Origin of the sequence: Paraburkholderia sp. USG1 (assembly GCF_031570135.1) — a bacterium.
GTDB lineage: Bacteria > Pseudomonadota > Gammaproteobacteria > Burkholderiales > Burkholderiaceae > Paraburkholderia > Paraburkholderia dioscoreae.
On the sequence record NZ_JAMWXW010000003.1, the window covers coordinates 1 to 115343 of the forward strand.

Annotated in this window: 101 protein-coding genes and 1 pseudogene (1 of these 102 running past the window's edge); 55 read left to right on the top strand and 47 right to left on the bottom strand. The window is 63.8% G+C overall.

Annotated elements, in window-relative coordinates:
- Window positions 1-520 precede the first annotated feature (520 nt).
- The 8 genes from NE850_RS04660 to phnS all read right to left on the bottom strand — a co-directional run bounded on the left by NE850_RS04660 (window position 521) and on the right by phnS (window position 8777).
- Complete coding sequence (locus tag NE850_RS04660) at window positions 521-1081, bottom strand: phosphonate degradation HD-domain oxygenase (protein ID WP_007176840.1); 561 nt, start codon at window positions 1079-1081, stop codon at window positions 521-523.
- Window positions 1082-1085: 4 nt separating this feature from the next.
- Window positions 1086-2537: a phosphonoacetaldehyde dehydrogenase gene (gene phnY / locus NE850_RS04665; protein WP_165188139.1), complete on the bottom strand. Its 1452-nt coding sequence runs from the start codon at window positions 2535-2537 to the stop codon at window positions 1086-1088.
- Window positions 2534-3817, bottom strand: coding sequence for a phosphonoacetate hydrolase (gene phnA / locus NE850_RS04670; RefSeq protein WP_165188137.1), 1284 nt, complete (start codon window positions 3815-3817; stop codon window positions 2534-2536). The genes phnY and phnA overlap by 4 nt, the downstream gene beginning before the upstream one ends.
- 56 nt (window positions 3818-3873) lie before the next feature.
- Window positions 3874-4608: a phosphonate utilization associated transcriptional regulator gene (locus tag NE850_RS04675; RefSeq protein ID WP_035517128.1), complete on the bottom strand. Its 735-nt coding sequence runs from the start codon at window positions 4606-4608 to the stop codon at window positions 3874-3876.
- Window positions 4609-4684: 76 nt separating this feature from the next.
- Window positions 4685-5548, bottom strand: a complete 864-nt coding sequence (phnV, locus tag NE850_RS04680; protein WP_007176836.1) for a 2-aminoethylphosphonate ABC transport system, membrane component PhnV — start codon at window positions 5546-5548, stop codon at window positions 4685-4687.
- A complete protein-coding gene (locus NE850_RS04685) occupies window positions 5538-6482 on the bottom strand; it encodes a 2-aminoethylphosphonate ABC transporter permease subunit (RefSeq protein WP_007176835.1) in 945 nt (314 codons plus the stop codon). The genes phnV and NE850_RS04685 overlap by 11 nt, the downstream gene beginning before the upstream one ends.
- Window positions 6460-7560: a 2-aminoethylphosphonate ABC transport system ATP-binding subunit PhnT gene (gene phnT / locus NE850_RS04690; protein ID WP_007176834.1), complete on the bottom strand. Its 1101-nt coding sequence runs from the start codon at window positions 7558-7560 to the stop codon at window positions 6460-6462. The genes NE850_RS04685 and phnT overlap by 23 nt, the downstream gene beginning before the upstream one ends.
- 125 nt (window positions 7561-7685) lie before the next feature.
- Window positions 7686-8777, bottom strand: coding sequence for a 2-aminoethylphosphonate ABC transporter substrate-binding protein (gene phnS, locus NE850_RS04695; RefSeq protein WP_007176833.1), 1092 nt, complete (start codon window positions 8775-8777; stop codon window positions 7686-7688).
- A gap of 345 nt (window positions 8778-9122) precedes the next feature.
- Here phnS and NE850_RS04700 point away from each other — a divergent pair, with 345 nt between their 5' ends.
- The gene (locus NE850_RS04700) at window positions 9123-10253 is read left to right on the top strand and encodes a 2-aminoethylphosphonate--pyruvate transaminase (RefSeq protein ID WP_405044799.1); all 1131 of its coding nucleotides are present in this window, start codon (window positions 9123-9125) and stop codon (window positions 10251-10253) included.
- A gap of 18 nt (window positions 10254-10271) precedes the next feature.
- Here the strand turns inward: NE850_RS04700 and NE850_RS04705 are convergent, their stop codons facing one another.
- Entirely contained in the window at window positions 10272-11027 is a 756-nt protein-coding gene (locus NE850_RS04705) for a DeoR/GlpR family DNA-binding transcription regulator (RefSeq protein ID WP_007176831.1), read from the bottom strand.
- Window positions 11028-11212: 185 nt separating this feature from the next.
- Between NE850_RS04705 and NE850_RS04710 the strand changes: the two genes are divergently transcribed.
- On the top strand, window positions 11213-12772 hold the full coding sequence (locus tag NE850_RS04710) for an AarF/UbiB family protein (RefSeq protein WP_310698492.1): 1560 nt from the start codon (window positions 11213-11215) through the stop codon (window positions 12770-12772).
- A gap of 155 nt (window positions 12773-12927) precedes the next feature.
- Complete coding sequence (locus tag NE850_RS04715; protein WP_007176829.1) at window positions 12928-13803, top strand: DMT family transporter; 876 nt, start codon at window positions 12928-12930, stop codon at window positions 13801-13803.
- A 30-nt stretch (window positions 13804-13833) separates the two neighbouring features.
- Here NE850_RS04715 and NE850_RS04720 read toward each other — a convergent pair whose 3' ends face one another.
- Window positions 13834-14832, bottom strand: a complete 999-nt coding sequence (locus tag NE850_RS04720) for a L,D-transpeptidase (protein WP_084747721.1) — start codon at window positions 14830-14832, stop codon at window positions 13834-13836.
- A 435-nt stretch (window positions 14833-15267) separates the two neighbouring features.
- Between NE850_RS04720 and nadE the strand changes: the two genes are divergently transcribed.
- Window positions 15268-16128, top strand: a complete 861-nt coding sequence (nadE, locus tag NE850_RS04725) for an ammonia-dependent NAD(+) synthetase (RefSeq protein ID WP_007176827.1) — start codon at window positions 15268-15270, stop codon at window positions 16126-16128.
- 136 nt (window positions 16129-16264) lie between these two features.
- Here nadE and NE850_RS04730 read toward each other — a convergent pair whose 3' ends face one another.
- The 5 genes from NE850_RS04730 to NE850_RS04750 form a co-directional block, all read right to left on the bottom strand.
- Window positions 16265-16531 (bottom strand): RNA-binding protein, encoded by a 267-nt coding sequence (locus NE850_RS04730; RefSeq protein ID WP_007176826.1) that lies wholly within the window; start codon window positions 16529-16531, stop codon window positions 16265-16267.
- 445 nt (window positions 16532-16976) lie between these two features.
- On the bottom strand, window positions 16977-17327 hold the full coding sequence (locus tag NE850_RS04735; RefSeq protein WP_007176824.1) for a hypothetical protein: 351 nt from the start codon (window positions 17325-17327) through the stop codon (window positions 16977-16979).
- A 111-nt stretch (window positions 17328-17438) separates the two neighbouring features.
- Window positions 17439-18098: a hypothetical protein gene (locus NE850_RS04740; RefSeq protein ID WP_007176823.1), complete on the bottom strand. Its 660-nt coding sequence runs from the start codon at window positions 18096-18098 to the stop codon at window positions 17439-17441.
- A 277-nt stretch (window positions 18099-18375) separates the two neighbouring features.
- Window positions 18376-20031, bottom strand: a complete 1656-nt coding sequence (locus tag NE850_RS04745; protein WP_007176822.1) for a S10 family peptidase — start codon at window positions 20029-20031, stop codon at window positions 18376-18378.
- A 98-nt stretch (window positions 20032-20129) separates the two neighbouring features.
- On the bottom strand, window positions 20130-21689 hold the full coding sequence (locus tag NE850_RS04750; protein WP_310698493.1) for a S53 family peptidase: 1560 nt from the start codon (window positions 21687-21689) through the stop codon (window positions 20130-20132).
- Between the two features lie 304 nt (window positions 21690-21993).
- Between NE850_RS04750 and NE850_RS04755 the strand changes: the two genes are divergently transcribed.
- Window positions 21994-22503, top strand: a complete 510-nt coding sequence (locus NE850_RS04755) for a DUF1993 family protein (protein WP_007176820.1) — start codon at window positions 21994-21996, stop codon at window positions 22501-22503.
- 117 nt (window positions 22504-22620) lie between these two features.
- Here NE850_RS04755 and NE850_RS04760 read toward each other — a convergent pair whose 3' ends face one another.
- Window positions 22621-22941, bottom strand: a complete 321-nt coding sequence (locus tag NE850_RS04760; protein WP_007176819.1) for a YnfA family protein — start codon at window positions 22939-22941, stop codon at window positions 22621-22623.
- A 134-nt stretch (window positions 22942-23075) separates the two neighbouring features.
- On the opposite strand from NE850_RS04760, the gene NE850_RS04765 reads away from it, so the two are divergent.
- Complete coding sequence (locus tag NE850_RS04765) at window positions 23076-23249, top strand: DUF1289 domain-containing protein (RefSeq protein WP_035516551.1); 174 nt, start codon at window positions 23076-23078, stop codon at window positions 23247-23249.
- A gap of 70 nt (window positions 23250-23319) precedes the next feature.
- Here NE850_RS04765 and NE850_RS04770 read toward each other — a convergent pair whose 3' ends face one another.
- Window positions 23320-23949: a LysE family translocator gene (locus NE850_RS04770; protein WP_007176817.1), complete on the bottom strand. Its 630-nt coding sequence runs from the start codon at window positions 23947-23949 to the stop codon at window positions 23320-23322.
- Window positions 23950-24105: 156 nt separating this feature from the next.
- Here NE850_RS04770 and NE850_RS04775 point away from each other — a divergent pair, with 156 nt between their 5' ends.
- Together NE850_RS04775 and NE850_RS04780 are read left to right on the top strand one after the other, a co-directional pair.
- The gene (locus NE850_RS04775) at window positions 24106-24573 is read left to right on the top strand and encodes an Lrp/AsnC family transcriptional regulator (RefSeq protein WP_035517123.1); all 468 of its coding nucleotides are present in this window, start codon (window positions 24106-24108) and stop codon (window positions 24571-24573) included.
- Window positions 24574-24639: 66 nt separating this feature from the next.
- Window positions 24640-24873 carry a hypothetical protein gene (locus NE850_RS04780; protein ID WP_007176815.1) on the top strand — a complete coding sequence of 78 codons (234 nt, stop codon included), beginning with the start codon at window positions 24640-24642 and terminating at the stop codon, window positions 24871-24873.
- Between the two features lie 199 nt (window positions 24874-25072).
- Here NE850_RS04780 and NE850_RS04785 read toward each other — a convergent pair whose 3' ends face one another.
- Both NE850_RS04785 and NE850_RS04790 read right to left on the bottom strand, forming a co-directional pair.
- On the bottom strand, window positions 25073-25549 hold the full coding sequence (locus tag NE850_RS04785) for an OsmC family protein (protein ID WP_007176814.1): 477 nt from the start codon (window positions 25547-25549) through the stop codon (window positions 25073-25075).
- Window positions 25550-25640: 91 nt separating this feature from the next.
- Window positions 25641-25958 (bottom strand): hypothetical protein, encoded by a 318-nt coding sequence (locus NE850_RS04790; RefSeq protein WP_007176813.1) that lies wholly within the window; start codon window positions 25956-25958, stop codon window positions 25641-25643.
- Window positions 25959-26220: 262 nt separating this feature from the next.
- Here NE850_RS04790 and NE850_RS04795 point away from each other — a divergent pair, with 262 nt between their 5' ends.
- The 4 genes from NE850_RS04795 to NE850_RS04810 all read left to right on the top strand — a co-directional run bounded on the left by NE850_RS04795 (window position 26221) and on the right by NE850_RS04810 (window position 33154).
- Complete coding sequence (locus NE850_RS04795; protein WP_310698494.1) at window positions 26221-28227, top strand: VTT domain-containing protein; 2007 nt, start codon at window positions 26221-26223, stop codon at window positions 28225-28227.
- A 344-nt stretch (window positions 28228-28571) separates the two neighbouring features.
- Entirely contained in the window at window positions 28572-29120 is a 549-nt protein-coding gene (locus NE850_RS04800; RefSeq protein WP_007176811.1) for a hypothetical protein, read from the top strand.
- Between the two features lie 231 nt (window positions 29121-29351).
- Window positions 29352-30578 carry a hypothetical protein gene (locus tag NE850_RS04805; RefSeq protein WP_310698544.1) on the top strand — a complete coding sequence of 409 codons (1227 nt, stop codon included), beginning with the start codon at window positions 29352-29354 and terminating at the stop codon, window positions 30576-30578.
- A 17-nt stretch (window positions 30579-30595) separates the two neighbouring features.
- Window positions 30596-33154 carry a hybrid sensor histidine kinase/response regulator gene (locus tag NE850_RS04810; protein ID WP_007176809.1) on the top strand — a complete coding sequence of 853 codons (2559 nt, stop codon included), beginning with the start codon at window positions 30596-30598 and terminating at the stop codon, window positions 33152-33154.
- A 13-nt stretch (window positions 33155-33167) separates the two neighbouring features.
- On the opposite strand, the gene NE850_RS04815 is transcribed toward NE850_RS04810, so the two are convergent.
- Window positions 33168-34334: a hybrid sensor histidine kinase/response regulator gene (locus NE850_RS04815; protein ID WP_165188129.1), complete on the bottom strand. Its 1167-nt coding sequence runs from the start codon at window positions 34332-34334 to the stop codon at window positions 33168-33170.
- 460 nt (window positions 34335-34794) lie between these two features.
- Between NE850_RS04815 and NE850_RS04820 the strand changes: the two genes are divergently transcribed.
- From NE850_RS04820 to NE850_RS04835, 4 genes are read left to right on the top strand one after another with little or no spacing between them, the layout of a single operon-like run.
- A complete protein-coding gene (locus NE850_RS04820; protein ID WP_007176807.1) occupies window positions 34795-36057 on the top strand; it encodes an efflux RND transporter periplasmic adaptor subunit in 1263 nt (420 codons plus the stop codon).
- A 15-nt stretch (window positions 36058-36072) separates the two neighbouring features.
- Window positions 36073-39198 carry an efflux RND transporter permease subunit gene (locus NE850_RS04825; protein ID WP_007176806.1) on the top strand — a complete coding sequence of 1042 codons (3126 nt, stop codon included), beginning with the start codon at window positions 36073-36075 and terminating at the stop codon, window positions 39196-39198.
- Complete coding sequence (locus NE850_RS04830) at window positions 39195-42515, top strand: efflux RND transporter permease subunit (RefSeq protein WP_007176805.1); 3321 nt, start codon at window positions 39195-39197, stop codon at window positions 42513-42515. Before NE850_RS04825 ends, NE850_RS04830 begins: the two co-directional genes overlap by 4 nt.
- Complete coding sequence (locus NE850_RS04835) at window positions 42512-44008, top strand: efflux transporter outer membrane subunit (protein ID WP_007176804.1); 1497 nt, start codon at window positions 42512-42514, stop codon at window positions 44006-44008. Before NE850_RS04830 ends, NE850_RS04835 begins: the two co-directional genes overlap by 4 nt.
- On the opposite strand, the gene NE850_RS04840 is transcribed toward NE850_RS04835, so the two are convergent.
- Window positions 44005-44481, bottom strand: coding sequence for a low affinity iron permease family protein (locus NE850_RS04840; RefSeq protein WP_007176803.1), 477 nt, complete (start codon window positions 44479-44481; stop codon window positions 44005-44007). The two genes, NE850_RS04835 and NE850_RS04840, sit on opposite strands and share 4 nt — an antisense overlap.
- Before the next feature lie 405 nt (window positions 44482-44886).
- Between NE850_RS04840 and NE850_RS04845 the strand changes: the two genes are divergently transcribed.
- On the top strand, window positions 44887-46596 hold the full coding sequence (locus tag NE850_RS04845) for an ATP-binding protein (RefSeq protein ID WP_007176802.1): 1710 nt from the start codon (window positions 44887-44889) through the stop codon (window positions 46594-46596).
- A 27-nt stretch (window positions 46597-46623) separates the two neighbouring features.
- Here the strand turns inward: NE850_RS04845 and NE850_RS04850 are convergent, their stop codons facing one another.
- The 7 genes from NE850_RS04850 to kdpF form a co-directional block, all read right to left on the bottom strand.
- Window positions 46624-47031 carry a universal stress protein gene (locus tag NE850_RS04850; protein WP_405044797.1) on the bottom strand — a complete coding sequence of 136 codons (408 nt, stop codon included), beginning with the start codon at window positions 47029-47031 and terminating at the stop codon, window positions 46624-46626.
- 113 nt (window positions 47032-47144) lie between these two features.
- Window positions 47145-47489 (bottom strand): hypothetical protein, encoded by a 345-nt coding sequence (locus NE850_RS04855; protein WP_007176800.1) that lies wholly within the window; start codon window positions 47487-47489, stop codon window positions 47145-47147.
- Window positions 47490-47583: 94 nt separating this feature from the next.
- On the bottom strand, window positions 47584-48282 hold the full coding sequence (locus tag NE850_RS04860; RefSeq protein ID WP_310698495.1) for a response regulator: 699 nt from the start codon (window positions 48280-48282) through the stop codon (window positions 47584-47586).
- A gap of 21 nt (window positions 48283-48303) precedes the next feature.
- Window positions 48304-48885, bottom strand: a complete 582-nt coding sequence (kdpC, locus tag NE850_RS04865) for a potassium-transporting ATPase subunit KdpC (protein ID WP_007176798.1) — start codon at window positions 48883-48885, stop codon at window positions 48304-48306.
- A gap of 18 nt (window positions 48886-48903) precedes the next feature.
- A complete protein-coding gene (gene kdpB, locus NE850_RS04870; protein ID WP_165189622.1) occupies window positions 48904-50967 on the bottom strand; it encodes a potassium-transporting ATPase subunit KdpB in 2064 nt (687 codons plus the stop codon).
- Window positions 50968-51052: 85 nt separating this feature from the next.
- A complete protein-coding gene (gene kdpA, locus NE850_RS04875; protein WP_007176796.1) occupies window positions 51053-52861 on the bottom strand; it encodes a potassium-transporting ATPase subunit KdpA in 1809 nt (602 codons plus the stop codon).
- Window positions 52858-52953, bottom strand: a complete 96-nt coding sequence (kdpF, locus tag NE850_RS04880) for a K(+)-transporting ATPase subunit F (protein WP_007176795.1) — start codon at window positions 52951-52953, stop codon at window positions 52858-52860. Before kdpF ends, kdpA begins: the two co-directional genes overlap by 4 nt.
- Window positions 52954-53318: 365 nt before the next feature.
- Between kdpF and NE850_RS04885 the strand changes: the two genes are divergently transcribed.
- The 7 genes from NE850_RS04885 to NE850_RS04915 all read left to right on the top strand — a co-directional run bounded on the left by NE850_RS04885 (window position 53319) and on the right by NE850_RS04915 (window position 61000).
- Window positions 53319-54419 carry a porin gene (locus tag NE850_RS04885; protein WP_007176793.1) on the top strand — a complete coding sequence of 367 codons (1101 nt, stop codon included), beginning with the start codon at window positions 53319-53321 and terminating at the stop codon, window positions 54417-54419.
- A 114-nt stretch (window positions 54420-54533) separates the two neighbouring features.
- The gene (locus NE850_RS04890) at window positions 54534-55265 is read left to right on the top strand and encodes a TenA family transcriptional regulator (protein WP_007176792.1); all 732 of its coding nucleotides are present in this window, start codon (window positions 54534-54536) and stop codon (window positions 55263-55265) included.
- A 149-nt stretch (window positions 55266-55414) separates the two neighbouring features.
- The gene (locus NE850_RS04895) at window positions 55415-56869 is read left to right on the top strand and encodes an aldehyde dehydrogenase family protein (protein WP_007176791.1); all 1455 of its coding nucleotides are present in this window, start codon (window positions 55415-55417) and stop codon (window positions 56867-56869) included.
- A gap of 34 nt (window positions 56870-56903) precedes the next feature.
- Window positions 56904-57383, top strand: coding sequence for a heme-binding protein (locus NE850_RS04900; protein WP_165188125.1), 480 nt, complete (start codon window positions 56904-56906; stop codon window positions 57381-57383).
- Window positions 57384-57402: 19 nt separating this feature from the next.
- The gene (locus NE850_RS04905; protein WP_007176789.1) at window positions 57403-58419 is read left to right on the top strand and encodes a 2Fe-2S iron-sulfur cluster-binding protein; all 1017 of its coding nucleotides are present in this window, start codon (window positions 57403-57405) and stop codon (window positions 58417-58419) included.
- Window positions 58420-58675: 256 nt separating this feature from the next.
- Window positions 58676-60250, top strand: a complete 1575-nt coding sequence (locus NE850_RS04910) for a hypothetical protein (protein WP_007176788.1) — start codon at window positions 58676-58678, stop codon at window positions 60248-60250.
- Between the two features lie 15 nt (window positions 60251-60265).
- The gene (locus tag NE850_RS04915; protein ID WP_310698496.1) at window positions 60266-61000 is read left to right on the top strand and encodes a YjbE family putative metal transport protein; all 735 of its coding nucleotides are present in this window, start codon (window positions 60266-60268) and stop codon (window positions 60998-61000) included.
- Between the two features lie 48 nt (window positions 61001-61048).
- Here NE850_RS04915 and NE850_RS04920 read toward each other — a convergent pair whose 3' ends face one another.
- Both NE850_RS04920 and NE850_RS04925 read right to left on the bottom strand, forming a co-directional pair.
- Entirely contained in the window at window positions 61049-62671 is a 1623-nt protein-coding gene (locus NE850_RS04920) for an MFS transporter (protein WP_165188123.1), read from the bottom strand.
- 5 nt (window positions 62672-62676) lie between these two features.
- Complete coding sequence (locus tag NE850_RS04925; protein WP_310698497.1) at window positions 62677-63633, bottom strand: ornithine cyclodeaminase family protein; 957 nt, start codon at window positions 63631-63633, stop codon at window positions 62677-62679.
- 292 nt (window positions 63634-63925) lie between these two features.
- On the opposite strand from NE850_RS04925, the gene NE850_RS04930 reads away from it, so the two are divergent.
- From NE850_RS04930 to NE850_RS04960, 7 genes are all read left to right on the top strand, one after another.
- Window positions 63926-64246, top strand: coding sequence for a 2Fe-2S iron-sulfur cluster-binding protein (locus NE850_RS04930; protein ID WP_007176784.1), 321 nt, complete (start codon window positions 63926-63928; stop codon window positions 64244-64246).
- 15 nt (window positions 64247-64261) lie between these two features.
- On the top strand, window positions 64262-64576 hold the full coding sequence (locus NE850_RS04935) for a hypothetical protein (RefSeq protein ID WP_007176783.1): 315 nt from the start codon (window positions 64262-64264) through the stop codon (window positions 64574-64576).
- A 14-nt stretch (window positions 64577-64590) separates the two neighbouring features.
- Entirely contained in the window at window positions 64591-64869 is a 279-nt protein-coding gene (locus NE850_RS04940; RefSeq protein WP_007176782.1) for a 2Fe-2S iron-sulfur cluster-binding protein, read from the top strand.
- Between the two features lie 52 nt (window positions 64870-64921).
- Window positions 64922-65116, top strand: a complete 195-nt coding sequence (locus tag NE850_RS04945; RefSeq protein WP_197740276.1) for a hypothetical protein — start codon at window positions 64922-64924, stop codon at window positions 65114-65116.
- Window positions 65117-65201: 85 nt separating this feature from the next.
- Window positions 65202-65894 carry a GntR family transcriptional regulator gene (locus NE850_RS04950; protein WP_007176780.1) on the top strand — a complete coding sequence of 231 codons (693 nt, stop codon included), beginning with the start codon at window positions 65202-65204 and terminating at the stop codon, window positions 65892-65894.
- 220 nt (window positions 65895-66114) lie between these two features.
- Entirely contained in the window at window positions 66115-66417 is a 303-nt protein-coding gene (locus NE850_RS04955) for a helix-turn-helix transcriptional regulator (RefSeq protein WP_007176779.1), read from the top strand.
- Window positions 66418-66504: 87 nt separating this feature from the next.
- Window positions 66505-67566, top strand: coding sequence for an alkene reductase (locus tag NE850_RS04960; protein ID WP_007176778.1), 1062 nt, complete (start codon window positions 66505-66507; stop codon window positions 67564-67566).
- Window positions 67567-67773: 207 nt separating this feature from the next.
- On the opposite strand, the gene NE850_RS04965 is transcribed toward NE850_RS04960, so the two are convergent.
- On the bottom strand, window positions 67774-68301 hold the full coding sequence (locus NE850_RS04965) for a GNAT family N-acetyltransferase (RefSeq protein ID WP_035516547.1): 528 nt from the start codon (window positions 68299-68301) through the stop codon (window positions 67774-67776).
- 267 nt (window positions 68302-68568) lie between these two features.
- Here NE850_RS04965 and NE850_RS04970 point away from each other — a divergent pair, with 267 nt between their 5' ends.
- Together NE850_RS04970 and NE850_RS04975 are read left to right on the top strand one after the other, a co-directional pair.
- Window positions 68569-68919, top strand: coding sequence for a DUF4148 domain-containing protein (locus NE850_RS04970; RefSeq protein ID WP_007176776.1), 351 nt, complete (start codon window positions 68569-68571; stop codon window positions 68917-68919).
- A gap of 123 nt (window positions 68920-69042) precedes the next feature.
- Entirely contained in the window at window positions 69043-69837 is a 795-nt protein-coding gene (locus tag NE850_RS04975; RefSeq protein ID WP_007176775.1) for an alpha/beta hydrolase, read from the top strand.
- Window positions 69838-70011: 174 nt separating this feature from the next.
- Here NE850_RS04975 and NE850_RS04980 read toward each other — a convergent pair whose 3' ends face one another.
- From NE850_RS04980 to NE850_RS05000, 5 genes are all read right to left on the bottom strand, one after another.
- Complete coding sequence (locus tag NE850_RS04980) at window positions 70012-70386, bottom strand: response regulator transcription factor (protein ID WP_007176774.1); 375 nt, start codon at window positions 70384-70386, stop codon at window positions 70012-70014.
- A 373-nt stretch (window positions 70387-70759) separates the two neighbouring features.
- On the bottom strand, window positions 70760-71179 hold the full coding sequence (locus tag NE850_RS04985) for a DUF3331 domain-containing protein (protein WP_310698498.1): 420 nt from the start codon (window positions 71177-71179) through the stop codon (window positions 70760-70762).
- Window positions 71180-71313: 134 nt separating this feature from the next.
- Window positions 71314-72285 (bottom strand): helix-turn-helix domain-containing protein, encoded by a 972-nt coding sequence (locus NE850_RS04990; protein WP_007176772.1) that lies wholly within the window; start codon window positions 72283-72285, stop codon window positions 71314-71316.
- Between the two features lie 400 nt (window positions 72286-72685).
- Entirely contained in the window at window positions 72686-73387 is a 702-nt protein-coding gene (locus tag NE850_RS04995; RefSeq protein WP_405044798.1) for a response regulator transcription factor, read from the bottom strand.
- Entirely contained in the window at window positions 73353-75557 is a 2205-nt protein-coding gene (locus tag NE850_RS05000) for a PAS domain-containing sensor histidine kinase (RefSeq protein WP_007176770.1), read from the bottom strand. The genes NE850_RS04995 and NE850_RS05000 overlap by 35 nt, the downstream gene beginning before the upstream one ends.
- Before the next feature lie 444 nt (window positions 75558-76001).
- On the opposite strand from NE850_RS05000, the gene NE850_RS05005 reads away from it, so the two are divergent.
- The 3 genes from NE850_RS05005 (at window position 76002) to NE850_RS05015 (ending at window position 78438) form a co-directional block, all read left to right on the top strand.
- Window positions 76002-76454, top strand: a complete 453-nt coding sequence (locus NE850_RS05005; RefSeq protein ID WP_007176769.1) for a MarR family winged helix-turn-helix transcriptional regulator — start codon at window positions 76002-76004, stop codon at window positions 76452-76454.
- Between the two features lie 15 nt (window positions 76455-76469).
- Window positions 76470-77033, top strand: coding sequence for an isochorismatase family protein (locus NE850_RS05010; RefSeq protein ID WP_007176768.1), 564 nt, complete (start codon window positions 76470-76472; stop codon window positions 77031-77033).
- 64 nt (window positions 77034-77097) lie between these two features.
- Window positions 77098-78438, top strand: a complete 1341-nt coding sequence (locus tag NE850_RS05015) for an MFS transporter (protein WP_165188116.1) — start codon at window positions 77098-77100, stop codon at window positions 78436-78438.
- Between the two features lie 83 nt (window positions 78439-78521).
- On the opposite strand, the gene NE850_RS05020 is transcribed toward NE850_RS05015, so the two are convergent.
- Window positions 78522-80045: a CoA-acylating methylmalonate-semialdehyde dehydrogenase gene (locus NE850_RS05020; protein WP_007176766.1), complete on the bottom strand. Its 1524-nt coding sequence runs from the start codon at window positions 80043-80045 to the stop codon at window positions 78522-78524.
- Between the two features lie 379 nt (window positions 80046-80424).
- The gene (locus tag NE850_RS05025; RefSeq protein ID WP_007176765.1) at window positions 80425-81513 is read right to left on the bottom strand and encodes a hypothetical protein; all 1089 of its coding nucleotides are present in this window, start codon (window positions 81511-81513) and stop codon (window positions 80425-80427) included.
- A gap of 202 nt (window positions 81514-81715) precedes the next feature.
- Between NE850_RS05025 and NE850_RS05030 the strand changes: the two genes are divergently transcribed.
- The 3 genes from NE850_RS05030 to NE850_RS05040 all read left to right on the top strand — a co-directional run bounded on the left by NE850_RS05030 (window position 81716) and on the right by NE850_RS05040 (window position 84584).
- Window positions 81716-82621 carry a LysR family transcriptional regulator gene (locus NE850_RS05030; RefSeq protein WP_007176764.1) on the top strand — a complete coding sequence of 302 codons (906 nt, stop codon included), beginning with the start codon at window positions 81716-81718 and terminating at the stop codon, window positions 82619-82621.
- Window positions 82622-82751: 130 nt separating this feature from the next.
- On the top strand, window positions 82752-83423 hold the full coding sequence (locus NE850_RS05035; protein WP_007176763.1) for an HAD family hydrolase: 672 nt from the start codon (window positions 82752-82754) through the stop codon (window positions 83421-83423).
- A 21-nt stretch (window positions 83424-83444) separates the two neighbouring features.
- Entirely contained in the window at window positions 83445-84584 is a 1140-nt protein-coding gene (locus NE850_RS05040; RefSeq protein WP_007176762.1) for an alanine racemase, read from the top strand.
- Window positions 84585-84611: 27 nt separating this feature from the next.
- Here NE850_RS05040 and hpaR read toward each other — a convergent pair whose 3' ends face one another.
- Window positions 84612-85019: a homoprotocatechuate degradation operon regulator HpaR gene (gene hpaR, locus NE850_RS05045; RefSeq protein ID WP_007176761.1), complete on the bottom strand. Its 408-nt coding sequence runs from the start codon at window positions 85017-85019 to the stop codon at window positions 84612-84614.
- Window positions 85020-85199: 180 nt separating this feature from the next.
- On the opposite strand from hpaR, the gene NE850_RS05050 reads away from it, so the two are divergent.
- The 7 genes from NE850_RS05050 to hpaI all read left to right on the top strand — a co-directional run bounded on the left by NE850_RS05050 (window position 85200) and on the right by hpaI (window position 91238).
- Complete coding sequence (locus NE850_RS05050; protein WP_007176760.1) at window positions 85200-85973, top strand: fumarylacetoacetate hydrolase family protein; 774 nt, start codon at window positions 85200-85202, stop codon at window positions 85971-85973.
- A complete protein-coding gene (locus NE850_RS05055) occupies window positions 85970-86728 on the top strand; it encodes a fumarylacetoacetate hydrolase family protein (protein ID WP_165188114.1) in 759 nt (252 codons plus the stop codon). The genes NE850_RS05050 and NE850_RS05055 overlap by 4 nt, the downstream gene beginning before the upstream one ends.
- A gap of 29 nt (window positions 86729-86757) precedes the next feature.
- The gene (gene hpaE, locus NE850_RS05060; RefSeq protein ID WP_007176758.1) at window positions 86758-88215 is read left to right on the top strand and encodes a 5-carboxymethyl-2-hydroxymuconate semialdehyde dehydrogenase; all 1458 of its coding nucleotides are present in this window, start codon (window positions 86758-86760) and stop codon (window positions 88213-88215) included.
- Window positions 88216-88301: 86 nt separating this feature from the next.
- Window positions 88302-89165 (top strand): 3,4-dihydroxyphenylacetate 2,3-dioxygenase, encoded by an 864-nt coding sequence (gene hpaD / locus NE850_RS05065; RefSeq protein WP_007176757.1) that lies wholly within the window; start codon window positions 88302-88304, stop codon window positions 89163-89165.
- 21 nt (window positions 89166-89186) lie between these two features.
- On the top strand, window positions 89187-89600 hold the full coding sequence (locus NE850_RS05070; protein WP_007176756.1) for a 5-carboxymethyl-2-hydroxymuconate Delta-isomerase: 414 nt from the start codon (window positions 89187-89189) through the stop codon (window positions 89598-89600).
- Window positions 89601-89620: 20 nt separating this feature from the next.
- Window positions 89621-90424, top strand: a complete 804-nt coding sequence (gene hpaH / locus NE850_RS05075) for a 2-oxo-hept-4-ene-1,7-dioate hydratase (RefSeq protein WP_007176755.1) — start codon at window positions 89621-89623, stop codon at window positions 90422-90424.
- Window positions 90425-90434: 10 nt separating this feature from the next.
- The gene (gene hpaI, locus NE850_RS05080; protein ID WP_310698500.1) at window positions 90435-91238 is read left to right on the top strand and encodes a 4-hydroxy-2-oxoheptanedioate aldolase; all 804 of its coding nucleotides are present in this window, start codon (window positions 90435-90437) and stop codon (window positions 91236-91238) included.
- A gap of 49 nt (window positions 91239-91287) precedes the next feature.
- On the opposite strand, the gene NE850_RS05085 is transcribed toward hpaI, so the two are convergent.
- Complete coding sequence (locus NE850_RS05085; RefSeq protein WP_007176753.1) at window positions 91288-93621, bottom strand: bifunctional diguanylate cyclase/phosphodiesterase; 2334 nt, start codon at window positions 93619-93621, stop codon at window positions 91288-91290.
- 120 nt (window positions 93622-93741) lie between these two features.
- Window positions 93742-94887 (bottom strand): GGDEF domain-containing protein, encoded by a 1146-nt coding sequence (locus NE850_RS05090; protein ID WP_007176752.1) that lies wholly within the window; start codon window positions 94885-94887, stop codon window positions 93742-93744.
- Between the two features lie 547 nt (window positions 94888-95434).
- Here NE850_RS05090 and bcsD point away from each other — a divergent pair.
- From bcsD to NE850_RS05125, 7 genes are all read left to right on the top strand, one after another.
- A complete protein-coding gene (gene bcsD / locus NE850_RS05095; protein WP_007176751.1) occupies window positions 95435-95890 on the top strand; it encodes a cellulose biosynthesis protein BcsD in 456 nt (151 codons plus the stop codon).
- A gap of 166 nt (window positions 95891-96056) precedes the next feature.
- Window positions 96057-96905 carry a cellulose biosynthesis protein BcsP gene (gene bcsP, locus NE850_RS05100; protein WP_007176750.1) on the top strand — a complete coding sequence of 283 codons (849 nt, stop codon included), beginning with the start codon at window positions 96057-96059 and terminating at the stop codon, window positions 96903-96905.
- On the top strand, window positions 96902-97690 hold the full coding sequence (gene bcsQ / locus NE850_RS05105; protein ID WP_007176749.1) for a cellulose biosynthesis protein BcsQ: 789 nt from the start codon (window positions 96902-96904) through the stop codon (window positions 97688-97690). Before bcsP ends, bcsQ begins: the two co-directional genes overlap by 4 nt.
- Window positions 97687-99891, top strand: coding sequence for a UDP-forming cellulose synthase catalytic subunit (bcsA, locus tag NE850_RS05110; RefSeq protein ID WP_007176748.1), 2205 nt, complete (start codon window positions 97687-97689; stop codon window positions 99889-99891). Before bcsQ ends, bcsA begins: the two co-directional genes overlap by 4 nt.
- Window positions 99892-99894: 3 nt before the next feature.
- Entirely contained in the window at window positions 99895-102438 is a 2544-nt protein-coding gene (gene bcsB / locus NE850_RS05115) for a cellulose biosynthesis cyclic di-GMP-binding regulatory protein BcsB (protein WP_007176747.1), read from the top strand.
- 10 nt (window positions 102439-102448) lie between these two features.
- The gene (bcsZ, locus tag NE850_RS05120; RefSeq protein ID WP_007176746.1) at window positions 102449-103630 is read left to right on the top strand and encodes a cellulose synthase complex periplasmic endoglucanase BcsZ; all 1182 of its coding nucleotides are present in this window, start codon (window positions 102449-102451) and stop codon (window positions 103628-103630) included.
- Window positions 103621-108384, top strand: a complete 4764-nt coding sequence (locus tag NE850_RS05125) for a cellulose synthase subunit BcsC-related outer membrane protein (protein WP_310698501.1) — start codon at window positions 103621-103623, stop codon at window positions 108382-108384. The genes bcsZ and NE850_RS05125 overlap by 10 nt, the downstream gene beginning before the upstream one ends.
- Before the next feature lie 66 nt (window positions 108385-108450).
- Here NE850_RS05125 and NE850_RS05130 read toward each other — a convergent pair whose 3' ends face one another.
- Window positions 108451-109683 carry a DUF2252 domain-containing protein gene (locus tag NE850_RS05130; protein ID WP_007176744.1) on the bottom strand — a complete coding sequence of 411 codons (1233 nt, stop codon included), beginning with the start codon at window positions 109681-109683 and terminating at the stop codon, window positions 108451-108453.
- Window positions 109684-109934: 251 nt separating this feature from the next.
- On the opposite strand from NE850_RS05130, the pseudogene NE850_RS05135 reads away from it, so the two are divergent.
- Window positions 109935-110150, top strand: a pseudogene (locus NE850_RS05135) (DUF72 domain-containing protein); the annotation flags it as partial.
- A 31-nt stretch (window positions 110151-110181) separates the two neighbouring features.
- On the opposite strand, the gene hutG reads toward NE850_RS05135, so the two are convergent.
- From hutG to NE850_RS05160, 5 genes are all read right to left on the bottom strand, one after another.
- Window positions 110182-111150, bottom strand: coding sequence for a formimidoylglutamase (gene hutG, locus NE850_RS05140; RefSeq protein WP_007176742.1), 969 nt, complete (start codon window positions 111148-111150; stop codon window positions 110182-110184).
- Window positions 111147-111923: an amino acid ABC transporter ATP-binding protein gene (locus NE850_RS05145; protein WP_310698502.1), complete on the bottom strand. Its 777-nt coding sequence runs from the start codon at window positions 111921-111923 to the stop codon at window positions 111147-111149. The genes hutG and NE850_RS05145 overlap by 4 nt, the downstream gene beginning before the upstream one ends.
- Window positions 111920-112588 carry an amino acid ABC transporter permease gene (locus NE850_RS05150; protein ID WP_007176740.1) on the bottom strand — a complete coding sequence of 223 codons (669 nt, stop codon included), beginning with the start codon at window positions 112586-112588 and terminating at the stop codon, window positions 111920-111922. Before NE850_RS05150 ends, NE850_RS05145 begins: the two co-directional genes overlap by 4 nt.
- A gap of 17 nt (window positions 112589-112605) precedes the next feature.
- Complete coding sequence (locus tag NE850_RS05155; RefSeq protein WP_310698503.1) at window positions 112606-113361, bottom strand: transporter substrate-binding domain-containing protein; 756 nt, start codon at window positions 113359-113361, stop codon at window positions 112606-112608.
- Between the two features lie 84 nt (window positions 113362-113445).
- Complete coding sequence (locus NE850_RS05160; RefSeq protein WP_165188107.1) at window positions 113446-114195, bottom strand: IclR family transcriptional regulator; 750 nt, start codon at window positions 114193-114195, stop codon at window positions 113446-113448.
- A 502-nt stretch (window positions 114196-114697) separates the two neighbouring features.
- Here NE850_RS05160 and NE850_RS05165 point away from each other — a divergent pair.
- On the top strand, window positions 114698-115343 hold the 5' portion of the coding sequence (locus tag NE850_RS05165; RefSeq protein ID WP_310698545.1) for an SDR family oxidoreductase. Its footprint extends 98 nt past the window's final position; only the first 646 of its 744 coding nucleotides appear in the window; the start codon lies at window positions 114698-114700; its stop codon lies off the right edge, out of view.

Consider the following 115343-nt stretch of genomic DNA (forward strand, 5'->3'; position numbering starts at 1 on the left):
AGTCAAACCTTCCTTTCATTACTGTGTGAGACTTGATACTTTCGCTTCTCGGCAGACCCCGAAGGATCCGCCTCGCATCGCGCATCAAGCGCCCACACTTATCGGCTGTTAATTTTTAAAGATCGGTTACGCATTCACCACCGAACCGCCACCACCGCAATTGCCAACCTCACAACCACCCGGCACCGCTTCGTTCTGCGTCGCTGCATCAGCAGCAGAGAAACGAGATTATGAAGAACTTTCGCTACGTCGTCAACAGGTTTTTCCAACTTGCCTAACCCGCCCACTTCGCTGAAAGCCTTGCCACTACTGGCTCTCCCGCCTCCCGCACTCCGTTGTCCGAAGCACGAAAGAGCGAGATTCTAGCGAGACAGACTCCGCCTTGCAAGCGTTATTTTGATCTGCATGGATTGCGCCAGAAACGGCAAGAGGATCGCGACAAAGTCAGAGAATCAGCAAGCGCGAAACAGACAGAAACAGCCTGATCCAAACATCTCTCCGAAGGCCAACCGACAGCCAATCAGGCAGCCGCGTGCTTAAGCATCACCCTCTCGACAACGCCCAGATAGTGCTCGATATCCGGCGTCGCGCGGTTCTCTTCTTTGGCGAGATCGTCCCACCTGCGCAGGCGCAATGCATCTTCCGCGTAGGGCTTCTGCAGAAACGCGTCCGCTTCCTCCTTGCGGAAAATGCCGCCCTGCAGTTCCAGACTCCTCACCGAATCGGCGGAAAGCCGGCCGAAATACGTGTCGTCGATCGCGCACAGGCAGCGCTTCGCGTCGACGTGCAGGCGTATCGGCTCCAGCACCGCGTCCGACAACACCGGCCGTAGAAACGGCAGCGCGAAATACTGATGCAGATCGTCGATACCCCGCTCCGTCGGCGTCTCACCCTGCAGATTGAGCAGGTGCCCGAGGTCGTGCAGAAACGCCGCGGCGACCAGGTCGTCGTCAGCGCCAGCCTCTTGCGCCAGTAAGCCGCTCTGCAGTGCATGTTCCAGTTGCGTGACCGGCTCGCCGCTATAAGCCATCTTGCCGTATTGCTCGAACAGGGAACGGATGTCCTTCACACTCAATGCCACGTTATCACTCCCACGGTAATGAAAAAGTCTTCAGATTGGTGAAGCTCTTCATGGCTTCCTGAACACCTTCCTTATAGCCAAGTCCGGAGTCCTTGATGCCGCCGAACGGCGTCAACTCGATCCGGTAGCCGGGCACTTCCCACACATTGACCGTCCCCACGCGCAATTCGTTGATGAAACGCGTGATCGCATCCTGCCGGTTCGTGCACACACCTGACGACAACCCGAACGCCGTGCCGTTGCTGATGCGGATGGCGTCGTCGAGCGTGTCGAAGGTGATGATCGGCGACACGGGGCCGAAGGTTTCCTCCCGCACCAGCGTCATCGACGGATCGACGCCGTCCAGCACCGTCGGCGCATACAACGCGCCGTTGCGCTGATTGCCGGTCAGGAGACGCGCCCCGCTCGCCACCGCCTCGTTCACGCGCGCTTCGAAAAGCTGCGCCGCGGCAACATCGATCACAGTGCCCATCTGACTGGATGCATCGAACGGGTCGCCGAAACTCCAGGCGCGCGTCTTCTCGACGACCAGATCGGTGAAATCCGCGGCCACGCTCTTTTGCACCAGCATCCGCTTGACCGCGGTGCAGCGCTGCCCGGAGTTCTTATAGGAGCCCTGCACGGCAAGCGTCGCCGCACGTTCGAGATCGGCGTCGTCGAGCACGATCAGCGGATCGTTGCCGCCCAACTCCAGCACCACACGCCGGTACGCCGCTCTCGCCGCAATGTATTTGCCGATCGCCACGCCGCCCGTGAACGTGACGAGTTCCGCCAACGGATGCGTGATCAGTTCATCGGCGATTTCTCGCGGATCGCCAGTCAGCACCTGCAGCATCGGCGCGGGCAAGCCGGCTTCGTACAGAATATCGGCGAGATAGAGCGCCGACAGCGGCACCTTTTCCGACGGCTTCAGCACCACCCGATTATTGGTCGCGATAGCCGGCGCGATCTTGTGCGCAACCTGGTTCATCGGATGGTTGAACGGCGTAATCGCCACGATCACACCCGCCAGCGGCTCGCGCTGCGAAAACACACGGCGTTTCTTGCCGTGCGGCGTCAGATCGCAGGAAAAGCTCTGCCCGTCGTCACGCACTGCCTCGATCGAAGCAAACTTCAACACGTCCGCCACGCGGCCGATCTCGTAACGTGAATCCTGCTTCGACAAGCCCGACTCGCGCGAAATCAGATCCGACGCCTCTTCAGTCCGCTCGCGTATCAGCGCCGCCGCCCGCTCCAGAATCTGCGAGCGTTCGTAACGCGTGAGCTGTGCCTGATAGGCTGCCGCGTACTCGAACGCAGCACGCACGTCGTCGACACTCGCCAACGGCACCGTGCCCACGCGCGTTCCCGTATACGGATCGAACACGTCGAGCGTGCGCGAGCGCGTCACGCGCTCGCCTTTGAGCCGCAGCGCTTCCGCCCGAAAAGCCGGATGGTCCCGCAGCGTGGCGTTCATGATGCCGACACGCGATTCAAGGCGATGTCGAAGATATCGAAGTTGCGCAGTCTCCTGCCGCCGCTGCCGCCGCTGGACGGCAACGCTTCGACACGCCGGTTGAACAGCAGCGGCACTTCCTGTTCGGAAACACCGCCATGCGAGCGCAACGGTACGGTCAACCCGGAAAGATCATGCTCATCGCGCCGTGTGCCGAGCACCACATGCTTCGTGCTGACCACGACGATATCGCCGACGCGATCGCTCGGCAGTTCGAAGCGTTCGCACGCCGCACTGTTATCGAGCACGGTTTCGATCCCCTGCAAGCCGCCGATCCGTTCGATCACCTGCGCGACGCTGACGTCGCGCGGCAGATAGATCGTCGCGAACGAGCCGAGCGCGCCGTGATGCACCACGTAAGGATCCGTGATCGGCAGAATGACGCGCGCACGGCCGGCACCGAGCCACTCGTCCAGCACGTCCTGCAGATAGATCACATTCGGCTCGCCGGTCTGCGGATCGTGCTTCGCGTTCATGCCGTGATCGGCGGTCAGGCCGATCACCCAGCCGAGCGCGTCGAGCTTCGCGAGGTAGCTGTCCACCATCGCGTAGAACGCGTTGGCGCCCTCGGTGCCCGGCGCGAATTTGTGCTGGATGTAATCGGTGGTCGACAGATACATCAGGTCGAGCTTGCGGGTTTGCGCGAGCCGCACGCCGGCGGCGAACACGAATTCGGACAACCCCGCGCTATACACATCGGGCACCGGCAAGCCGACCAGATCGAGTACTTCGCCAATGCCGTTTTCTTCGAGCTTCACCTTGTCGGCTTTTTCCGCCGAGAAGCAGATGCCCTTCAACTGCCAGCCGAGCAGCCGGCGCAGTTTGTCTTTCGCCGTGACCACGGCCACCGCGGCGCCCGCTTCGGCGGCGGCGGCCAGCAAGGTGCCCGCGCGCAAATAGGCGGGATCGTTCATCATCACTTCCGCGCCCTCGCCGCCGTTCGCGTGCGGATCCCAGAAGTAATTGCCGCAGATGCCGTGCACCGAAGGCGGCACGCCGCACACGATCGAGAGATTGTTCGGGTTGGTGAACGACGGAATCACGCAGTCGCCCTTGAAGGCGCTGCCGCCCTTGAGCATCTTGCCGATGAACGGCGCGACGCCCGCCGCGACCGCGGCTTCGAGATAGTCGAATTCGCAGCCGTCGACGCACACCACGACTGTCGGTTGCGAAGGTAGCCGGTAGCTGCGGCCGTTGACTTCGATCGTGCGTCCGCTCGTGCTCGTGCTCGTATTTGCCATCGTCGCCTTCCATGCGTGCCGGGCACGCGTGTTGTAGTCAGTCCGTTGCCACTACCTCAACCGTTCGATGCCGGCGGCATGCGCACCATGCCCAACGGCCCGGCCGGTTCGCACGCCGCATGAGCGCGCTGCAAGCCGCCGTTCACATGCGCATGCATCAGCGCCGCGGCACGCCCGGCGTCACGCGAAGCGAGCGCCGTGAGAATCGCGCGATGCTCGGCCAGCGAGCGCTCCATCGCATCGGCATGTACCACCAGCGCGGCACGTCGAAACAGGCTCAACTCGCACACCAGCCTGCGGTACGTCTCATACAGCTTCAGATTGCCCGACGCCGCCACGAGCGCGTCGTGAAACGCCACGTTGGCGCGCGCGTAGGCGTCGTGGTCCCGCGCGTCGCGCGCCGCGCGCATGGCGTCGAGCCAATCGCGCAATACCGCGAGCTTGCCGGCATCGATACTCGCCGCCAGCATCCTGCACGCCGCCTCTTCGAGCACCGCACGCACCGCGTAAATCTCGTCCGCTTCCGCCAGCGAGACCGTCCGCACGAATACGCCGCGATTCTTCTCGGTACGCACGAGGCCGGCCTGCTCCAGCGCGCGAAACGCCTCGCGCACCGGACCGCGCGACACTTGCAGACGCGTGGCCCAGTCGGCTTCGTTGAGCTTGTCGCCGGGCGCGAGCGCCCCCTCGATGATGTGCCGTTCGATTTCGTCGCGAACCAGCGTCGTCAGCGAATGCCTGCGCACAACCTCAATCGGATCGACAGAAGCAGTTTGCATATATTCGGTCATTTTGACAAATTTTGCCACATCGATATGTGTAGACGCGCCGTCATGGCACGCCTGCACATGCATCAGAAGTTGCTCGTCAGTCCGCCCGACGGCGCGGCACGCGCGCCGCGATCAGCAGCAGCGCAGCCAGCGAGACCAGCAGAAGAATCAGCGACAGCGCGGAAGCCGGCAGGTAATAGCCGCGTTCCACCTGACCGACGACCACGATCGGCACCGTCGCGAAGCCCGGCGGATACACGGTCAGCGTGGCGCCGAGTTCGCCGAGCGAGAGCGCGAACCCCAGCGCGAGACTCGCGCGGATCGCCGGCACCAGTTGCGGCAGCACGACGCGGCGCAACACCATCGAAGGCGGCGCGCCGAGACTCGCCGCCGCTTCGCGCAGAATCGTGAGCTCCGGGCGCAACGCGGCGGCGGCGCACCGGTAGCAGAACGGCAACACGAGCGCGAGCTGCACGAACACGACGATCGCCGCGGAGCTCGACAGATCGAGCGGACGCTTGTGATACGCGATCAGCACCGCGAGCCCGAGCACCACGCTCGGCACGCCGTTGGGCATCATCGCAATGGTGTCGACGAAGGCGCCGAGGCCGCGGCGGTCGCGCCCTTCGAGCGCCAGCGCGAGCCACAGGCCGAGAATCGTGCCGAGCACGGCGACGCCCATGCCGATTTCGAGGCTGGTGGTGAGCGCGTCGAAGTCGCTCGAGCCGAGGCGCTCGAACCAGCGCGTGCTGAAGCCGTCGGGCAGGATCGTGCCGGACCAGTGCGCGGCCACGCTCGAGAGCGCGACGACCAGCACCGGCAACACGAACAGCCAGAAGCACAACAGCGCGGCAAAACCGAGAAACAGGCCGCCGAGCATGCGTACCGGCAGACTGCGGCGCACCGGTCGCGCTTTCTTATGCATGACCGGCAAGACGGTCGGATCGAGTTCAACGGCCATGACCCGCTCCTTTTACCTTGCGACGGTTGACCTGGCGGTACAACGCATACAGCGACAAAGACATGATCAGCATCACGACCGCGCCGGCGGCGGCGGTCGGCAGATCGAGATCGACGGTGGCGGAGCTGTAGATCGCCACCGGCAGCGTGATCAGATGCGCGCTGCCGAGCACGAGCAGAATGCCGAACTCGTTGAGCGTCAGCAGAAAGCACAGGATGGTGCCGGCGGCGATGCCCGGCCACGCGAGCGGCAGGATCACCCTGGCCGCGACCATCCAGCCGCTCGCGCCGAGGCTGCGGGCGGCTTCGATCAGACGCATATCGAGCGTGGCGAACGAAGCCAGCGTGGGACGCACTACGAACGGCGCGTAGAACACCACCTCCGCGAGAATCACGCCGCCTACGCCGAACAGGAAATCGAGCGGCGGCGCCTGCAGATGAAAGAGCCGCTGCAAGCCGATGCTGACCGAACCCTGCGAGCCGTACAGAAAGATCAGCGTGAAGGCGACCAGAAACGACGGGAACGCGACGAACAGTTCGAGAAAGCGCGTGATCATGCGCGCGCCGGGGAACGGCTTGAAGAACAGCATCGACGCGAGCGCGACGCCGAGCAGCGACGCGAGCCCGGCACTGGCGAACAGGATCCACAGCGTGGTGCCGATCACGCCACTCGTTTCGGGATTGCTGAAGAACGCCGAATAAGCCTGCAGGCTCAAGCCATGCGGGCCGGTCAGACTGAGCAGCACCAGACGCACGAGCGGATAGATGACCAGCGGCCCGAGCACCACCACGGCGATGAACAGCAGGTGCCATTGCGCAGCGCGTTCGCGGCGCTTCACCGCGGCCGTATGTGAGGCGGCGCTGGCGCTGCGGCGCGCGTCGGCGGCGGCTGTGCCGAGCGGGTTCGGCGTATCAGGGGTTGATAAGGACGACATCGTCAGCCTCGTAACGCAGGGAAACACGCGCGCCCTTCTCCGGCATCATGCCGTGGCCGCGCTGCATGGTGACGAGCACCGGCTCGTTGGGCATCGCGTCCAGTACGACGGAAACCGACAACACCGCGCCATACCATTCGACCGAGGCGATCGCGCCGTGCAAGTGCCCTTCGCCGAGCGGCACGATACGCAGCGCCTCAGGACGCAGGCAGGCCACGCGTTCGCGCTCGTTGTGGCGTACGTCGCTCATGCTGAACGCCACCTGCGGCGGCAGCAGATTGGCCGCGCCCAGATAACGCGCGACAAAACCGTCGGCGGGCGTGTCGTACAACTGCTGCGGCGTGCCGAGTTGCGCGATGCGGCCTTCGCGCATCAGCAGCGTGCGGTCGGATAGCACCAGGGCGTCGTCCTGATCGTGCGTCACGCAGACAATCGTCAGATTCGGCAGACGCTCATGCAGCGCCTTCAGCTCGGAACGCACCGACGCGCGCAGATTGGCGTCGAGTGCGGAAAGCGGTTCGTCGAGCAGCAGTACGTCGGGCTCGATCACGAGCGCGCGAGCGAGCGCCACGCGCTGCTGCATGCCGCCCGACAGCTGCGCGGGCATCACGTGACCGGCCTCGCCCAGTTGCACCAGCTTCAATGCATCGGCCACACGCCGGGCGATATCTTTGGACGGCGTGCGGCGCGCGCGCAAGCCGAAGGCCACGTTCTCGAACACCGACAGATGCGGGAACAGCGCATAACTCTGGAACAGCAGGCCGAGATTGCGCTTGTGCGGCGGCACGTGGGTGAGATCGTGACCGGCCACGGTCAGCGTGCCGGACAGGCCGTCCGCCTCGATAAACCCGGCGATGAAGCGCAACAGGGTGGTCTTGCCGCAACCGCTGCGGCCGAGCACGGTAAGCAGTTCGCCGCGCTGGATGGTCAGCGACAGATCGTCGAGCACCGTGCGCGAACCGAAACGCACGGTCAGATGGTCGATCTGCACGCCGCCCGGCGTAGTCGAACTCGCGGCATCGAGCGCGTCCGGGGCGGCGCCGAGCGCGCCTGGTTGAGCAAGACTGGCGGTATTCACCGGGTTCATCCTCCAACTGGATTAATACAGATGCAGCGCCTCGGGATTCCCGCGAGCGCCGCCTGATTCTGTGACGTCACCCGGTTACGTGACCGGGTGACGCCGATGACGCTACGAACAACCGCTTACTTCGGCTTGACCACTTCGATCTGCTTGCCCGATGAACCGATCACGTCGTTCTTCCAGCGCGCGGTCCAGTCGGCCTTCTTCGCCATCACCTGATTCCAGTCCACCGGAATCAGCTTCACGCCGGCGATGGCCTGCTTGACGGCTTCACCGTTCTTGCCGGCGAGCGGCACGTCGGTACGGCCCGGAATACCGAAGATGTCCGGCACCTTGGCCTGCACTTCCGTCGACATCAGGTAGTCGATCAGCTTCTTGCCTTCCGCCTGGTTCGGACCGTTCTTGATCAGGCCGATCGCGTACGGCAACTGGAACGTGGTCGGCTGGCCGCCGGGCGCGGCCGCGAGGAACACCGGCTTGAGCGACAGGCCGCCGTTGGCGGCGTCGTCCAGATCCATTTGCAGATCGCCGTTGGCGACCGCGATTTCGTTACGCGAAAGCAGCACGTCGAGATAGCCCGTGCCCTTGGTGTGGAACTTGGCGCTGCTTTCGAGCTTCTTCAGATAGTCGAACGCCTTGTCTTCGCCCATCAGCGACGAGGTCAGGATGATCACCGCCATGCCGTCGCCCGCCGTGGCCGGGTTCGAGTAGGCGATCTTGCCGCTGAAGTCCGGATGCAGCAGATCCGCGAAGGTCTTCGGCTGGGTCTTGGTGACTTCCGGGTTGATCGCGAACGAGAAGTAGTTGTTCACGAAAGTCGCCCATGCCCCGTTCGACGCTTTGGCAATCGCCGGCACGTTCTTGTAGTTGGCGCTCTGATAAGCCTGCAGCAGGCCGCTCTGGTCGGCTTGCTGGATGAACGGCGGCAGCGTGACGAGCACGTCGGCCTTCGGCTGATCCTTTTCGATGGTGGCGCGGTTCACCACTTCGCCGCTACCCGCCGTGACGATGTTGACCTTCACGCCTTCCTTCTTTTCGAAGGCCGGCAGCACGTCCTTATAAAGGTTTTCGAGGCCGTCGGCGGTGTACAGCACCACGGCGTCGGCCGCGTGCGCCTGCATTGCCGTGGCGCCGAATGCCGCTGCGGCGACCAGCGCCGGCAGCAGCTTGCGTGCGAGACCCGCCTTGGCGTGAAGGGAATTCGTCTTTGTCATGTCGCTTTCTCCGAAAGGCAAAAAACCAGACGGTCGGGATATCCCGATACCTGTTGTGATTGAACGGCGGTAGCGCCGCGCCGCTTACGTGTTGCCCGCATCAAGCTGTGTGCAGATTCATGCGGATTGCAGATTGCCAACAACTTTGTTCCCACCTTTCCAGCCCGACTTACAGCCCACCTACGACACTCGCGCTGCCAGCCATGCCTGAAAGGGCACGGCAAGGATCACAGGTTTGCATGACAACGCCATGACGATTCTGCTGAATTCCAAAAAATGACACAATTCGCCAATAATATCCAAATGAATCTTTTCGTCGCCCGGTCCGGGCGGCGCCTGTTTCGGATGATGACGGAGGCTTGTGTGATCCTTGGAAACGACCCGATCCTGTTGACCCCAGGCCCGCTCACCACTTCCTCGCGGACGCGCGAAGCAATGCTGCGCGACTGGGGTTCGTGGGATGCCGCGTTCAACCGCATGACCCACAGCGTATGCGCCGACCTCCTGAAGATCGTACATGGGGAAAACAACTATGTATGCGTCCCGCTTCAAGGCAGCGGAACCTTCGCGGTCGAAGCGGCCCTCGGCACGCTGGTGCCGCGCCAGGGCTGCGTGCTGGTTCCGAACAACGGCGCGTATTGTGCCCGGCTGATCGGAATATTGCAGCGGATGGGCATCGCTTATATCGAATTGGCGCTGCGCGAGGACGAACCGGTCAGCGCCGCCGCCATTGAAGACGCCTTCAACCGCGACTCGCGCATCAGCCACGTCGCGCAAGTGCATCTGGAAACGAGCGCCGGCCTGCTCAATCCGCTCGACGATATCGCCGCGGTATGTCAGCGGCACGGCAAAAGCCTGATCGTGGATGCGATGAGTTCGTTCGGCGCGTTGCCTATCGACCTGCGGCGCGGCGGCATCGACGCGTTGATCTCGGCGAGCGGCAAGTGTCTCGAAGGCGTGCCGGGCATGGGATTCGTGATTGTGCGGCGCAGCGTGCTGGAGGACAGCGAAGGCCGTTCGCCTTCGCTCGTGCTGGATCTGCACGACCAATACGTCTACATGCAGAAGACGACGCAGTGGCGCTTCACGCCGCCAACTCACGTGGTGGCTGCGTTGCGCGAGGCGCTCAACCAGTTCGGCGCCGAGGGCGGCCAGCTGGCGCGCGGTGCGCGTTACGCGCGCAACTGCGCGGCGCTGGTCGGCGCCATGAAAGCGCTCGGTTTCGAGCCGTTTCTGAAGCCCGAAGTGCAGGCGCCCGTGATCGTCACCTTCCACGCGCCGCGCGACCCCGCGTGGCATTTCGCGGCCTTCTACGCGGCAGTCCGCGAGGCCGGTTACGTGCTGTATCCGGGCAAGCTCACTCAAGTGGAAACGTTCCGCGTGGGTTGCATCGGCGCGATCGACGCGAACGAACTGCTCAACGCGGTGGCCGCGATCGGCCGCGCGCTCGAACGGCTCGGCATCCGGGTGAAGTAGAGGGAACAGCCGCGGCGCTCAGGCGATCAGGATTTCCGGACCATGCGCCGTGATCGCCTTGCCGAGAGCGCGCTCCGGCGCCAGCTCGGTCACCAGATAACGCGCCGACTCGATACCGTTGATGCGCACCGGCGTCACGCGGCCGAACTTCGAATGATCGGCGACGACCACCACCATGTCGGCAGCGGCGATCATGCGGCTGCGCACCTCGGCGGCCATGCGGCTGTAGTCGGTCAGATAGCCGTCCGGCGAGATCCCGCCCGCGCCGATGAAGGCAAAATCCGCGTGGTACTGCGTCAGTTGATGGACGGTATCGAGCCCGAAGGTGGCGTCTTCGATATCCGACAGCTCGCCGCCCAGCAGCGTGACGCGGTTGTCGTTGCGGCGGCCTAGCAGCAGCGCGATCCGCCAGTCGTTCGTGTACACGGCCAAACGATGCCGGTCGAGCAACGCCCGCGCCACCGCTTGCGTGGTACTGCCCGAATCGATGATCAGCGACGCGCCGTCCGGCACGAACTCCGCCGCGCGCTCGCCGATGGCGCGCTTCGCACCGGCATTCGCGGCTTCACGGGTATCGAGGTCGGGCTCGCGCCGGTCGCTCGACAGCGCGCCGCCGTGAGTGGTGACCAGCAGGCCGCGCCCGGCCAGCGCGTTCAGGTCACGGCGAATGGTCTCGCGCGACACGTTCAGTTCGCGCACCAGCTCCGCGACCGAGAGCGCGCCGGTTTTGGCGACTTGCGCCAGGATGTATTGGTGACGTTGTTCTGCGAGCATCGATGAAAGGCCGGAAGCCGGCACGCTTGGGTTTCGCCACGGTTGGAGAAGGCCGGCGTATTGTATTACGCGTCGCGCGCCGATGCTCCTCCCGGCGCGCTTACCTGCTAACCTGAACGCCCAGGCCGCGCGCGAATGTCCCTCGATAGCTGTGGACGCCACGCGGCCGGCAAACCGAACTACCAATGCCGCCACTGTTTCGCCGTCTACTGCTGCTGTTCCACGCGCTGCGTTACGGGGCGCGCCTCGTCTGGCTTGCCGCGCCGGCAGATCACAAACTGCACTGGACAATCGAGCTGGCCGGCCGCCTGCACGCGGCGGGGCGCAGCGGCCAGAGCCTGAGCCGCGTGCTGCCGGCACTCGGGCCGCTGGCGGGACGATTCGCGCAAACCCTGGCCGAACGGCCCGAACTCGCGAGCGGCACCCTGCACGACGCGATCGACGCAATCGATCACATGGAAGCGCCGCTGCCGCCGCACGAGTCCGAACAGGCGCTCGCGCGCGCGTTCGGCAGGCCGCTCGCCACGCTGTTCAGCGCCGTGGATCTGGTGCCGGTGCGTGGCGGCTTCGCCGAACAGACGCATCTTGCACGGCTGGTGGCGCCGGTGAACGGCCACTACGAAGTGGCGATCAAGCTGGTGCGCGCCGACCAGTTGCAGCAGATCGGCGACGAACTCGCGCTGCTGCGCTGGGTCGCGCGCTGGCTGGAGAACCTTTCCGGCACCGCGCGCCGCCTGCACCTGCGTGCGCAGGCGCAGAGCTTCACGGACGACATCCTGCGCCGCTTCGATCTGCGAGCCGAAGCGGCCAATCTGAGCCAGACCGGCCATCATTTCGACGGCGACGCGCGCATCGTCGTGCCGGACGTGATCTGGGATCTCTGCACCAGCCACACGCTGACGATGCAACGCGTCAGCACCTTGCCGGCGAGCGACCTGACCGGTCTGCATGCGCATCACATCAAACTCGCGCCGCTCGCCGCGCATATCGTCGAAGTGGTCGCCGAGCAGGCGTTCGAGCATGGCTTCTTTCACGCTACGCTCGACGCGCGCCGCGTGCGGGTGAGCGTCGAACCGGACACGCTGGGGCGGCTCGTCCTGGCGGAATTTTCGATCATGTCGAGCCTCTCGACGGACGAACGCGAGTTCTTCGTGCACGGCGCGAGCGCGCTGTTCGACCAGGACTACGCGCGGCTCGCCGACATGCATCGCGATGCCGGGCACGTGCCGCAGGATACGCGCGCCGAGATGCTCGAAGCCGAGTTGCGCACGCGCGCCGAAGCGCATTTCGCCGCCGAGCCGGCAAACCGTTCGGCGGGTCCGCTGTTTCATCACCTGCTGCACGCGGTGCAGCCGTTCGAAGGCGCGGTGCCCGCGCGGCTCGCGACCGCGCAGCGCTCGTTTCAGCAAGCCGAAATGCTAGCGCGCGCGCTGCATCCCGGCGTCGATACGTGGAATATCACGCGCGGCGTGCTGGCGGATATCGCACGGCGCGACATCGATCACCGCGGCTGGATCAAGCGGATTACCCACGAGTTGCCGCACCTCGCGCATATGCTGCCGCGCATGCCGCAACTCGCGGTGCGCTATCTGCAGCATGAGCATGATCGCGCGCGCACGCCGCAGCAGAATGCGCGGCTCGTGGCGGAAATCGGCCGGGAGTACCGGCGCACGCGCGTGCTGCTGTGGGCGTGCGCGGTGTGCGGCGGCGCGCTCGGCGCAGGGACTGTGCTGCTGATATGGTGACGGCGGTATCGCGCCGTTCGAGCCACCCCGCACCGATCCGCCTCGCCGGTTGCAGCTTCGAACAAGACGCGCATGGCACCGTTCCGACAAGATGGCGGCTTTGCACACCGCTTTTCACACCTTTTCGCACCTTTTCGCACCAGCCATTTTTCCCGATGCTCGCTTCTTTCATCGCCGCCGTCTTCGTCGTGTCGTGGTCGACCGGTTTCGTGGTCGCCCGCGCGATCACGCCTTACGCTGATCCCAATCTCTTCCTGCTCGCGCGCTTCGGCGGCGCGGCGCTGATCTTCGCGCTGGCCGCGCTGGCTGCACGCGCCGCCTGGCCGGGCGGCCGCGACATCGGCAAACATCTGCTGGCGGGCGCGCTGTTGCAAGGCGTGTATCTCGGCGCCGGCTACTGGGCCGTCGCCCAAGGCCAGAGCGCGGGCGTGATGGCGCTGCTCGGCGCGCTTCAACCGCTGGCGACGGCCGCCGTCGCGGCGCCGCTCTTCGGCGAAAGGCTGTCGCGGCGCGGCTGGACCGGCATGGCGCTCGGTCTCTCCGGCGTCGTGCTCGTGCTCGAACCGAAGCTGGCGTCGAGCGCGGCACCGACACCGCACGGCAACGCGCCCGGCTGGCTGGTCGTGCTGATCTCCATCGCCGCGGTCGGCGCGATTACAGCGGGCACGCTGTTTCAGAAAACTTCGCTTGCCAGGGCCGACATTCGCAGCGCGAGCGCGGTGCAGAACTTCGGCGCGGCGCTCGTCGCGGGCGTGTTCGTGCTGGCGCTCGGCGAGCACCGCTGGATTGCGTCGCCTACGTTGTGGGCGTCGCTCGCGTGGGGGATCGTGATGCTCTCCGGCATCAGCGTCACGTTGCTCGTGTGGATGGTCAGACGCGGCGACGCGGCGCGTGCGACCGCGTTGATGTTTCTCGCTCCGCCGCTCGCCGCGCTCGAAGGTTATGCGGGCTTCGGCGAGACGCTGCTGCCGGTGCAGATCGCCGGCTTTGCCGTAGCGCTGATCGGCGTATTGCTGACGCGCTCACGCTGAATCGCGCGGCCGCGAATCAGTCCGCCGGAATCAGTCCGCCGTGTCCGCGCCGGCCGGCACATTCGCGCGCGCCTTGCTGCCGGGCGCGGGCGCCCACGCGGGGCGGCTCTTGCGCTCCGAATCCACCACGACGATGTAACGCCCGGCCCACGGCGTCACCTGGCGATCGCTCTTCAACACCCACAGCGATTTACCGGATTCGACGAGCGCCGCATATTCGGCGTCGAGAATGCCGTAGTGATCGAGAAACGTATTGAGCGATGCGGGAATCCGCACGCAGCCCTTCGAATGACGGATGCCGAGCAGCGGTTCGAGCCGGTCGGGGTCGGTGGCATGCATCTGGAAGCGCATCTGCGACATACCGCCTTTGCCCCAGCCGCGCTCGCCCTGCGCCCAGCCGAGGTCGAAGATCCGCATGTCGCGCTTGCCGTAGCCGCGAATATGGTTTTCGTTCTGCGTGCCTTCCGAGCGGAAATCCATGTTGGCGGGGGTATGCTCGAACACACCGAGCGGCGTGACGAAGTGGTCGTACTCGCCCGGCCGTCCAGTCGAAACCGGCGACGCGCCGATCATCTGCCAGGTGTCGGCCGGCGTGGCGCGAAAGTAGATGAAGAGCGCCTGCACGTTGGCGTTGCGATCGACCAGCACCACATACTCGCCCGACAGGTCGCCCAGCATGTGCGCGCCGAGCGCAGCTTGCAACCGGTCGGCATAGGCTCGCTGATCCGCCGCCGGCACTTTCAGCTTGCGTGTGACGCTCTGCGCGAACACGTCCCGCAGCATGAACGCGCGACGCGGGTCGACCACGCCGGCGGCATCGGGCGCGGCGACAGCGGACGCATTAACGAGCGCCGACGGACGACTCGCCGCGCCCGGCGCCGAGGCTGCAACGGGTGCCGAGGCTGCGATCGCCACGCCGCAGGACAACGCACAAAAAACGGCGCCCAATGCAAACCGTAACGCCCCCGCCAGACGGCGGAAAGAAGGCAATGCGCGCGCGCTGCTCCGCACAGAAGGTCGATACGACATACACGAAACATCGCGCGCATGATCCACCGACGCGAAGCTCACACGGTCCAGTGCAGGCTGGCCAGGCCAGTTGGGGTAGTTCATCGCGTAGTTGAGCAAAACCTGATTATTATTGTCTGCTCGCCGGCTTATGCGGCGCTCTCGGAACGAGGATGTTACTAAGCACATTGCGATCTGTCGATAAAGATTCGACGACTCAGCCATATAGCCGTAATAATCGGGCATATTTGCCGGACAAAGCAGCGAATTAAAAGCGCCGCAAAGGCAAATTAAAGCCGATTAGCAGCGATAAACCGCGAAGAACGGATGTGTCACGGCGCATAAACAGGAACTGCCTCATCACAAGCAGCGCGCTGCTTCGCCTGATCCGGCTGTTGCGCGCGCAACGTTTAACCGTTCGACCTGTGCGCGAGCGCGCAAGGAGCAAAGAGAATCATGACGCCACACGATCCAGTCGCATGCCAGGCGCGCATCTCTGAAGAAATGCATATCGGCCCCACGTTCGACGCGGAATATGAAATCGAGCGCCGGCTTGCTTTTCTCGCGAATTACCTGCGCAGCAACGGCCTGAAAACGTATGTGCTCGGGATTAGCGGCGGCGTGGATTCGACCACTGCCGGCCGGCTTGCGCAACTCGCGGTCGAGCGGTTGCGTGCCGAACATTACGAAGCGCAATTCATCGCAATACGTCTGCCTTACGGTGAACAGAAAGACGAAGCCGACGCGCAACAGGCATTGCGCTTTATTCGCGCGGACCACAATCTCGCCATCGACATCAAACCCGCGGCCGATGCCATGCTCGCCGCGCTGGATAAGAGCGGCGTGCTATTCAACGACGAATCGCAACAGGATTTCGTGCACGGCAATATCAAGGCGCGCCAGCGCATGATCGCGCAATACGCGGTGGCCAGTGCGCGGGCCGGCGTGGTGATCGGCACGGATCACGCGGCCGAGTCGGTGATGGGCTTCTTCACGAAGTTCGGCGACGGCGGTGCCGATGTGCTGCCGCTCGCCGGACTCAACAAGCGTCGCGTGCGCGCGGTGGCCAAGGCGCTCGGCGCACCGGAAGAGCTGGCGCACAAGGTTCCGACAGCCGACCTCGAAATGTTGCGTCCGCAACGGCCCGACGAGGATGCTTACGGCATTCCGTACGATGCTATCGATGACTTTCTGGAGGGCAAACCCGTGAGCGATGCGGCGCGCGCGACTATCTTGCGCTATTACGACGTCACGCGTCACAAGCGGGCGTTGCCGTACACGCCGTTCGATTGGCCGGTGCAGGCAAGCGAAGATTGAAAAAAGCGATGGGGGTTGCAGGCGATACGCCAATATGCCGGCGACGTTGCCTTACGAGCGCGTTGGCGCGTCTGCAATGCGGCCGCCGAGGCGCGCTCGTCGCGCGCCACATTTGGGTACGCGCGACCGCGCCTCTTCAGTGAGACGCTGGCGGTTCGTCGGTGAACAGGTCGGCGCTGGCCTCCAGCGTCAGGCCGCCCAACTGCTTGCCGTGAATCTGCCGCGCGATCACTTCGCCCACGTAGGGCACTTCGGCGTCCAGTTCGACCGTGGCGTAGGCGCCCGGCTTGCCGGCGTCGACCACCTCGATGTTTTTCGCGTAATGCCCGAGTTCGTGCTTGAGGAACTCCCGCACTTCCTGCTCGCTGCACGACTCCGCGATGTTGCGAACGATCAGGTTCATGCAGCCTACCCTCGGCGCGCGCTGCGCCCTGTGCCGCGATCAGCGGCCTGCACCCGCACCGGGCGCAATGCGGCACGCTGTTTTGCCTGCGCGGCGGCGAGTTGGCGGATCAATGCGGTGCCGGCGGCACCCAAGGCGGCCAATGACAAATAGAAGGCAACCATTTAATTCTCCCCTGCGAATTTCGTCCTGTTTTCAGGATAGCCACAATCGGCAGCAAAAGCGATGTGAGACGGCGGCGTCAAACTCAGATCTAAAACCGCCATTAATGCACTGTACCTGAATAAGCGGCGTCAAAAATAGCAATACAGCTGTTCATTTTCCGGTACTGGCCCGGCAAACGCGCCGAACGTGGTAAACGCTGAGCGCAAAAACCGGGCCGCGCTCACGCTTTGCTGCGGCATCCTACGGGGAACGTGCGCAAAAGGCGGGCTGATCGTCGTGATCAGTCCGCCGCTTGCACATTGGCCGAACTCACCCACCACGCGTTCTTGCCCTGCGGCAACTGAACCAGCACCGCGGACGGATCGTCGACGCCGTCGTCGGCTACTTCGCATACTGCGAGACCGTCAGGCAGGCGTTTCACCTCGCCGGCCGACTGGAACAGCGCGATACGTTGCGCGCTCAACGGTCGCAGCTGACGATACACGTCAAAGCTGATTGCCGCCGGCACGTCGCCGCGAATGTGCAGCGTGTCGGCCTCGCCGCAGCGCACCGGCTCCGCGGCGAACACGGCGGTGCTGCCGAACAGACAGCCCAAAGAAAGCGCCATGACGGCAAGACGTGAATGGATCATGATGATTCTCCGAAAACGGAATGGGGCCACGGCTTGCAACCGCAAGCCGTGCGAATGAACGAAAGCGTGCGACCCGGGCGAACCGGCCGCCCTAACCGGCCGCGCCCATCCTCATGGCGGATTGTCGTGTCCGCCGCTGCGGCCATTGTCGCCGCCGGTGGCGACGTCGAGCCGGCTGATGTCGCAAGACGTCTGACTGAAACCCGAGTAAACCACCGACCAGTTGCCGACAATCGCGGCCTGCGCTTCGGCGAGGCTCAATTTGCCTTCGCAAACGCAGCGCTTGAGCATGACCGCCGCGCGCGCCTTGCGGCGCTCGCCCTGCTGGCCCGCCCACGGCAGGAGATCGAGATTCGAAGGTGCGTCCGGCGAGCCGCCGAGCACGATCGGCACACGCCGGTCGAGCGCAAAGGCCACGCCGTTGTCCGCGTCGATGCCGCGCGCGGCAAGCAGGCGGTCTTTGCGCGCCATCAGTTCGTCGAACGGCGGCGCAACCGTGTCGGCATAGCCGGGGCGGCAAATCGTCTCGCCCACCGATTGCTGTGTGACACGTTCGTCGAGCATCCCGGCATCTTGCGCGCGGGCTTCGCCCATGCACAGCGCAAGCAATGCCGCAGAGCCGAGTGCGAGTCCGAGCGCAATGCGCGCGCCGCGCAGAGGACGCGCCACGCCGCGCCGACGGATGGGCGCCGGCGGAGCCGTTTCATATGTACTGCCGGTCGGGTCGCGGAAGTGGTGAGTGCGACGCCTGTCTGCAATGCCTGCGTTCATTCGTCGGCGCACCGGGAGCGGCACGCAATAGTTCAATTCGCAGACCAATTAAAACACATTCAATATGAATAAGTAACAACAGCAGGCCATTTCCGCAACCTGCGGGCGAACATTGCGGATTTCAGAAGCGGTCGAAACCGGCGACGCCACCACCGTGCCAGCACGCCCGCACCCCCAATCCGGATGCGCCGCCGGGCCAGAGCCGCCTGCCAATACCGCTGCGTTCGTCGCCCCGGGCGTGATGCCCACGACACGTCGCGCCTACGTCAATATGCCGCTACCTCGGCACCCGCGCCTGCAGCGCGCGGATACGCGTCAGCGCCTGCGTGTCGGACACCGTCGTGTCGTACATCTTCGCGAGGTCTGCCTTGAGTGCGGTGCGCGACCCGCCGTCGAGATAAACCATATGCCCCGACGGATAAAAGCGCGCCGACAGATTCTGCCGGACCTGCTGGCTCAGCAGCGGCATTTGCTGCAGATCGAGCACGGTCTGATAAAACGGCGTGACGTAGTCGAAGAAGCCGTTTGCCGACAGCACCTTCAGATCGGGATTGAGCGCCATCACCGCCGCCAGGTCGCCTGCCGTGTACAGGATGATGTTGCCCTTCGCGTCGACGCCCTTCTGCGCGCCCGTCGGGTCGATGTGGCCAAAGTCCCAGTACTGGAAGGCCTGATCGTTCAGGTCGGTGAAAGACGAATTCGACGTGTACTTCAACTGCTCGTTCAGATACACGTTCCACATCGTCGTATAGACGCCGGTGACCGCCGTCATGGTCGGGTCGTTGCCGCCCGAATTCGGGTCGATCTTGCCGGCAATGCCCGTGCCGATCGCCGTCACCCGGCCGTCATACTCGCCGAGCGCGAGACCTTTGGACTTCAGCAGCGTAGTCAGGAAGAGCGAATTACCCCGGCTGTCATACGACGCGATATCCAGACTCCAGGCAAGCAGGGTCGTTTTATCGATGCCGGTGTATTCGCTGAGTTTTTCGACCGTTGCCGAGTCCGTGGCCGGAAATTTGCGCAGCGCGGCCAGATAGTCGGTGCGCGCGAACTGCGCCACTTCTTCGGCGAACGTGCCGAGATCGGTCGGCCGCGGCGCGATGCCGAGCTTCTTGTGATACCAGGCGTCCGCGGCCGCCGTGGGCAGTGCGCCGACCGGGTTGCCGGACTGCGTGTAATCGAGAATCGACGATTGCAGCGTAATGCCGTTCAGATCGACGCCGTCTTCGTGCAAGCGGTACGCCAGCACGCAACTGCGCGCCGTGCCGTACGACTCGCCGAACAGGTACTTGGGCGAATTCCAGCGGTTATTCTTTGTCAGAAAGCGCTTGATGAACTGCTTGATCGAGTCGGCGTCCTGATCGACGCCCCAGAAGTCGCGGTTCTTCTTCGGGGCGATCGCCGCCGAGTAGCCGGTGCCGACCGGGTTGATGAAGACGAGATCGCTCTTGTCCAGCAGGCTGTCCGGATTGTCTTCCATCGAATACGGTGCGGGCGGCGTGAAGCTCGGCATCGACGTCTTGATGCGGCGCGGCGCGAACGAGCCCAGCAGCACGAACACCGACGACGACCCCGGCCCGCCGTTGTAGAAGAACGTTACCGGGCGGGCCTCCTCCTTCTGGCTGTCCTGCGTGAACGCCACATAGAACATCCGGGCTTCCGGCTGCGAACTGCTCGGATCGACGATGACGAGATGACCCGCTGTCGCCGTGTAGTTGATCTTGTGGCCGCCGATGGTCACGGAATGATGCGTGATCGCGGCAGTTTCGGTTGTATCGGTGACGGAATCGTCCGGCCCATTGCCGTAGGCGACCGGATCGAAGAACGGCTGATCGCCGGCTTTGTGCGGCGTGCTGGCGGCAGCCGGTGCGGCCGAAGCATGAGAATTGTGCGACGACTGCGGACTAACGGAAGCTGACTCGGTATTCGTCATGATCGCTCCATGGGTTCGTTCACGTCTTGTACGTCGCCCCCAAAGCGGACCTGCAAGTGAACCCGCAGGCGGACCTGCTTCGGGGCGTGTGTTGCAGACTATAGTGCGGCCGCCACCTTCTGACCATTGGGACTGCCGAGGCCCGTGCAGGCATCCCAGCCCGCCGATGCCGCGAAGCTGCCGTTATTGCCTTGCGTGATGTCGTTGCATACGCCCGGCGTCTTGTACAGCTTGGGGTTGATAAAACCGGCCGGCTGCCCTTTCACCGCATTGATGCGCGCGATCAGCGCGGCCCACAGCGGCGCGACCGCACTGGTGCCGCCGACCACCGTCTGCGTACCGTCGATCAATACGCTGTAACCGGTCACCGGAGACGCGTCGCCCGCGACGTCCGGCACGCCGCGTCCGCTGAGCGCCTTCTTGCCGCCGCCAGACGCCGTGGCGGACAAGCCCTTCTGCCACGCCGGCACGGAGAAGGCATGGCTCACCCCGCCGCCGGTCGCCCCGCCATCCGCGCCGTCGTTCCACACTGCCTCATGCGAGATCGAGGTGCCCGACGCGGTGAGGTTCGTGCCGCCGCAGGCCAATACATACGGGCTCGACGCCGGGAAGTCCACCTGGTCGCCGCCGCTCGCGCCGTCGCTCGAACCGCTGTCGCCCGACGCCGCGCACACTGTGACGCCGAGCGCCGCCGCAGACTGCAGCACGCCGTTGAAGGCCTGCAACGACTGGCTGGTCCAGTTCGACTCCGGTGCGCCCCAACTGATGGATATCACCGACGGCTTGTTGGTCGCATCGTGTACCGCGCGGCTCACCGCGTCGATGAAACCGGCGTCGCTGTTCTGCGTGAAATACACCGCGATCTTCGCGCCGGGCGCGATCGCGCCGACGATCTCGATATCGAGCGTGACCTCGCCGTCCGGCCCGTTCGGATCGCCGCTCGGCTGATTGCTGCCCTGATCGACGCCGACCGACTTCACCGTGGGCGACGCAACGCCGAGACTCGCGAAGTAGGACTTGAGATCGGCGGTGTTATACCCGCCGCCCAGTTCGATGATGCCGACGCACTCGCCGCCGCCGTCGCCCTGCGGAAAATGGTAGAGCGACGCGAGTTGCGGCGGAGTGAAGGAAACCTGACGACCCCGCGCCGGCTGGAACGGCGGCCGGATGCGAAAGTGCGGGTGTGCCTGCGGGCGGTTGTCGAGGCCCATCACGGCTTCCACCACGCCGTGCAGATCGTCCGGCACGCTGATCGCTCCGGTGCGGCCACGGAACTGGCCGGCCGTGTGATGTTCGTAATGCTCCAGCTTGACGGCGAACGCGTTCTGGAACTGGGCGATCGTGCCGCCCAGCACGACCGAGCGCGCGGCCGGATCCTCGCGCACCACCGTCAAGCCGTGTTCGGTGGCAAAGGCCTTGACCTTGGCGATGTCGTCCGGCGCGGCGCCGTAGTCTTTTGCGAGTGCCTCGCGCGAGATCGGCTTGACGCCCGGATCGCCGGTTTCGATCCTGCTCATCAGCGCGTCGAACTGCGCCTGCTGCTGACGGCGCAACATGACGAACACCTCGATCCGCTCCGCCGGATCGCATTGCCCCACGACTTTCGAACCCTGTTCCACGGTTCGTTCACTGCCTGGCAGCGGGTGCTTGTTGACCATGATGTCGACTCTCCAGTTAGCGTGACGGTACGCTCCACACAGTGGACCCAGCACGCCACGCGCCTGCACAACCTCATTGCCTGAAGCCGGCGGCAAGTTACTGTTTCAGGGACTGCGTCAAACCGTCCGACCAATCCATTCGAACACAGTTCCGGCGTGCGCGGCAGTTGTCCGGATGGCTAACGGCGAGTCGCATCCATACGGGTACTTCGCCGCTCGCGCTATGATGCTGCAGCGGCAATCCAGCCGTTACATTGCCTCGCGCGCCAGCCGCGCGCACGATCAAAGAATCAGAGGAAGCCCCATGTCAATTTCGATGTATCAAGCATCATTGCCCGTGATGATCCGCGGCCTGACGAACCTGCAGGTCATTCTGGGCAAGGCCGAAGCGCACGCCGCCGCGAAACAGATCGAGCCCTCGGTGTTCACCACCGGCCGGCTCGCGCCGGATATGCTGCCGCTGACGCGCCAGGTCTATATCGCGAGCGACACCGCGAAGGGCTGCGCCGCGCGTCTGGCCGGCGTCGAAGCGCCGAAGTACGAAGACGTCGAACAGACTTTCGAAGAACTGCATGCCCGCCTTCAAAAGACGATCGATTATCTGAAGGAATTCAAGCCGGCACAGATCGACGGCTCGGAAGAGCGCGAGATCACGCTGAAAATGCGCACGGGCCCGATCGAGTTCACGGGCCTGTCGTATCTGCTCGGTTTCGTGCTGCCGAACTTCTTTTTTCACATCACGACGGCGTACGACATTCTGCGTCACAACGGTGTGGAACTCGGCAAGCTCGACTATCTCGGCGGTATCAAGTAGGTATCAAGTAAAGCACGCGTCTGCATGACCTCGCGGCTTGTGCATATGCGGTATGAGCGTTGACGAGCCGCGCTTGCGTGAGGCGGCAAAAAAGGCGTGGGCCACGCCCCGGCAATTTCACATACGCGGCTGGAACGCAATGATCGCCATGCCGGCCAGCGTAAAGACGACACCTGCCGCGTCCCACAGCGTGGGCCGCACTTTGTCGACGCACCATAGCCAGACAATCGCCACCGCCACATACACACCGCCGTAAGCCGCATACACGCGGCCTGCGGCGGTGCCATGCAAGGTCAGCAACCAGGCGAACAACGCGAGGCTGAGCGCGCCCGGTACAAGCAGCCAGATCGGACCGTCCTCTTTCAGCCACCGCCACGGCAAATAGCAGCCGACAATTTCAGCAACGGCGGTCACGGCATAAAGCAGAAAAGTCTTCATTGATGGGTGCAGTAAGTGATGGTGATGCCACAGAGAATGCGCGGCACTCTATCGGCTTTATTAACACAATCACTTTGCGCGCGGGCATGGCGCATGCGAGAGTCTGCGGGTTCTCTCTTTAATTGCCCTTCGCCATGAGTATTGCGTCACCCTGCATCGACATCTGCAAGTTCGACAGCAAAACCGGTTTCTGCGTCGGCTGCCTGCGCACCCGCGACGAATGCAAAAGCTGGAAGAAGATGAAAGACAAACATCGCAGGAAAATCATCGAGGACCGCTCGCGGCGCGAGCATAAGCTGAGCCGGTGAGCGGCCTCGGCCCTCCCCGTGCAGCGACGATCCGCGTCAGGCCCGTCGCGCCATATCGGTCCAGCGAAAGTCAGTCCAGCGAAAGCCGCACGGCAAACCCGATCAGCGCCGCCGAGAAGGTCCAGCGCTGCAGCGTTTGCGCCAGCGGATGAGCCCGCATCCAGGTGGCGATGCGGGCGGCGCCGATCGCATACATCGCGTCGAAACACGCGCCTATGGCGAGCAACACGAGGCCGAGTTCGACCATCTGCAAAGCCACCGGCCCCGCCTCCGGACGCACGAACTGCGGCAGCAGCACCGAACAGAACAACAGCGCTTTCGGATTCAGCAAATTGGTCAGCAGACCTTTGACAAAAGCAGCCCGCAGCGGGCGCGACTCGCCGCTTGCAGTGGCGGCATCAGGCAGCGCGAACACCGGCGAACGAAAAATCTGGATGCCCACCCACGCGAGATAAACCGCGCCGCCATAGCGCACCACGTCGTATAGCCACGGTGCGCTGCGCAACAGCGCGGCCACTCCGCATGCCGACAGCGTCACGTGGGTTGCGCGCGCGAGACCGAGTCCCCCGGCAGCCGCGAAACCGCTGCGCGCGCCGCGTCCGATGCCGGTTTGCAGCAGCAGCGCCATGTCCGGTCCAGGCACGGCGTAGACGACAAAAAGCGCTGCGATATAGACGGCGAGCAGGTGTGCGGAAATCATCGAAGCCTCCTGTTTTTCAGGCCTCTATCTTGCTATCGCCGACGGAGAGTTTGTTGGCGATTTACCGGCCGGTCCGCTTTGAGTTTGGGGGAATACGCTAACATTCTGACTTACGCCTATCTTTTCCTCCAATCCGCCATCAGCATTGCCAACGCCATGACAACCGACCTCGATAAAACCGACCGCGCAATCCTCGCCGCGTTGCAGACGGACGGCCGCATGTCGAATGCGCGGCTGGCCGAAACGGTCGGCCTGAGCGAAACGCCGTGCGCGCGCCGTCTCAAGCGCCTCGAAAACGACGGCTATATCGACCAGTACCGCGCGATGCTGTCGCGCTCCGCGCTCGGCTTCGGCGTGGTGGCCTTCGTTTATGTACGCTTTGCCGTGCACGACCGCGCGGTGGCGACGCGCTTCGAGCGCGAGGTGCAGGCCATCCCGCGGATTCTGGCGTGTCACAACGTGTCGGGCAGCGCCGACTACATCCTGCAGGTGGTGGCACGCGACCTCGACGACTACGGCACGTTCATGCGCGACGAGATGCGCAGTCTGCCCGGCGTGACATCGGTGGAATCGGCGCTGTCGTTGCGAGAGGTAAAGGCCAACGGCGGCCTGCCGCTATCCTGAGCGCGGACGTGGCATAGTCACGCCTTTGAAACGGCGCGAGCCGACCAGACGAATTCGGAGTTTTTCATGGATCACGAACAGGCGCGAGCCGAAGAAACCGCCGCGATGGCGCGTGTACTGACCGCGACGCAGCGGGTGCAGTCGGCCTTCGCGTCGCTGCAGTCGCAATTTCCGCCGGCCGGAAGCGGCAACCCTTCGCAGTTCGCGTTGCAAACGTTCGACGCCGCGCTGCAGGAACTCGAAGATGCGCAAGCCGCATTTGACGAACTGCTTGGCGATCTGCTCGACGGCAATCGTTGAAAAGCCATCCAAAACGACGCCGCCTATGTTTCACCGCTGCATAAGCGCGTGTTTCGAAAACACGCCGTGGCGTCGTGGCCGTTGAAACCGTTGCTCGTGCCCGCGCCAGTCTCGGCCTACCCGCCAATCAGCCGGACGCCGCGCGGTTTCATACTTCAGCGCATGCCCTATCCGGAAGATCAAAACGGACGCGCCCCGCTCAATGCCCGTCCGTTTCGATCACCGGTTCGCAGAGAATCGGAAAGTTGACCGAGTTCGCGATATAGCACTTCTCGTGCGCAACATGATGCAGGTGCGCGGCGAGTTCGACATCGCCGCCCGCGCGAATGACAACATGCGGGCGCAGAACGATCTGTGAAAAACGGCCCTGCTTCGGATCGTCGAGCAGGGTGCCTTCGGCGTTGTCGCGATATGCGGTCACGGCGATGCCGGCATCCGCGCACAGATGCAGATACCAGAGTTGATGGCAGGCGCTGGCCGAGGCGACCAGCAGATCCTCCGGATTCCAACGCTTCGCGTCGCCGAGAAAGACCGCGTCCGATGAACCGGCAAGCTCGGGTTTGCTGCCTGCGGCAATCACATGATCGCGCCCGTAGTCGCGGTATCCCGAAGTGCCGCTTCCGCGATTGCCGGTCCACTGCACCGATACCTTGTATTCGTGCTCGCCATACGCCATGCCAACCTCCCTGTTTCGAACCGGATCAGCTTGCCTGAGGCGTGCATTTTATACGCCGCCATCATGCGATGGACGCGCGCATTTTTGCTGACTAATTCTGCGGCAACGCCTTGCCGGCGAGATTCGGCGCACGCGGGTCCGGGTTCATGTTCAGGCTGGTGCCGTTTGCCCTCATGTTACTGAGTGCGGGGCCGGTTCCCGCGCCGCCTACTCTTCCCACGGCCGGTGCCGGACTCGTGCCGAGGCCCGTTGCCGGCGCCCCGCTCATGTTGCCGATCCCGCTGGATTGCAGGCCACTCATGCCGCCGGCTCCCGCATTGCCTGGTCGGGCGACCAACTGCGCGTGCGCCGCCGCGGCGAAGCCGAGCATCAGTGCCGTCGCTACGATACCGCCCTTTACTGTCGTCATATTCCACTCCGTTACACCGTCGAATTGCGCGGCCGCGATCTCAACATTGCGGGCCACTCGAACAGTATGACGACGCCCGCCCCGCTTCGTTCAGCACCGAAAATCAGGGCTCGACGACCGCGGCGCGATACCTCCGGCGATTCGCTGAGCGCTTCGCGAATCCGCGGCCGGTTTCACCACATGCCGGTTTCCAAAAAGGAATAAGACGGCTGCCGTGCGCGTTATGATCAATCGTTACGCCAGAAGCGGCCGATCGCGCACGATGGAGCACGTCTACGTTCACCTCCTGCATCTGCTGGCCGGCCACCCGGGCTGGACACTCACGGTCATTTTCCTTGCGGCCTTTCTGGAGGCCATCGCCGTTATCGGCACCTTCATTCCGGGCAGCACCGCGATGTTCCTTGCCGGCGCGCTGACCGGCACCGGCTCGCTCAGCCTCGGCTGGGTATTCGTGTGGGCAATCGCGGGGGCAATCGCCGGCGACGGCATGAGCTTCTGGCTCGGCAGCCGCTACAAGCACCGGATCATCCAGTTCTGGCCGTTCTGCAAACATCCCGAAGTGCTCGAAGCAGGCCACCGCTTCTTCCGCAAACATGGCGCCAAGAGCGTCGTTCTGGCGCGCTTCATCGGTCCGTTGCGGGCCATCGTGCCGGTGGTGGCGGGTATGCTCGGCATGCCGCCGCTGCGTTTCTACGGCATGAACGTGCTGTCGGCGCTGATCTGGGCGCCCGCCCATATCCTGCCGGGCATGATATTCGGCGCCTCGGTGTTGCTGGCGGGCGCGGTGTCGTTCCGGCTCGTCGTCATCATCGCGCTGCTGGTGGGCATTGTCTGGTTGAGTTTTCGCGCCGCGCGGGTTCTGCTCTCGCACGCCAATGCGTGGTCGAGCGCCGCCGGCCGCCAAGTGGGAAGCTGGGCCTGCCGCCACCCTGGGCCGTTCGGCCGTTTCGCGCGCAAGATGCTCGACCCGCAGACGCCGGACGCCAGCAGCATCCTGCTGACGTCGCTGGTCGTGCTCGTATCCGGCGCGCTGTTTTTCGGCGTACTCGACGACGTCATCAGCGGCGATCCGCTGACGCAAGTGGACCTCTCCGTCTATCACTTCCTGCGCTCGGTACGCACGCCCTGGAGCGATACGGTTCTCGCGGGTCTGTCGACGCTCGGCAGCAACATGACGCTCATGGCGCTGATCGTGACGGTCGTCGTGTGGATGCTGCTCGAACGGCGCTGGCGCACCATCGGTTACTGGCTCGCCGCGGTCGTGTTCTCCCAATTGCTGATCTTCGTGCTGCAATTCGCGATGCACCGCGCGCCGCCTAACGAGCTGATGGTCGGCGCCTATGTGTTTCCAAGCAATCACGTCGCCGCGACCGTCATCGTGTACGGCTTCCTCGCGTTCCTGCTGGCGCGCCGGGTCGGCATGCTCGAAGGTGTGCTGGTGGCGGCCGCGAGCACGATCGTGGTGATCGTGGTCGCGCTCGCGGGACTGTACTTCGGCAGGTACTGGGTGTCCGATGCGATCGGCGGCGCCGCGCTCGCGTACATCTGGGTGGCGATCGTTGCGTTGACAGCCATCTGGCGGCACCCGGAGGCGCCGCCCGAGCGCACGTTCATGCCCGTGGTGGTGCTGCTGGTCATGCTGGTCAGTGTGGGCGTGCAACTCGCCGTCGCCATGCCCGCGCCGCTGCCGGATACCGCGCTGCGCCCACCGCCCGTGCTGGTCACGCAGGCGCAATGGACGCTCTCCACGTGGAAGCGTCTGCCCTGCTACCGCTCGGATATGGGCGGCGACCGCAAGGAGCCGCTCACGCTGCAGTGGGCGTCGAACCTCGATTCGATCCGCGGCCAGTTGCGCGCTCAGGGCTGGGTCGAGGGAACGGACGTATCGGCGCACAGCCTGCTCTCGCTCGCCTCGCCCAACGTCGCGGCGGTGTCGCTGCCGGTGTTGCCGAAGCTGAACAACGGCGTGCCGTCGTCGCTGGTCTTCATGCGTCCGGGCAGCACACGCGATGAGCGCGACGTGCTGCGCTTCTGGCCCAGCGGTTACGCGGTGGAGACAGGCACCTCCACCCAACCGCTGTGGGTGGGCGCTTTCGCGCGCGAACGGCTGTCCCGGGCATCGTGGCCGATCAACATTCTGCGGGTCGACCGGGAGATGACCTCGTTCGATGCACACGCCAGATCCAGTGCCGGCCTCGACGCGGCGATCGTCGCCCGGGTGAGTTGCCACGGTGTGCCGGTGTCGCTGCTTGCCTCGCCGGTGGAGTGAGCGCATTCGCTGTTACGACGAAGAAATCGCTCTGCGCTCAATCAGTTAGCCCGCTTGGCCAGGACTTGTCCACAAGGATATGAACAATTTCTGTGGATAAGCCGAGCCGGCGCGGCGGGCATTTATCAATCCGGACCGGGCCGCTGCGCGGATCACCGTATGCGCCGCCACGCCGACCCACTTCGATATTTCCGCTTGACTCGCGCCCAAAATTTAAGCACAATCTTTCCACTGTAAACATATTGACGTTTTCACCTCACATGAACGCCTCCGTCTCCGCCTTTCGCGAAGCGCGCGCTCAGCATCCAACCCGAGGCGAAGATCTCACCACTCTGGAGTTCACAATGAATTTCTTGCTGACATTTGCCCCGTTCATCGCCTTTGCAGTGATTGAACGCGTTGCCGGTTCGCCGGCAGGACTGATTGCCGGTGCGCTCGTCGCCGCCGTACTGCTGCTGCGCGACTTCGTGAGCCCGACTCGCCACGTCAAGCTGCTGGAAGTCGGCACCGTTCTGCTATTCGGCGCGTTGGCCGTCTATGCGCTGACGAGCGACGTGCAATGGTCCATCGCCGCGGTGCGCCTGCGTGTCGACACGGGGCTCACGCTGATCGTTCTCGCCACGATCGCATTGCGCCAGCCATTCACGCTGCAATACGCACGCGAAACCGTCGATCGCGAGCATTGGAACAGCGCGCATTTCCTCCATGTCAACTACGTGATCAGTGCGGCATGGGCTGGCGCATTCGCCATCCTGGTACTGGCCGATATCGCAATGGCCTATGCGCCGGCGCCGCTCCATTCAACGGGCGTCATTGCATCAGTGATCGCGCTGATCGCCGCGATCAAATTCACATCGTGGTATCCGGCGCAATACACCGCCGGGCAGGCATAACGCCGGCATCGAATTCCCGCACAGAGGGCGGGAATTCCACCATCAAATGATTCCACTGGAAAGATTTTAATCTGCTAACACGCCTGGTTAAAAAACGTCATTCCAGGCAATGCGAACCAACAGACGGGCACACAGCACCAGTTTTCTCTAGAGTTGAAGGGTTGGCCATCAATCGTGTCGGTCGACTGTCGCGCTGATTCTCCGGCGCGAGCTCAACCTAAGGGAAATCAAATGAGAACTTCTATTCACGCCGAAGTATTGACCTATGCCGACGAGCAAATCAGCGTTGGCCACCTTCAAAATAGTGCCCCTTTGGCACTCAAACACACCATCAGCCCGGAAGAGATCCGGGATAATCTGCCCACCGGTCAAGGCGGAGTCGGGTTTTTATTTCACGCTACCGACTGGGATACGCTTTCGTTTTCATTTCATAATGTGAAGCATAGAAACGCGTCATTTGAAGAAGAGCTTTGGAGAACGAAGCCTTTCATTGCATCGCCGATCTATTCGGGATCCCAGATCATCGGGGCCAATATTGCCTGTCCGGTTCCTCTCGAGTTGTGGCTTGGAAGCCCGCGCGGCATCAAGCGATTCCGCGAAACGCAATTCTTCCCGGCCCTGGAGCTGGCAAGGCAGGCGGGTTTGAACATGGTGGCAATGGGCGCCTCCACGCCTTATGCGTGCAACTACGGGGCGCTGCCGCGCGACACCAGGCCGCCGCATATCACCACGGGCCATGCCGCCACCGCCGCCATGCTGAAAGACTGGGCCATGCACTGCTGCAATGAACTCGACCTCGAATTCGGCAAGACAAAACTGGCGTTATTCGGCGCCGCCGGCCGGCTCGGCACGACGGTGGCCAAATACGCGCTCTACAAGGACGCACCGCGCGAGCTCGTTCTGATCGATCTGCCGGACAAGGTGAACCTGCTCACGGAGCAAGCCAAAGAGTTGATGGCGTCGGATCTGCTCGGCAAAACCCGGGTTTCGGTACACACGTTCAGTCCGAACACCCCATTGCCGGACTTCGATGGCGCCATTCTGGCGAGCAGCACCAGCGTGCCCTACCTCACGGCGGCCGACCTCAGGCGCGCGCAGTTCTGGATCGACGACTCGCATCCCCGGGCCGCGAGCGTCGAGGCTGAACTCGCGTCGCGCGGTCATACGCTATATATTGAGTGCTTCGCCCGTGGCCCTGCCGGACTCAACACCACCTTCCCGTTCCGGCTGCCGACCACACGCGATTGCTACACCTGTTTCGCCGAAGGTTACTCCGCCTGGCAGGAAGGCATTGCGTCCGACTTCATCATCGGCAGTCCGCCCGTGTGGTCCGTCTCCTACACGCACAGTTTGCTGAAAAAGTACGGTTTTGCGGTCGGCCCATTTCATGGGAAAAACGGCTCGCCGATCACGCTGGATGCGCAACTTCGCGGCAAGCAGGAATTGATGAGTTCGTAGATGTCACTGGAGGCCCGATGGGAATGCCGCGCGAGAGCATGCGGGACGTGCTGGAACGAAGCCGGTTTGCAATACGTTGGGGCGGCGCACTGGGCCTCCTGTGCCACCCCATCTACTATGTAGTGTGGACCTATGTCCTGCCACAGCCTTACGACAACCTCGCCCTTCGATTGAGTGCGGCGCTCGTCTGCATTCCATTGATTTTCCAGGCGCATTGGCCAAAGCGGTTCAACCATTACCTGCTGATTTACTGGCATTGCTGCCTGATCTACGTATTGCCATTCGTTTGCACTTTCCTCGCGATCAGAAATTCATTCTCCACCATGTGGATGATGACCGAGGTCATGATGATTTTCATTCTGGCGCTGTGCATCGACAATCCGCTTTTACTGATGGGCTGCATCGGCATTGGCGTGTTTTCCGGCGCCCTGGCCGCGGTGCTCAGCTCCCCGGTTCCGATTGTCGTGACTGCGGCCGATCAGTCGAATCTGGCCTTGCTGCCGGTCGTCGTTCTGTGCAGCATGGCCTTCAGCCATGCGATCAGCAAAGGACGCATCTTCGTGGAAAAGAACCGCGCGTTGCAGGCGCTCGCGGGTTCGATCGCCCATGAAATGCGCAATCCGCTCAGCCAGTTGCGGTATGTGCTGGACCGCGTGGAAGAAGTACTGCCTTCGACAGGGGAGTCCAACCAGTCGCCGGCGTTGCCGCGCGAAGACGCCGCGGCGCTCTATCGACATCTCGCGCATGGGCAATTGTCGATCGAGCGCGGCCTGCGCATCATTGCCATGACGCTGGACGAGGTCAGTGCGAAACCCATTCGCCCGGATTGCCTGAGCTATCTGAGCGCGGCGGGCACCACGCGCAAGGCGCTGGAAGAATACGGCTTCGGCGACGAAAAAGAACGCGACAAGGTCAGGCTTGTGGTACGGGAAGACTTCACCTTCAAGGTGGATGAAACCGTCTATCTGTTCACCCTGTTCAACCTGATCAAGAACGCGCTGCATCACATCGCCACGCACCCGGCGGCCACGCTCACGCTGACGATCGAACAACAGTCGGTCGTGGTTCGCGACACCGGTCCCGGCATCGCGCCCGACATGCTACCGCACCTGTTCGAGCCCTTCCGGACGACGGGCAATTCGGCTGGGACAGGGCTGGGACTCGCCTACTGCCAGCGTGCGATGCACGCCTTCGGCGGCAGCATCACCTGCCGCTCGGAACTCGCGACATTCACGGAATTCACGCTGCAATTTCCCGTGGTTCCGAAGAGCGAAATCGCGGACTACGAGCGTCGTATCCTGGAACACGCCGCGCCCTTCTTCAAGGGCAAACGCATTCTCATCGTGGACGACGACGCCGGTCAGCGCGCGCGAGCCTCCCGTGCATTGGCGCAAGTGGGCGCGCACGTGAGCGAGGCGGAAAACGGCGCGATCGCGTTGACCGTGCTGCGCGAGTCGGTTCCCTACGACCTCGTGTTGATGGACATCAACATGCCGGTTCTGGACGGCTACAGGACCACCGAGAGAATTCGCGCCGGTCACGGCGATCCGAGCTGGAACGTGCTGATTGCCGCTTACACCGCGGAGCCCGGCACGGTGGTGCGGTTGCTCGCCCGGCGAGCCGGCATGGATGAAATCATCAGCAAATCCTGCAGCGTGCTCGAATTGATCACGTCTTTGCAGACGCTGTTCGAAAGCGGCAACCGGCACCATCTGAACCAGACATCCGACGCGTTCTCCGGCAAATCGATCCTGGTCGCGGACGACGACACGTACAGCCGACTGGTCGCCAAAGGCTATCTGGAGCGATGCGGCGCGAGCGTGGTCGAAGCCGAGCATGGGCAGGCTGTTCTTGCGCACCTGCAGGGCGACGGCGTGATCGACGCCATCATCATGGATATGAATATGCCGGGCATGGGCGGCGTGGAAACGACCGCGCTGATTCGTGCCCGCGCCGACTCGTATGCCACCGTGCCGATCATTGCCTTGACCAGCCAGTCGGACATCAAGGCAGTCCAGACGTGTCTCGCCGCGGGCATGAACGAAGTCATGATAAAACCCCTGCAAGGCGGCTCGCTCTATGCGTGCCTCGCGCGGCAGTTCGCACGGCAACGCGGCGGCATTGTTCCGGCGGAGACCGGTTCATTACCAGTGCCGGCGGCCACGCTGGCCGGCAAGCCTCCCGTCATGACGGAAAGCACGCTGCTCGACGAGAAGCACCTCGAAGAACTGGTGTCGCTCGATCTGCTCGACGAATCGTTCCTCAAAGGCATCGAGCAGATTCGCCTGCTGGTGACGCGGCTCGGCGCCAGTGTCGCGGCCGTCGATCTCGAATCGACGCAAGGCGCGCTGCACCTTCTGCTCGGCGTCAGCGGCAACATCGGCGCAAGAGCGCTGCATCAGTTCGTGCGGCAGATTTATGCGCGGCTGGTGGAAGACGAATGGCCCGCGGAAGCCGACTGGCTCACGCGCATCGGCACCTTGAGCGAGCGTTCGACCGACGCGCTGCAGGCGTATTTCGCTTCAGCCAGCGCACGCCGCGAACATCGCGATCTCCTGAGCGATGAATGGCCATGACGGCCATTCGATCTTATCGCGAGGCCAGTTGAGTGTCGGACGGCTCTTCGTCGCCCGCAGTGTGCACGCGGCCGTTGGAACCGGGAAAGCCCATCGTCACCGTGGTGCCCGCGCCGACCGTCGATTCGATCCGCAGGCATCCGCCGAAAGATTGCATGATGCGGTTGCAAAAGATCATGCCCATGCCGTGGCCGCCGGCGCCGGAGTAAGTGGTAACCGGATCCTGCAGCAGGCGCGCTCTTATCTCCGGCGCGATCCCCGGCCCATTGTCGCGAATGCGGATCTCGTGCTCGGGGAAAGCCGCGACCTCGAGGCGCAACGAAGGCGCGCTTCTGCCGTCGAGCGCGCGCAGTGCGTTGGACAGCAGCGAAGACAGCACGAGCGCCACGCAGTTGGGCATGGCATGCACGACGAAATCTCCTTCCACCTCGACCTTGATCCAGTCGCGCTGCAACGCGACGAACGGATATGTGTCGAGCAGCGTGGCGATCAAACGGGTGGCTCTGACCGCGCGCGTGGCGCCGCCCGACGCGGACTGCTGGCCGCCGCTCTTGTGCACCGTTGCCCAGAAAGACGAGATCAGCGTCAGGCAATACTGCGCGTTGTTCAGCATCGAGGTTGCCGCGAGGCCGATCTCCCGCTGGCGCTCCGGATCGTATTGCGCGGCCACGTCGTTCTCGACGGAGCGCGCGAACAGCGAGATGGTTGCGAGCGGCGTATTCAGTTCGTGGGCGAGGAAAGCCAGCGTTTCGTCCATTGCCAGCAGCCTCTGCTGACGCGTTTCCCGCTCCGTGTAGCGCGCGCTCGCCAGTTGCAGGGCCTCGCGCACCATGTCCGTTCGCAGCGGCTTTTCGAGGATGCGGAACACGTCGCCCGTATTGACCGTTTGCAGCAGCATGTCCTTGTCGGCGTAGGCGGTCACGAGAATGCGCACGATCTGCGGATATTCCAGCGCCACCTGGCGCAGCAGTTCGTCGCCATCGCCGCCCGGCATGCGAAAGTCCGTAACCAGTACCGCAATCTCCGCGCCGTGTTTGCCCAGCACGGTCATGGCCTCGTCCGCGCACTGGGCGACGTGCACGTTGTAATCGGCGTTCATGGCCCGCGCGAAGTGGTTGCGCGACATCTCGTCGTCGTCGACGAAGAGAATGGAAAACGGCGCCTGCATGGTGTCACTCATCGCATTCCCAGCGTGTCGAAAGTGATTGGAGCCCACTTCGCAGAAGATAAGAAACGGCTTGCCGAGGCAACCGCCGGACCGGTTGGAATCTGGAAGTATATGGTATCGCGCTAGCGGAAAAAGGGGGAAGCACCACCCGGCCTCAGCCACTTATCCAATATGAATCAACGCCGGCCAGGCATTCAGGCCCACGATTGTGTTGCGCGAGATTACGCCGTTACACCTCGGCACGGCGCGGCGGCCGGACCGGTCGGCCGTAACAAACCGAAACCCCCCTCCAGCCGATCTCGCGAGAATAAGCGCCAGAGTCGGATAGACTCTGCTACTGATTGTCTGGATTCCTGTCGCCGGCAACGGCGATGCCCCTCCTGGGAGTTCGCATGGCGCTCTTCAATAGCAATTGGCCCAGCCGTTCATGGACGACGCTCGCCGGACGCAACCGGGCTGGCGGGAGACCCTCATGAGCGAAGCGCCGTCAATCCCGGTCAAGCGTGGGCGGCGAGGCCGCGTCGTGCTGGCGGTCGTGGTGCTGGCGCTGATCGCGCTGGTGGCCTTCCGGCTGCTGCGCTCGAAGTCGCCCAAGCCCGGCGTGGCGCCCCAGGTCGTGACGGTCGCCGCCGCGACCACCGGACCCATGCCGGAAACGCTGAGCGAGTTGGGCACGGTGACGCCCGTCGCCACGGTGACGGTATTGCCGCAGTTGAGCGGCTATCTGACCGCCGTCGGCTACCGCGAAGGGCAGGACGTCCAGAAAGGGCAATTTCTCGCGCAAATCGACCCGCGCCAGTTTGAAATCAGCAAGCGCCAGGCCGAGGCGCAACTCGCCAGGGACAAGGCGGCGCTCGCCCAGGCCCGCGCCGATCTCGCGCGCTTTACGCAACTCAACGAACGCAAGTCGATCGCCGAGCAGACCTATGCGGATCAGCAGTTTCTCGTCCAGCAGGACGAAGCGGCGGTCAAGGCCGACGAAGCCAACGTCGCGCAATTCGAGCTCGATCTGATCTATTGCCACATCACCGCGCCGGTGTCGGGACGGGTCGGGCTGCGCCTCGTCGATCCGGGCAACTACGTCACCGCGTCGAGTCAGCCGGGCATTGCGGTCATCACGACGATGAAACCGACCACGGTCGAATTCACGGTGCCGCAAACCGCTCTCGGCAAAGTGCTTAGGCGCACCAACTCCGGCGCGCAACTGCCCGTCACGGTGTTCAGCAGCGACAATTCCCGGCAACTCGCGACCGGCACGCTGTACGCGATCAACAACCAGATGGCGACCGCGACCGGCACGGTCACGTTGCGCGCCACTTTCGCCAATGAGGACGAGGCGCTCTTCCCCAACGAGTTCGTCAATGTCAAGCTGCTGGTCGACACGCTGCAGAACGCGGTGCTGGTGCCGACTCCCGCGGTGCAGAGCGGCGCGCCCGGCGACTACGTCTATCTGGTCAACGCCGACAATACGGTGTCGGTGCGCAAGGTCACGCTGGGACCGGGCGACGGCCAGCATACGGTGATCACGTCGGGGCTCGCCGCCGGCAACGTGGTCGTCACCGACGGCATGGACCGCCTGAGCGACGGCGTGAAGATCAAGGCATCCGCGACCCGGCCGGCTGCGGGAGCGGCGGGCGCTTCTTCGGCTGCCGCGCCGCTGGCGCCGCCGCCCGAGCCCGCTGCCAGCCCCACGCGGGCGGCGTCCGCGCCCGGCGCGGCTTCCGTGGCTTCGTAGTCCGCCGGCCCGTCGATGAACTTCTCCCGTCTGTTCATCCTCAGACCCGTGGCGACGTCGCTGCTGATGGTCGCGCTCGTGCTCGTCGGGCTGGTCGCGGTGCGCTTCCTGCCGGTATCTTCGCTGCCCGACGTCGACTACCCGACCATCCAGGTCCAGACCTTCTACCCCGGTGCCAGCCCGAACGTGATGGCGACCACCGTCACCGCGCCGCTCGAGGTCCAGCTCGGCGAGATTCCGGGCTTGCAGCAGATGGTCTCGTACAGTTCGGAAGGCGCGTCGGTAATCACGCTGCAATTCGATCTCTCGCTGAATCTGGACATTGCCGAACAGAACGTGCAGCAGGCGATCAACGCCGCCAACAGCTTTCTGCCGACCGGCCTGCCCGCGCCGCCGACTTACGCGAAGGTCAACCCGGCCGATCAGCCGATCCTCACGCTCGCGGTCACGTCGAAGTCCATGTCGCTGACGCAGTTGCAGGACGCCGCCAACAATCGTCTCGCCACCAAGATCTCGGAAGTGCCGGGCGTCGGTCTCGTCACGACGGCCGGCGGCAACGTGCCGGCCGTGCGCGTCGAAGCCGATCCGCAGAAGCTCGCAGCCTACGGCCTGAATCTCGACGATCTGCGCACCCTGCTCGCCAACGTCAACGTCAGCCAGCCGAAAGGCAATTTCGACGGTCCGGAGCTCGACTACACGATCAACGCCAACGACCAGATCGTAGACCCGCAAGACTATCTGGCCACCGTGATCGCCTATCAGAACGGCGCGCCGGTCTATCTGCGCGACGTCGCGCGCGTGAGCCAGGCGGCGCAGGATGTAGAGCGCGGCGCGTGGTACAACCGCACGCCGGCTATCGTGCTGAACGTGCAGCGTCAGCCGGGTGCGAACGTGATCGCCACTGTCGATCAGATCATGAAGCAGTTGCCGGCGCTCGAATCGACGCTGCCTGCCGGCCTGCAGGTGACGGTCGTGGCGAACACCACCGGCGTGATCCGCTCGTCGGTCTCGGACGCCGCATTCGAACTGGTGCTCTCGGTCGTGCTGGTCGTGCTGGTAATTTTCGTGTTCCTGCGCAACGTGCCCGCCACCATCATTCCGAGCATCTCCGTGCCGGTGTCGCTGATCGGCACGCTCGCCGTGATGTACCAGCTCAACTATTCGATCGACAACCTCTCGCTGATGGCGCTGATCATCGCAACGGGTTTCGTCGTCGATGATTCGATCGTGATGATCGAGAACATCGTGCGCTATCTGGAGGAAGGCAAGACGCCTCTCGAAGCCGCGCTCGAAGGCGCCGGGCAGATCGGCTTCACGATCCTCTCGCTGACGGTCTCGCTGATCGCGGTGCTGATCCCGCTGCTGTTCATGGGCGGCGTGATCGGCCGGCTTTTCAGCGAATTCGCGATCACGCTCGCGGTGACGATCGTGATTTCGGCGGTGGTCTCGCTGACCGTGGTGCCGATGCTGTGCGCGCGTCTGTTGCGCGCGCAGGCGCAACGCCATCCGAGCCGTTTCGAGCGCTTCAGCGAAGGCCTGTTCGACAGGACGCTCGCGGCTTACGAGCGTGGTCTGAACTGGGTGCTCGATCACCAGATGCTGACGCTGGCGGTCGCGCTCATCACCGTCGCGCTCACGGCGATCCTGTACATCGTGATTCCGAAGGGCCTGTTCCCGGTGCAGGACGTGGGCGTGATCCAGGGTATCAGCGTGGCCGACAACTCGGTTTCGTACACGGCGATGGTCCGGCGTCAAAGCGCCCTCGCCGACGCGATTCTGAAGGATCCCGACGTGGTGTCGCTCACTTCCTATGTCGGCATCGACGGGACCAATCCGACGCTGAACAACGGCCGCTTCCTGATCAATCTGCGCCCGCGCGACGACCGCTCGGTCACCGCCGAGGAAATCGGCCGTAGGATCCAGCAGGAAGTCGCCGAGGTGCCCGGCATTCGCCTGTATCTGCAACCCGAGCAGGATCTGACGCTCGACACCTCGGTTTCGCGCAACCAGTACAACTTCGTGCTGCGCGGGCCGAACCAGCAGGCCTTCAACCAGTACGTGCCGGCATTGATCGCGCGCATGAAGCAGATTTCGTCGATCACGGACGTCACGAGCGACCTGAACACCAACGGCCTGAGCGTGAACGTCGAAGTCAACCGCCAGCTTGCCGCGCGCTACGGCATCACCGCGGCCACGATCGACAACGCGCTGTACGACGCGCTCGGCCAGCGCATCGTCTCGACCATCTTCCAGCAGTCCGACCAGTACCGCGTGATTCTGGTGGCGAAGCCCGAAACGCTGCCTACGGTGCAGTCGATCGGCAATCTGTATCTGCCGAGCCAGACCAGCAGCAGCGGCCAGGTGCCGCTGTCGGGCATCGCGAAGATCAGCATCACGCAGTCGCCGCTGATGATCAGCCATCTCGCGCAGTTCCCGTCGGTGACAATCTCGTTCAACCTCGCGCAGGACGCGTCGCTCAGCGCCGCCGTCGCGCAGATCCGCGACGCCGAGCGCGCGGTGGAACTGCCGCCGTCGATCACGACCTCGTTCCAGGGCGCGGCACAGGCGTTCGAAGACTCGCTCTCGAGCGAGGTGTATCTGCTGATCGCCGCGCTGGTCGCCGTGTATATCGTGCTCGGCGTGCTGTACGAAAGCTACATTCACCCGGTGACGATCCTCTCGACGCTGCCCTCGGCCGGCATCGGCGCCCTGCTCGCGTTGATGATCGCGGGCAGCGACCTCGACGTGATCGGCATTATCGGCATCGTGCTGCTGATCGGCATCGTCAAGAAGAACGCGATCATGATGGTCGACTTCGCGCTCGAAGCGGAGCGCGTGCACGGCAAGCCGGCGCGCGAAGCGATCTTCGAAGCGTCGCTGCTGCGCTTCCGGCCGATCCTGATGACCACGCTCGCGGCCATGCTCGGCGCGCTGCCCATGCTGCTCGGCACCGGCACCGGCTCTGAACTGCGCCGGCCGCTCGGTCTCGCGATCATCGGCGGGCTGATGGTGAGCCAGGTGCTGACGCTGTTCACGACGCCGGTGATCTATCTGTTCTTCGACCGCCTCGCGCAGCGCGTGAACAGCCGGCGCCGCGCCGCGAGTGAGGGCGCCGCCGCGCCGCCGGAGAACACGCCGTGAACATCTCGGCGCTGTTCATCCGACGCCCGGTGGCGACCGCGCTGCTGGCGATCGCGATCCTGATTTCCGGCGCGCTCGCGTATTTCCGGCTGCCGGTTGCGCCGCTGCCTAACATCGCGTTTCCGGTAATCGCGCTGCAGGCGAACATGGCGGGCGCGAGCCCGGAAACCATGGCCGCGACCGTCTCCGAGCCGCTGGAGCGGCGCCTCGCCACCATCGCCGACGTGAACCAGCTGACCTCGATCAGTTACGTTGGCTCGTCGATGATCATCGTCGTGTTCGGTCTGAACCGCGATATCAACGGCGCGGCGCGCGACGTACAGGCCGCCATCCAGGCCGCGCGCGCCGATCTGCCGACCACGCTGCGCAGCAACCCGACGTATCGCCAGTACAACCCGGCCGGCGCACCGATCATGGTGCTCGCGCTGACCTCCGACACGCTGACCAAAGCGCAGCTCTACGACTCCGCCGATTCGGTGATCCAGCAGCAGTTGTCGCAGGTCGACGGCGTCGGGCAGATCACGCTGGGCGGCGGCGCGTTGCCGTCGGTGCGCGTCGAGTTGGAACCGGGCAAGCTGAACAGCTACGGCATCGGCCTGGAAGACGTGCGCGCCGCGATCGGCGCGGCGAACGCGAATAGCGCGAAAGGCCACATCGACCAGGGCGAGCAGCGCTATGTGGTCACGTCGAACGATCAGATCAGCAAGGCCGCGCCGTATCGCGACGTGGTGATCGCCTATCGCGACGGCGCACCCGTCCTGCTGCGCGATGTCGCTCAGGTGCGCGATTCGAACGAGAACATCCGCAACGCCGGACTCTACAACGGCAAGTCGGCGGTGCTCGTGATCGTCTATCCGACGCCGGGCAGCAACGTGGTGCAGACGGTCGAGCAGATCCGCTCGCGCCTGCCGATCATCGAAGCCGCGTTGCCGAGCGCGATCCACGTGAACGTTGCCATCGACCGCTCAGAGTCGGTGCGCGCTTCGGTGGCCGACACCGAGCGCACACTGTTCATCGCGGTGCTGCTGGTGGTGGGCGTGGTGTTCGTGTTCCTGCTGTCGCCGCGCGCCACGCTGATTCCGGCGGTCGCGCTGCCGCTCTCGATCGTCGGCTCGTTCGGACCGATGTATCTGCTCGGCTATAGCATCGACAATCTCTCGCTGATGGCGCTGACGATCGGCACCGGCTTCGTGGTCGACGACGCCGTGGTGGTGCTGGAGAACATCGTGCGGCATCTCGAAGCCGGTCTCGATCCGAAGGAAGCCGCGCTGCGCGGCAGCGCCGAGGTCGGCTTCACGGTGATCTCGATGAGCCTCTCGCTGATCGCGGTGTTTCTGCCAATCCTGCTGATGCCGGGCATTGTCGGGCTGCTGTTTCACGAGTTCGCTGTCACGCTCTCGATTGCGATCCTGCTGTCTCTGCTCATTTCGCTGACCATCACGCCGGTCATGTGCGCCTACCTGCTCAGCCGCGAGCGCACGATGCATCTGCAGTCGCGCTGGGCGTATTGGGTCGAGGCTCAGTTCGAGCGCTTCAAACAGGCCTATGCGCGCTCGCTGGCGGCGGCGCTCGACCATGCGCTCGCGGTCGTCCTGCTGCTGATCGGCCTGCTCGTGCTCAACGTGTTCCTGGTCCGGCTGCTGCCCGGGACGTTCTTTCCGGAGCAGGACACCGGCATCCTGATCGGCCAGATCATCGCCGACCAGAGCGTCTCGTTCAACGCCATGGAAAAGAAGCTCGCGCAATTGCAGGCAATCGTGAAGCAGGATCCGGCGGTGGCGTCGGTGGCGGGTTTCACCGGGGGGCGCGCACTGAACACGGCCAATGTGTTCATCGAACTGAAACCGCTCGCGCAACGCCATCTGTCGGCCACCGAGGTGGTCAACCGGCTACGCCCCAAACTCAATGCCGTCTCGGGCGCCCGGCTCTTCCTGCAGGCGCAGCAGGATCTGCAGATCGGCGGGCGCCAGGCCGCGGCCGAATACCAGTACACCCTCTCCAGCGACGATGCGAACGCGCTCTTCACCTGGGTGCCGAAACTCGTCACCGAACTCGGCAAATACCGTGCAAAACTGGAGGACGTGAATTCGGATCTGCAGCAGAACGGCTTGCAGACCTATGTGAACTTCAACCGCGCGACCGCCACGCGCTACGGCTTCCAGCCGAACCAGATCGACAACGTGCTGTACGACGCGTTCGGACAGCGCACCGTGTCGACCATCTACAACCCGCTCAATCAGTACTTTGTCGTGATGGAGGTTGCACCCGCCTACTGGCAATATCCGCAGGCGCTCAACCAGATTTTCCTCAGCACGTCCGCCGGCAACCCGAGCGGCACGCAGCAGACGCAGATGTCCAGCGCCACCGTCAAAGCCGTGCAGCAGGCGATGGCCGTGAGCAGCGCGTCGAGCACCAGCGCGAATACGAACTCCCTGAACGCCGACGCCGAAGCGAACCAGCAGACCAACAGCATCTCGAACAGCAAGGGCGGCAATTCCAGCGGCAGCGCGGATAGCACCGCAGCCGAAACGATGGTGCCGCTTGCCGCGATGATGACCTTCTCGAACAGCCACACCGCGACCCAGGTGAACCATCAGAGCGGGCTCGTGGCCGGCACCATCTCGTTCAATCTGCCGGCCGGCGGATCGCTGAGCGAGGCCGGCCAGCTCATTGCGCAGGCCGAGCGCGACATCGGCATGCCCGCTTCGGTGCATGGCGCGTTCGCGGGCGCCGCGCAAGCCTATGCGCAGTCGATGGGCGCCGTGCCGCTGCTGATTCTCGCCGCGCTGGTCGTCGTCTATATCGTGCTCGGCGTGCTGTACGAGAATACGGTGCACCCGCTCACGATCCTGTCCACGCTGCCGTCGGCGGGCATCGGCGCGACGCTCGCGTTGCTGATCTTCGGCACGCCCTTTTCGGTGATCGCGATGATCGGCATCATTCTGCTGATCGGTATCGTCAAGAAAAACGGCATCATGATGGTCGACGTCGCGATCCAGCTGCAACGCGAGGAAGGCCTGAATGCGCGCGATGCGATTCACCAGGCCGCGGTGGTGCGGCTGCGCCCGATCATGATGACGACCGCAGCCGCCGTGCTGGGCGCGGTGCCGCTTGCGATCGGCATCGGCCAGGGCGCGTCGCTGCGCCAGCCGCTCGGCGTAACGGTCATGGGCGGCCTGCTCGTGAGCCAGGTTTTCACGTTGTACACGACGCCGGTGATCTACCTGTACCTCGACCGGCTGCGCGCGCGGCTCGCGAGATGGTCAGCGCGCCTGCCGTGGAATCGCCGCGACGACGCACCGGACACGAGCGCATGATGAAGACGATCTTCCCCACCAGACTGGCCGGCGCATTGCTGGCGTTATCGGCTGTGTTGACGGGCGGCTGCATGGTCGGCCCCGACTACCATCGCCCGCCCGTCGCCACGCCCGCCGCGTGGAAGGAACTGCCTGGCTGGATCGAGGCGCAGCCCGCCGCCGAGCGCCCGAAAGGAGACTGGTGGACGGCCTTCAACGACCCGCTCCTCGATGAGCTCGAGCCGCTCGTCTCGGTGTCGAACCAGACCGTGCGCCAGGACTATGCGAACTACCAGCAGGCACTGGCCGAAGTGCGGCTCGCGCGCAGCGCGCTGTTCCCGACCATTGGCATAAACGGATCGGCCACCCGTGAACGTTCGGCTACAGGCAATCTGAGCAGCAGCCTGCTGGCCGGCGGAGGGGGCGCGAGCAGCTTCCAGCGCATCAACAACGCCGGCTCGCTCGAAGCCAACGCGAGCTGGGCGCCCGACTTGTGGGGTCTCGTGCGCCGCGACATCGAGCAAAGCGCAGCCACGGCGCAGGCGAGCCAGGCGACGCTCGCCAACGCCACGCTCTCCGAGCAGATCGCGCTGGCGAACGCGGTGATCGATCTGCGCGTAACGGATGCGAATATCGACCTGCTCACTCATACCGTGGATGCGTTCGAGCAATCGTTGCGTGTGGTCGCCGAGCAGGACAAGGCCGGCACCGTGCCGCCTTCCGATCTGGTGAGCGCGCAGACGCAACTGGAGTCGGCCCAATCGAGTCTGATTGCACTGGGCGTCGCGCGTGCTCAATACGTTCATGCGATCGCCGTGCTGGTCGGCAGGAATCCGGAAGCACTGGACGTACCCACGAATACCACGCTGCCCACGTTGCCGTCCGTTCCGGTCAGCCTACCGTCCACGCTATTGCAGCGCCGGCCCGATATTGCCGCCGCCGAGCGCCAGATGGCCGCGCAGAATGCCGCGATCGGCGTGGCCGTCGCAGCGTATTACCCGACGATTTCTCTATCGGCGCTGGATGGCTTCACGCAGTCGCCGTTGGCGGGCCTGCTGCACATCGCCAATTATGTCTGGTCGTTGGGCGGCCAGGCGAGCGAGACGCTTTTCGACGGCGGGCAGCGCAGCGCGCAGGTCGACGCGGCAAAAGCCTCTTACGACGCGGCCCTCGCCAATTATCGCGGCACGGTTCTGACGGCATTCCAGGGCGTGGAGAACGACCTCGCCGGCTTGCGTATTCTCGCGCAGCAAGCCGAGGTTCTGGAGCGCGCGGTGCGCGACGCGACGCGCGGCACCGAAATCGCGCGCAATGAATATCAGGCGGGCACGGTCGACTTCACGACCGTTGCGACGGCGCAAGCCACTCAGTTGAATCTTCAGCAGACGGCCTTGAACGTGCAGCAAACGCGGCTGCTCGATGCCGCGTCGCTGATCGGCGATCTGGGCGGCGGCTGGTCCGACAGCGAGCTTGGCGACCCTCGGAAGATGGGCCAACGGCAGGTGTCGCCTTAAGTCGGCATGCCTGAAGTAGGCTCGGCGTCAGGCTTCGTGGACAGCCGCAGGTAAGCCGCCGCCAGCCTGCGCAGTTCTTCTTCCGACGCGTCTTCAATGCCGATGAGATGATTGTCCGCGGCCCGATGCGAGGAAAGCAGCTCATTGAGTTTCAGGTGCAACGCAACGCTATCCTTGTTCTGACTCTGCTGAATCAGGAACACCATCAGAAAAGTGACGATCGTGGTGCCGGTGTTGATGACCAGTTGCCATCCGTCGGAATAATGAAAAATGGGCCCCGTGACGATCCATGCAATGACCGTCAACACGGCAAGACAGAACGCCGCGGGCGAACCGGCCCACCGCGTAACGAGGCTCGCGAATCTGTCGAATAGCTGCGTTACCGGATGACGACCTGCATAGGCGGGGCTCGATGTGTCCGGAACGGTGTCGAGTTCGTCGGTTGTCGAGGGTGCAACAGACTTGGTAGGCATAACCGGCTCCAGAAGGTTGGCCCGTTCCCTTCTGCAAAATCCATGCCCCACGGGTTGGTCTCCCGCTCCGCAAGGACAACACACGGTTCCAATACCGATTGCGCCGCCACGACGAGGCCCGCGTAGCGTAGATACCGGCAACGGATACCGGGTTTGCATTTTTTGCCAGTAAGAATGAATCTTTGCCGCTTATGCGCCCGCTACCGCGATGAGTTGAATACGGACCCACGCGCACTCCTCGCTAAAGCCTCGTACAATCTTCAAGGCGTCGATCACGCAAACCATCAGACCGTACACGGCGAGGTTCTGTTATAGCGAGATCTCTTCCGGCATGCCAACGGACTTTCTACAGCCGCTCTCATTGCAGCAATTCACCCTCATTCTTTCTCAGCGCGACTCGATGTCATGGAAAGCAATAGCAAACCCGCCCACACGGACGAACTCGGCTTGCGTCCGGCGAGGCCTGCGGATCATGCCGCTGAAAACGGCATTCTGCTGAGGCTCGCGCGGGCACAATCGGGATCGCGCGAACGGCTTTTGCAGGAAATCGCAGACGCCGCGCTGTCGCTTTGCAATGCGGGCAGTTCCGGCATCAGTCTCGTCGAAGGCGCGGATCCGGACAGGCAGTTTCGCTGGCTGGCGGTGGCAGGCTCGTGCGTCGGCTTGCAAGGTAAAACAACCGCATGGAACGAATGTCCGTGCCGGCTGGCACTGGAATCTGCAGCACCGCAATTATTCGTTCGGCCGCAAGACCACTTTCCCGGCTTGCGGTTTCCCGGTGTGGAGATTGCCGAAGGTCTGGTCGTGCCGATCCCGACCGACAACGGCTTCGTGGGCGCGATATGGGTAATGTCGCACACCTCGGCGCGCCGCTTCGATCTCGAAGACGTGCGTCTACTCTCGAACCTCGCCGTCTCCGCGGGTGCTGCGCTGACCACCGTCAATACCCGGGACACGGGCGAGGAAAGCGAGCGCCGGCATAGCGAGTTCATCGCCATGCTCGGGCACGAACTGCGAAACCCGATGGCTCCGATCGACAGCGCGGTCGGCGCCGCCAAGCAATTGTGCGCGGACAACGCGAGGGCGGTCGAGGTTCTGACCATCGCGCAGCGGCAGATGCGGCATCTGCGAACCCTGGTCGACGACCTGCTCGACGCCGCGCGGTTGAAGCACGGCAAGCTCGCCATCAAGCACAGCGATACTTCGCTCAACGAGATCGCGTTCGATGCCGTCACCGCCGTGAAGCATCACATACAGTCGCGGCGGCATTCGCTCACGCTGACCGGCCTCGAGACGCCGGTGCCGGTGCGGGCGGATCACGTCAGACTGAGCCAGGTGCTTGGCAACCTTCTTTCCAATGCCGCGAAGTACACGCCAATCGGCGGCACGATCGAACTCGCCGTCAGAGTCGCCGGGGACGGGCAGGAACCGGAGCGCAAGGAGGTAGTCGTCATCGAGGTGAAGGACAACGGGATTGGCATCGACAGTTCCATCCAGCCACGCGTCTTCGACCTCTTCGCCCAGTCGGCACGCGGTAATGCCCGGGCCGAGGGCGGCTTGGGAATCGGTCTCGCCGTCGCCAAGCGAATGGTCGAACTGCACGACGGCACGATTTCCCTGCGCAGCGAAGGAACCGGCAAAGGCACGTCGGTTACGTTGAAGTTGCCGATCTTGCGCTCGGGCGACGAGTTGCAGCCAAAGGCCGAGACTCCGCCGTCTGCCGGTCTCGGGCCTGTACGTCTGCTGCTCGTGGACGACAATGCGGACGCGTTGCAGTCCCTGGGTATCCTGATGGAACTCGAAGGACACCAGGTCACGATGTGCGACAGCGGGCGCGAAGCGGTCCGGCTGATCAGGGAGAATTTGCCCGAAGTCGCCATTATCGACGTGGGCATGCCGGATATGGACGGCTTCGACGTCGCCCATGCGGTGAGAGCCGACAGCGGGCTCGACGACGTCATGCTCGTGGCGCTGACCGGCTATGCGGCGGAATCCGACAAGTCGCGGGCCCTGGCCGCGGGTTTCGACTATCACCTCACCAAGCCGTTATCGCTCGACAAACTGCAGTACATACTCGCGAATCGGGCGGGCGGAAAACTCGGCGGTATCGTCTGATTCAGTGCGTTCGCCGGATCATCCGACTCAGTGAACCATCGTCACCGGCGTGACCGTTCGCCTTGCCAGCGACGCCAGCATGGCCAGCCTGCGAAAGAAACCCATATGGCTGGCGTCGATCACCATCACGTCGGGCCGGGTCGTGGCCGCGTACTCGGCAATCGCTTTCGTGCGGTGGCCGAAAACCCGTTTCCAGCGGTAGGGCACGCCGGCTTCTTCGAGAATCGTGCGGGCGTCGATCAACGCCTTCAGCATGACCTGCTTCTCGTGGCGCACGAGGAAACCACGCGAGTGGAAGGCTGCCGCCCGCCCTTCGCCAACCGGTTCGAGGACTTCCAGTAGTTCGACCTCCGTTACGCCGCGCTCGAGAAACATGAACGCGGCGTAGCGCGCGGCCTCGACGGCACCGCTATGGTCGAGGACAGGGATCAGCATTCGTATCATCGGGAAATCCTGGGTATCGGTCAGTTTGTACCTTGAGCTTAGCTAATGCCGTATTAACGCCGTGTAAAAAGTACGAGACCTTTTCGTTGACCACGGCGATGCGCTCAGGCCCCTATCGCAGCAGGATTCAGTTCGATATGCAGGATCACGAGCCAGCGCCTGGGGCAGTCCCCGGCGATCTGCAAATCCTGCTTGCCCTCGCCGCCCGTTGTCACAAAGCCCTTCTCGCGCGCGAAGCCGAATGCGCGCCGCGCGTCGGACTGCAGCCATAGCGTGATCAACCCGCACGTCAAACAGCTGAAGATCCAGATAGCTTCGGGTGGCAGCGCGGAGTCGAGTTGCTGGGCGGCGTAAGTGAAGAGCGTCGTGAGCACCTGATTGGTGACGAAAACGATGGCGACGACCTTGCACAGTCCCCTGAATATCAGGGCGGATCTTGTCGGTGTCATGGCATGTCAGTAAAAAAGCAGCCCCCCACTATACGGATCACGTCGTAAAGAGCGCGAAACGATTGCAGCAGCCCGCATAAATATTCCGTGAAATTCAACGCACGCCGACCAGCCGGTAGCCAACGCCAGACTCGGTAACGATGTGCTCCGGGCGCGCCGGATCGCGTTCGAGCTTGTGGCGCAGATGCCCCATGTAGATCCGCAGATAGTGGTGGTTATTGATTTGCAACGGGCCCCATACTTCGCCGAGCAGTTGCTCGTGCGTCAATACGTGCCCCGGGCGACGCACCAGCGCCGCGAGGAGCCGGTATTCGGTAGGACTGAGATGAACGACACGGCTGTCGCGCACCACTCGCCGCTCAGCGAGATCGACCGTCACCAGCCCGAAACGGACCTCCGGCGAACCGACCCGCCCGCCAGCAATCTGCCTGCGCAAATGGGCTCGAATCCGTGCTCCGAGCTCCGGCAATCCAAACGGTTTGGTCAGGTAGTCGTCGGCGCCGGCGTCGAGCGCGGCGACCTTGTCTTCCTCGCGGCTACGCGCCGACAGTACGATCACCGGCATCGCAGACCAGCCGCGCAACTCCCGGATCACGTCGATGCCCTCTCTATCCGTCAAGGCAGGATCGATGATGACGAGATCCGCGAGCCGTGTTGCGGCTTGCGCGAGGCCTTGCGCACCGGTTTGCGCATCGAAGACGCTCATCCCGTCCGCTTCGAGGTGCGTGCGAATGAAACGGCGTATGGTTTTGTCATCGTCGATCACAACGACTGTTATGGTGGGATCGCTCATAAAGACCGCGAGCGCGAGACGTCAATGCATGGGCTTGAGATCGTCCAGCGCGAGGTTGAGCTTCAGCACGTTCACGCGCGCCTCGCCAAAAATACCGAACTGCCGCCCCGACGTATTGGCGGCTATCAGATTGGCCACCTGATCGAACGGCAAGCTGCGGGCTTTCGCCACGCGCGCCGCCTGATAGGCTGCGGCGGCCGGGCTGATCTGCGGGTCGAGTCCGCTGCCCGAGGACGTCACCAGATCCACCGGCACCGGTTGCGACATGTCGTTGCCCGCGGCTTTCAATGCATCGAGACGGCCTTTGATTTCGTCGGCGAGCGCGGGGTTGGTCGGACCGAGGTTCGAACCACCCGAACTCTGTGCGTTGTACGGCATCGGGCTGGTGGCCGACAGGCGTCCCCAGAAATAATACGGCGCGTCGAACTGCTGGCCGATCAGTTCGGAGCCGACCGGCTTGCCATTCTTCTCGATCAGACTGCCGTTGGCCTGCGCCGCGAAGGCGGCGCGACCCAGGCCCGTCACGACGACGGGATAGACCACCCCGGTAATCACGGTCATCAGGATGAAAAGGACGAATACCGGGCGAATCAGCGTTTTCATGATGTGCTCTGTTTAGTGTCAAACCCAGCCGAACACGTTCAGCACCAGATCGATCAGCTTGATGAACGGAAACGGCAGCAGAATTCCGCCGAGTCCGTAAATCAGCAGATTGCGGCGCAGCAGCGACGCAGCGCCGAGCGGCCGGTACTTCACGCCCTTGAGGGCCAGCGGAATCAGCGCCACGATAATCAGCGCGTTGAAAATCACCGCCGACAGAATCGCCGACGAAGGCGAACTCAGATGCATCACGTCGAGCACGCGCAGTTGCGGATAGGTGGTCGCAAATGCCGCCGGGATGATGGCGAAATATTTGGCGACGTCGTTGGCAATCGAGAACGTGGTGAGCGAGCCACGCGTCATCAGCATCTGCTTGCCGATCTCGACGATCTCGATCAGCTTGGTCGGATTCGAATCGAGGTCGACCATGTTGCCCGCTTCTTTCGCGGCCTGCGTGCCGGTGTTCATCGCCACCGCGACGTCGGCCTGGGCGAGCGCCGGGGCGTCGTTGGTGCCGTCGCCGGTCATCGCCACGAGGCGCCCTTCGGCCTGGTGCGTGCGAATCGTCGACAGCTTCGCCTCGGGCGTCACTTCCGCGAGGAAATCGTCCACCCCCGCTTCGGCGGCAATCGCCGCGGCGGTCAGCCGGTTGTCGCCCGTCACCATGATGGTCTTGATGCCCATCTTGCGCAGTTCGGCGAAACGTTCCTTGATGCCGCCCTTCACGATGTCCTTCAACTCGATCACGCCCATGCAGCGCGCCCCGCTCTCGGCCGAGCTTTGCTGCGCGACCACGAGCGGCGTGCTGCCGCGCCGCGCGATGTCCGTCACCGCCGCGGTCAACTCAGGCGGAAAGCGGCCGCCGTGCGCTTCGACGTAATTCCTGATCGCATCCGCCGCGCCTTTGCGGATCTGACGGTCGGGCAAATCCACACCGCTCATGCGCGACTGCGCGCTGAACGCAAGAAAGGTGGCCTGCAGCGCGTGCATATCGCGTTCGCGGATATTGAAGCGTTGCTTTGCCAGCACGACGATGCTGCGGCCTTCCGGCGTTTCGTCGGCGAGCGACGAGAGCTGCGCGGCATCGGCGAGCATTTCCTCGCTAATGCCGGGTGCCGGCGTGAAAGCCGACGCCTGACGGTTGCCGAGCGTGATAGTGCCGGTCTTGTCGAGCAGCAGCACGTCGACGTCGCCGGCCGCTTCCACCGCGCGGCCTGACGTGGCGATCACATTGGCCTGCATCATGCGGCTCATGCCGGCCACGCCGATCGCCGACAGCAAGCCGCCGATGGTGGTCGGGATCAGGCACACCAGCAGCGCGACCAGTGCGGTAATCGTCACCACGTGGCCCGCTTTCGCGGCTTCGACCGAGAACATCGAGAACGGCAGCAACGTCGCCGTGGCGAACAGCAGCACGAGCGTCAGCGCGACCAGCAAAATGGTCAGGGCGATTTCATTCGGCGTCTTCTGACGCTTCGCGCCTTCCACCATCGCGATCATCCGGTCGAGAAACGCCTCGCCGGGATTCACGCTGACCCGCACCACGATCCAGTCCGACAGCACGCGCGTGCCGCCCGTCACCGACGAAAAGTCGCCGCCCGACTCGCGGATCACGGGCGCGGATTCGCCCGTGATCGCCGATTCGTCGACCGATGCCACGCCTTCGATCACTTCGCCGTCCGCCGGGATCACGTCGCCGCTTTCCACCAGCACGATGTCGCCTTTACGCAGATCGGTCGCCGTCGTGACGCGGATCGGCGACTTGGGGTGGGTGTCCTGCAGCTTCTTCGCCATCACGTCGCGCTTCGCGCCGCGCAGCGACGCCGCCTGCGCTTTCGAGCGCCCCTCGGCCAGCGCTTCCGCGAAGTTGGCGAACAGCACCGTGAACCACAGCCACAACGCGATGGCGAGAATGAACCCGGCGGCCGCCTCGGCCTGGCCGCCGAGCGCGGCGATCCAGAGCACGGTCGTCAGAATGCTGCCGACGTAGACGCAAAACATCACCGGGTTGCGCAACTGGTGCCGCGGTGCGAGCTTCCTGAACGAATCGACGAGAGCCGGCCGGGCAATCGCGGGGTCGAACATCGAGCGTGCGGCATTGCGTGCCTGACCGATGTTGCCGGGCTGATGAACCGGCGGTTGAAGTCCGTTGCTCATGCTGTCCTCTCAGTCAATGTCCCGCGACCATGATCAGATGCTCGACGACCGGGCCGAGCGCGAGCGCCGGCACGTAGGTCAGCGCGCCGACCAGTACGACCGTGCCGAGCAGCAGCACGACGAACAGCGGCCCGTGCGTTGGCAAGGTGCCGGCGGTCGCGGAGATACGCTTCTTGGCGGCAAGCGATCCGGCGATCGCCAGCACCGGCACGATCGAGCCGAAACGGCCGAACCACATGGCGATCGCCAGCGTGGAGTTGTAGAACGGCGTATTCACGGACAGCCCGGCAAACGCGCTGCCGTTGTTGTTGGCCGCCGAACTGTAGGCATACAGAATCTCGGAGAAACCGTGCGGCCCCGGATTGGCGATACCCGCTGTGCCGGCAGCGCTCAGCACGCCGACCGACGCGCCGACCAGCACGAGCAGCGGTGTCAGCAGCACAGCGATCGACACCATCTTCATCTCGTACGACTCGATCTTCTTGCCGATGTATTCCGGCGTTCGCCCGATCATCAGGCCGGCCACGAACACCGCCAGCAAGGCGAACACGAGCATGCCGTAGAGACCCGAGCCGACGCCGCCAAAAATCACTTCACCGAGCTCGATCAGCAGCAGCGGAACGAAGCCGCCCATCGGCGTGAGCGAATCATGCGTATTGAGCACGGCGCCGCACGAAGCCGCCGTGGTCGCGACCGTGAAGATGCCCGATTGCGCGATGCCGAAGCGGGTTTCCTTGCCTTCCATGTTGCCGCCGGTTTGCGTGGCCGACGCGCTTTGATCGACGTGCAGCGTCGCATACAGCGGGTTGCCGCTCTGCTCCGACGAAATCTCGCCCCAACACGCCACCGCGAACGCAATCGTCATCGCGGCCAGTACCGCATAGCCCTGACGCTGGTCGCCCACCATCCGGCCAAACACCAGGCACAGCGCAGCCGGAATCACCAGCATCGCAATCATCTGCACGAAATTGGCGAACGGTGTCGGGTTCTCATAGGGATGCGCCGAATTGGCGTTGAAGAAACCGCCGCCGTTCGTGCCGAGCATCTTGATCGCTTCCTGCGACGCCACCGGGCCCATTGCGATGGTCTGTTTGTCGGCCTTGTTGTCCACCATGACCGGATTGCCCTTGGCATCCTTGACGGGATTACCCTGGGCGTCGGTGTTCGGCGTCTGATAGGTCGTGACCTGCAGCGTCGGCACGTCTTCGTATGATTTGAAGTTCTGGATCACGCCCTGGCTGATGAACACCAGCGCGATCACCGTCGCGAGCGGCGCGAGGATATACAGCGTGATGCGCGTCAGATCGACATAGAAGTTGCCGATCGTCGCCGTGGTATGGCGGGCAAAGCCGCGGATCAAGGCGACGACGACAGCGATGCCGGTTGCCGCCGACAGGAAGTTTTGCACCGTCAGCGCGGCCATCTGCGTCAGATAGCTGACGGTGGATTCCGGCGTGTAGTCCTGCCAGTTCGTGTTGGTCACGAAACTGATCGCCGTGTTGAATGCGGCGTCCGGCGTCATCGGGCCGAAGCCCTGCGGATTGGCGGGCAGCCATTGCTGTACGCGCAGGAAGCCATACACCGCGAGCACGCCGAGCGTGTTGAACATCAGCACGGCCAGCGCATAGTGCTTCCACGACATCTCCGCCTCGGAATTCACACCGGCGAGCTTGTAGACCACCGCTTCGAGCGGGCGTCCAATGCGGCGCACCACGATCGACGAGCCGTCGAGTACCGCCGTCATGTAACGGCCGAGCGGAATCGCGAGCGCGATCAGCACGACGATATAAACGCCGGGCTGAAACAGGTTATTGAAGTTCATTCGAGTGCCTCCGCGCGCAATAACGCATACACGAGGTAGACGAACAGAATCAGCGTCGAGGCGGCCGCGAGCCACGTCATCCAGGTAGTCATGGACGGCCTCCGGGCGCGCGGCGAAGCTTGTCGCAGCCTGCTACGAAAGCGGCGGCCAGGGCGCTGAACGCAACGATTGCGATGATGTAAACCCGATCCATGACGGTGCCTCCCACAACGGACTTCCGCGCCCTGGATCGTAGGAGAAGCCGCGTAAACGCAGCGTAAATAGTGCGAGGTTCTCGTAAAAGATGCGGCGTGATGCGCGCAGCGGCGGCAGAGAAAGCGACTCATTACCCGCCCCGGAACAGACACGAAAAAAAAGTTGCCGATATTTTTGTATACCGCATACTTTGTTCCGCATCAAACATCTCTCTCCCCAACTCGTGCCGCGCCCGCAGCCGGCCCTTACATAATTGACTACGATGAAGAAATCGCTCTCTACAGCCGCCACGCTCGGCTGCCTCGCCTGGGCCGGTGCAGTCCATGCCCAAGGCAGCGTCACACTGTACGGCCTGATCGACACGTCCCTCGGCTATGTCAACAATCAAGGCGGCGGCAGCACCGTCGCCGCTTCCAGCGGTACGACGCGCGGCAGCCGGGTCGGCTTTCTCGGCTCGGAAGACCTGGGCGGCGGCACCAAGGCCATCTTCCGGCTCGAGAACGGTTTCGACGTGACCGACGGCTCGCTCGGTCAGGGTGGCCTGCTGTTCGGCCGCCAGGCGTACGTGGGGCTTGCCAACGACCGCTGGGGTCAGTTGACGATGGGCCGCCAGTACGAGTCGATGGTCGACTACGTGGCGCAACTCACCGCCGCCGACTGGTCCGTGTACATGGAACACCCCGGCGACATGGATCTGACCAACCGCGGCGTGCGCGTCAACAACGCGGTGCGCTACCAGAACAGCTACGGCGGTTTCACCGGCAGCGCGATGTACAGCTTTGGCGGCGTGGCCGGCAGCTTCGGCGAGAACAGCATGTGGAGCGTGGGCGGCAGCTACGCGCAAGGACCGCTCTACGTCGGCTTCGGCGCCACCTATGCGCGGCAGCCGGGCAATCTGTCGCCGGGCACGTTCTGGAAAGACACCAATTCCGCCGACGGCGCCTACGCGCTTGCCGCGCACTCTTTCCTGACGGTCGGCGGCGGCGCGTCGTACCGGTTCGGCGGACTGAAGGCCAGCGCGGACATTACCAGCACGACCTACAAGCAGGGCTTCGAAGGGCAGAACGTGCACTTCATGAACTACGAAGTGAACGGCCTGTACTCGTTCGGTCCAGCGCTCTCCGCCGGCCTTGGCGTGACCTACACGGACGGCACGGTCGACGCCACCAGCAGCGATCCCCGCTACATCCAGTACAACGCGATCGCGCAATACGCGCTGTCCAAGCGCACGCAGGTCTACGCGTTCGCCACTTATCAGCACGCAATGACCGCCGGCCTGGTCGCCCAGGTCACGCAGTTCATCTCGGCGTCGAACACGCAGAATCAGGCTGCGGCCGGCATCGGCCTGCGCCACGCGTTCTAGCCGCGAACCGTTTGCAAAGGGTTGGCGTCGCGATATAAACAGTATACAGTGTACCGAAATGCGCGCCACGCGCATTTGGACCAATGTCCCATCTTCACGAACAAGGAGTTTTTCATGGCCGAACTGATGAGCCGCGACGCGTTCCGCGGCGCACTGGAACAAGCGATCAAAGGCAAAAGCGCCAATCAGGCGCCGTTCAGCATCGCCTGGGCGAGTGGCAAGCTGAGCCGCGCGCATCTGGCGCGCTGGGCCGAGAACCATTACCACTACGTCGGTCCGTTCGCGGACTACCTGGGTTATCTGTACGCCCGCATGCCGGAGCACATGACCGAGGCGAAAGACTTCGTGCTCGCCAACATGTACGAAGAAGAGATCGGCGGCGACCGTCACACGGACCTGCTGATCCGCTTCGCGGAAGCATGCGGCACAACGCGCGCCCGCGTCACCGATCCGGACAACATGTCGCCCACCACGCGCGGCCTGCAAGGCTGGTGCTATTCGGTGGCAATGCGTGAAGACCCGGTCGTCGCGGTTGCCGCGCTGGTGGTGGGTCTCGAATCGCAGGTGCCGTCGATCTACCGCAAGCAGACGCCGACGCTGCGCGAGAAGTACAAATTCACGGACGAGGAAGTGGAGTTCTTCGACCTGCACATCGTGTCCGACGAGATCCACGGCGAGCGCGGCTACCAGATCGTGCTCGAACACGCGACGACGCCGGAACTGCAGCAGCGTTGCCTGAAGATCTGCGAAGTGGGAGCGCAGATGCGTCTGCTCTACACCACCGCGCTCTATTACGACTACGTGGAAAAGGAAATCCCGCTGCCGGAACTGGGCCTCGCAGCCTGACGGGTTCGATCGTCCGGGCGCGGGCCGCGTCCGGACGATTCTCATGGGCCACGGGCCGTGGGCAACCGGCGGATGAATCCATCCGCCGGACCGCAACGGCCGCATCGCTTCAGATGAGCTGGTTTTCCCAATTGCAGGACGCAACAGTCATGACGAACGCTCCCATCTATTCCAATCATATCGACGGCGAATGGTGCGCCAGCCTGTCCGGCCTCACCTTCGACAACCTCAATCCCGCCGATACGCGCGACCTCGTCGGCCGCTTTCAGGCGTCGAACGCAGCGGACGCGACAGCCGCCGTCAACGCGGCATCGACCGCTTTCGCGGGCTGGAAAAAGCTGTCGGTGACGGCCCGCGCGCAATATCTGCTGAAAGCGGCCGACTACCTCGAACAGCACGCCGGGCGTTTCGGCGACGAACTCACCCGCGAGGAAGGCAAGCCGCGCACGCTCGCACGCGACGAATTCATGCGCGCGGCGCAGACGCTGCGCTACTACGCGATCGAAGCGCAATCGTTCGGCGGCGAGACCTTCCCGAACGACGACCCGAAGATGAGCGTCTACACCTTGCGCGAACCGCTCGGCGTCGTCACCGTGATCAGTCCGTGGAATTTCCCGGTCTCGATTCCCGCGCGCAAGATCGCGCCCGCGCTCGTGTGCGGCAATACGGTCGTATTCAAGCCGTCGTCGGACGCGCCGCTTGCCGGGTTGCGCCTCACTGAAGCATTGGTCGAAGCCGGCCTGCCGCGAGGCGTCCTGAACTTCGTCACCGGCAAGGCCGGCGAGGTCGGCCCGGCGATCATCGAATCGCCGGCAATCCGCGCCATTTCGTTCACCGGCTCGACCGCCGCGGGCGAGCAGATCCATCGCGCCGCTTCGCTGTCCACGCGCACGCAGATGGAGCTCGGCGGTAAGAATCCGCTGATCGTGCTGGAAGAAAGCGACGTGCCTCTCGCGGTCGATCTGACCATCAAAGGCGGCTTTTCGCTGAGCGGCCAGGCATGCACCGGCACGAGCCGCGTGCTCGTCACACCGCAGGCCAAGGCGGCGTTCGTTGCGCAACTGGTCGAGAAGACTCTCACGCTGAAAATCGGCAACGGCATGTCGGCGGACGCGCAGATTGGCCCGCTTGCCACGGCCGGCCAGTTGCGCACGGTGCTCGCGTACATCGAGACCGGCAAAGGCGAAGCGAAGCTCGCGGCCGGCGGCGGGCAGTTGACCGACGGCGAATTCGCGCACGGCTATTACGTTCAGCCCACCGTGTTCGTCGACGTACCGCGCCATGCGCGGATCGCACGCGAGGAAATTTTCGGCCCCGTGATCGCGGTGATCGACGTAGCCGATTACGCCGATGCGATCGCCGTGGCCAACGACACCGAATACGGCCTCTCGGCCGCGCTCGTCACGCGCGACGCCGCGCTGATGGAACGCTTCGCCGGCGACATCGAAGCCGGCACGGTGAAGATCAACCGCACCACTACCGGCAATCTCGTGAACGCGCCGTTCGGCGGACTGAAGCGTTCGAGCACGGCCACGTTCCGCGAGTCGGGGCGGGACGGCCTCGAGTTCTATCTGCAAACCAAGACCGTCTATCGCGGCGTCTGACGCCACCGGATCCACTCATTCGTCTTTGCCTCTCATGAAACCTTTCTTCAAACTCGAACTGGCCGAAGCGCGTCACATGATCGCCGCGGCCATTGCCCGGTCGCAGGAAATCGGTGTGCTCGAAACCATCTGCATCACGGACGAAGGCGGTTTTCCGCTCGCCATGGAACGCATGGACGGCGGCCGCGTCACCGGTCCGCAAATCGCATGGAACAAGGCGTTCACCGCGGCGGGCCACAAGCGCTCGACACATCTGTTCAACACGGCGCCGAACGGCCCCGCGCTGCCCGGCAACGAAGCCTTCGGCATTCAATGGAGCTTTGACGGCAAGTTCGCCGTGTTCGTCGGCGGCTTTCCGATCGTGGTCGACAACGAGGTGGTAGGCGGCATCGGTCTGAGCGGCGGCAACGGCGAGCAGGACACCGCCGCGGGCCTCGCCGGTCTCGCCGCGCTGCGCGACCTGCTGCGCGAGTCGGGCCGCGAGGTTCTCGTTCAAAGCGATATCAAGCTGTAACTGGCGCGGAGGTGCAGCCGTGAATCATCAGGTAACCTGGCTCGAGGAAGGATGCACGTTCGACGCCGCCGACGGCGAGACCGTGCTCGACGCCGCCGTGCGCGCCGGTGTGATGTTGCCTTCCGAATGCTGTTTCGGCGCGTGCGGCACCTGCCGCGTCAAGCTGCTGAGCGGCGCCGTGCGCTACGACGAGATGCCGCCGGGACTCTCCGAACAGGAGACGGCAGAAGGCTATGCGTTGGCGTGCCAGGCACGCGCCGCCTCGGCGCTCGTCGTCAGCACGGACCGGCCGCTCGCCTCGCCGGTGCCGGCGGCGAGGCACAGCGCGTCGGTCGTTGCGCTCGAACACGCCGCCGACCGCGTGGTCAAGCTCACGCTTGCCATCGACGGACAGGAGCGCATCGCTTTCCGGCCGGGGCAATACATGCATGTGCATCTCGGCGAAGCTGGAGTGCGCAGCTTTTCGATGGCCTCGTCTCCGAACGAGGCGACGGTCGCGTTCCACATTCGCAGGATCGAAGGCGGCTATTTCACCGACGGGCGCCTCGCAACGCTCGCGGTAGGCGACACGCTCGACGTGGAATTGCCGCTCGGCGGCTTCGGCTATCACGAAGAGGACTACCGCCCGATCGTGATGATCGCGACCGGCACCGGCATCGCACCGCTCTACGCGATGCTGGGCGAACTGCTCGCGGATGCGGACCGTCCGCCGATTGCACTGTTCTGGGGCGGACGCACGCCACAAGACCTGTATCTGCATGACACGCTCGCGGCGCTCGCCGCGCAGCACGACGATTTCGACTACACGCCGGTGTTGTCGCGAGCGGGTGCTTCGTGGACCGGCGCGAGAGGGTACGTACAACAGGCGGTCAGTGCGCAGTTTCCCGACCTGTCCGAGCACGCGGTCTATGCGTGCGGTTCGCCCGACATGATCGCCTCGGCCAAGCGCGCGTTCGCCGAACTCGGCGTCAGCGCCCGTTATTTCTACGCCGACGGCTTCACGTTCCAGCAGGCCACGTCGGACGTGCAGGCCTGAACGGCACCGGCCGCCGGGCATGGCGGCCGGTGCCGGGTTGTCGTAGCGCGCCGGCATAACAACACGAAAAACACGAAAACGGCAGCAAGCAGGGACAGATTCATTTAGTCATCCAAATCGATTACCGGCCGATTCCGGATGATTTTCCGTTCCGCACCACGAAAAAAGACGTCCTGCTTTTTTGACACGCATCAAGCTGCACATAGTATACCGAAACAACCACTCTTATCCCTCTTACACACTGAGGTTCCCCCCCATGCACCTCCTTTCGTCACTTACGCCGGCCCATTACTGTTATTTGATAGGTGTGGTTGCCATCATCGCGACAATGATTTTCCGGGCCAATGTCGTCGTCCCCGCGATTCTTGCTACCTTCGCGGTGGCCGTCGCCTCGTCGGGCAAACTGCTGACGGGCCTGCAGGCCATTTTCATGGGCAGCCTGACGGCCGCGCACGAACTGTTCAACATTTTTCTCGTGATCGCGCTGATGACCGCGCTGCTCAACGGCCTGCGCGAAATCGGCGCCGACGTGCGCATGGTCCGTCCGTTCAAGCGGATCATGGTCAATGGTCACGTGGCGTTCTTTATCCTCGCGTTGATCACCTACCTGATCTCGCTGTTCTTCTGGCCGACGCCGGCCGTGCCGCTGGTCGGCGCCATCCTGATTCCCGCCGCGATCTACGCGGGCCTCTCGCCGCTCGGCGCGGCGGCCGCCATTGCGATTGCCGGCCAGGGCATGGCGCTTTCGTCGGATTACGTGATCAAGGTCGCGCCCGGCATCAGCGCGAAGGCCGCCGGCACCGATATGCTGGCTGTCGCCAACATGGCCTTTCTGCTTTCGGTCGTGGCGGGCGTGGTGGCGCTCGGCATGACGTGGTTCCTGACCGTGCGGCGCAGCGTGCGCAAGCCCGGCACGGCCAATCTGATCGCATGGGAAGCGCAAGGCGAACCGGGCGCGGCAGAGACCGAGGCGCAACTGCACCAGGGCAGCTTCGCCAAGGCCGAACTGGCTCGCAGCACGAGCGGCGGACTCCTGAACGAGCCGCAACCGGCGCTCGCATCGGCAGGCGGTGGCGCGGCGCTGGCCATGCCCGGCATGATGAGCGGCGCTGCGATGTCGCGCCAGGAAATGTGGTCCAAAATCTTCTCGATCGTCACGCCGCTCGCGTTTCTCGCCGTGGTGGTCGTCATGACCCGTCCGCAGATCATCGGCGCGGACGCGATCCGCGGCGGCGACGCAGCCGCGCTGATCGGCGGCATGGCCGCGATCCTGATGATGCTGACCACGCTGTCGAACGGACGCCGCGGCTTTCTCGACCGCACGGCGGAACACATCATCGACGGCCTCGTGTTCGCCTTCAAGGCGATGGGCGCGGTGCTGCCGATCGCGGGCTTCTTTTTCGTGGGCGACAGCAGCACGGCGGGCACGATTCTCGGCATTGCGCCGGGCCAGCATGTGCCCTCGCTGCTGTTCGAACTGGTCCAGGCATGCAGCCAGTTCATTCCGCAAAGCCCGGTGTTCGTGTCGTTCGGGGTATTGCTGACCGGCATGGTGACCGGCATCGACGGTTCGGGTTTCGCGGGACTGCCGCTCACGGGTTCGCTCGCAGGCGCGCTCGCGCCGATGGCGCACATGCCCGCGGCCACGCTCGCGGCGATCGGCCAGATGGGCGCGGTGTGGACGGGTGGCGGCACGCTCATCGCGTGGTCCTCGCTGATCGCGGTGACCGGTTTCGCCCGGGTTCCCGTGCTCGAAGCCGTGCGCGCGCTTTTCCTGCCGGTCGTTTGCGGCCTGATCGCGGCCACTGTCGTCGCGATTGCGATCAGTTGAAGGAACACTTTTCCGATGACGTTCCCCGGCTTGCCGGCCCCGCTCGCTCACGACGGCTGGGCCGTTCTGCAAATCGTGTTCTTCAATGTGCTGCTAGGCGGCGACAACGCAATCGCCATCGCAATGGCCTGCCGCACGCTGGCGCCGCGCCAGCGGCGCATCGGCATCATGCTCGGCACGGTCCTCGGCATCGTGCTGCGGCTGCTGCTGATCGGCGTGATCGGCGCGGTGCTCGCCGTGCCGTACATGCACGTGATCGCCGCCGCGCTGCTGGTATGGATCGGCGTGCAGATGCTCCGGCATCAGGACGACGAGGAGACCACGCACGCCGCCTCGGCGCTGTGGCGCGCGGTTCTCACGATCGTCTGCGCCGACTTCGCGATGAGTCTCGACAACGCGCTCGCCACGGCAGCCATCGCGCAAACGCTGCCGGAAGCATCGCGGCTGTTCTATGTGTTCGTGGGTCTCGCGGTCGGCGCACCTGTCATCGCTTTCGGCAGCAACGCGATGATCGTGCTTCTGCAGCGTGTGCCTGCGCTGACCTACGTGGGCGCGGCGCTGCTCGGCTGGGTCGCGGGCGACATGGTGCAGGCCGATCGCCACGTCGATAACGCGTTGCAGCAGATTGGCGGCGGCACGGCGGTCGCGCAGTTCGGCATCGATGCGGGATTTCTGGTCAGCGTGGCGGTCGCCGTGCTGGTGCCGCTTCTTGGCCACCTGCTCATGCGGCGGCAGGCGCAACAAGGTTGACGGGCGGCGGCGCGCGCCGGTTTCAGCGGAGCGCGCCGCACCGGCAATTCATCCGCCTTGACCGGCACGTCCGTTGCCGGCGCCCTTCTCTCCTCTGGCAACCAGTTCGATCAGCGGCAAGCGCGCGACAACCACGCACGCCACGACCATCAATCCCGCAATCACGATGAATGCATGTTCGACCGATGCAGCGAGCGCATGGCGTGCGGCAAGCATGAGCGGCCCGGCGGCGACGCCGGCCGCGTGTGCATGCGCGACGATGGCCGCGCCCTGTGCCGGATCGAGCAGCGACTGCGGATCGAGCAGCGCCGCGCCCCATGCTTCGCGCGCGCCCGGCGACGCAGCATCGAGCAGCGGCGCCGCGTCAGCGCGATACAGCGCGCGCACGACGCTGCCCGCGATCGCCGTGCCAAGCATGCCGCCCACCATGCGCGCCGACTGGATCATCGCCGTGGCAATGCCCAGATGCGTCTTGCCCGCTACCTGCTGCGCGAACACAGTGAGATTCGGCATCACGAAGCCGATCCCGAGGCCGGCCGCCAGCATCGATACGATGAAGCCGGCGCCGTGGCGGTCGCCGGTGGCGTAAAGCCCCGCACATGCCGCGCCGAGCAGCGCAAAGCCGGCATACAGCATGACGTTCGGCCGCTTGAGCCGGGTGACGATCCGCGTATTGGCGATCGTACCCACGGTGATGAACGTGACGAACGGCGTGATCGAGACACCCGCCGCGCTGGCCGACATCCCGAGGCCGCCTTGCAGCAGCAACGGCACGTAGAACAGCAGTGCGAACATGGCGACGCCCAGCAACGCGGACAGACCGAGCAAGGTGCCGATCGCGCGCCCGCGCAGCAGGGGCAGAGGCAAAACCGGATCCGCGGCGCGCGCTTCCTCGCGCAGAAGCAGCACGACCGCGCCCGCCGCGACTGCCGCGAGTAACGCGATGCGCCACAGCGATGCACCGTCCGATAACGACTCGACCAGCATCTGCGAGGCGCCCAGCGAAATCGCGATCAGCAGCGCACCGCGCCAGTCGGGTCGGAGCGCCGCGCCGCGCGGCGGCACGATGCGCGGCAGATAGCGGCTCACCAGCAGCAGGCTCGCCAGTCCCACCGGCAGATTGACGAGAAACGCCGAGCGCCAGCCATAGTGCTGACTCAGAAAACCGCCGAGCGACGGCCCGAGCGCATTGGCCACCCCGAATGCGCTCGAGAACAGAACCTGCCAGCGCAGGCGCACCACCGGATCGGGAAACAGATCGGGAATCGACGCAAAGCAGGTGCCGACCAGCATGCCGCCGCCAATGCCTTGCAACGCGCGAAACACCACGAGCTGCGTCATGCTGCCGGCCACGCCGCACAGCACGGAGGCCAGCGTGAACAGCACGATCGCCGTGACGACCAGCGGCTTGCGGCCAAGCCGATCGCCCAGCCGTCCGAAGATCGGCACGGTGATGACCGAAGTCAGCAGATAGGCTGTCGCAACCCACGCGTACAGATCAAAACCATCCAGTTCGGCGACGATGGTCGGCAGCGCGGTGCCGACCACGGTCTGGTCGATGGCGACCATCATCACGACCGTGGACAGCCCGAGCATGGCGAGCAGCGACTGCCGGAACGTGCGCGGCGCGCCGGAAACGGCCGGGACGGCCAGCTCACGGGAGACGTTCATAGGTGTCACGCCAACGTTGAAGCAACGCCCGGTGCGGCGCTCCGGGCGGTCGCGCGCGCGTAGGCCAGCGCGGCCAGCGCGACGTCCTGCAAGCCGATGCCGACCGCCTTGTACAGCACGATGTCGCTGTCGTCGCGGCGGCCCACGGCGAAGCCTTCGAGCACCGCGCCCAGTTCCAGCACATCGTCCCAGGCGAACGTGCCCGCTGCGCTCTGCACCAGATCGCCCGCTTCCTCGCGCGCCTGCTCGCGCAACTCCACCACGATCCGCGACGCGCGTGACACCGTCGTATCGTCGAGCTCGCGCGTGTGCGGCAGACTCGATCCGATCGCCGCGATCGTCGCGCCGGGCGACAGCAGATGGCCGTCGAACAGCGCGCCGGTCGCACGGGTTGCCGTGACGACGACGTCCGCGCCGTCAAGGGCATCCTCCGCGCTGGCGGGACGCGCTTCGACGCCGCGCTGCGCATAAGTGCGATTCAGTTCGGCGGCAAGTTCAGCCGTTCCCTCCAGTCCGACGATCCGGAAGTCCCCGAGCGACGTGAACGCCGCAAGCGCATGGGCGTGGGCGCGCCCTTGCACGCCGGTGCCGAACAACGCAACGGAGCGCGCGCCAGGTTTAGCCAGCGCCCGCAGCGCCAGCACTGTCGTCGCCGCCGTGCGCAAACGGGTGATCGCGTTCGCTTCGAGCGTAGCGAGCGGCCGGCCGTCGTCGGTGGAAAAAAGGATGATCGAAAAGTTGAAGCGCCCCGCAATGGTCGAATACACCTTGGCGCCCGCCACGCCTAGTTCCGGCACGACGGCGCCGAGCGTGGACAGCTTCACGCCGCCGGCCTCGGTGCGCACGCGCCGCTGCACCGCGGCGTCGCCGCGCGCGAACGCGCGGAACGCGGTGTCGAGCGCGGGGATCGCTTCGTCAAAGCCGATCAGTGCGTCGATCTGCTGGTCGGTGAGATGAATCATCGGAAACCACTCCTGAAAGAATGAAAGGGACGCCGGCCGCCGCGACCGTTGGACAACGCCCGTGGAAACTGGCAACTTGACGCCTGAGTTAAAGTATACGGTATACTATTTTGGATAGTTCGCCGATGGTAGGTCACTTCCTTGAGCAGTTTGACCGTCCTTCCAGCGGGCCGAACCGCGGCGACCTGTCGATCCGAAGGCATCGATTGCCGGTTTAATTGTATACGATGTACTTTTTATGTGTAAGCCTCGCCTATCGCCTTACAGCGGTAGCGCGGGCAAGGAGAAAGCAATGCCCAACGTGGTCTTTCACAAGAACGGCGAGACGTACCGCGACTCGGTCAAGGACAACACCAATCTGGTGGTGCGCGCCGGCATCCGGCAGTTTCCCTATCCGCACCTGCGTTACGAGTGCGGCATGGGCAAATGCTCGCAGTGCGCGTGCGTCGTTATCAGCGGCGGCGAGTATCTGCCGGAACCGAACTGGAAGGAGCGCAAGCAACTGGGCGAACGTTTGACGCAAGGCTATCGCCTCGCCTGCCAGTTGTGGATCGATCACGACATCGAACTCGCCCAGAACGACACGCCGCCTGACGGCACGTCACCCGCCTGACTTCAACGATCGCCCATGTACATCATTCTCACCAGCAAGCCCGGCCAGTACCGCAGCGAAGCCACTGACGGTCTGCAACCGCTGGAGTCGTACGTTTATCGCTACGACGGTCGCCACGTCGCCACTTTCACGATCGCCGCGCTGCAATGCGAGACGCGCGTGAAGATCGTCGACGAAGGCACGCCCGCCAACGTCAATCTCGTGCCGACCAAATTCTTCGACCACTTCGACACGCGCGAAGCGGCTTTCCAATCCATGTCCGATCTCGCGGGCGCGAGCCACGCCGACGCGCAGATCGTGCCGCTCGACGCGCCGGCCAGCGCCTCTTGAAACAGGTTTACCTCATGATTCAGGTCACTTTCATCACGAACGGCGGCAAAACCGTGCAAGCGCCGCCCGACAGCAACCTGCTGCGCGTGTCGTTGCGCGAGCACGGCGGCATTCCGTTCAAATGCGGCGGCGGACTCTGCGGCACCTGCAAATGCAAGGTCGAGCAGGGACGCGAAAATACGGACGCCGTAAAAGCCAAAGAAAAACGCCATCTCAGCGCGGAAGAACTTGAGGCGGGCTATCGCATGGCGTGCCAGACGTTCGTCAAGGGCGACGTGAGCGTGTCATGGTGAAGGCCGGTTCCGCCGTGGAGCCGTCCGGCGCACCGCCCGAAGCGATGGACGCGTGAATGGCAAAATCTACGACCACGTGTGCCACTGGGTCGCCGATCAGGGCATCGTCGCCGTCAATGTCGGATACCGGTTGGCCGACGAGGCGCCGTACTTCGGCGGCCCACACAGGCATCGATCCGCCGCGGACTTTCGCCGCGGATCGTCCGGCGGATGGCGCGAGGCGTCATCCAGCCTGACAGTGGTATGACGTGTACTGTCTACAACGTTCCGTCCCTGGGTTAAAATGCCTTATCCGCTGGCGCCGCCGGCGACGCCCAGTGCATGGAGAAACAATGAGTAGCCAACCGGATTCGCCGGCCCTCGCAGGCAAGCAGGCGCGATCTGCTCCGATTCAGCACCAGCAACTGTCTGAACTCGTGCTCGTCCGCATCCGTGAATCCATCACGTCGGGCGCTTACGCACCGGGCGACCGGCTCGTGGAAGGACGCATTGCCGAAGACCTGAACGTGTCCCGCGTGCCGGTGCGCGAAGCGCTGCGGGCGCTGGCGGCGGAAGGCCTGGTCGAAGTGCGGCCGCGTCATGGCGCGGTGGTCGCGTCGCTCGAACCGTCTTCCGCGCGCGAAATGGTGCAGATCCGCGCCACGCTGGAAGGCCTGAACGCCCGCCTCGCCGCGGAGCACTGCACGCCGGAGCTGGCCGCAAAAATCGAGCAGGTGCTCGACGAGGGCAAAGCCAGGGTGAACAAGGGCGAAACCGCCGGGCTGCTCGACCTCAATGCGCGCTTCCACGATCTGCTCTACGCGGCCGGCGCCAACTCCATGCTCACCGATCTGATGCGTTCGCTGCGCGATCGCACGCGCATGCTGTTCGTCAACTCGAATGACGAGGAAATACGCATGACGTGGGAAGAACACGCGGCCATTCTGCGCGCAGTGCAGTCGGGCGACGCGGCGCTGGCTGCCATGCTCGCGGAACGGCACGTCCTGCGGGCGGCGCAACTCTACCTGAGCAAGCTCGGCAGATAACCCCTGTTACGGCGGTGCAGTGGAACGCGGCCCGCGCGATTGCACGTGGGCGGTGGACGGGGCTTCGAATCGCGCGTCTGCATCTATCACCCTCATAGACCGTAGTGCCTTCGCGCATATCGTAAAAATACGATATATAATTCGCCCTGTAACGATGCAGGCTTGAGCGCGCGGACCGGCGCCACGCCTGCCTGTTGTTGAAGACCTTGAAACCAACCCCATGACGCTCGATATCGACGCGATTCACAAAGCGCTTGCCAACCCGGTTCGCCGGGAGATTCTCGGCTGGCTGCGCGAGCCGTACGCGCATTTCGCCGACCAGGAGCTGCCGCTCGATCACGGTGTGTGCGCGGGCCGGATCGATGCGCACTGCGGCCTGTCGCAGTCAACCGTGTCGGCGCACCTTGCGGCTTTGCAGCGCGCGGGGCTCGTCACGTCGAAGCGGGTCGGTCAATGGGTGTTTTTCAAACGCAATGAGCCGGTCATCCAGGCGTTCCTCGAGCACATGAATACCAGGCTCTAGGCGCTTGATCCGCATCGCCGCGCTTCTTTCATCATGCAGTCTTTTTTCAGGCTCGGGCCGCGCGCCCGCCGTCAAAGGTGAACTCTTATGCCGACTCTTTTCGATCCGCTGCAAATTGGTGACATCACGCTGCCGAACCGCATCGTCATGGCGCCGCTCACACGCCAGCGCGCCGGAGAAATCCGTGTGCCGAACGCGCTGATGGCGAAGTACTACGCTGAACGCGCAACGGCCGGGCTGATCATCAGCGAGGCGACCTCGGTGACGCCGCAAGGCGTGGGCTATGCCGACACGCCGGGCATCTGGTCGCAGGAGCAGGTTGAAGGCTGGAAGCTCGTGACGAGCGCCGTGCATGCGGCCGGCGGCAGGATTTTTCTGCAACTGTGGCACGTGGGCCGTATTTCCGACCCGCTGTTCCTGAACGGCGAACTGCCGGTCGCGCCGAGCGCGATCGCCGCACAAGGCCACGTGAGCCTGGTGCGTCCGGAGCGTGCCTATGTGACGCCGCGCGCACTGGAACTCGATGAAATCGCCGGCGTGGTCGAAGCATTCCGCAAAGGCGCGGAAAACGCCAAGGCAGCAGGCTTCGACGGCGTCGAAGTGCACGGCGCCAACGGCTATCTGCTCGACCAGTTCCTGCAGGACAGCACCAACAAACGTACCGACGCCTACGGCGGCCCGATCGAAAACCGCGCCCGTCTGCTGCTCGAAGTCACCGACGCCTGCATCGACGTGTGGGGCGCGAACCGTGTCGGCGTACACCTCGCGCCGCGCCGCGACGCGCACACCATGGGCGATTCCGATCCGGCCGGCACCTTCAGTTATGTGGCTCGCGAGCTCGGCAAGCGCAAGATCGCATTCATTGCCGCACGTGAAGCGCTCGGCGACGACCGTCTCGGCCCGCAACTGAAGAAAGCATTCGGCGGCCCGTACATCGCCAACGAAAAGTTCACCACGGAAACCGCGCAACAGGTGCTCGACGCGGGTGACGCAGATGCGGTGGCCTGGGGTCAGCTGTTCATTGCGAATCCGGATCTGGTACGCCGCTTCGCCACGAATGCGCCGTTGAACAAGCCGAACCCGGCAACCTATTACGCACGCGGTGAAACCGGCTATGTGGATTATCCGACGCTGGAAACTGTGGAATAAGCGCGTGGAGTAAGCGTCGAAACAGGCTGAAAAAAGCCAAGCCATGCGGAGAGCCGGCGGAGGTTAGGCTGCGGGATAAAGCGGCCAATGCATGGCAGTGCGCTGAAAAAAACCGCGCGGCAGATGTGACAGGAATGATTCGTTCCGATCACACCTGCCGCGTTTTTTTACGCCTGGACATAGTGTGGACACCTCACATCTCACCCATCATGCCAGATCGCGCCGCATGAAAACGCGCTTCGATTCATCGAGTCCTCGCGCAATATGCGCATCGCGCCGCGCCAGCAACGTCGCGTCGAGTTCGGCTTCTTCGATATCGCGAAACCCGATCCGCCGATAGTACGGCGCATTCCAGGGCACCTCGCGAAACGTCGACAGGATGAGTTGCGTGAGTCGTCGCGCGCGGGCAAGGTGTGCGACCTGCTCGATGAGCGCCGCGCCGATACGCCGCCCGGCGTGCGACGTGAGCACATCGAGCTCCTGCACGTAGAGGCGCGCGGGTTGCTGCTCGAACATCACGAAGCCAGCGCACTTTCCGTCAGTATCTACGGCAACGATGATCTCCCGCGCCGTTATCTTGCGGGCGACGAGTTCCGGTTCCATCGGCGGCGCATCAGCAATTCCCGCCATGCCGACGCTGACAAAACGCTGGCCCGCTTCGAATTCGATCGTGCGGATCGCGTTCGCGTCGTGCGGCTCGGCAAACCGGAAAGTGATGGCTGGAGCGTATTGCATGGGGCGTTTCGTCAGTTTGTGCTGATGGTTGTTCTCAACGACGCGCCCCGCTATTGACACCGTCAGAGCGCCGTCGTGCATTCCGGAAACCTTCGTTTGATCCGGGAAACGGCCCGAACCCGCCTCCTCGATACTGGTAATACACGGTCGGCAGCAAAGCAATGCAGTGCGCCGTGCAGCTATGGGCGCACTTGGCATCGCCGCCTCGCGGTCGAGCCGTATCCATTGCCCGTCAAGTCATTACACTCAATCGAAGGAGTATCAATCATGAAGAAGGTTCTCGTTTGTCTCGCCCTTGCCGCCGGTACGTTGGCCGCTCCGGCTATCAGCTTCGCACAATCGAATGGTCCCGTGACGCGCGCAGAAGTTCGTGCCGATCTCGTCAAGGTCGAAAAGGCCGGCTACGATCCATCGCAAGCCAACGACATCGACTACCCGGCCGATATTCAGGCTGCCGAAGCAAAAATCGCTGCCCAGGACAACCAGCAACAGGCTACGCAAGCGTACGGCGGCGTGGCGCAGCACGGCACCTCGTCGTCAGGCGCACCGGCGAGAACGGCGATGCATTCGACCTGCGTCGGTCCCGTCAGCTTCTGCAACCTCTACTTCGGTAGCTAAGCGAAGCATTTCGGGTTCCGTGCCGTCACTGTCCTGCACGGAACCCCGCTTCATTCCGAAGTCCTTCTCGCAACCTCATTCCACCAACATCTTCTCTCTCTTTACCGAATACCGGAGTTTCACATGAGATTTATGCCTTTCGTCGTGTCGGCCTTGTCAATGTCAGCTTGTCTTCTTGCGTCGACCGGCGCGCTGGCGCAGGATGCCCAGCCCCAAAGCACCCCCGTCAAAAATATTGTACTGGTGCATGGTGCATGGGTGGACGGGTCCGGTTGGAAACCGGTCTATGACATCCTGACCAAAGACGGCTACCACGTCAGCCTCGTGCAGGAGCCGCTGACCTCACTCGAAGACGACGTGGCCGCGACCAAACGTGTTCTCGACCTGCAAAACGGTCCGACGATCCTGGTGGCGCACAGCTATGGCGGTTCGATCATCACGGAAGCCGGTGTGCATCCGAATGTCGTAGGGCTGGTGTACGTCGCGGCGCATGCTCCGGCCGTCGGAGAAGATGAAGGCACGCTGGGCAAAGGCATGCCCAGTTACACGTCGAAGCAGCCGGGCGCAATCAGGAAGACCGACGACGGCTACACATATCTGAACCCGGTGGATTTCCCGAAAGACTTCGCTGCTGATCTGCCGCTCAAGCAAGCCCAATTCGAGTCGCATTCGCAGATCCTGACGGCCGCGAAAGTCTTTTCGACGCCGATGACCGTTGCCGCATGGACCACGAAGCCAAGCTGGGGCATCGTCGCCGCTAATGACAAAATCATCAACCCGGACCTGGAGCGCTGGTACTACGCGCGCGCGCATAGCCACACCACCGTGATTCCCGGCGCGAGCCATTCGGTTTACGAATCCCGTCCGAAAGAAGTTGCGGCTGTCATCGAAGATGCCGCGACGCATGCGCAGCAGTAGCGTGCTCGCGTGCGGTCGCGGCTGGAAAGAAGCGTAAGCTGAATGAGCGCCGCGCGAACCGCGGTCGAATGATGGAACAACGCGGCGCTAAAGCGCCGCGTTTTCATGAGAGTTCATGATAGGACGAGCGCCCGATACGCTATCGGAGGCCGGTGTGTGAAATCCCCTGCCCCCTCAATTCGCCCCACCCTTCCGACCGATGGCAAGCACTATCGAATCGAGCAGCACATCTTCCGCAAACGGTTTGCGTAAAAACGCGACTGCCCCGTGCTGGATTCCCCACCGAACCGTGTCTTCGTCGCCATGCGCCGACATGAGCACAATGGGAATGCTCCTGTGTTCCGCATTGAGCTGGCGTTGCACATCGAGGCCTTGCATGCCTTGCATCTTGAGGTCGAGCAAAACACACAATGCCTCGTCGACTGCCGACGAGGCGAGGAATTCCTCTCCCGATGAAAATGCCACGGTCGTGTAACCCACTGCGTTGAGAAGGTCACCGACACCGTTTCGTACAGAGGCGTCATCGTCGACGATACAAACAAAGCTCATAGCTGCCAATACTCCAGATGCGCCGACGTAGTAACAGAAAAGAATATCCGGCGCGATATTTACTGCCTTATGAAGCTCATCGCGCCTGACGCATCCACCGGAACAGAAATGGATCCGTAGCAGGCAAGAACCATACTAGCCGGGAATTTGCCGCGAAACCATCATCTATAGGGATGCAGTGCCCGCCGCCGCGCTCGCCCCGCTGACATTCTCGCGGTTGAAGACCACCTTTGGCGGACTTCGGAAGGCCCGCAATACGGGCCTTCATTCGGGTATCACACTTAGGTATGACTTCCCCATACGACCGGATGGCCAAGCGTATGTCAGGCAGCCGCGCCAGCGTGAATACAGTAACGTGAGTGCCGCAAGCCAACTACCGGTCAGGCGTAAAAGCATCATCGAGCACGACGCCAAGAATCATCGCACCCAGGTTTAGCGGCGCTGGCCGGCACGGGCGCGGCTTGTATATCGCATCCCCCGGCCGTATTGCACGGCCGCTCATTGCACAGACACCTGCCACACGTGCGCGGCTCGCGTGCCAAACCTGATCGCCATAGCAACAGTGCGTCGAATCACGCCATTCAATGGTCGCGGTCGAAGGCGTCGGGTGGTCGATCACGCGCACCTGTGCGCCAAAGCGTTGCGTCCTGAGCAGCAAGCGGCAACCCTCGCGTGCGTTGCGTGCGTCCGCCAAAGCCGCTTCCTTGATCCTGGAGGCTTTGTCTCCGGACAACTCGGCGAGCAAATCAAGGGTCTGTATCCACGGATCGGTAAAATTCGTTTCCGCCAACATGGTCGCACTCCTCTTTCAGATAGTCCGGTTGATCAGCGAGAAGCTCTCACTGCACGTTGCGGATACAACCACCGTGCGCCGCCTTCGGCCGCCGCAGGCATATTCCGCTCACTTTCAGAGACGCATGAATCTGCTTACCGATCGACGTTCGCCTTCATTCGCCAGCAATGAGGCGTCTCTCCAACCAGGCGCTTGAAGACCGTCGTAAAGTGAGCCTGGGTTAGGAAACCGCAGCTCAGGGCAACGTCGAGCACGTTATGTTTCGACGTAAGCAGAAGGTGCTGCGCGTGTTCGATTCGCCGGCGCAACAGGTATTCGTGCGGGCGCATGCCGGTGGCCCGGCGGAACTGCGACGCGAAATGCATGCGGGTCAAACCCGTGCTGTTGGCAATGTCCTCGAGCCCGATCGGTTCGGACAGATGCGCGTCCACGTATTCGATCGCGCGCGTGAGGCGCCAGGACGGTAGTGCATTCGCTTCACGGCTCTGCCGTTGCCCAGCCGTAAAGTGCCGCGCGATCACGCGCGAAACGATCGCGAGACTGACGCTGTCGGTAAAGACCTTGCCGAGCGCGGCGTCGTCCGATTGCGACACGGCAAGTGCCTGGCCAAGACGTTCGAGCGCGGGATCGTGCGCGAGCCTGGGATCGTCGATACGAATGTCGCCCGCATGCGGGCGGCCGAACATGTCTTCGAAGCATTCGCCCAGCACCGGCTGCGCAACGAACAGGTGCAGCACGTCGCCGGGCGATTCGAACACGGCGCTGCACGGCACCTCCGGTGCCGTGATCTGTACGGCTCCCGCGGTCACCCGTCCGTGAACGAGCATCCTGCCGGCATGAGCAAAGGAGAGCGACGTGCACTTGAGGTTCATCGCGATGCAGTGGTGCGCGGCGCTACCCGGGTTGCTGACCTCCAGCGACCGAATATCGGTGCGGGTCCAGCGCGACACGAGAATAGGGCTCCGCTGGCGTCCACCCGCGGGTTCCTCGTGCGGAGCGCGCCATTGAGGCTCCATGCCGATCGGGTTGATCCGCCTCGTCTGCTGGATGACATCCGGGATAACATCCGCAGCGGGTTCGGGATGCAAAGTCGACGAGCTGATCATGATCGGGGTCATCCAGCGGAGTGGTGAGGCAGTGCCCGGTTACAGGGCGCCGCGATGACTCCAAGGTATCGCACGGAAAATCGTCGAACCAGCCCTACATACGGTTGCCCGTAGTGACCAATGGTTGGATCAACCCATCTCCAGGTTTAGTTCTTCGCCGCGAGCCGAAGAGGCACGGCCAGGGGGATCGGCGCGATGCGCACGGCGTGCGCGGGCGGTTTGCGGTCGCGACCGGCGGCGCCGGCCGCCAGAGCTTGCCGGAACGAATCGGTGGAATGGAATGCGCTAGCAGCGCTTTCTTGAGCAGAAGCGGCGGACCACTCATACGCAGGTATAGGCCCGATAACCATCGGGACTGCGGAAACGATGCGCCAGCAGCGTTTCGTCACGCACCCTGGGTTCAGGTACGCGATCCGCGCGCCGGCGCGGCGGTGCTTTGTGGCGACTTGACGCCCAGCGCTTCCGCCTTCAGCACGAAGTCGGCGAGCGAACGCGCGGCCATTTTCCGCATTGCCTGGCCGCGGTGAATCTTCACGGTGATCTCGCTCAGGCCCATTTCGCCGGCAATCTGTTTGTTCATCAGCCCGGCCGCGACAAACGCCATGACTTCGCGCTCGCGCGGTGTCAGCGATTCGTAGCAACGGCGCAGATCCTCCACGGACCGGAGGGCATCGCGCCGCTCTGCGTCGCCTGCCAGCGCATGTGCGACAGCGTCCAGCATGTCCTGGTCACGAAACGGCTTGGCAAGAAAATCCTTGGCACCGGCCTTCATTGCTTTAACCGACATCGCGATGTCGCCGTGCGCGGTCATGAAGACGATGGGCAGCCCCAGTTGGCTCGCGGCGATCTGTTCCTGCACCGCGAACCCGCTTTGTCCTTTGAGACGAACATCGAGGATCAGGCAGCTCGGCACGTCCGGCATCTCATAGGAGAGAAATTCGTGCGCGGAAGCAAAGGTGACGACGCCCAGTCCGACCGATTGCAGCAGCAGACCAAGGGCATCGCGCATCGACTCGTCGTCGTCCACGACATAGACCATCGTGCGTTCCTCGTCGTCACCGGCGTTGTCATGCGTATGACTGTTCATGAGATCTCCCTTCATCAACCGGCAGGATGAACTGCACTACCGCGCCGCCCGCTTCCGGCGATTCAGCCCAGATACGACCGCCGTGCGCCTCGACGATCGACCGGCAGATCGACAAGCCCATGCCGATGCCCCCTGCCTTAGTCGTAAAGAACGTGTCGAACAGACGGCTGGCGTTTTCCTCGCTGATGCCCGTGCCCGAATCCTGCACGATCAGATGCGCCTGTTCTGCGTCGAACCGGCGTGTGGCAATCCGCAGCCTTCGCGGCTGGGGCACCTCTGTCATGGCCTGCGCGCCGTTCATAATAAGGTTGATGATGACCTGCTGCAATTGGACGCGATCGCAGTACGCAGTGGGCGACGGTGTCGCAAGGTCGATCTGCACGTCAACGCGGTAGCGATCGAGTTCGTACCGCAACAGCTCGACCGTCTCGCCCACAATCCCGTTCAGATCGACTTTAACCGGAATACGGTCGCATTTTTTTGCCATTGAACGGATCCGCTGGATCACGGCGTCCGCGCGCTGCGCGTCCCTGACGATCTGAGTGACCGACTTCGCCGCTGCGTTCAGGTCCGGCGGGGCACGGTCCATCCAGCGCAACGCGGCGCCGCCGCAAGTCATGATCGCCGCGATCGGCTGCGTCACCTCGTGTGCAATCGACGCGGCCAGTTCGCCGAGCATCGTAACCCGCGTCACGTGGGCGAGTTCGGCGGTGGAGCGCGCAAGCGCGTCCTGCGCGAGCCGGGTATCCGTGATATCCATCAGCGCGCCGACATACTCGCCGGCGGCAGACTTCGACGCTGCCGCGTGGGCAACGCAGTGCAGATATTTCACGCCGCCGTCCGGCATCACGAGCCGGTGTTCGACATCGATCTGCGGCTCGCCGGCGGCGGCCCGTTCATAGACCCGACGAACGAGTGCGAGATCGTCGGGATGAGTGCGCGCCAGGATAGCCTTGACCGACGGCTCGACCTCCCGCGTGTATCCGAAAATGCGGTAGGACTCGTCGGACCACCACATCATGCCTTCGGGAAAACGTACGGCCATGCTGCCGGTCCGGCTCAAACGCTGGGCATCGAGCAGGAACGCCTCGCTGCGCTCGAGCGCCTGCTCCGCCTGCTTGCGCTCCTCGATGTCGGTATTCACGCCGTACCAGCGGCGAATCGCGCCCCCGGCGTCGCGCAACGGTTCGGCCCCGATGTGCATCCAGCGGTACACGCCGGCACTGGTGCGGAGTCGCGATACGTTTTCGAACGCGACACCCGCCGCGATCGCGGCCTGCCAGTCGCGCTGCATCCGCGGCAGATCGGACGGGTGCACGACCGTCGACCAGACGTCCACGTCATCTCCGAGCGTCACGCCCATGTCGTTCCAGCGGCGGTTGATAAACGTGAGGCGCCCGTCGCTCGACGAATGCCAGACCATGCCGGGAATCGCGTCGATGGTTGCGCGCAACTCCTGCTGCTGACGCTCGAGTTCGGCTTCCATCTCCTTGCGCGCGGTAATGTCGTTGTTGGTCACGAGAACAGCCCGAGGGTCGCCCTTTGCATCGCGCCACAAGGCCGCGCGGCTCGAAATCACGACGGCGCTGCCGTCGTGCCGTACGCGCCGCAACTCTCCGTGCCAGTAATTCGTGCGCAGCAGTTCGCCGCGAACTTCATCGTACGGGACAGGAAACGATGTCTGCGTCAGGTCGTCGATCGACTGGCCGAGCGCCTGTTGCGCACTCCAGCCGTACAGCGCCTGCGCCCCGTGATTCCAGAACGTGATCCGGTCGTTCATGTCATGGACGATGATCGCGTCGTGCGTGAGATTGAGCAGTTCGACCTGCTCCTGCAACATCGTCGTCGCGGCCTGGTTTCTCAATGCCAGAACCGACGTGGTGGCGATCGCCAGCAGGCTCACCACACAGCGCGCAACCGCGCCGCCCGGCCAGGACTCGGCGTGGGAAATCAGAAACCCGAGCAACGTCAGCGCCACACATCCCCACGCGGCGGCGATCGTGAACGAGCGGTTGCCGCTTGAAGCAACCAGCAGCACCACTATTACGTAAAACACGGCGACTGCGACGTCGAGCGGTGTCAGCGCATCGATCAGAAACACGGCAAGCGCGATCAAGGCGGCGAGCACCGGCAAGAAGCCGGCGTCGCGGGGCGCTGTAGCGGAAGCGCGTTGGCTATTTTCCATGGCGGGCGGATCGGCAGGTCGCCAGAGGCCAGGAAGGCCAGGCGGAATGGAACTGCGGGGCCATAAGCGTGCGAAACGGCTGTTCGTGAGCGAGTATGGCAAGCCTGTCCCTCAGGATAGCAGCCACGCTGATTGTGGGGAACGCATCACGCTTAGACCTGCCGCTAACCGATGGCTGCCGGTCTAATGTGATCATGCGCGAACCCGGCCTTAAATCGTCAAAGATCGGCTGGGCCGCATTCTACTGACATTTGATTACGGATGACGCCATACCCGCGATCTTCCGGGAAAACCCTGACCATGGTGCCGCTTACATGCTCGATTGATACGGCGGCGACGGTACGTTTCGCCTCGTCCCGAACCGTTGGCATCACGCCTTCCCCAACTTGACGTCAACCTGATACGAAGGTAACCTTCGTAGGTAGCCTTCATAGTTATCCAGACATGACCAAGCAAGATGCACCGGTGGATCCTGACGCCTTGCATATCGTGGCGGAAGACTTGCGCGTGCTGGTCGGCAAACTGCGCCGCCGTTTGCGCGAGGAGTCGCACGTAGGCGATTTCACGCCTTCGCAGGTGCAGGTTCTCGGCTTGCTGGAGCGTGAAGGTCCGGCAACGGTCACTGCGCTCGCGCGTGCTCATGGCATGCGTCCGCAGTCCATGGGCGAGACGCTTTCGGCGCTGAGAGCCGCCGGGCTGGTGAGCGGCACTCCCGATCCGAACGACGGCCGGCAAACGGTTCTCTCCCTCACGCCCGCCTTTCGCAAGAAGGTGAAGGCAAGCCGCGCGGCACGCGAAGACTGGCTGTTTCGCACCATTCAGACGCGCTTCTCGGCGGCCGAGCAAAAACAGCTCGTTATCGGCGTCGAACTGCTCAAACGCCTCATCGACTCGTAACTCCAGGAGTACTTCATGGCACTCACCACACTCGACGCAAAGACCGCACTCATCGTCGTCGATTTGCAGCAAGGCATTGTCGCGCTGCCCACCGCGCATTCCACCGGCGAAGTCGTCGAGCGCTCGGCCGTTCTCGCGGAGGCGTTTCGCCGCCACGGCCTGCCCGTGGTGCTCGTCAACGTGACCGGCGGCGCACCGGGCCGCACGCAGGAGGTGCGCAACACGGGCGACTTCCCCGCCGGATTCGCGGATCTGGTGCCCGAACTGAACGCGCAACCGTCCGATCATCGGGTCACCAAGCGCACCTGGGGCGCGTTCACGAATACCGATCTCGAAGCGTACCTGCGCGAGCAAGGCGTCACGCAAGTGGTGCTCGTGGGCGTGGCGACCAGCATCGGCGTCGAATCCACCGCGCGCTATGCACACGAACTCGGCCTGAACGTGACGCTCGTCGTCGACGCCATGACCGATCGCAATGCGGACGCTCACATCAACAGCATCACGCGCATCTTCCCGCGCCTCGGCGAAACCGGCACCACCCAGGAAGTCCTCGATCTGCTCGAACGCTCGCACGCATGAGCCTGAGTTTGCACATGCGCCGCAGCTTGCGCGCCGCGCGAATCCTCCAGGTGGGAACAGTCCGGTGATCGGCACTTTCCGTTCGCTGAGCAATTTCAACTACCGGGTCTGGGCGAGCGGCGCGATCGTCTCCAACGTCGGTACGTGGATGCAACGCACGGCGCAGGATTGGCTCGTGCTCACCGAGCTCACGCATCACAATGCGACCTCGGTGGGTATCGTCATGTCGTTGCAGTTCGGCCCGCAAATGCTGCTGTTGCCGCTGACCGGTTATGCCGCCGATCACTTCAACCGTCGCAAGCTGCTGTTCGCGACCCAGGCGGGCATGGGTTCTCTCGCGCTGTGCCTGGGCATTCTCACCGTCACCGGGCTCGTGCAGTTGTGGCACGTCTATGTATTCGCGGGACTGCTCGGCTGCGTCACCGCCTTTGATTCGCCGGCGCGTCAGACTTTCGTGTCGGACCTGGTCGGCGAGCATGACCTGTCAAACGCGGTCGCGCTGAATTCCACCTCGTTCAACGCGGCGCGCATGATCGGGCCTGCGGTCGCGGGGTTGCTGATCGCCTCGGTGGGCACCGGCTGGGTGTTTCTCATCAACGCGCTTTCGTTCGTCGCGGTACTCGGTTCGCTGCGCATGCTGCGTGTGAGCGAACTGCATCTGAAGCCTCGGGCGGTGCGCACGCGCGGCAGTTTCGTCGAAGGTTTCAAGTACGTGTGGACGCGTCCCGATCTGAAGGCCGCATTGCTGATGCTGTTCCTGATCGGCACGTTCGGCCTGAATTTCCCGATCTTCATCTCGACGATGTCGGTTACCGCGTTTCACGCGGGCGCGGGCGAATACGGTGTATTGAGCTCGACCATGGCGATCGGCTCCGTCACTGGCGCGCTGCTCGCCGCGCGTCGGGCGAAACCGCGCATGGCGCTGCTGCTCATTGCGGCGGCCGTGTTCGGCGTAGGCTGCACCGCGGCCTCGCTGATGCCGAACTCCGTGCTGTTCGGCATTGCGCTGATGGTGATCGGCGTGGCAACGCAGACCTTCAATACCTCGACCAACAGTCTCGTGCAGCTTTCCACCGAGCCCGTCATGCGCGGGCGGGTGATCGCGATTCTGCTGGCCATCGCATTGGGCGGTACGCCGCTCGGCGCGCCGGTGGTGGGTTGGGTCGCAGACCGTTTCGGTCCGCGTTGGGCGCTGGGTGTGGGCGCGGCATCGGGGTTCGCGGCGGCGGTTGTCGGCTTGCTCTACCTCGTGAAATACCGGCGGTTGCGCGTGTATATCGAGGCGGGGCGTTTGCGCTACAGCATCGACGAGCCACGCCAGGCGCCTGCTTATGTCAGTCCCGCTGTCGCAGTGCAGAACGCCGTTCTCAGCGAAGTGGAAGAAGATTCCTCTTCGAGTGTTTAGAGAGCCGTTGCCGGGGGGAATGTGAAAAAGCCGCGCCTGGTTCAGGCGCGGCTTTTCTGATTACAACTGACTTGCCTGCCGGCCTACTTCGCCACCGGCATTGTAAATTCAGCGCCTTTGGCGATGCTATCCGGCCAGCGCTGCATGATGCTCTTGTAGCGCGTATAGAAGCGCACGCCCTCTTCGCCGTAAGCGTGATGGTCGCCGAACAGCGAACGTTTCCAGCCGCCGAACGAATGCCATGCCATCGGCACCGGAATCGGCACGTTGATGCCGACCATACCCACCTGAATCTGCCGGCCGAACGCCCGCGCCACCCCGCCATCCGACGTGAACAGCGACACGCCGTTACCGAACTCGTGCGCGTTGATCAACTCCACGGCGCTCGCGAAATCGGGCACCCGCACTACTGCCAGCACCGGGCCGAAGATCTCTTCCTTGTAGATCTTCATTTCCGTGCCGACATTGTCGAACAGCGTACCGCCGATAAAGAAGCCTTCTTCGTCTGCCACCGGATGCACGCGGCCGTCGACAATCAGCTTCGCGCCTTCCGCCTCGCCCGACGCGATATAACCGGCCACCTTGGCCTTATGTTCGGCGGTAACCAGCGGCCCCATTTCGGCGTCGAGATTTTCGCCGTTCTTGATCACGAGCGATTTGACGCGCGGCGCCAGTTTCTCGATCAGTTTGTCGGCCACGTTGCCGACCGCCACCGCGACCGAGATCGCCATGCAGCGCTCGCCCGCCGAACCGTAGGCTGCGCCGATCAGCGCGTCGACCGCCTGGTCCAGATCGGCGTCCGGCATCACCACCAGGTGATTTTTCGCGCCGCCGAGCGCCTGCACGCGTTTGCCGCGCTTCGACGCCTCCGTGTGAATGTATTCGGCGATCGGCGTGGAGCCCACGAACGACAGCGCCGCGACGTCCGGGTGATCGATCAGCGCATCGACGGCCACCTTGTCGCCGTTGACGACATTGAACACGCCGTCGGGCAGACCGGCTTCCTTCAGCAATTCGGCAATCCGCAGCGACGCCGACGGATCACGCTCCGACGGTTTCAGCACGAACGTGTTCCCGCAGGCGAGCGCAACCGGGAACATCCACATCGGCACCATGACCGGGAAGTTGAACGGCGTAATGCCCGCGACCACACCGAGCGCCTGACGCAGATTCCAGTTGTCGATGCCGCCGCCGATCTGGTCGGTGAAATCGGTCTTGAGCAGGTTCGGAATGCCGCACGCGAATTCGACCACTTCGATGCCGCGCACCACTTCGCCTTGTGCGTCCGTAAACACCTTGCCATGTTCACGCGTGATCAGCATCGCCAGTTCGTCGTGATGCTGGTTGAGCAATTCCTTGAACCTGAACAGAATGCGTGCGCGCTTGAGCGGCGCGGTTTCGCTCCAGGCAGAAAAGGCGGCCTTGGCGACCTGCACTGCCGCGTCCACTTCCTCGACCGAAGCGAGGGCGACCGAGCCGGTGACTTTGCCGGTGGCGGGATTGAACACGTCCTTGAAGCGGCCGCTGGTCGGCGCGGCCGGCGCGCCGCCGATATAGTGGCCCAACTGCTGCACCGACAGCTTTGCTTGTTCGTTCACTACATTCATGTCCTTACCTCGTGTTCGGGATCAAGCGCGGCGTGTCACCACCGGGCCATAGGCAAAAATCAGGCTACGTCGCACCGCGCCGGAGCGGCGAACCGCTCGTCGACAGGCTCCGTCGAGACTTGCCAACTGTATCGACGGCGCCGGTCATACTCCCGATACAGCCAAATAAAACCGCGCCTCACTGTATTGTTTTTTGTGCGGCAACTGTATTGGCGCGTGGGTCTCGTCCGACCTGCGGAGGCATCGATCCCGGACCAGGCCCTGAACGCGGTGGCCGGCCCATCGACGTCATGCCGCCTGCGCCGCCGGCTCCGCCACTGCAGGGCCGTGCCATGAAAACATCCGCGAGGCTTCACCGCATCAATCTCGCGACGAATGCTCAACGCCATGTGTCGGTCAATTCGTTGGCGAGCACCATCTTCTGCCGGATCACTTCCACAAAGGCAGCGTCGGCACCACCGTGCGCCTTGAGGAATTTGAGCGCGGCGGAATGTACCGTGCGCATGGCCCGTCCGTCGATTCCGCTCATGCGTGCCGCGCTGCCACGCGTTTCTTCGACCAGATCGCGCGCGCTGCTGAAGTCGGGCGACAAACCGCTTTGCGTTTCGAATGCGGTGCTTAACGCCTGCGCGTAATCGCGCGACGCTCCGAGCCGGTCGATGTCGATCAACAGATCGACGCCATCCGCCATACGCAACGCGCAAAGAATCCACAACGCGATGAATGCCCGATACGCGTTATTGCCTTCCGCCGTGCGCGCATAGTGCTCGCACGCCATTGCATATGCGTCCTCCGAAGCAGGCGCGGCGGGCGGCAAGCGCGCGCCGCATGTGTCGATAGCCTGCCTGACCAGCGGATCCGCCTGATTCAGCCCCAGCACGCGAAACGGAGCCGCCACGAAAAACGGATTGCTCCATTGCCGGCTGAGCAGCCACCCCGAAGCAAACTGCGACGCCGGATTGCGCAACACGCCCACATGCATCGCCTGCGGAAAAGCCGCCCGCAGCCACGGCAGCCGGCCCGATGAACGGCAAAACTTGAAGACCGGCACGCTGCCTTGTGCGGCGGTGCGCTCGCACAGATTGCGTAAATAGGCCTGTAATTGCGGGAATTCCGCGTCCGGCACCTTAGCAAAGCGATCGAGACTGAAACGCCTTTGATAGCCGGCCACACCGCGCACACCTTCCTGCAGGAACGGTCTATATTCCTCGAAATACGGCGCGGCGAGCGGCGGGTGTCCAGAAGTAAGCGTGGGACGCGACGCGGAAACGTCGGCAAGACTCAACTCCGCGAGCACATTGCTGAGCGGCTCATAGAAAGCGGTCACGGTATCGAGTTCGCGCAAACGCGACCAGACCCACGTTCCCGCACTACGCCAGCCCGTATGCAGAAACACTGCCTGTTTCAAGGCGCGGTGCTGCGCGGCATCGTTCGACAGACCATTCGACGGCCCATTAGACAACGGCATGTGGACTTCTCTTTCAAATGAAAAACAACGGGAATTCAGCGCAAGCGCACGCTTTGGCGGACCGCGCTGACGGTCGAGTAACAGAAGCATCACTTTACCTTGCCAACCAGGCTGCGTTGGCCGCCACGCGCGCCGGACCGGACTGGAACCGCACATGCAAACACTTTAAGCTGCCAGACTTCCGCACTCAAACGTTGCTGCCATGAACGATTCGGCCGATATCCGCTTCCTGTTGACGCTGCGCGAAAGCGGGAGCCTGATCGCCGCCGCGCGAAAGCTGGGGTTGTCGCCCTCCGCGGTCACGCAGCGTCTTCAACAACTGGAAAAGAAACTGGGCGCGCAACTGGTGAACCGCACCGCGCGCCGCCTGCAATTCACCGAAGAAGGCACGCTGCTGTGCGAACGGGGGGCCAAGCTCGTCCAGCAGTTCGACGCGCTGTTCGAGGATTTGCAGATGCGCCGCGGCGGACTCGTCGGTACGCTAAAAATCAACGCGCCGCTGGGGTTCGGACGGCGACATCTCGCTCCAGCGATTGCCGCGTTCCAGCAGCAGAATCCGGATATCGATATCGCGCTCACGCTATCCGACCGGCCTTTGACCGAGACCACGGACCGTTTCGATATCGTCGTGCATATCGGCGAACTGCCGGTGTCGAACCTGGTCGGCTACACGATTGCACCGAACGCGCGGTTCGTCTGCGCAGCGCCTGCATTGATCAAGCGAACCGGCGCGCCGGAGTCTCCGGATGAGTTGAGCAAATTACCCTGCATCGTGCTGCGCGAGAATAACGAAGATGTTTCGCTGTGGCAGTTCAGCAAAGGACGTACGCGCCGCAGCGTGCGTGTGTCTTCCCGCCTGAGCTGCAATGACGGCGACGTGATCCGCCAGTGGGCCTGCGAAGGCCGCGGCGTGATCCTGCGTTCCGAATGGGACGTGGCCGACGACCTCGCGAAGGGCAAGCTCATCCGTTTGCTGCCGGAATGGAGAGCGCCCGCAGCCGACGTCATCGCCCTCACGCATCAGCGGACCGGCCTGCCGGCGCGCACCCGCCATTTCATGCAGTATTTGCAGAGCAGATTCAGGCCGCAACCACCCTGGCGGCGATGAGTGTCAACACGCGTTGCGCGAAATCACGAATCAATCATTCAGTCCGACTGAATCCATGAGTTAGTCCATTTGAACGTTGCCGCGCCAATCGAACTTTATAATCAGTTCACCGTCTACTGCCGGCCTGATCATGACCCTCGCTTCCGTGCCCGCCGCCTATCCCAAAGCGGTCCTGTTCGACCTGCTGACCGCCCTGCTCGACTCATGGAGCTCATGGAATCGCGCCGCCGGTTCCGAACAGGCGGGCCGCGCATGGCGCGCCGCTTATCTGCGGCTGACCTACGGCTGCGGCAAGTACCTCGCGTATGAACAACTGGTGCGCGAAGCCGCCGCACAAGTCGGGCTGCCCGAATCCGCGGCGCTTGCGCTCGAAGCGGACTGGCTGAACCTCGCGCCGTGGAGTGGTGCCGTCGATGCATTGCAAACGCTCGCGCCGCATTGCAAGCTGGCCGTCGTCACCAACTGCTCGGCGCGCCTCGGCACACAGGCGGCGAATCTCCTCCCGGTTCGCTGGAACGCAATCGTCACCGCCGAAGAAGCCGGCATGTACAAACCGGATCCGCTACCCTACCGTCTCGCCCTGCAAAAACTCGGCATAGCGGCCCATGAAGCCGCGTTCGTGGCGGGCTCCAGCCACGATATGTTCGGCACTGCCGCCGTCGGCTTGCGGACCTACTGGCACAACCGCGTCGGCCTGCCGCTCGTAACCGGCGCACAGCCGCCCGAGATCGAAGCGCCGACGCTCGACTCGCTCGTTGCATGGCTCGCCCGCTTCGGCGTGAACCGGCGCGACCGCGCATGACTCCATTTTCCCGGTGAAAGCATGAAACTCGACCAGATCGAAACCCCCGCCGCGTTAATCGATATCGCCCGCATGCAGAAGAACATCGCGCGAATGCAGGGGCATATGAACGCGCTCGGCGTCGCGTTTCGTCCACACGTGAAAACCACCAAATGCATCGACGTGGTCCGCGCGCAGATCGCCGCAGGCGCGCGCGGCATTACTGTTTCGACGTTGAAGGAGGCGGAGGCATTCTTTGCCGCGGGCGCCGAAGACATTCTTTACGCCGTCAGCATGGCTCCGTCGAAGCTGCCGAGAGCGCTCGCGCTGCGCCGCCAGGGCTGCGATCTGAAGCTCGTGGTGGATAACCCGAACGCCGCAGCCGCCATTGCCGCATTCAGCGACCAGCACGGCCAAACCTTCGAGGTATGGATCGAAGTGGACACGGACGGACACCGCTCAGGCATCACACCGGAACAGGACACCTTGCTCGAAGTCGGCCGGATTCTGCACGAGAACGGCGTGAAGGTGGGCGGCGTGATGACCCATGCCGGCTCCAGCTACGAACTGGATACGCCCGAGGCGCTCGCCGCGCTGGCGGAACAGGAACGCGCGGGCTGCGTCCGCGCGGCACAGCGGCTGCGCGAGGCCGGCATTGCGTGCCCGGCGGTCAGCGTCGGCTCGACGCCGACCGCTCTTGCGGCTACGCAACTGGAAGGCGTCACGGAAGTGCGCGCGGGAGTGTACGTGCTGTTCGATCTCGTCATGCATAACGTCGGCGTATGCGCGCTCGACGATATCGCGCTCAGCGTGCTCGCCACGGTGATCGGCCATCAGGCGGACAAGGGCTGGGCCATTCTCGACGCGGGCTGGATGGCAATGAGCCGTGATCGCGGCACCTCGAAGCAGTCGCACGATTTCGGCTACGGCCAGCCATGTCTGCTGAACGGCACGCCGCTGCCCGGCTATGTAATAAGCGCCGCCAATCAGGAACACGGCATTCTCTCTGCGACGGCAGAACACGCACACACCGGCGAAGACATCACGCAACGCTTCCCGATCGGCATGAAACTGCGCGTCCTGCCGAATCATGCGTGCGCCACCGGCGCGCAGTTTCCCGAATACCACGCGGTGACGCCGGACGGCGACAGCGTGGAATGGAGACGTTTTCACGGTTGGTAAACCCGCGCGCAAACGCCAGGCCTTACTTCACTCCTCTTCTTCCTCCAGACCGGCCAGCAGATCGTCCACGGCGCGATATACGCGCTCGACGATCTCCGGCCCCACCTTGCGCTCCAACTCGCGGTAATGCGCCTCGAGGTCTTTGGAAATCACGCGCACCAATTCCAGGCTCGTGCCCGTGAGCGACACCAGCACGCGCCGCTGATCTTCGGCGAATCGCTCCTTGGTCACCAGTTCCATGCTCTCCATGCGCGCGAGCACGCCGGCCATGCTCGGGCTCGAAATCGTGCAGATATCGGAGATATGGCGCGGCTCCATCGGGCCGTGTTCATTTAGCGCGCGAATCACGCGCCACTGCTGCTCGGTCAATCCATGCGCGGTAATCAATGGACGAAAACGCTCCATCATTTTTTCTCTGGCGCGCAGCAACAACATTGGCAGGTTGCGGTGCAAAACTCGGGTCGAAGCGGAAGCGGACATAGTGGAAGTTGAATTGAAACCAGCCGTGGAAGCTTAAGGGAAAACCCGCGATCAGCCGACAGACTATTGACCCTGGATGATATCAAGCGCAATACTACTAACATGTTAGTGTTTTTGACAAGAGACAGGTCATTTATGTTTGCACTTGCCGATCATCTGCTGCATCCCGAAGGCGAGGCGCTGCCCCGCGACGTGGATGCGAGCAGCGCGGCCGCGCTGCTCGCACGCGGCATGGCATGCCGCGCACCGGTTAGCGGCGCGGTCTACGGCACCTTGCTGAACGACCGAGCCGCGCTCGCGGCGTTGGGCGATGCGATGCACGCCGCACCCTATAAAGCGCCGCCGAAAGCGCCGGTGCTCTATCTGAAGCCGCGCAATACGCTCGCCGGACATCGCGCGCGTGTCGTGGTGCCGGACAATGCGTTGGGCGTAGAAATCGGCGCGTCGCTCGGCATCGTGATTGGCCGCACCGCAACACGTGTCGGCGTGGAGCAGGCGTTGCACTACATTGCCGGCTATACGCTGGTTGCCGATCTCAGCGTGCCGCATGCGAGCGTGTACCGGCCGTCGGTACGATTCCGGGCGCGCGACGGTTTCTGCGTCGTTGGGCCGGCCGTGGTTGCAGCGCGTCATATTCCCGCGCCGGATGATCTGCAGATCGAGGTTTCGCTTAACGGGGGCGCGACTTTCAGCGCGAGCACCGCGTCGTCGGTACGGAATGTGGCGCAACTGCTCACGGACGTAACCGACTTCATGACGCTCGGCGCGGGCGACGTCATCACGCTCGGCGTGCCGCATGGTTCGCCCGTCGCGCATATCGGCGACTCGGCCACGTTGTCGATCGGCGCAATGCCGCCGCTTACGGTGTCGTTCGTCGGTGCCGAAGAACAAGAGGGAGAACAGCCATGATGCGCGGCCGTGTTGCGTATGCGGGCGCGATTCACGAAGCCTATCCCGACACCAATGGCGTGCGTCTCGCCGATGGCCGCGTGCGCGGCGAGCATGAAGTGGTCTGGCTTGCCCCGATCGAAGTCGGCACGATCTTCGCGCTCGGCTTGAACTACGCCGAGCATGCGAAGGAATTGCAGTTCGGCAAACAGGAAGAGCCGCTCGTGTTTCTCAAGGGACCGCGCACGGTGCTGGGTCATCGCGGCGTGACGCGCCGCCCCGTCGACGTCACCTTCATGCACTACGAGTGCGAACTCGCGGTCGTGATCGGGCAAACCGCGCGTAACGTCACCCGCGAAAACGCCATGCAGCATGTGGCCGGCTATATGATCGCCAACGACTACGCGATTCGCGACTACCTCGAAAACTATTACCGCCCCAACCTGCGCGTGAAGAATCGCGATGGCGGCACAGTGCTCGGCCCCTGGTTCGTCGACGCAGCGGATATCGGAGACGTCACGCAACTGGAGTTGCGCACGTTCGTGAACGGCACGCGTCAGCAACACGGCAATACGCGCGACCTCGTCACCGATATTCCGGCGTTGATCGAATACCTGAGCAGTTTCATGACCCTCGCGCCCGGCGACGTGATCCTGACCGGCACGCCGGAGGGCATCGTCAATGTCAATGCGGGCGACGAAGTGGTCTGCGAAATCGACGGCCTTGGCCGTCTCGTCAATACGATTGCGTCAGACGCGGACTTCGGCCGCGCCTGATCGACTGCTTTACATGGGACAACAAGCCAATGCGAATCGACCATCTGATCAACGGCAAATCAGGCGCCGCGAAAGACTACTTCGAAACCGTCAATCCGGCCACGCAAGAGGTACTCGCTGAAGTAGCCCGCGGCGGTGCGGAAGAAGTGGACGCCGCCGTGCGCGCCGCCAAAGACGCGTTTCCCGCATGGGCCGCCAGGCCAGCCGTGGAACGCGCGAAGCTGGTCCGCAAGCTCGGCGAATTGATTGCGAAGAATGTGCCGGAAATCTCGGAGACCGAAACGAAGGACACCGGTCAGACGATCTCGCAGACGCGCAAGCAACTCGTGCCGCGCGCCGCCGACAACTTCAGCTACTTCGCCGAAATGTGCACGCGTGTCGACGGCCATACGTATCCGACCGATACGCATCTGAACTACACGCTGTTTCATCCGGTCGGCGTCTGCGCGCTGATCTCGCCGTGGAACGTGCCGTTCATGACGGCGACCTGGAAGGTGGCGCCCTGTCTCGCATTCGGCAATACGGCCGTGTTGAAGATGAGCGAACTGTCGCCGCTCACCGCCGCGATGCTCGGCAATCTCGCGCTCGAAGCCGGCATTCCCGCCGGCGTGCTGAACGTGGTGCACGGCTTCGGCAAAGAAACCGGCGAACCGCTGGTCGCGCATCCGGACGTGCATGCCGTGTCGTTCACCGGTTCGACGGCGACCGGCAACCGTATCGTGCAAACCGCGGGGCTGAAGAAGTTTTCGATGGAACTCGGCGGCAAGTCGCCGTTCGTGATTTTCGACGACGCCGACTTCGAACGCGCACTCGACGCCGCCGTGTTCATGATCTTCTCGAACAATGGTGAACGCTGCACGGCGGGTTCGCGCATTCTCGTGCAACGGGGCATTTACGCGCGCTTTGCCGAGCGTTTCGTCGAGCGTGCGAAGCGTTTGAGCGTGGGCGATCCGCTGTCCGACAACACCATTGTCGGCCCCATGATCAGCCAGGGCCATCTGGCGAAAGTGCGCAGCTATATCGAACTGGGCCCGAAAGAAGGCGCGGCGCTCGCGTGCGGCGGCCTCGATCTGCCCGCGTTGCCCGACGCGCTGCGCAAAGGCAACTTCGTCCAGCCCACCGTGTTCGTCGATGTCGACAACCGCATGCGTATCGCGCAGGAAGAAATCTTCGGCCCGGTCGCCTGCCTGATTCCGTTCGACGACGAAGCCGACGCGATCAAGCTCGCCAACGACATCTCCTACGGCCTGTCGAGCTACATCTGGACCGAGAACACGGGCCGCGCGCTGCGCGTTGCCGCCGCCGTCGAAGCGGGCATGTGCTTTGTCAACAGCCAGAACGTGCGCGATCTGCGCCAGCCGTTCGGCGGCACCAAGTCATCCGGCGTGGGTCGCGAAGGTGGTACGTGGAGCTACGAAGTGTTCCTCGAACCGAAGAACGTTTGTGTGTCGCTCGGCTCGCATCACATTCCGCGCTGGGGCGTTTGAGGCGCGGATGTTTTGTGCGCGTGGGCGTGATGCATCGCGCGGAACAGGCCATACCAAATAGCAATTATCCTGCATGGGAGACCGCGATGGGCAAACTCGCGTTGGCAGCAAAAGTGACTCACGTCCCGTCGTTATATCTGTCCGAGCTCGACGGTCCGCATAAGGGCTGCCGTCAACCCGCGATCGACGGTCATCATGAAATCGGCCGGCGTTGCCGCGAACTGGGCGTGGATACGATCGTCGTGTTCGACGTGCATTGGCTGGTGAACAGCGAATACCATATCAATTGCGCGCCGAAGTTCGAAGGTATCTATACGAGCAACGAGTTGCCGCATTTCATCAAGAACATGCCGTACGCGTATCCGGGCAATGTCGGACTCGGTAATCTGATCGCGGAAGTCGCCAACGAAATGGGCGTAAAGAGCCGCGCGCACAGCGAGACCACGCTCGAACTCGAATACGGCACGCTGGTGCCGATGCGCTACATGAACGCGGATCAGCATTTCAAGGCCGTCTCGGTAGCGGGCTGGTGCGTGTGGCATGACCTCGACACGAGCGTGCGCTTCGGCCTCGCGGTGCGCAAGGCGATCGAGGAACGTTACGAGGGCACCGTCGCGATTCTGGCGAGCGGGTCGCTGAGTCATCACTTCGCCAACAACGGCACGGCCGAACAGTTCATGCACAAGGTGTGGAATCCGTTTCTCGAACAGATGGACCGCAAGGTGGTCGAGTTGTGGGAAGCCGGCGACTGGAAGACCTTCTGTGAAATGCTGCCGCTTTACAACGAGAAATGCTGGGGCGAAGGCGGCATGCACGACACCGCCATGCTGCTCGGCGCGCTCGGCTGGGATCGTTACGAGGGCAAGGTGGAGGTCGTCACGCCGTACTTCGGCAGTTCGGGCACTGGCCAGATCAACGCGATCTTTCCGGTTACGCCCCTGCCCGTTTGAGTTGCAACGAAGGAGTTCACTGTGCCGCATCTGACACTCGAATACAGCGCCAATCTCGCCGGCGCGGAAAGCATCGGACAACTGTGCAACGCGCTCGCGCATTGCCTCGACGCGCAGCGCGAAAGTGGCAACGAAGGCGAACAGCGCGTCTATCCGCTCGGTGGCATCCGCGTGCGCGCGTTGCGCTGCGAGCAGTACTGCATCGCCGACGGACGCACCGACGCTGCATTTCTGCACGCGAACCTGAAGATCGGCGCAGGCCGCCCGGAAGCCGTGAAAAAGGCCACCGGCGAAGCGTTGTTCGCGCTGATCAAACAGCACTTCGCCGCTGAATTCGAACAGCACGGCCTGGCGTTGTCGCTGGAGATCAATGAATTCAGCGAAGCCGGTACGTGGAAACACAACAACCTGCACGCGCGCCTGAAGGCCGAATAGCGGCTCATCGAGAATCCACCATGCTAGACGAACAGACTATCCGCGACCTTGCGGCACAACTCGACCATGCCGAGAAAACGCGTACTCAATTGCGCCACTTCTCCGCCGCCTATCCGCAGATGACCGTACAGGACGGTTACGCGATCCAGCGCGAGTGGGTGAAACTGAAACTCGCCGAAGGCCACGTGATCAAGGGCCGCAAAATCGGCCTCACGTCGCGCGCCATGCAGCGCTCGTCGCAGATCGACGAACCCGACTACGCGCCGCTGCTCGACAGCATGTTCATCGAAAACGGCCAGGACATACGCGCGGACCGCTTCATTGCGCCGCGCGTGGAAGTGGAACTGGCGTTCGTGCTGAGCAGGCCGCTGAAAGGCCCTGGCGTAACGCTGTTCGACGTGCTGGACGCGACCGCCTACGTAACGCCGGCCGTGGAAATCATCGACGCGCGCATCGAACAGTTCGACCGCGAAACCCGAGCGCCGCGCAAGGTCTACGACACGATCTCGGACTTTGCGGCGAATGCGGGCATCGTGCTGGGCGGCCGTCCCGTGCGTCCGCTGGATGTCGATCTGCGCTGGGTCGGCGCGCTGCTTTACAGGAACGGCGCGGTGGAAGAAAGCGGACTCGCGGCGGCGGTATTGAATCATCCGGCCACAGGCGTGGCCTGGCTCGCCAACAAGATCGCTCCGTACGACGAAATGCTCAACGCGAACGACGTGATCCTGAGCGGTTCGTTCACCAGCCCTATTCCCGCGCGGGCAGGCGACACCTTTCATGTCGACTATGGTCCGCTGGGCGGAATCGGCCTGAACTTCATTTGAGTCGACCAACATGTCTCTACCGCAAAACCATTTCAAGCGCGCGCTGGCCGAAGGCAAACCGCAATTCGGCCTATGGGCCGCGCTCGCCGACGCGTATGTGACCGAGTTGCTGGCCACCGCCGGTTTCGACTGGCTGCTGATCGACAACGAGCATGCGCCGAACGACGTGCGCAGCACGCTGGCCCAATTGCAGGCGGTGGCCGCATATGCATCGCATCCGGTGGTACGGCCGGTGCGCAGCGACGCAGCGTTGATCAAGCAGTTGCTCGACATCGGCGCCCAAACCCTCTTGCTGCCGATGATCGACACGGCCGAACAGGCGGCCGATGCGGTCGCGGCCACACGCTATCCGCCCCAGGGCATTCGCGGCGTGGGCAGTGCGTTGGCACGCGCATCGCGCTGGAACCGGATACCGGATTATCTGGGCACGGCGGCAGATGAGTTGTGCGTGCTGGTGCAGGTGGAATCCGTGCAGGGCATGGAGAACTTGCCGGAAATTGCGGCAGTGGATGGCGTCGACGGCGTGTTCTTCGGTCCGGCGGATCTGAGCGCCTCGATGGGCCTGCTGGGCAAACCCGGCGATACCAGCGTGCGCGAAGCGATTCGCAACGGCATCCGGATCGCGCGAAGCGCGGGCAAAGCCGCAGGCGTGCTCGCGCCCGATCCGGCGATTGCCGCCGACTATCTCGAAGCGGGCGCCACCTTTGTCGCGGTCGGTACGGACACGGGTTTGCTGAGCCGTGCGGCGGCAGATCTGGCGGCGTCGTATAAACAGACGCCAGCAATGGCGACCTCGCCAAAAGGCGGGTATTGAACGAATCTGCCGGACAGAAACACGCGAGCCTGCGGCGTGAGAAAAAACCCTACTCCCCCGCAGGCCACGGCAGTCCCAACGCCGACCAATCCAGCTCCACCCCGATCACGCAACGCTCGGCGGCAAATTGCGCCGCCAGCGTCACCGCGATACACGGCCTGCCGCTCGCCAGCGAAAGGTAAGGATTACTCGCCACCGCCACGCCCGGCAACAACACCGCATTGCGGAAATACGGACGATGATCCCAGCGCGCATCGCGCGGATTCGCCACAGGCTGCAGCGAGGCGCCTTCACTGCTCCAGGCCGGCCCCGGCACCTCGTGGCCGATCTGCCTGCCTGAGTCGTCGAGAATGAAACAGCTGATGCAGCGATCGAACCTTGCGAGAGACGCAAACGCCTCTTCCTTGGCGACGCCGGCCAGCAATGCGTCGGCGGCAAGCCGCAAGGCTGCGCGGTAAGGCTCCACTTCGGATTCGAACAACGCATGCTGATGCGCGCGGCCATGCGCGATGACATCGAAAGCATCGTCGATGCGCTGATGCACCGACTCGGGCGGCGCAATCTCCGCAGCCGGCCGGCCCAGCAGATAACCCTGCGCGAAATCCACATTGGATTCCACGGCGAGAATCAGTTCCTCGGTGGTCTCCACGCCTTCGACGACCACCAGCATGCCCGCCTGATGCAGCAGCGAAACGAGCTTCGGAAGAATAGGTTGCTCGGTGCCGTGACTCGTCGCGCGAATCAGTTCGCCGTCGAGCTTGACGAGGTCCGGGCGAATCCGCAACAGCCGGTCGAGATTCGACTGACCGGCGCCGAAATCGTCGACGGCGATCAGAAAGCCGTGCTCGCGGTACAACGCCGCCGCCCGCGACATGTCGTCCACACTGCCGCCGTGCGATTCGAGAATCTCCAGAATCACCCGTTCCGGCTCGAGCCCCACGGCCCGCACGAGCTTTGCCAGTTGATCCGCATAACCTTCGGCGATGAACGTGGCCGGCAGAATGTTGAGGAAGAGCCACGCGTGGTCCGGCAGCGACCCGCGCGCATTGGCCAGATGCACGGCGTGACTCGCGCGGTCGAGCGCGCCTTCGTCGCTGGAAGGCTTCGGCGCGAACAGAACCGCGGGCGGCACCAGCGCGCCGTCGCCCTGCTCGCCGCGCAGCAAGGCCTCGAATCCCACCTGCTTCTGATGCGACAGGCTGTAGAGCGGCTGGAAATGCGAGGTCAGGTAGTAATCCTCCCAGCGATGCCGCCGCACCGCCGCCCCACCCTCGCCGGCTCCGTCGTCGACAAGCAGTTGCAACGCATCGCGCGGCAGCGGACGCTCGGCGCACACGCGGTTTCTGCCGGAGTGCTTGGCGCGCAGCAAGGCTTCGTCGGCGCGATCGAGCAGCATCATGATGCTTTCGCCGCTGCGGTGCTCGGCCACGCCGAAGCTCGCGGTCAACTGGCCGTCCGGCCGTTCGATCGCGGCGATCGCGAGGCGCAACCGTTCGGCCAGATGAAGCGCGCCGGTGAGCCCGTCGCACAGCAGCAGCGCGAATTCCTCGCCGCCGATCCGGCTCACGCTGTCGTCCGCGGAGGCCTCTTCCATCAACGCGTGGGCCACCTCGTAGAGCGCGTGGTCGCCGACCGCATGGCCGAAGCGGTCGTTCAGGGATTTGAAGTTGTCGATGTCGAGAAAGATCGCGCTGATCCGCGTCTCCGGCGCGAGAGTGTCGAGGCGGCGCTCAGCATGCTTGACGAACGAACGGCGGTTTTGCAGGCCGGTCAGCGGGTCGGTAGCCGCGAGTTGCGCAAGCTGGCTTTCGAGCAGAAAGTGGTTGCGGCGAAACCGGTAGAAGCCGAAATGAAACACGGCGGAAGTCGGCACGCCGATCGCCACGACCCACATCCACACGACGATCTCCACATCGTGCGTCAACGGCTCGCCGAACAGCAACGCGTACGCCGTGGCATAAAACAGCGCGCTGCCGGCGACGAAATGCATGGGCGTGAGCCACAGCGGCGCGGCGCAAACCGGTATCACGACCATCGCGGGCAGCACCCACAGCAGCGGTTGCGCGACACCGGCAATGTTCAGCGCGAGGCCCGCCACCAGTACCTGCGAGTAAGCAACGCCGATCAGCCCGAACACCCACGTCGACCTTGCGCGCGGAATCGCCAGCACGAGCAGCGCGAGCACCAGTGCACATCCGAGCCGGTACTCGAGCGGCGCAGCCGGGCCATCCACCAGGTTGCGCGCCCCGATGAAGCACAGGAACGCGACCACGGTAAACGCCATCGTTACCGTGGAAAGCGGACGCTGGTGTTCGAGCGAACGCACGTGAAAGCGATCGCGCAAACCGGAATCCGACGGGTGCTGCGTTGAGTTGGAAAGCATATCGATAGATACCAGGCTGGTTCCGGTTACTCTGCCAATGTTTATCGGCCAATATCCGACAAATATTTATGCCTTCCGTACAAATCGGACAGAGAATCTTTCTTTACAGGCCGTTTTGCCTCAAGCCGCCATCACCCGATTGCGGCCCGACGCCTTGGCCACATAGAGCGCGCCGTCGGCACGCGCCATCAACTGGGCCAGCGATTCGTCGCGCCGAAGCTGGTCCACGCCGACACTGAAGGTGTAGCGCAGCCCGCGCGGCAAGCCGTTCGGCGCGGTCGACGCGAGGCGGATCCGCAGGCGGTCGAGCAGGCTCACCGCCTCGGCGGTGGTGGTGGCCGGGCACAGCACGCCGAATTCCTCGCCGCCCAGCCGGCCGAACACGTCTCCGGTCCGCAGGTTGCGTGCGACGAACGTGGCGAAGTGGCTCAGTACCTGGTCGCCCGCGGCGTGACCGTAGTTGTCGTTGACCGCCTTGAACGAGTCGATGTCGATGATCGCCATCGTTAGCGGCGAACGGGTTTGCCGCGATGCGTTCAGCAACACGTCGCCGGCCGCCAGGAACGCGCGGCGCGACAGCGCGCCCGTCAGGTCGTCGATATTGGCAAGCCGTTCGAGCCGTTCGGCGAGGCGGTCGTGGGCCAGCATCACCACGCCGATTGACAGACACAGCGGCGCAAGAATGCCGAGCGCGAGAAATATCACGTTGGAGGGCGAGACCTGCAGCAGCCCGGTCTGCATCAGCCAGCCGAAACCGTACATAAGCCCGCGCGACGTGTTCCCGGCGAACAGCAGCAGCGCCGCCACCGCGAGGAAGTAATAACTGTAGCGTGGCCGGTTCGAAGGACGCCCGCGCAGCATGAGCACGGCGAGCACGACATAAAGGCTCGCGTGAAACGCCGACACCAGCGCGACCCGCGCATTGAAGTCGGGCGCGGCAAAGGTCCAGTACGAAATGCCGACCAGCACCGCGACAAGGCCCACGTAGGCCGGCCAGGGCCGCGCGCGGCGCCCCAGAAAACGCAAACAGCCTTCGACCACCAGCAGCAGCGAAGCGGCCATCAGCACATTGGACGCCACGAAGGTCAACCACTGCGACGCATGGCCTTGCAGCGAGAAAGCGAGCAATGCGACGATCGCCACGGCGTTGGCCGACACCCAGTAGCCGACGCCGGGAATCGCCGCGCGCCACAACGAGCCGAGCACGGCGATTGCCATGACGCTCGACAGAACGGTGACCAGAAGAATGCTGAGTGGATTGAACATTGCGGCGAATTATCGAACAGCATCATACCAATGTGCCACGCACGCGTTTCGCGCGCGACCCGATGCAAGTGCGCAAGCTTAACGGGCGCGAGCGAAAGTTGGGGTGCGCAAGGCAATCGAAAGATTCGAAAAGAATGCCCGCCCGGGAAAATGCGAAGCGGCCACGTGGTCGCGCAACGTTGCGTTTATCACGAAAAGAAAAGAGTTAAATCAACGACCAAACCGGCCGTTAATGCAACCATGACGGCCGCATTGTTAGCGGCGCATCCACGATAGCGGGGCGAACAACCGATTCAAGCGGCAAAAGTTACGTAATCGATCTGCATCCGCCACCCTCGACTCCGCGTATACGCAGGCGAATCGAGAGTGGTTAAATCTTAATGTCTTAAGTAGACTGCTTCGAAGTGTGGTGAACAGACTGGACAGCCTGACAAAAGTACGCTGGGCCGAACACAATGCCCGAACTCCCGAACACACTTTTCTTTGCATTCGGCCGTGAGCGGCCGGCTGTCAAATGGCTCGACGCAATGGCCATCTCCTGGAAAACATGGTCCCAATTCTCGATTACCTGCTCGAACGTCAAATCTCGCCGCAATGGCGCGGCATGCTCACCGCTTTGGCAAGCGAATTCGAAGCACAGATCGGTCGCGACGAACTGCGCCAATTGATGCACCGCGTAGGCAGCCGCTTTGCGGCGGCGCATCCGCTGCCCGCCTGCGACTCGACGGCCGAACTCGCGCGCACCTTGAACCTGTATTGGCATGACATGGATTGGGGCTACGTCGAACTGGCCGACGAACCCGAGTCGCTGCGCATCGTTCACTATTGCGCGCCGTTGCAGGCATTCGGCGGCACGGCGCTCGCATGGACGCCGGCGTTTCTCGAAGGCGTGTATCAGACCTGGCTGAGCGCATTGGGCGCGCAAGGTTTGTCGGTGGCGCAAACGAGCGGGTATAGCGAGGACACTGCCATCGAGTTTCGTCTGGGGCGTCATCCTGCCTGATCGGGACGCACAGCGTATGGAAGCAGCAGCACAGGCAGCAACACGAAGTGGAGAACGCGCCAGACCGGTGCGCGTGAAGTAGCGGGACAAACCGTACCCGTGTTTTGGCGCCGCGAACACAAGTTGAGATCGGGGCAAGGCTAGTCATGAACAAGACGGCGGCACAATGAGTTCATCGAGCGATATCGAAAAACTTTTCGATCACTTTGGCGGCGACGCCAACGCGTATCAGGAAATCGGCCGCGAAAACGAGGCGCGTTCGGCGCGCACCCGTTGGCCACTATTAGTCATGCTCGATCTGACCCAGCCCGCGATTCCCGCGATCGGGCAGCGTCGCGAGGCCAGACCTCAGGCGCCGGCGGCGGGGTCGCCGGTGGCCGTCGATCGCCGGGACACCACGGCGAAAGACGCAGCCTCCGTGACGCGCGCGAAGGCGCCGTTATTCACCCGTTCGCATCGGCGGGACATTCCGCCGGTGCCTGTGGCCGCGCCGGCTACGGTGCCGACGGGCGCTTCGCGCTTTCGCGCGCTCGAATCGAAAGACCAAGCGGCGCTGCAAGCTGCAAGCGTGGCTGCGGAAGTGGATGCCGTGGCGCCCGCGACCGTGCAAGCCGCACCGGCTGCTTCCGTGCCTCCCGCTATTGCCTTGCGTACGCCGGCCACCCCAACGATTCCGGCCGCCGCTCCCAATTGGGCACAAGCCCCAGCACCCGCACGCGCTTATACGACAGCGCCATCGGCGCCCTTAATGACTTCAATGCCGTCGGTGCCGGGCACAGCCGCCGCGCCGCCATCGCAACCCGCTTCGATTCTCGGCAAGCTGTTCGCGCCGCAGCCCGAAACCGCCCCGCCGCAACCCGCTGCAGCCGGCGGCGAACCGGCGCCGTTGCAAACCATCTTCGACCGTCTGCGCGGCACACCCGCCCAAACGGCCGCCGCACCAGCCGGTATTGCACCCGCCGCCACGCCCCGCACCTCCAACTCGTGGCTGATCAACGGCCCTCGTCGCTCATGAAAGTCATCGCGGTGGTGTCCGCCAAAGGCGGGGTCGGCAAGACCACCCTCGCCGCCAATCTCGCTTCCGTGCTGGCCGCGAGCGGCCGGCGTGTGATTGCGCTCGACCTGGACCCGCAGAACGCGCTGCGCCTGCACTTCGGCGTGCCGCTCGACAGCATCGACGGTTTGTCGCGCGCCACGCTGACGGGCGACCCGTGGCAGAGCGTGATGTTCGACGGCGTGGACGGCGTGACCGTGCTGCCCTATGGCGCATTGCTCGAAGACGACTGCCGCCGCTTCGAAGCGTATATCGACCAGGAGCCGCGCTGGCTCGCGCAGTCGTTGCAGAACCTGCATCTCGAAACGTCCGACATCGTGATCATCGACACGCCGCCAGGTTCGTCCGCCTATGTGCGCACGGCCTTGTGCGCGGCCACCTTCGCGCTGAACGTGGTGCTCGCCGACGCCGCCTCGTACGCCGCGATTCCGCAAATGGAGCGGCTGATCGAGGCCCACGCGGCGCCGCGCGCCGAGTTCGGCGGCGAAGGCTACGTGGTCAACCAGATCGACCAGTCGCGCCAGTTGACCAAAGACGTCCTCAAAGTGCTGCGCCAGATGCTCGGCGCCAAGCTGTTTCCGGGTGTGATCCATCTGGACGAAGGCGTGAGCGAAGCGCTCGCCTGCGACACGACGCTGATTCACTACGATCCGCTCAGCCAGGCCGCCGCCGATTTCCGCGCATGCGGCACGTGGCTGATGACGGCGGTCGATGCCATCGCCGTCTCGCCGAGGAACGTGGCATGAGCACGAGTTCAACGCCGGGGCTCGAGCCCGCCGAGCCGTCGCGGCTCGAACGCTTCGTCGACGCGCGCTTCTGGAACAGCCGCATCGTCACCGGACTCGTCACGCTGTTCGCACTGGTGATGCTGTACTTCGTGTTCACGGTGCCGCTCGCGTTCTATGAACAGTTGACGTTCGCGACCTGCTGCTTCGTCACCGCGCTCATGTTCCGCCGCCTGCAAGGCCGGTACGCGACGATGGTGATGATCATGCTGTCCGTGCTCACCTCGGGCCGCTACATGTACTGGCGGCTGACCGCGACGACTTATTGGGAGCATCCGCTCGACGCCTGCTGGGGTTTGCTGCTGGTGTCCGCTGAACTCTATTCGACCGTCGTGCTGATGCTCGGCTACTTTCAGACCGCCTGGCCGCTCAAGCGCACGCCGATGCCGCTGCCCGCCTCGCGCGACGAATGGCCGACCGTCGACGTGTTCATTCCGACCTACAACGAGCCGCTCTCGGTGGTGAAGCCGACCATCTACGCCGCGCTCGCGCTCGACTATCCGGCCGAGAAGATCTCGATCCATGTGCTCGACGACGGCCGCCGCCCCGAGTTCAAGGCGTTCTGCGAAGAGGTCGGCGTCAACTGGACGATCCGCACGCACAACCGCCACGCGAAAGCCGGCAACATCAACGAAGCGCTGAAGATCACCAGTGGCGAATACCTCGCGATTTTCGATTGCGATCACATTCCGACCCGCTCGTTCCTGCAGATCGGCCTCGGCTGGTTCCTGCGCGACAAGCTGCTGTCGATGCTGCAAACGCCGCACCACTTCTTCTCCGCCGATCCGTTCGAGCGCAATCTCGGCACGTTCCGCAAGGTGCCGAACGAAGGCGAACTGTTCTACGGTCTCGTGCAGGACGGCAACGACCTGTGGAACGCCACGTTCTTCTGCGGCTCGTGCGCGTTGCTGCGGCGGACCATGGTCGAGGAGATCGGCGGCATTGCGGTCGAAACCGTGACCGAAGACGCGCACACTGCCCTCAAGCTGCACCGCCTCGGCTACACCACCGCGTATCTGGCGATTCCGCAAGCCGCGGGACTCGCCACGGAAAGTCTCTCCGGCCACATCGGCCAGCGGATTCGCTGGGCGCGCGGCATGACGCAGATTTTCCGGATCGACAATCCGCTCACCGGCAAGGGTCTGAAAATCGGCCAGCGGCTGTGCTATCTGAACGCGATGATGCACTTCTTCTACGGCATTCCGCGTCTGGTGTTCCTGACCGCGCCGCTGTCGTATCTGTTCTTCGGCGCGCACGTGATCGAAGCGGCCGCCGGCACCATCGCGATCTACGCGCTGCCGCACATGATGCACGCGAGCATCACCAACTCGCGCATGCAGCGCTCGTTCCGCCATTCGTTCTGGGCCGAAGTGTACGAATCCGTGCTGGCTTCGTACATCACCGCGCCGACCCTGCTCGCGCTGATCAACCCGAAGCTCGGCAAGTTCAACGTGACGGCCAAGGGCGGCCAGATCGAGAAGAACTACTTCGACTGGGCCATCTCGCGGCCGTATCTGTTCCTGCTGTTGCTGAACCTGATCGGCTTCTGCGTGGGCGTCGTGCATATCTATTTCAACTGGCACATTCGCAGCGTGGTGCAGACCACCATCCTCAATCTCGGCTGGACCACCTACAACATGCTGATTCTCGGCGCGAGCGTGGCCGCCGCGAGCGAGCGCCGGCAGATTCGCGCGGTGCACCGCGTGGCGATGCAGATGCCCGTGATGCTCAAATTCTCGACCGGCCGCACGCTCGCCTGCGAAACCATCGACTACTCGGAAGGCGGCGTCGGCGTGGCGCTGCCCGCCTCGATCCAGGTGCCGATGCACGAACGCGTGACCGTCTCGCTGTTTCGCGGCGACGAGGAATACGCGTTCCCCGCAACGGTCGGCTTCACCGCACCAGGCCGCGTGGGTCTGCGCTTCTCCACCATGACGCGCGAGCAGGAGTACGAGTTCGTCAAGACCACCTTTGCACGCGCCGACGCCTGGACCGGCTGGGCGGAAGGACGGCAGCAGGACACGCCGCTGCGCGGCCTGTCGCATGTGTTGACGGTCGGCGCACGCGGCATTGCGGGTCTGTTCGAGCATCTCTATGCCGACCTTCGCAGTTCGATGAAAAGCCGTCCGATGGACGTCAAGAAGCTAAAAACGAAAGACTGATCTATGCGCAACCGGATGGGGAAGGACAACATCGAACGCTCGAATCACGAGCGCAGTGGGACCGGATTGCAAGGGCGCCGCAATGGACACCGCAACTCGCAACGGTTGATGCGCGGCCTCGCATGCTGGCTCGCGTTGCAGACGGCGTTGGCTGCGCCGCTGGCCTCGGCGGCCGAAGTCGTGGCAGCGGTCAGCGGCGCCGGTGCGGCGGGCGCCGCCCAGAGCGCGGCACCCGCCCAGGTGGCGACGGGCGTGGGCAGCGTGCCCGCGCCGAGCCCGGCCGTGCCCTACGACCCGAACGCGATCGCGCAGCCGCAACTGGCAACGCCGACGCCGGCGCTCGCCGCGTCGTCGGTGAAAGCGTTGGGCATCAGGACGCCGACCACCGCCGAGCCGGGCACGCTGGTGCCGGGCGGCCGCCGTCAGACGCTGACCTTCGCCGACCTCGGCGCGCTCGACCCGCTGCAATTGCGCGGCACCGACGGCCAGAACGGCGTGGCCTTCTCCGTGCGCGGCGACGAAGTGGTGACGGGCGCGGTCCTGCATCTGGTGTACAGCTACTCGCCCGCGCTGCTTTCGAATATCTCGCAGCTCAAGGTGCTGGTGAACGGCGAAGTCGCCGCCACCCTACCCGTGCCGCACGAACAGGCCGGCATGCTGGTAGCGCGCGACGTCTCGATCGATCCGCGCTTCATCACCGAGTTCAACCATCTGAACGTGCAGTTGATCGGCCATTACACGACGAGTTGCGAAGACCCGGCGAACTCCACGCTGTGGGCCACCGTCAGCAATGCCAGTTCGCTCGATCTGACTTATGCGTCGCTCGCCAGCAAGCCGGATCTGGCGGCGTTGCCGCAGCCGTTCTTCGACCGCCGCGACGTGCGCCGTCTCGAGTTGCCGTTCGTGTTCCCGCAAAAGCCGGGCAACGGCACGCTCGAAGCGGGCGGCATCGTGGCGTCGTGGTTCGGCGCGCTCGCCGGTTATCGCGGCGCGGTGTTTCCGGCGCAACTGGACAATGCGCCGCTGTCGGGCAATGCCGTCGTGTTCGCCACTTCGGATCAACGCCCGGCCGGCGTCAACATTCCGGCGATCTCCGGGCCGACCATCGCGGTGGTCGATCGCGACGCGCCGGCGCGCGGCAAGCTGCTGCTCGTGCTCGGGCGCACCGAGGCGGAACTGAAAACCGCCGCGAAGTCGCTCGGCATCGGCCAGAACACCCTGACGGGCCAGAGCGCGACGATCACGCAGCTGAACGAACTCGCGCCGCGCGAGCCTTACGACGCACCGAACTGGCTGCCCACCAACCGCCCGGTACGTTTCGGCGAGCTCGCCGATCCGCGCGATCTGACCATGTCCGGTTACGACGCCGACGCTGTGCACGTGAATCTGCGCGTGCCGCCCGATCTGTTCATGTGGCACACCAAGGGCGCGCCGATCGATCTGCGCTACCGCTACACGGTGCGTCCGCTGCGCGACCGTTCTTCGCTCAACGTGAGCGTGAACAACGGCTTCGTGCAGGCGCTGCCGATTCCGGCCGAGTCCGCCTCGGTGTTCGAGCTGAGCCATTATTTCGGCCAGGTGTTGCCGGACAGGACGGCCGAAGCGCGCCGCACCATCCATATTCCGCCGCTGCTGCTGACGCCGCGCACCCAGGTGCGCCTGCACTTCTACTACGACATTCCGAACACCGGCGAATGTCATGGACGTCTGCTCGACAACGTGGTCGGCGCGATCGATCCGAACTCGACTATCGACCTCTCGTCGTTCCCGCACTATATGGCGTTGCCCGATCTGGCCGCGTTCGCCAATAGCGGCTTCCCGTTCACACGCATGGCGGACCTCTCCGAGACCGCCGTGATCCTGCCGAACGACGCCGATTCGAGCGACTACAGCCTGTATCTGCTGACGATGGGCCGCATGGGCACCTCCACCGGCTATCCGGTGACGGGCGTGACGCTCGGCACCGCCGACGACGCCGACAAGTTCGCCGACAAGGACCTGCTGATTTTCGGCGCGCCGGGCAAGCAACCGCTGCTGCAGCGCTGGGCCAAGTCGATGCCGTTCTCCAGCGACGGCGATTCGCGCACCTTCCAGCTCTCCGACATCGTCTTCAAGCTCGAAGACTGGTGGCATGGCGAACGCGGCGTCGAGCGCACGCCCGCACGCGCCGATCTCACGCTGGTGAGTTCGAACGGCGACGCGCTGCTGACCGGTTTCGAGTCGCCGCTGCACAAGAACCGCAGCGCCGTCGCGCTGGTGAGCGCGGCGGGCCAGTCGGACGCCGACCTGTCCGCCGCGCTCCTCGACGCGGACGTGCTGCCGCGGATTCAAGGCGCGATGGCCGTGATCCACGGCCGCACCGTGACCATCACCTCGAACGGCGATGCGTATTACGTCGGCCACCTGTCGCCGCAGGAGTATCTGCGCTGGGCGCTGTCGTCGCATCCGCTGCTGTTGATGCTGGGCGGCGTGCTCGCCGCGCTGATCATCGCGGGGCTGTTCTACCGGACGCTGCGCTCGATCGCCGCGCGCCGCCTGAAGGACTGACAGGACTGATATGCGGGTTCGAATCAACAAGACAATCGGCGTGGCGCTGACGCTCGGGCTGGCGGCGACGGCGAGTTTCGGCAATATGGTCAAAGTGGCGCAGACTACCGCTGCGCCCGGCGCCTGCGGCGACTGGAGCGGCTACCGCGCGTTCGTCGAACGCTTCGTGCAGGCCGACGGCCGCGTGATCGACTACTCCACGCCGACGCAGCAAACCACCTCCGAAGGCCAGTCGTACGCGCTCTTCTTCGCGCTGGTCGCGAACGACCGCGCGACCTTCGACCGGCTGCTCGGCTGGACCCGCACCAATCTCGCGGGCAATCAGTTCGACGCGCAGAATATGCGGCTGCCGTCGTGGCAATGGGGCAGAAAAGCAGACGGCTCATACGGCGTGCTCGATCCGAATTCCGCGTCCGACTCCGACCTGTGGATCGCCTACGATCTGCTGCAAGCGGGCCGCCTGTGGCACGAAGCGGGTTATACGCAACTGGGCGAAGCGCTGGCCGCGCAGATCGCGCGGCAGGAAATGACCACGTTGCCGGGCGTCGGGCCGATGCTGCTGCCCGGACCGCAAGGCTTCAAAAACGGCGGCGTGACGCGCCTTAATCCGAGCTATCTGCCGCTGCCGGTATTGCGCGCGCTCGCACACGAGATGCCGAACGGTCCGTGGGGCAAGCTCGCCGACAGCGCCTACAGGCTGATCAGGACCACCGCGCCGCAAGGCTTCGCGCCGGACTGGGCAGCCTGGCAAAACGGCCAGTTCGTGGTCGATCCGAAAAACGGCGACACCGGCAGCTACGACGCGATCCGCGTCTATCTGTGGGCCGGTCTCGCCTCGCCCGCCGATCCGCTCGCCAAACCGTGGCTCGCGGCGCTCGGCGGCATGCGCGCGCGCGTCGCGCAAACCGGCATTCCGCCCGAGAAGGTTTCTGCGACCACCGGCGCGGCCAGCGGCGAAGGACCGCTCAGCTACTGGGGCGCGCTCGCGCCGTACTTCAAGGCGCTCGGCGACGAGCACGGCCTCGGCCTCGCGCGCACGCATCTGGCCGCGCTCGACGCCGCCGTGCCGGGCCGCGAACCGGTTTACTACGATCGTGTGCTGGGCTTGTTCGGCACGGGTTTTATCGACGGCCGCTATCGTTTCGACGAAGCCGGACGTCTCGTGCCGAGCTGGAGAAACGCATGCGATTGAGCGCCCTCGCGTTGTCATTGCGCCTCGCGCTGAGTCTCACGGCCGTCTGTTGCGTGGCGACGGCTTCGCCCGATGCGTTGGCGCAGGCGTCGAAAGATCCGCTGAACGTGCTGATCGATCAGGGCAAGTACTGGCAATCGCATCAGCGCGGCGACCTCGCCGAGCAGGCGTGGCAGAAAGTGCTGCGGATCGATCTCAAACAACCGGATGCGCTCTTCGGCATGGGCATGGTGCTCGCCGACCGGAAAGACGGCGCAGGCGCGCAGCAATATCTGGCTCGCCTGAAGGCGGTCGCGCCGAACTATCCGAATCTGGATGAACTCGGCCGGCGCCTCGGCGAATCGAGCCTGCGCGACCAGAGCGTGAACGACGCGCGGCGGCTCGCGCAAAGCGGCCAGAGCGCGAGCGCCGTGCAGGAATATCAGCGTGCGTTGAACGGCAAACCGGCCACGCCCGAATTGCAGCTCGAATACTACCAGGCGCTCTCCGCCACGCCGCAGGGCTGGGACCAGGCGCGCCGCGGCCTCGAACAGCTCGCGCGCGACAACCCCGACGACCCGCGTTACGCCCTCGCCTACGCGCAGCATCTGACCTATCGCGACGTGACGCGCCGCGACGGCATTGCGCGGCTGCAAAAACTCGCGGGTGACAGCACGGTGGGCGCGTCGGCGAAAAAGAGCTGGCGTCAGGCGCTCTTGTGGCTGGACGCGCGACCCTCCGACGCCGCGCTCTATCAGGCCTATCTGCAAACCGCGACGGACGACGCCGCGGTCAAGGCGCGCTTCGATTCGATGGTGCAGCAGGACAGCACGGCCCGCACTCGCGCGCAGGAAAACGCCGCGGTCGACGCGCGCGGCCGCACCATCGCCGACGGCTTCGCCGCGCTCGATCGCAACGACGTGGCAACGGCGCGCGCGAAGTTTTCCTCCGTGCTGGCCACCAGCCCGAACGACGCCGACGCGCTCGGCGGCATGGGCATCGCCGCATTGAAGCAGGAGCGTTTCGCCGAAGCCCGCAACGATCTGGAGCGCGCGTCGCGCAACGGCAATCCGGCGCGCTGGAAAACCGCGCTCGACAGCGCGACCTACTGGACCTATACGAGCGACGCGATCGGCGCGCGCAGCAACGGCGAGTTCGCGAAGGCGAAGTCGCTGTTCGAGCGCGCGATCGCGCTGAATCCGTCCGACGTCACCGCCCAGGTCCTGCTCGGCGAAATGCTGCTCGCCAACGGCGACCCGGTCGGCGCCGAGCAGGCGTACCGCATGGCGCTGCGCCGTCAGGCCGACAATCCCGACGCGGTGCGCGGCCTGGTCGGCGCGCTCGCCGCGCAAGGCCGCGGCGACGAGGCGCTGCAGTTCGCCAATCAGCTGAATGCCGAACAACAGTCGAAGGCCGGCGGCATCAACCGTCTGCGTGGCGAAGCACAGGCGGCGCAGGCGCGCGCGGCCGAAGCGCGCGGCGATCTCGGCAGTGCGCGCAGCCTCTTCGAAGACGCGCTGCTGAACACGCCCGACGACCCGTGGCTGCGTCTCGACCTCGCGCGCATCTACGTGCGCCAGGGCGCGGTCGCCAACGCGCGCAGCATGATGGACGGCCTGCTCGCCGCGCATCCCGACATGACCGACGCGCTGTACGCGAGCGCGTTGCTGTCGGCGGAAACGCAGGACTGGTCGACGGGTCTCGCGCAACTGGACCGCATTCCGGTCGCGCAGCGCACCGACGCGATGACCACTTTGCAGCACCGCTTGTGGGTGCATCAGCAAGCCGATCTCGCCACGCGGATGGCGCGCACCGGCCAGACGCAACAGGCGCTCGCCACGCTGCACGCGGCGGAGCCGGTTGCGGGCAACAGTCCCGAACTGATCGGCGTGATCGCCGCCGCTTACCAGCAGGCCGGCGACCCGAACCGCGCGCTAGGACTCGTGCGCGCCGCCATGAACGCGGCGCCCGGCAACACCGATCTGCTGCTGCAATACGCGGGCATTCTGTCGGCCACCCAGCAGGAAGCCGAACTCGGCATGGTGATGCGCCGGCTCGCGTCGATGCAATTGACGCCGCAGCAACGCACCGACTTCGGCAATTTGAATCTCGGCATCGTCATCAAGCAATGCGACGCGGTGCGTCAGCGCGGCGACCTCGCCGGCGCCTACGACGTGATCGCGCCGTGGCTCGCGGCCATGCCCGACAATCCCGATCTGCAAGCGGCGCTTGGCCGGCTCTATTCGACCGCCGGCGACGATCGCAACGCGGTGACCAGCTATCGCGTCGCGCTGCAACGCAAGCCCGACGATCTAAACCTGCTGCAGGCGACGATTTCCGCCGCGGCCGGCGCGAAACAGTTCAGCTACGCCGAGTCGCTCGCCACGCAGGCCTTGAACGCGGCCCCCGGCGATCCCGGCGTGCTCGCCACGGTCGGCCGCATGTATCGCGCGGAGGGTAAACTGTCGCTCGCGTCGACTTATCTGCAACGTTCGCTCGTGGCCGCCAACACGCCGCTGATGGCCAACGCCCCGCGCAACCCGGCGAGCAACGTGCCGCGCGGCTGGGAAGTGGCGATGCGCCGGATCGGCGCGACACCGCTGCCGGGCACCAATCCTTTCGAGGGCAAGACCGCCACGGTCACGCCGACCGACGCCGACAACGCCGCGCTTGCGGGCGGCAGCTACAATGCCGCGCGCGCCTCGCTTCCGTATTCGCAGTCTTCCTTGCCGACACAGACCGTGCCGAACTATCCGCCGCCTACGCAACCCGCGCCTTACGTCGCGCCTTATACGGCGCCCGCGCAGCCTTACGCGCCGAACCGCGCGCCCGCCGCCCTTCCGTATAACGCGCCGCGTCAGGGCGCCGACTCGGGCGGCTATGGTCAGGAAGCCTACGGATCGAGCCAGTCGGGCGCGCCGTTGCAGCCCTATCCCGGCCAGGGCCAGCCGTCGATGCAACCGCAGGCGCAGATGCCGCCGATGCAGCAGGCTCCGCAATACAACCCGGCTTATCCGCAGCAGGCGCCTTATCCGCAAGCGCAAGCACCCTATCCGCAGCAGGCGCAATACGGTGCGCCGGATGGCTATGCCGCCACGCCCTGGCCGATGTCGCCGGCCGCGCGCGAAGCGCAAGCCAACGCCGGCTCGATGCAACAGCAGCCTTATGGCGCACCTGGCGCGAGCACGAAACGTCCGGCCGGCAAGAAGCAAAGCGCGTCGAAGAACAGTCGCAACGCGCCCGCCTATGCGCAGGCGCCGTATGGGCAGCAGCAAGGCTATCCGCAGCAACAGCAGGCTTACTACGGCCAGCCGGCGTATGCGCAGCAGCAACAGCAGGGCTACCCGCAGCAACCTTATCAACCGTATCCGCCGCAGCAGCAGGGCTACGCGAATCAAGGCTCGTATCCGGGCTATTACGCACAACAGCAGCCGTACATTCCGCAGCCGCCCACCGGTTATGCGCAACCGTACTATCCGGCGCAACCGGGCGCGAACGGCGGCGGCAACGGCAACACGTATGCGCCCTCGAACGTGGCAAGCGCGCAAACGCTCGGCGTCGCCGAAGAACTGGCGCAGGTCAATCGCGAGCAGTCGAGCTCGATCTCCGGCGGCATCGTATTCCGTAACCGCAGCGGCGAGGACGGCCTGTCCAACCTCACGGATATCGAAGCGCCGATCCAGGGGCGCATCAGGGCGGGCAACGGCCACGTCGTCGTCACGGCAACACCTGTCACGCTAGATGCCGGCAGCGCCGCCGGCAACGTCTCCACGCTCGCGCGCTTCGGCTCCGGCCTGTCGAACAGCACGTCGGAAACCGCGGCTATCGCGGGCAACAACACCTATGGCAGCCAGACGGCGAGCGGCGTGGGTCTCTCAGTCGGCTATGAAGGTCGCCAGCTCAGCGGCGATATCGGCGTGACGCCGATCGGTTTCCGCGAGACCAACATCGTGGGCGGCGCGCAGTACAACGGCGGCATCACCGACAAGGTGTCGTATTCGCTCGCCATTGCACGGCGCGCGGTCACCGACAGTTTGTTGTCCTACGCCGGCGCGCGCGATGCCGGTTCCGGTCTCGAATGGGGCGGCGTCACCTCGAACGGCGGTCTCGGCAGCCTCGCATGGGACGACGGCACGAGCGGCCTGTATGTGAACGCGGCGTTCCAGTATTTCGACGGCACCAACGTGCCGAGCAATACCGCCGTCAAGGGCGGCGGCGGGGTCTATACGCGCCTGCTGAAAGACGCCGACCAGACCCTCACTGTCGGCGTGAATACCACGCTGATGCGCTACGACAAGAACCTGTCGTACTTCACGTATGGCCAGGGCGGCTATTTCAGCCCGCAACAATACGTGATCCTGAACTTGCCGGTCGAATGGACCGGCCGCAACGGCGCGTTCACGTACGACGTGAAAGGCTCGATCGGCGTGCAGCACTACCGCCAGGATTCGTCGAACTACTTCCCGCTCAACGACGGTTCCAACCGACAGAGTTCGGCGGCGGCGAATGCGGGTTTCGTCGGCACCGGAGTCGATGGCGGCGCGGTGTATCCGGGCCAGAGCAAAACCGGCGTGTCGTATTCGCTCAGCGCGGTGGGCGAATATCAACTGGCGCCGCAACTGGCGTTCGGAGCGACTGCTTCGCTCGGCAATGCTTATGAATATCGCGAGTGGCTCGCGGCGGTTTATGTGAGGTACAGCTTCAGCAAGCAGACGGGCTTGCAGCCGTTCCCGCCCGCGCTGCTCACTTCGCCTTATCTGTCGTTGTCGAACTGACGTTCGGGTGCGGGGCACCGGCGGCGCCCCGGCTCAGGTTGCCGCCGCCGGCAGAAGCACAACGCGTCAGCCGCTATCGCGCCCGGTCGCGTATCGCCGGCAATGTTCCAGATAGCCGGCGGCGTGGCTGCTCACCAGTTCCACGATGCCTTTCCATAGCCACCCTGGCGCGTCGAGGGTCTTCGAACGGTTTCTGCGCAGTTCGGTGAGCCAGGCCTTGCGCTCGGCGCTATCCATTTGCCGCGCATGCGCCCGGCCGACCACCATCGCCAGGAAGCGCGCCGCCTTGGTGGCTTCGTCGCGGGTCAGTTGCTCGATTGTCAGCTTCATGTCCTGCGGCAGCAGTTCGCGAATCACGACGGCGCGATCCGCGAGCCGCGCCGCCCGCATCCGCTCGCCGAGCGACGGCGACAGATGCCGCGCGCCCTCCACCACCCGTTCGGCGTTATCGCGCGGCATCCGCACGCCGGCATAGCGCGGCGCGGCGGCCTGGACGGCTTCCTTGATATCCATCAGGCACAGGTCATCGCCTTCCGCCGTGGCGCCGTCGATGTCGAGCAGCACCGCATAGCGCAACCTGCCGAGCGAACTGCATCCTTTCACCCAGTAAGCGGCGTCGAGCACTTCCACGTCGGCCTCGTCGCCGACGCCGCGCAGCACCGTGGCGAGCCGCGCCAGCGAGCCCTTCTCGAACAGCGATTCGATCTCGCGCCGCTCGCTCTTCGCCAGCGGCCAGAAGCGCGGACCGAGCGGAATGCTCGGCTCGAGATCCTCGATACGCTCCTCGGCCAGATGACGCCACGACCGGCGCACCGCTTCCTTCATGACCACCCGCACCGCCTCGGGTTTTTCCGCGCGGATGTCGGCGTTGCCCGCCGCTTCGTCGAAGGCGAGTTCGTAGCCGTCCGCCAGCGCTTCCATCATGCTGACGGTCGTCACGCCCGGCAGGTCCGACCCGCGCGCGGCTGTCGCCAGCGACAGACCGAGGCGAATCAGGTCATGGGCCGGATTGCCGATCACGGTCTGATCGAGATCGCGAATCTGGATCTCGACGCGCCCTTGCGCATCGGCCACGGGTCCGAGATTGCCGGTATGGCAATCACCGCAGATCCAGATGGCCGGCCCTTCCGGTAACGCATGGCCCTCAATGCCTTCCAGCCATTCGTAGAATTTGCTGGTATTGCCGCGCACATAGGCATGCGCCGAGCGCGCCATTCTCGCATTGCGGCGCGTAACCAGAAGCGCCTGGCGCGCGTCCGGTTTGGGCAGCTTGTTTCGTGTAAGGTTTTTCTTCGCCATTGTGTGGTCCGCGTTGATCGACGTTCGAATTGTGCGTGGTGCCGAGCCCCACGATGCGCCCGGTGGCGCACGCGAACAAGCGGTATGAGCAGGATTCGGGCCTGTGGTGATCTGACACCGGGCCGGCGTTGTGACCTACAATTGTCGCTGTCCTGAGCGGGCGACGCGGGCCTGCGTTGCCGGACATTGACCGGCATAACCGAAGCGGCGTCCTGGCCCGCCGACGCGACACCTTCCACCCGAGTTCGCCGATGAACATTCGATGCGGCACCGCAGGCTGGACCGACAGGACGCTGGTTGCCTGCAAGCGCTTTTATCCGCGCGGCAGCAGCAGCGCCGAAGCACGTCTGCACTTTTACGCGTCGCAGTTCCCGCTGGTCGAAGTCGATTCGGCTTACTACGCGATGCCTTCGGCGAGCAATGCGCAGTTGTGGTCCGAACGCACGCCCGAGGGCTTCACGTTCAACTCACGCGATACGGTAGGCTTGATGGCATGATTCAAAGCAACCGGTACGCCAGCCGCGCGGCCGCTCTCGCGGTGCGCCTGTCCTGATCGAACATCGGGTTGTACTCCGCGATATCCGCCACGCGCAGCTTGCCCGAAGCCCGCACGCGCAGCGCCATCGCTTCGATCACCGATAGCGGTACGCCCAGCGCAGCGGGCGCCGACACACCCGGCGCCGTGGCGGCCGGCAACACGTCGAGATCGATCGTCAGATAGACGTCGTCCGCCGCGTCCAGCAACTTCTGAAGCTCACTCAGACGCTGCGGCAGTTGCGTTTCCTGCATATCGACGTCGAACACGTAGTGCACGCCGAGTCGCTCCGCATGGGCGAACAGCGAGGCTGTATTGCTGAGATCGCTGATGCCGAAGCACGCATAATTGAACGGCACCCCTCGTTCCGCACAGTCAAGCGCGATCTGATCGAACGGCGTGCCGGAATTCGCGGGCCGCTTCTGACGCAAATCGAAGTGAGCGTCGAAGTTGATGATCAGCAGCTTGCGCGATATGAGCAGTGTGGCTTCACTCTCGGCTTCACGCTGCTGGTGCAGCCGCAAACCGCTATATGTGCCCCACGCGACCTCATGGCCGCCGCCCAACACCAACGGGCGTCCGCCACTCGCCAGCACCTCACTGACCACGTCGGCCAGTTCCGCCTGCGCGGCTTCGAGGTCGCCGTCGTCGCACACCACGTCGCCGGCGTCGGCCAGTGCCGCCATTGCCGTTTTGGCCGGCAAGCCCGCCAGCACGCGGCGCAATTCCATCGGTGCATGCGCCGCGCCGATCCGGCCTTGATTGCGGCGCACGCCTTCATCGGAGCTGAAACCCACGATCACCGGCGCATCGTGCTGCACCCGCACCGCGCTACCGAACGGCGTCACCTGATTGAAAACACGCCGCGTGTCGCCGGCCTCGCCGTCGTCGGAACGACCTGCCCACGCCTTGTCATTGAATGGGACTCTCATGCGCGTGACAACACCGCCTGCAGGAATGCGCGTGTGCGCGGCTGTGATGGCGCAGAGAAAATCTCTGCGGGCGGCCCCGCTTCGACGATCACACCGCCGTCCATCACTACCACGACATCGGCGACTTCCTTCGCGAAGCCCATTTCGTGTGTGACGACCACCATCGTCATGCCTTCGCTCGCGAGCAGTTTCATCACTTGCAGCACTTCGCCGACCAGTTCGGGATCGAGGGCGGATGTGGGCTCATCGAACAGCATCACCCGCGGCTGCATCGCTAGCGCGCGAGCAATCGCAACCCGTTGCTTCTGACCGCCCGACAGGCTCGCCGGCATCACAAGCGCCTTGTGTGCGAGTCCGACTTTCTCCAGCAACGCGATCGCAGCCGCTTCGGCCTGCGCCTTGCTGGCGCCACGCAACATGCGCGGCCCCACGGTGATGTTATGCAGCACCGACAGGTGCGGAAATAGATTGAACGACTGAAACACCATGCCGACTTCGGTGCGCAGCGCATTCAGCGGACGCTCTTTGAGCATCTCGCCCTCGTCGACTAGTCGATGCCCACAAATGTCGATCGTGCCGCCTTCTGCCTGTTCGAGTCCATTACAGCAACGTAGAAATGTACTCTTGCCCGAGCCGCTCGGCCCGATCACCACCACGACCTGCTGCGGCTGGATATCAAAATCGATGCCGTTGAGCACGGTATGCGAGCCGAACGATTTGGTCAGCCCGCGAATGCTGACGATAGGCTCACTGACTTTGGCCACGGTATTCATTGCACCATTCCTCCAGCACGCAAACGACGTTCGACGCGATGCAGCGCGTAATTGGTCGCTTGCGTCAACACGAGATACACCAGCGCGATAGCGAGATACACTTCGAGCGAACGATACGACACGCTGATGATCTTCTGGCCTTCATGCATCAGATCGTCGATTGTCAGCAGCGACACCAGCGCCGAGTTCTTGATCAGCGCGATGAATTCGTTGCCGAGCGGCGGGATCATCCGCACGATGGCCTGCGGAAGAATGATCGCGCGCATCGCCTGCCCCGACGACATGCCGATCGAACGCGCCGCTTCCATCTGCCCGCGATCGACTGACTGAATCGCGCCGCGCACGATCTCCGATACATAAGCCGCCGAATACAGACCGAGCCCGAGCATGCCGCACACAAACGCCGGTAGCAGAATGCCGAATTGCGGGAGGCCGAAGAACAGCAGGAAGAGTTGCACCAGCAACGGCGTGCCGCGGAAGAACGTCAGGTACGCGGTGCAGAAGCCGTACACCATGCGCCGCTTCGGCGTCAGCCGGCCGATGCCGATCAACAGGCCAAGCACGCAACTGAGCGCGAGCGAGGCGGCGGTCACTTCGACCGTCACCAACGTGCCTCGCATGATGTCTGGCCATCCGGCAATCACCGGCGAGAAATCAAGTTCCATTTCGTTTGCCCGGCCGTTTATTGCGCACTCGCGCCGAACCACTTCTTGACGATCGCCGCATACGTGCCGTCAGCCTTGATCCTGGCGAGCGCGGTGTTGAAAGCTGCCTTCAACTGCGGCTCGTCTTTGCGCACCGCGATGCCGTAGGCTTCGGTTGTCAGCGTTTTGTCGAGTACGCGGAAGCCGGTGCGCGTTTTCGCAACCTGATACGCAGCCGGCTTACCCGTCACGGCAGCGTCGGCACGGCCGACGCCCACCAGATCGAACATTTCCTGGTTCTTCTCGACCTCGACGCGATTGATCTGCGGGAAGTTATCGCGCAGGAAGTTCACCGACTTCGTGCCCACCTGGACCGAGACTTTCTTGCCGTTCAGATCGACCACCGTCTTGATCGGCGAATCGCTTTTGACCAGCACGGCAAGCCCGCCCGCGTAGTACGAATCGGTGAAGTCGACTACTTTCGCGCGTTCGTCGGTAATGTAGATGGCAGAGATCGCAGCGTCGAAACGATGCGCGATCAGACCTGGAATCAGCCCTTTGAAGTCAATGTCGGTCCATTGCACGCGTTTGCCCATCGCTTTCGCGAGCGCATTCATGAGGTCGACGTCGAAGCCGGTGCGCGCGCCGTTCTCGGTGTACTCCATCGGCGGGAAAGTGGCGTCGGTGGCGACGTTCAGCACATCCGGCGTTTGTGCTGACGCCGCGCCGGAAAATCCGCCAAACGTCACGGCGAACGTGACACATGCAAGGGACAACAGTCGTTGCAGCTTCATGGGGTAGGCTCCTTGTGGTTCTATCAAGTCATGCGGTTGATTCGGGAACCGAATTGAAGGATGAAATTGAAAAGCTTCGTCCCGCTAATCGGTTTGCATATGCTCGGAAATGGCGCGGGCCGTACGTAGCGTCCCGTCGATGAATTGGCTTTCTCGTCCGATGGCGCGCGTTGATGGCGCCATCAACGTGATCGACGCGCTGCTGCCGGCGCCGCGTCCACTGTGATGAAAGATCGGGGCGCTGACGCCCCACACGCCCGGGTCGACTTCGCTGTCGCTAACGGCATAGCCTTGGGCTCGAATCTGTTGAAGTTCTGCTTCAATCGCGGCACGGCCGGCGGGGTCATTGTCGAACAGGCCGTCGAGCACTTCGACGCGTGCCCTGTCTGCCATGAATGCCAATAGGGATTTCGCGGAGGCGCCCGCCTTGAGCGGGACGGCGCGGCCTTTCTCGAACGAGCAGCGCAACGAATGCTGGCTGTCGACCATCTCGAGGCACATCACCTGGTGCCTGACCGCGACCACGAGGCCAATGCTTTCCTGCGACGCGCGCGCGAGCTGCTGCATCTCACTGCGGCTCGCTTCGACGAGCAGCGAATTCACATCGAAGCCAAGCGCGAGTTGCAAGCTGATCGGACCAGGCGCGTAATACCCGGCATTTTCGGCGACGAAACCCCAACGCTTGAGCAGCGCAATCTGCCGGTACAGCGTGCTTTGCGCAAGCCCGGTCACGGCTAGCAGATCTTTGACTGACATCGCCTTGCCATGACTGGCGAGCGCGGCCAGCACCAGCAACACCCGTTCGGCCCCTGTCACTCCCTGTTCCACGTTCACGATCACGCCACCCAAGATCCAAACAGAACTCAGAATGCCAGATCATTCTCGAATTTCAAAAATACAATTCCCATTCAGCGGGAATCATAAGGGAGGGATTTCCCGGGGAAGGGACATCGGTGGCATGGATAGTCGTGGTACTGGATTGCTCCATGCGTTGAAAAGGAAACGATATTCAGATATGGACCGGGGCATTGCCCGAATTTTTTCGACTGAAGTAACTATCAGGCGCGCTCAAGTGTCCGGCTGTCGCGAACGGCCGAGGTGGCCGAGGACTTCCCGGGGAGGCATCGTTAGGAGCGGCAGTTGCACCGTTGCTGCCTGCCCTACAGCAGGGTGATGGGTCGGGGCAGCAGTGGGTCGGCTACGGTCCGACGCGAGTCGACTTCTGGTGGATAATCTGAGCAGTCAGTATCGGACTGTGTTCGGCCACGATCGGTCATTGGACAGCCTGTCCGAGATTGGTGACAATCAGGCGGTCTTTAAACCAATCGAAGTGTCTATGACCATTCAGCGTCCTGTGGCTCTTGTCACTGGTTCAACTTCCGGCATCGGCGCTGCCATCGCTCGGCGGCTCTCAAGTGACGGATTCGCTGTTGTCTTGCATTCGCGTAGTTCGGCGGAAACAGGGCAAGCGATGGCCCGTGAACTCGGTTCCGCAATCTACGTACAGGCCGATTTAGCCGAAGACACGGACAGAGTGCGACTTATCCGCGAAGCTGTTGCGGCTTGGGGGCGACTCGACGTGCTCATCAACAATGCCGGGATCAGCCGTGTTATCCCCCATGCGAATCTGGCCGCAGCTACACCAGCTATTTGGCAAGAGCTGCACGAGGTCAACGTAATCGCCCCGTTTCGTTTGATAGCTGAAGCGGAACCAGCCTTACGTGAAGCAGCTCGGCGAGGCCGCCCTGGTAGCGTGATCAACATCAGTTCCCATGCAGGTGTTCGGCCTAAGGGCGCGTCAATTCCGTACTCGGCCGCTAAGGCTGCCCTCAACCACATGACCCGTTTGCTGGCACTATCCCTTGGACCCGATATTCGAGTAAATGGTGTTGCTCCCGGATTGGTGGACACGCCATTGACCGCAGACTGGACGCAAGCGCGAGATCTGTGGAAAACACGGGCCCCAATGCGCCGCTCAGCGA

What these genes read in the sequence shown, in the direction of transcription:
- NE850_RS04740 (WP_007176823.1), bottom strand. Translation starts at nt 18,098, where the DNA reads ATGAACGCAGGCATTGCAGACAGGCGTCGCACTCACCACTTCCGCGAC.
- NE850_RS04975 (WP_007176775.1), top strand. Translation starts at nt 69,043, where the DNA reads ATGAGATTTATGCCTTTCGTCGTGTCGGCCTTGTCAATGTCAGCTTGT.
- NE850_RS04795 (WP_310698494.1), top strand. Translation starts at nt 26,221, where the DNA reads ATGGAGCACGTCTACGTTCACCTCCTGCATCTGCTGGCCGGCCACCCG.
- NE850_RS04755 (WP_007176820.1), top strand. Translation starts at nt 21,994, where the DNA reads ATGTCAATTTCGATGTATCAAGCATCATTGCCCGTGATGATCCGCGGC.
- NE850_RS04760 (WP_007176819.1), bottom strand. Translation starts at nt 22,941, where the DNA reads ATGAAGACTTTTCTGCTTTATGCCGTGACCGCCGTTGCTGAAATTGTC.
- hpaD (WP_007176757.1), top strand. Translation starts at nt 88,302, where the DNA reads ATGGGCAAACTCGCGTTGGCAGCAAAAGTGACTCACGTCCCGTCGTTA.
- NE850_RS04995 (WP_405044798.1), bottom strand. Translation starts at nt 73,387, where the DNA reads ATGAAGGGAGATCTCATGAACAGTCATACGCATGACAACGCCGGTGAC.
- NE850_RS04785 (WP_007176814.1), bottom strand. Translation starts at nt 25,549, where the DNA reads ATGGCGTATGGCGAGCACGAATACAAGGTATCGGTGCAGTGGACCGGC.
- kdpC (WP_007176798.1), bottom strand. Translation starts at nt 48,885, where the DNA reads ATGAAAACGCTGATTCGCCCGGTATTCGTCCTTTTCATCCTGATGACC.
- NE850_RS04780 (WP_007176815.1), top strand. Translation starts at nt 24,640, where the DNA reads ATGGATCACGAACAGGCGCGAGCCGAAGAAACCGCCGCGATGGCGCGT.
- NE850_RS04855 (WP_007176800.1), bottom strand. Translation starts at nt 47,489, where the DNA reads ATGACACCGACAAGATCCGCCCTGATATTCAGGGGACTGTGCAAGGTC.
- bcsA (WP_007176748.1), top strand. Translation starts at nt 97,687, where the DNA reads ATGAGCACGAGTTCAACGCCGGGGCTCGAGCCCGCCGAGCCGTCGCGG.
- NE850_RS04715 (WP_007176829.1), top strand. Translation starts at nt 12,928, where the DNA reads ATGCTCGCTTCTTTCATCGCCGCCGTCTTCGTCGTGTCGTGGTCGACC.
- hpaE (WP_007176758.1), top strand. Translation starts at nt 86,758, where the DNA reads ATGCGAATCGACCATCTGATCAACGGCAAATCAGGCGCCGCGAAAGAC.
- NE850_RS04900 (WP_165188125.1), top strand. Translation starts at nt 56,904, where the DNA reads ATGAAACCTTTCTTCAAACTCGAACTGGCCGAAGCGCGTCACATGATC.
- bcsZ (WP_007176746.1), top strand. Translation starts at nt 102,449, where the DNA reads ATGCGGGTTCGAATCAACAAGACAATCGGCGTGGCGCTGACGCTCGGG.
- NE850_RS04775 (WP_035517123.1), top strand. Translation starts at nt 24,106, where the DNA reads ATGACAACCGACCTCGATAAAACCGACCGCGCAATCCTCGCCGCGTTG.
- NE850_RS04955 (WP_007176779.1), top strand. Translation starts at nt 66,115, where the DNA reads ATGACGCTCGATATCGACGCGATTCACAAAGCGCTTGCCAACCCGGTT.
- NE850_RS04935 (WP_007176783.1), top strand. Translation starts at nt 64,262, where the DNA reads ATGTACATCATTCTCACCAGCAAGCCCGGCCAGTACCGCAGCGAAGCC.
- NE850_RS05000 (WP_007176770.1), bottom strand. Translation starts at nt 75,557, where the DNA reads ATGGAAAATAGCCAACGCGCTTCCGCTACAGCGCCCCGCGACGCCGGC.
- kdpB (WP_165189622.1), bottom strand. Translation starts at nt 50,967, where the DNA reads ATGTTCGACCCCGCGATTGCCCGGCCGGCTCTCGTCGATTCGTTCAGG.
- phnS (WP_007176833.1), bottom strand. Translation starts at nt 8,777, where the DNA reads ATGACAAAGACGAATTCCCTTCACGCCAAGGCGGGTCTCGCACGCAAG.
- NE850_RS05050 (WP_007176760.1), top strand. Translation starts at nt 85,200, where the DNA reads ATGTTTGCACTTGCCGATCATCTGCTGCATCCCGAAGGCGAGGCGCTG.
- NE850_RS04805 (WP_310698544.1), top strand. Translation starts at nt 29,352, where the DNA reads ATGAGAACTTCTATTCACGCCGAAGTATTGACCTATGCCGACGAGCAA.
- NE850_RS04920 (WP_165188123.1), bottom strand. Translation starts at nt 62,671, where the DNA reads ATGAACGTCTCCCGTGAGCTGGCCGTCCCGGCCGTTTCCGGCGCGCCG.
- NE850_RS04840 (WP_007176803.1), bottom strand. Translation starts at nt 44,481, where the DNA reads ATGCCTACCAAGTCTGTTGCACCCTCGACAACCGACGAACTCGACACC.
- bcsP (WP_007176750.1), top strand. Translation starts at nt 96,057, where the DNA reads ATGAGTTCATCGAGCGATATCGAAAAACTTTTCGATCACTTTGGCGGC.
- NE850_RS04990 (WP_007176772.1), bottom strand. Translation starts at nt 72,285, where the DNA reads ATGATCAGCTCGTCGACTTTGCATCCCGAACCCGCTGCGGATGTTATC.
- NE850_RS04820 (WP_007176807.1), top strand. Translation starts at nt 34,795, where the DNA reads ATGAGCGAAGCGCCGTCAATCCCGGTCAAGCGTGGGCGGCGAGGCCGC.
- hpaI (WP_310698500.1), top strand. Translation starts at nt 90,435, where the DNA reads ATGTCTCTACCGCAAAACCATTTCAAGCGCGCGCTGGCCGAAGGCAAA.
- NE850_RS05030 (WP_007176764.1), top strand. Translation starts at nt 81,716, where the DNA reads ATGAACGATTCGGCCGATATCCGCTTCCTGTTGACGCTGCGCGAAAGC.
- NE850_RS04765 (WP_035516551.1), top strand. Translation starts at nt 23,076, where the DNA reads ATGAGTATTGCGTCACCCTGCATCGACATCTGCAAGTTCGACAGCAAA.
- bcsD (WP_007176751.1), top strand. Translation starts at nt 95,435, where the DNA reads ATGGTCCCAATTCTCGATTACCTGCTCGAACGTCAAATCTCGCCGCAA.
- NE850_RS04825 (WP_007176806.1), top strand. Translation starts at nt 36,073, where the DNA reads ATGAACTTCTCCCGTCTGTTCATCCTCAGACCCGTGGCGACGTCGCTG.
- nadE (WP_007176827.1), top strand. Translation starts at nt 15,268, where the DNA reads ATGACGCCACACGATCCAGTCGCATGCCAGGCGCGCATCTCTGAAGAA.
- NE850_RS04890 (WP_007176792.1), top strand. Translation starts at nt 54,534, where the DNA reads ATGGCCGAACTGATGAGCCGCGACGCGTTCCGCGGCGCACTGGAACAA.
- NE850_RS04970 (WP_007176776.1), top strand. Translation starts at nt 68,569, where the DNA reads ATGAAGAAGGTTCTCGTTTGTCTCGCCCTTGCCGCCGGTACGTTGGCC.
- NE850_RS05155 (WP_310698503.1), bottom strand. Translation starts at nt 113,361, where the DNA reads ATGAAGCTGCAACGACTGTTGTCCCTTGCATGTGTCACGTTCGCCGTG.
- NE850_RS04985 (WP_310698498.1), bottom strand. Translation starts at nt 71,179, where the DNA reads ATGTTGGCGGAAACGAATTTTACCGATCCGTGGATACAGACCCTTGAT.
- NE850_RS04810 (WP_007176809.1), top strand. Translation starts at nt 30,596, where the DNA reads ATGGGAATGCCGCGCGAGAGCATGCGGGACGTGCTGGAACGAAGCCGG.
- NE850_RS05005 (WP_007176769.1), top strand. Translation starts at nt 76,002, where the DNA reads ATGACCAAGCAAGATGCACCGGTGGATCCTGACGCCTTGCATATCGTG.
- phnA (WP_165188137.1), bottom strand. Translation starts at nt 3,817, where the DNA reads ATGGCAAATACGAGCACGAGCACGAGCGGACGCACGATCGAAGTCAAC.
- NE850_RS04940 (WP_007176782.1), top strand. Translation starts at nt 64,591, where the DNA reads ATGATTCAGGTCACTTTCATCACGAACGGCGGCAAAACCGTGCAAGCG.
- NE850_RS04685 (WP_007176835.1), bottom strand. Translation starts at nt 6,482, where the DNA reads ATGTCGTCCTTATCAACCCCTGATACGCCGAACCCGCTCGGCACAGCC.
- NE850_RS04845 (WP_007176802.1), top strand. Translation starts at nt 44,887, where the DNA reads ATGGAAAGCAATAGCAAACCCGCCCACACGGACGAACTCGGCTTGCGT.
- NE850_RS04915 (WP_310698496.1), top strand. Translation starts at nt 60,266, where the DNA reads ATGACGTTCCCCGGCTTGCCGGCCCCGCTCGCTCACGACGGCTGGGCC.
- NE850_RS05090 (WP_007176752.1), bottom strand. Translation starts at nt 94,887, where the DNA reads ATGTTCAATCCACTCAGCATTCTTCTGGTCACCGTTCTGTCGAGCGTC.
- NE850_RS04770 (WP_007176817.1), bottom strand. Translation starts at nt 23,949, where the DNA reads ATGATTTCCGCACACCTGCTCGCCGTCTATATCGCAGCGCTTTTTGTC.
- NE850_RS05130 (WP_007176744.1), bottom strand. Translation starts at nt 109,683, where the DNA reads ATGGCGAAGAAAAACCTTACACGAAACAAGCTGCCCAAACCGGACGCG.
- phnY (WP_165188139.1), bottom strand. Translation starts at nt 2,537, where the DNA reads ATGAACGCCACGCTGCGGGACCATCCGGCTTTTCGGGCGGAAGCGCTG.
- NE850_RS04850 (WP_405044797.1), bottom strand. Translation starts at nt 47,031, where the DNA reads ATGCTGATCCCTGTCCTCGACCATAGCGGTGCCGTCGAGGCCGCGCGC.
- NE850_RS05125 (WP_310698501.1), top strand. Translation starts at nt 103,621, where the DNA reads ATGCGATTGAGCGCCCTCGCGTTGTCATTGCGCCTCGCGCTGAGTCTC.
- NE850_RS05020 (WP_007176766.1), bottom strand. Translation starts at nt 80,045, where the DNA reads ATGAATGTAGTGAACGAACAAGCAAAGCTGTCGGTGCAGCAGTTGGGC.
- kdpA (WP_007176796.1), bottom strand. Translation starts at nt 52,861, where the DNA reads ATGAACTTCAATAACCTGTTTCAGCCCGGCGTTTATATCGTCGTGCTG.
- NE850_RS04745 (WP_007176822.1), bottom strand. Translation starts at nt 20,031, where the DNA reads ATGACGAATACCGAGTCAGCTTCCGTTAGTCCGCAGTCGTCGCACAAT.
- NE850_RS05145 (WP_310698502.1), bottom strand. Translation starts at nt 111,923, where the DNA reads ATGAATACCGTGGCCAAAGTCAGTGAGCCTATCGTCAGCATTCGCGGG.
- NE850_RS05150 (WP_007176740.1), bottom strand. Translation starts at nt 112,588, where the DNA reads ATGGAACTTGATTTCTCGCCGGTGATTGCCGGATGGCCAGACATCATG.
- NE850_RS05085 (WP_007176753.1), bottom strand. Translation starts at nt 93,621, where the DNA reads ATGCTTTCCAACTCAACGCAGCACCCGTCGGATTCCGGTTTGCGCGAT.
- bcsQ (WP_007176749.1), top strand. Translation starts at nt 96,902, where the DNA reads ATGAAAGTCATCGCGGTGGTGTCCGCCAAAGGCGGGGTCGGCAAGACC.
- NE850_RS04980 (WP_007176774.1), bottom strand. Translation starts at nt 70,386, where the DNA reads ATGAGCTTTGTTTGTATCGTCGACGATGACGCCTCTGTACGAAACGGT.
- NE850_RS04835 (WP_007176804.1), top strand. Translation starts at nt 42,512, where the DNA reads ATGATGAAGACGATCTTCCCCACCAGACTGGCCGGCGCATTGCTGGCG.
- NE850_RS04800 (WP_007176811.1), top strand. Translation starts at nt 28,572, where the DNA reads ATGAATTTCTTGCTGACATTTGCCCCGTTCATCGCCTTTGCAGTGATT.
- NE850_RS04710 (WP_310698492.1), top strand. Translation starts at nt 11,213, where the DNA reads ATGCCGCCACTGTTTCGCCGTCTACTGCTGCTGTTCCACGCGCTGCGT.
- NE850_RS04895 (WP_007176791.1), top strand. Translation starts at nt 55,415, where the DNA reads ATGACGAACGCTCCCATCTATTCCAATCATATCGACGGCGAATGGTGC.
- kdpF (WP_007176795.1), bottom strand. Translation starts at nt 52,953, where the DNA reads ATGACTACCTGGATGACGTGGCTCGCGGCCGCCTCGACGCTGATTCTG.
- NE850_RS05055 (WP_165188114.1), top strand. Translation starts at nt 85,970, where the DNA reads ATGATGCGCGGCCGTGTTGCGTATGCGGGCGCGATTCACGAAGCCTAT.
- NE850_RS05040 (WP_007176762.1), top strand. Translation starts at nt 83,445, where the DNA reads ATGAAACTCGACCAGATCGAAACCCCCGCCGCGTTAATCGATATCGCC.
- hutG (WP_007176742.1), bottom strand. Translation starts at nt 111,150, where the DNA reads ATGAGAGTCCCATTCAATGACAAGGCGTGGGCAGGTCGTTCCGACGAC.
- NE850_RS04965 (WP_035516547.1), bottom strand. Translation starts at nt 68,301, where the DNA reads ATGCAATACGCTCCAGCCATCACTTTCCGGTTTGCCGAGCCGCACGAC.
- NE850_RS04730 (WP_007176826.1), bottom strand. Translation starts at nt 16,531, where the DNA reads ATGAACCTGATCGTTCGCAACATCGCGGAGTCGTGCAGCGAGCAGGAA.
- phnV (WP_007176836.1), bottom strand. Translation starts at nt 5,548, where the DNA reads ATGGCCGTTGAACTCGATCCGACCGTCTTGCCGGTCATGCATAAGAAA.
- NE850_RS05010 (WP_007176768.1), top strand. Translation starts at nt 76,470, where the DNA reads ATGGCACTCACCACACTCGACGCAAAGACCGCACTCATCGTCGTCGAT.
- NE850_RS04720 (WP_084747721.1), bottom strand. Translation starts at nt 14,832, where the DNA reads ATGTCGTATCGACCTTCTGTGCGGAGCAGCGCGCGCGCATTGCCTTCT.
- NE850_RS04815 (WP_165188129.1), bottom strand. Translation starts at nt 34,334, where the DNA reads ATGAGTGACACCATGCAGGCGCCGTTTTCCATTCTCTTCGTCGACGAC.
- hpaR (WP_007176761.1), bottom strand. Translation starts at nt 85,019, where the DNA reads ATGTTGTTGCTGCGCGCCAGAGAAAAAATGATGGAGCGTTTTCGTCCA.
- NE850_RS05035 (WP_007176763.1), top strand. Translation starts at nt 82,752, where the DNA reads ATGACCCTCGCTTCCGTGCCCGCCGCCTATCCCAAAGCGGTCCTGTTC.
- NE850_RS04910 (WP_007176788.1), top strand. Translation starts at nt 58,676, where the DNA reads ATGCACCTCCTTTCGTCACTTACGCCGGCCCATTACTGTTATTTGATA.
- NE850_RS04700 (WP_405044799.1), top strand. Translation starts at nt 9,123, where the DNA reads ATGATGACGGAGGCTTGTGTGATCCTTGGAAACGACCCGATCCTGTTG.
- NE850_RS04950 (WP_007176780.1), top strand. Translation starts at nt 65,202, where the DNA reads ATGAGTAGCCAACCGGATTCGCCGGCCCTCGCAGGCAAGCAGGCGCGA.
- NE850_RS05025 (WP_007176765.1), bottom strand. Translation starts at nt 81,513, where the DNA reads ATGCCGTTGTCTAATGGGCCGTCGAATGGTCTGTCGAACGATGCCGCG.
- NE850_RS04705 (WP_007176831.1), bottom strand. Translation starts at nt 11,027, where the DNA reads ATGCTCGCAGAACAACGTCACCAATACATCCTGGCGCAAGTCGCCAAA.
- NE850_RS04750 (WP_310698493.1), bottom strand. Translation starts at nt 21,689, where the DNA reads ATGGTCAACAAGCACCCGCTGCCAGGCAGTGAACGAACCGTGGAACAG.
- NE850_RS04860 (WP_310698495.1), bottom strand. Translation starts at nt 48,282, where the DNA reads ATGAGCGATCCCACCATAACAGTCGTTGTGATCGACGATGACAAAACC.
- bcsB (WP_007176747.1), top strand. Translation starts at nt 99,895, where the DNA reads ATGCGCAACCGGATGGGGAAGGACAACATCGAACGCTCGAATCACGAG.
- NE850_RS04790 (WP_007176813.1), bottom strand. Translation starts at nt 25,958, where the DNA reads ATGACGACAGTAAAGGGCGGTATCGTAGCGACGGCACTGATGCTCGGC.
- NE850_RS04735 (WP_007176824.1), bottom strand. Translation starts at nt 17,327, where the DNA reads ATGATCCATTCACGTCTTGCCGTCATGGCGCTTTCTTTGGGCTGTCTG.
- hpaH (WP_007176755.1), top strand. Translation starts at nt 89,621, where the DNA reads ATGCTAGACGAACAGACTATCCGCGACCTTGCGGCACAACTCGACCAT.
- NE850_RS04925 (WP_310698497.1), bottom strand. Translation starts at nt 63,633, where the DNA reads ATGATTCATCTCACCGACCAGCAGATCGACGCACTGATCGGCTTTGAC.
- NE850_RS04885 (WP_007176793.1), top strand. Translation starts at nt 53,319, where the DNA reads ATGAAGAAATCGCTCTCTACAGCCGCCACGCTCGGCTGCCTCGCCTGG.
- NE850_RS04675 (WP_035517128.1), bottom strand. Translation starts at nt 4,608, where the DNA reads ATGACCGAATATATGCAAACTGCTTCTGTCGATCCGATTGAGGTTGTG.
- NE850_RS04960 (WP_007176778.1), top strand. Translation starts at nt 66,505, where the DNA reads ATGCCGACTCTTTTCGATCCGCTGCAAATTGGTGACATCACGCTGCCG.
- NE850_RS04930 (WP_007176784.1), top strand. Translation starts at nt 63,926, where the DNA reads ATGCCCAACGTGGTCTTTCACAAGAACGGCGAGACGTACCGCGACTCG.